The sequence below is a fragment of the Paraburkholderia translucens genome, assembly GCF_020881035.1.
In the GTDB taxonomy this organism is placed as follows: domain Bacteria; phylum Pseudomonadota; class Gammaproteobacteria; order Burkholderiales; family Burkholderiaceae; genus Paraburkholderia; species Paraburkholderia translucens.
In genome coordinates this window covers 115,343-230,685 of sequence record NZ_JAJITC010000006.1, presented here as the reverse complement: position 1 = coordinate 230,685, position 115,343 = coordinate 115,343, and the positions used below count along the sequence as shown (strand labels likewise).

Annotated in this window: 90 protein-coding genes, 1 tRNA gene and 2 pseudogenes (2 of these 93 running past the window's edge); 48 read left to right on the top strand and 45 right to left on the bottom strand. The window is 62.0% G+C overall.

Annotation, left to right across the window (positions count from 1 at the left end; all coding sequences use genetic code 11):
- The 3 genes and pseudogenes from LJ655_RS13330 to LJ655_RS13320 all read right to left on the bottom strand — a co-directional run.
- A protein-coding gene (locus LJ655_RS13330) for a sensor histidine kinase (protein ID WP_230561709.1) crosses the window boundary here: on the bottom strand, window positions 1-375 show its 5' end (the start). The gene continues 963 nt to the left of window position 1, outside the view; 375 of the gene's 1,338 nt are visible here — the first part of the coding sequence; the start codon lies at window positions 373-375; its stop codon lies off the left edge, out of view.
- Between the two features lies 1 nt (window position 376).
- Window positions 377-1,783, bottom strand: a complete 1,407-nt coding sequence (locus tag LJ655_RS13325; protein WP_230561708.1) for a class I SAM-dependent methyltransferase — start codon at window positions 1,781-1,783, stop codon at window positions 377-379.
- 516 nt (window positions 1,784-2,299) lie between these two features.
- Window positions 2,300-2,575, bottom strand: a pseudogene (locus tag LJ655_RS13320) (DDE-type integrase/transposase/recombinase); the annotation flags it as partial.
- Between the two features lie 202 nt (window positions 2,576-2,777).
- On the opposite strand from LJ655_RS13320, the gene LJ655_RS13315 reads away from it, so the two are divergent.
- From LJ655_RS13315 to LJ655_RS13285, 8 genes are all read left to right on the top strand, one after another.
- A complete protein-coding gene (locus LJ655_RS13315; protein ID WP_329959702.1) occupies window positions 2,778-10,982 on the top strand; it encodes a hemagglutinin repeat-containing protein in 8,205 nt (2,734 codons plus the stop codon).
- Window positions 10,983-10,993: 11 nt separating this feature from the next.
- Window positions 10,994-11,128 carry a hypothetical protein gene (locus LJ655_RS30085; protein ID WP_268991455.1) on the top strand — a complete coding sequence of 45 codons (135 nt, stop codon included), beginning with the start codon at window positions 10,994-10,996 and terminating at the stop codon, window positions 11,126-11,128.
- Window positions 11,109-12,158 carry a hemolysin gene (locus LJ655_RS13310; RefSeq protein ID WP_230561707.1) on the top strand — a complete coding sequence of 350 codons (1,050 nt, stop codon included), beginning with the start codon at window positions 11,109-11,111 and terminating at the stop codon, window positions 12,156-12,158. Before LJ655_RS30085 ends, LJ655_RS13310 begins: the two co-directional genes overlap by 20 nt.
- On the top strand, window positions 12,155-12,412 hold the full coding sequence (locus tag LJ655_RS13305) for a hypothetical protein (RefSeq protein ID WP_230561706.1): 258 nt from the start codon (window positions 12,155-12,157) through the stop codon (window positions 12,410-12,412). Before LJ655_RS13310 ends, LJ655_RS13305 begins: the two co-directional genes overlap by 4 nt.
- Window positions 12,413-12,456: 44 nt before the next feature.
- Window positions 12,457-12,882, top strand: coding sequence for a hypothetical protein (locus LJ655_RS13300; protein WP_230561705.1), 426 nt, complete (start codon window positions 12,457-12,459; stop codon window positions 12,880-12,882).
- Between the two features lie 58 nt (window positions 12,883-12,940).
- Entirely contained in the window at window positions 12,941-14,686 is a 1,746-nt protein-coding gene (locus LJ655_RS13295; protein ID WP_230561704.1) for a ShlB/FhaC/HecB family hemolysin secretion/activation protein, read from the top strand.
- A gap of 175 nt (window positions 14,687-14,861) precedes the next feature.
- A complete protein-coding gene (locus LJ655_RS13290; RefSeq protein WP_230561703.1) occupies window positions 14,862-15,179 on the top strand; it encodes a hypothetical protein in 318 nt (105 codons plus the stop codon).
- A gap of 233 nt (window positions 15,180-15,412) precedes the next feature.
- The gene (locus tag LJ655_RS13285) at window positions 15,413-16,588 is read left to right on the top strand and encodes an O-antigen ligase family protein (RefSeq protein WP_230561702.1); all 1,176 of its coding nucleotides are present in this window, start codon (window positions 15,413-15,415) and stop codon (window positions 16,586-16,588) included.
- Here LJ655_RS13285 and LJ655_RS13280 read toward each other — a convergent pair.
- Window positions 16,542-17,435 (bottom strand): 2OG-Fe(II) oxygenase, encoded by an 894-nt coding sequence (locus LJ655_RS13280; RefSeq protein ID WP_230561701.1) that lies wholly within the window; start codon window positions 17,433-17,435, stop codon window positions 16,542-16,544. The two genes, LJ655_RS13285 and LJ655_RS13280, sit on opposite strands and share 47 nt — an antisense overlap.
- Window positions 17,436-17,876: 441 nt before the next feature.
- Here LJ655_RS13280 and LJ655_RS13275 point away from each other — a divergent pair, with 441 nt between their 5' ends.
- The 6 genes from LJ655_RS13275 to LJ655_RS13250 are packed head-to-tail and all read left to right on the top strand — an operon-like array spanning window position 17,877 to window position 28,421.
- Entirely contained in the window at window positions 17,877-19,106 is a 1,230-nt protein-coding gene (locus LJ655_RS13275) for an efflux RND transporter periplasmic adaptor subunit (RefSeq protein ID WP_230561700.1), read from the top strand.
- Window positions 19,107-19,121: 15 nt separating this feature from the next.
- Window positions 19,122-22,274 carry an efflux RND transporter permease subunit gene (locus LJ655_RS13270; protein WP_230561699.1) on the top strand — a complete coding sequence of 1,051 codons (3,153 nt, stop codon included), beginning with the start codon at window positions 19,122-19,124 and terminating at the stop codon, window positions 22,272-22,274.
- Entirely contained in the window at window positions 22,271-25,591 is a 3,321-nt protein-coding gene (locus LJ655_RS13265; protein ID WP_230561698.1) for an efflux RND transporter permease subunit, read from the top strand. The genes LJ655_RS13270 and LJ655_RS13265 overlap by 4 nt, the downstream gene beginning before the upstream one ends.
- Window positions 25,588-27,204, top strand: coding sequence for an efflux transporter outer membrane subunit (locus LJ655_RS13260; protein WP_230561697.1), 1,617 nt, complete (start codon window positions 25,588-25,590; stop codon window positions 27,202-27,204). The genes LJ655_RS13265 and LJ655_RS13260 overlap by 4 nt, the downstream gene beginning before the upstream one ends.
- A 9-nt stretch (window positions 27,205-27,213) precedes the next feature.
- Window positions 27,214-27,840 (top strand): chromate transporter, encoded by a 627-nt coding sequence (locus LJ655_RS13255; RefSeq protein ID WP_230561696.1) that lies wholly within the window; start codon window positions 27,214-27,216, stop codon window positions 27,838-27,840.
- Window positions 27,841-27,884: 44 nt separating this feature from the next.
- Window positions 27,885-28,421 carry a chromate transporter gene (locus tag LJ655_RS13250; protein WP_230561695.1) on the top strand — a complete coding sequence of 179 codons (537 nt, stop codon included), beginning with the start codon at window positions 27,885-27,887 and terminating at the stop codon, window positions 28,419-28,421.
- 363 nt (window positions 28,422-28,784) lie between these two features.
- Here the strand turns inward: LJ655_RS13250 and LJ655_RS13245 are convergent, their stop codons facing one another.
- The 5 genes from LJ655_RS13245 to LJ655_RS13225 form a co-directional block, all read right to left on the bottom strand.
- Entirely contained in the window at window positions 28,785-29,570 is a 786-nt protein-coding gene (locus LJ655_RS13245; RefSeq protein ID WP_230561694.1) for a DUF707 domain-containing protein, read from the bottom strand.
- A 147-nt stretch (window positions 29,571-29,717) separates the two neighbouring features.
- A complete protein-coding gene (gene glf / locus LJ655_RS13240) occupies window positions 29,718-30,806 on the bottom strand; it encodes a UDP-galactopyranose mutase (protein ID WP_230561693.1) in 1,089 nt (362 codons plus the stop codon).
- Window positions 30,796-32,061 carry a flippase gene (locus tag LJ655_RS13235; RefSeq protein ID WP_230561692.1) on the bottom strand — a complete coding sequence of 422 codons (1,266 nt, stop codon included), beginning with the start codon at window positions 32,059-32,061 and terminating at the stop codon, window positions 30,796-30,798. The genes glf and LJ655_RS13235 overlap by 11 nt, the downstream gene beginning before the upstream one ends.
- A gap of 542 nt (window positions 32,062-32,603) precedes the next feature.
- Window positions 32,604-33,584: a glycosyltransferase family 2 protein gene (locus LJ655_RS13230; RefSeq protein ID WP_268991481.1), complete on the bottom strand. Its 981-nt coding sequence runs from the start codon at window positions 33,582-33,584 to the stop codon at window positions 32,604-32,606.
- 88 nt (window positions 33,585-33,672) lie between these two features.
- Window positions 33,673-34,767, bottom strand: a complete 1,095-nt coding sequence (locus tag LJ655_RS13225; RefSeq protein WP_230561690.1) for a hypothetical protein — start codon at window positions 34,765-34,767, stop codon at window positions 33,673-33,675.
- Between the two features lie 456 nt (window positions 34,768-35,223).
- Between LJ655_RS13225 and LJ655_RS13220 the strand changes: the two genes are divergently transcribed.
- Complete coding sequence (locus LJ655_RS13220; RefSeq protein ID WP_230561689.1) at window positions 35,224-35,682, top strand: MEKHLA domain-containing protein; 459 nt, start codon at window positions 35,224-35,226, stop codon at window positions 35,680-35,682.
- Between the two features lie 69 nt (window positions 35,683-35,751).
- Here LJ655_RS13220 and LJ655_RS13215 read toward each other — a convergent pair whose 3' ends face one another.
- Window positions 35,752-37,362 carry a hypothetical protein gene (locus tag LJ655_RS13215; RefSeq protein ID WP_230561688.1) on the bottom strand — a complete coding sequence of 537 codons (1,611 nt, stop codon included), beginning with the start codon at window positions 37,360-37,362 and terminating at the stop codon, window positions 35,752-35,754.
- A 650-nt stretch (window positions 37,363-38,012) separates the two neighbouring features.
- Entirely contained in the window at window positions 38,013-40,235 is a 2,223-nt protein-coding gene (locus tag LJ655_RS13210; protein ID WP_230561687.1) for a SulP family inorganic anion transporter, read from the bottom strand.
- Between the two features lie 268 nt (window positions 40,236-40,503).
- Between LJ655_RS13210 and LJ655_RS13205 the strand changes: the two genes are divergently transcribed.
- A complete protein-coding gene (locus tag LJ655_RS13205; RefSeq protein WP_230561686.1) occupies window positions 40,504-43,809 on the top strand; it encodes an adenylate/guanylate cyclase domain-containing protein in 3,306 nt (1,101 codons plus the stop codon).
- A gap of 143 nt (window positions 43,810-43,952) precedes the next feature.
- On the opposite strand, the gene LJ655_RS13200 is transcribed toward LJ655_RS13205, so the two are convergent.
- The 6 genes from LJ655_RS13200 to coxB form a co-directional block, all read right to left on the bottom strand.
- On the bottom strand, window positions 43,953-44,651 hold the full coding sequence (locus LJ655_RS13200) for a hypothetical protein (protein WP_230561685.1): 699 nt from the start codon (window positions 44,649-44,651) through the stop codon (window positions 43,953-43,955).
- Between the two features lie 20 nt (window positions 44,652-44,671).
- The gene (locus tag LJ655_RS13195) at window positions 44,672-45,442 is read right to left on the bottom strand and encodes a tetratricopeptide repeat protein (protein ID WP_230561684.1); all 771 of its coding nucleotides are present in this window, start codon (window positions 45,440-45,442) and stop codon (window positions 44,672-44,674) included.
- A gap of 150 nt (window positions 45,443-45,592) precedes the next feature.
- Entirely contained in the window at window positions 45,593-46,918 is a 1,326-nt protein-coding gene (locus tag LJ655_RS13190; protein ID WP_230561683.1) for a ferredoxin reductase family protein, read from the bottom strand.
- A 51-nt stretch (window positions 46,919-46,969) separates the two neighbouring features.
- The gene (locus LJ655_RS13185) at window positions 46,970-47,305 is read right to left on the bottom strand and encodes a hypothetical protein (RefSeq protein ID WP_230561682.1); all 336 of its coding nucleotides are present in this window, start codon (window positions 47,303-47,305) and stop codon (window positions 46,970-46,972) included.
- Window positions 47,302-49,839, bottom strand: a complete 2,538-nt coding sequence (ctaD, locus tag LJ655_RS13180; RefSeq protein ID WP_230561681.1) for a cytochrome c oxidase subunit I — start codon at window positions 49,837-49,839, stop codon at window positions 47,302-47,304. Before ctaD ends, LJ655_RS13185 begins: the two co-directional genes overlap by 4 nt.
- Complete coding sequence (coxB, locus tag LJ655_RS13175) at window positions 49,836-50,486, bottom strand: cytochrome c oxidase subunit II (protein ID WP_230561680.1); 651 nt, start codon at window positions 50,484-50,486, stop codon at window positions 49,836-49,838. The genes ctaD and coxB overlap by 4 nt, the downstream gene beginning before the upstream one ends.
- Window positions 50,487-50,573: 87 nt before the next feature.
- On the opposite strand from coxB, the gene LJ655_RS13170 reads away from it, so the two are divergent.
- Window positions 50,574-51,086 carry a DUF2231 domain-containing protein gene (locus LJ655_RS13170; RefSeq protein WP_230561679.1) on the top strand — a complete coding sequence of 171 codons (513 nt, stop codon included), beginning with the start codon at window positions 50,574-50,576 and terminating at the stop codon, window positions 51,084-51,086.
- On the opposite strand, the gene LJ655_RS13165 is transcribed toward LJ655_RS13170, so the two are convergent.
- Window positions 51,050-51,562 (bottom strand): HemJ family protein, encoded by a 513-nt coding sequence (locus tag LJ655_RS13165; RefSeq protein WP_230561678.1) that lies wholly within the window; start codon window positions 51,560-51,562, stop codon window positions 51,050-51,052. The two genes, LJ655_RS13170 and LJ655_RS13165, sit on opposite strands and share 37 nt — an antisense overlap.
- Window positions 51,559-52,284 (bottom strand): cytochrome c oxidase assembly protein, encoded by a 726-nt coding sequence (locus LJ655_RS13160; RefSeq protein ID WP_230561677.1) that lies wholly within the window; start codon window positions 52,282-52,284, stop codon window positions 51,559-51,561. Before LJ655_RS13160 ends, LJ655_RS13165 begins: the two co-directional genes overlap by 4 nt.
- Window positions 52,285-53,008: 724 nt before the next feature.
- Between LJ655_RS13160 and LJ655_RS13155 the strand changes: the two genes are divergently transcribed.
- Window positions 53,009-53,093: transfer RNA gene (locus tag LJ655_RS13155), tRNA-Leu, on the top strand.
- 231 nt (window positions 53,094-53,324) lie between these two features.
- Here LJ655_RS13155 and LJ655_RS13150 read toward each other — a convergent pair.
- From LJ655_RS13150 to LJ655_RS13135, 3 genes are all read right to left on the bottom strand, one after another.
- Window positions 53,325-54,344, bottom strand: coding sequence for a D-cysteine desulfhydrase family protein (locus tag LJ655_RS13150; protein ID WP_230561676.1), 1,020 nt, complete (start codon window positions 54,342-54,344; stop codon window positions 53,325-53,327).
- Between the two features lie 78 nt (window positions 54,345-54,422).
- A complete protein-coding gene (locus LJ655_RS13145; RefSeq protein WP_230561675.1) occupies window positions 54,423-55,619 on the bottom strand; it encodes an aminotransferase class V-fold PLP-dependent enzyme in 1,197 nt (398 codons plus the stop codon).
- A gap of 284 nt (window positions 55,620-55,903) precedes the next feature.
- Window positions 55,904-57,199 (bottom strand): L-fuconate dehydratase, encoded by a 1,296-nt coding sequence (locus LJ655_RS13135; RefSeq protein WP_230561674.1) that lies wholly within the window; start codon window positions 57,197-57,199, stop codon window positions 55,904-55,906.
- A gap of 186 nt (window positions 57,200-57,385) precedes the next feature.
- Here LJ655_RS13135 and LJ655_RS13130 point away from each other — a divergent pair, with 186 nt between their 5' ends.
- The 8 genes from LJ655_RS13130 (at window position 57,386) to LJ655_RS13095 (ending at window position 67,037) form a co-directional block, all read left to right on the top strand.
- A complete protein-coding gene (locus tag LJ655_RS13130; RefSeq protein WP_230561673.1) occupies window positions 57,386-58,147 on the top strand; it encodes a GntR family transcriptional regulator in 762 nt (253 codons plus the stop codon).
- A 91-nt stretch (window positions 58,148-58,238) separates the two neighbouring features.
- Complete coding sequence (locus tag LJ655_RS13125) at window positions 58,239-59,756, top strand: sugar ABC transporter ATP-binding protein (protein ID WP_230561672.1); 1,518 nt, start codon at window positions 58,239-58,241, stop codon at window positions 59,754-59,756.
- A 13-nt stretch (window positions 59,757-59,769) separates the two neighbouring features.
- Window positions 59,770-60,798 (top strand): ABC transporter permease, encoded by a 1,029-nt coding sequence (locus LJ655_RS13120; RefSeq protein WP_230561671.1) that lies wholly within the window; start codon window positions 59,770-59,772, stop codon window positions 60,796-60,798.
- A gap of 131 nt (window positions 60,799-60,929) precedes the next feature.
- Window positions 60,930-61,871, top strand: coding sequence for an ABC transporter substrate-binding protein (locus tag LJ655_RS13115; RefSeq protein ID WP_230561670.1), 942 nt, complete (start codon window positions 60,930-60,932; stop codon window positions 61,869-61,871).
- A gap of 210 nt (window positions 61,872-62,081) precedes the next feature.
- A complete protein-coding gene (locus tag LJ655_RS13110; RefSeq protein ID WP_230561669.1) occupies window positions 62,082-64,031 on the top strand; it encodes a putative bifunctional diguanylate cyclase/phosphodiesterase in 1,950 nt (649 codons plus the stop codon).
- Window positions 64,032-64,060: 29 nt separating this feature from the next.
- A complete protein-coding gene (locus tag LJ655_RS13105) occupies window positions 64,061-64,477 on the top strand; it encodes a hypothetical protein (protein ID WP_230561911.1) in 417 nt (138 codons plus the stop codon).
- Window positions 64,478-64,688: 211 nt separating this feature from the next.
- Window positions 64,689-66,395: a purple acid phosphatase family protein gene (locus tag LJ655_RS13100; protein WP_230561668.1), complete on the top strand. Its 1,707-nt coding sequence runs from the start codon at window positions 64,689-64,691 to the stop codon at window positions 66,393-66,395.
- A 201-nt stretch (window positions 66,396-66,596) separates the two neighbouring features.
- The gene (locus LJ655_RS13095) at window positions 66,597-67,037 is read left to right on the top strand and encodes a hypothetical protein (protein ID WP_230561667.1); all 441 of its coding nucleotides are present in this window, start codon (window positions 66,597-66,599) and stop codon (window positions 67,035-67,037) included.
- A 66-nt stretch (window positions 67,038-67,103) separates the two neighbouring features.
- Here the strand turns inward: LJ655_RS13095 and LJ655_RS13090 are convergent, their stop codons facing one another.
- On the bottom strand, window positions 67,104-68,255 hold the full coding sequence (locus tag LJ655_RS13090; protein ID WP_329959701.1) for a peptidyl-alpha-hydroxyglycine alpha-amidating lyase family protein: 1,152 nt from the start codon (window positions 68,253-68,255) through the stop codon (window positions 67,104-67,106).
- 171 nt (window positions 68,256-68,426) lie between these two features.
- Between LJ655_RS13090 and LJ655_RS13085 the strand changes: the two genes are divergently transcribed.
- On the top strand, window positions 68,427-68,720 hold the full coding sequence (locus tag LJ655_RS13085) for a DUF1330 domain-containing protein (RefSeq protein WP_230561665.1): 294 nt from the start codon (window positions 68,427-68,429) through the stop codon (window positions 68,718-68,720).
- Window positions 68,721-68,775: 55 nt separating this feature from the next.
- Here LJ655_RS13085 and LJ655_RS13080 read toward each other — a convergent pair whose 3' ends face one another.
- From LJ655_RS13080 to LJ655_RS13070, 3 genes are all read right to left on the bottom strand, one after another.
- On the bottom strand, window positions 68,776-69,627 hold the full coding sequence (locus tag LJ655_RS13080; RefSeq protein WP_230561664.1) for a carbohydrate ABC transporter permease: 852 nt from the start codon (window positions 69,625-69,627) through the stop codon (window positions 68,776-68,778).
- Window positions 69,624-70,583 carry a carbohydrate ABC transporter permease gene (locus LJ655_RS13075; RefSeq protein WP_230561663.1) on the bottom strand — a complete coding sequence of 320 codons (960 nt, stop codon included), beginning with the start codon at window positions 70,581-70,583 and terminating at the stop codon, window positions 69,624-69,626. Before LJ655_RS13075 ends, LJ655_RS13080 begins: the two co-directional genes overlap by 4 nt.
- A gap of 107 nt (window positions 70,584-70,690) precedes the next feature.
- Window positions 70,691-71,923: an ABC transporter substrate-binding protein gene (locus LJ655_RS13070; protein WP_230561662.1), complete on the bottom strand. Its 1,233-nt coding sequence runs from the start codon at window positions 71,921-71,923 to the stop codon at window positions 70,691-70,693.
- Window positions 71,924-72,243: 320 nt separating this feature from the next.
- Here LJ655_RS13070 and LJ655_RS13065 point away from each other — a divergent pair, with 320 nt between their 5' ends.
- From LJ655_RS13065 to LJ655_RS13055, 3 genes are all read left to right on the top strand, one after another.
- Window positions 72,244-73,017 (top strand): SDR family oxidoreductase, encoded by a 774-nt coding sequence (locus LJ655_RS13065; RefSeq protein ID WP_230561661.1) that lies wholly within the window; start codon window positions 72,244-72,246, stop codon window positions 73,015-73,017.
- 64 nt (window positions 73,018-73,081) lie between these two features.
- Window positions 73,082-74,164, top strand: coding sequence for an ABC transporter ATP-binding protein (locus tag LJ655_RS13060; protein ID WP_230561660.1), 1,083 nt, complete (start codon window positions 73,082-73,084; stop codon window positions 74,162-74,164).
- 95 nt (window positions 74,165-74,259) lie between these two features.
- On the top strand, window positions 74,260-75,138 hold the full coding sequence (locus LJ655_RS13055; protein WP_230561659.1) for a MurR/RpiR family transcriptional regulator: 879 nt from the start codon (window positions 74,260-74,262) through the stop codon (window positions 75,136-75,138).
- A gap of 35 nt (window positions 75,139-75,173) precedes the next feature.
- Here LJ655_RS13055 and LJ655_RS13050 read toward each other — a convergent pair whose 3' ends face one another.
- The 4 genes from LJ655_RS13050 to LJ655_RS13035 all read right to left on the bottom strand — a co-directional run bounded on the left by LJ655_RS13050 (window position 75,174) and on the right by LJ655_RS13035 (window position 78,293).
- A complete protein-coding gene (locus LJ655_RS13050) occupies window positions 75,174-75,818 on the bottom strand; it encodes a trimeric intracellular cation channel family protein (protein WP_230561658.1) in 645 nt (214 codons plus the stop codon).
- A 49-nt stretch (window positions 75,819-75,867) separates the two neighbouring features.
- Window positions 75,868-76,395 (bottom strand): GNAT family N-acetyltransferase, encoded by a 528-nt coding sequence (locus tag LJ655_RS13045; RefSeq protein WP_230561657.1) that lies wholly within the window; start codon window positions 76,393-76,395, stop codon window positions 75,868-75,870.
- Window positions 76,392-76,979 carry a helix-turn-helix domain-containing protein gene (locus LJ655_RS13040; protein WP_230561656.1) on the bottom strand — a complete coding sequence of 196 codons (588 nt, stop codon included), beginning with the start codon at window positions 76,977-76,979 and terminating at the stop codon, window positions 76,392-76,394. The genes LJ655_RS13045 and LJ655_RS13040 overlap by 4 nt, the downstream gene beginning before the upstream one ends.
- A gap of 135 nt (window positions 76,980-77,114) precedes the next feature.
- Entirely contained in the window at window positions 77,115-78,293 is a 1,179-nt protein-coding gene (locus tag LJ655_RS13035; RefSeq protein ID WP_230561655.1) for a M23 family metallopeptidase, read from the bottom strand.
- Between the two features lie 611 nt (window positions 78,294-78,904).
- On the opposite strand from LJ655_RS13035, the gene LJ655_RS13030 reads away from it, so the two are divergent.
- The gene (locus LJ655_RS13030; RefSeq protein ID WP_230561654.1) at window positions 78,905-81,121 is read left to right on the top strand and encodes a beta-glucosidase family protein; all 2,217 of its coding nucleotides are present in this window, start codon (window positions 78,905-78,907) and stop codon (window positions 81,119-81,121) included.
- 60 nt (window positions 81,122-81,181) lie between these two features.
- Here the strand turns inward: LJ655_RS13030 and LJ655_RS13025 are convergent, their stop codons facing one another.
- From LJ655_RS13025 to LJ655_RS13010, 4 genes are all read right to left on the bottom strand, one after another.
- Window positions 81,182-82,504 (bottom strand): metal-dependent hydrolase family protein, encoded by a 1,323-nt coding sequence (locus LJ655_RS13025; protein WP_425605803.1) that lies wholly within the window; start codon window positions 82,502-82,504, stop codon window positions 81,182-81,184.
- A gap of 533 nt (window positions 82,505-83,037) precedes the next feature.
- The gene (locus tag LJ655_RS13020) at window positions 83,038-83,577 is read right to left on the bottom strand and encodes a thioredoxin family protein (protein ID WP_230561652.1); all 540 of its coding nucleotides are present in this window, start codon (window positions 83,575-83,577) and stop codon (window positions 83,038-83,040) included.
- 1 nt (window position 83,578) lies between these two features.
- A complete protein-coding gene (locus LJ655_RS13015) occupies window positions 83,579-84,295 on the bottom strand; it encodes a cytochrome c biogenesis CcdA family protein (protein ID WP_230561651.1) in 717 nt (238 codons plus the stop codon).
- A 180-nt stretch (window positions 84,296-84,475) separates the two neighbouring features.
- The gene (locus LJ655_RS13010) at window positions 84,476-85,435 is read right to left on the bottom strand and encodes a LysR family transcriptional regulator (protein ID WP_230561650.1); all 960 of its coding nucleotides are present in this window, start codon (window positions 85,433-85,435) and stop codon (window positions 84,476-84,478) included.
- A 246-nt stretch (window positions 85,436-85,681) separates the two neighbouring features.
- Here LJ655_RS13010 and LJ655_RS13005 point away from each other — a divergent pair, with 246 nt between their 5' ends.
- Both LJ655_RS13005 and LJ655_RS13000 read left to right on the top strand, forming a co-directional pair.
- Window positions 85,682-86,725: an alpha/beta fold hydrolase gene (locus LJ655_RS13005; protein WP_230561649.1), complete on the top strand. Its 1,044-nt coding sequence runs from the start codon at window positions 85,682-85,684 to the stop codon at window positions 86,723-86,725.
- A gap of 272 nt (window positions 86,726-86,997) precedes the next feature.
- On the top strand, window positions 86,998-87,345 hold the full coding sequence (locus LJ655_RS13000; RefSeq protein WP_230561648.1) for a DUF4148 domain-containing protein: 348 nt from the start codon (window positions 86,998-87,000) through the stop codon (window positions 87,343-87,345).
- Window positions 87,346-87,573: 228 nt separating this feature from the next.
- On the opposite strand, the gene LJ655_RS12995 is transcribed toward LJ655_RS13000, so the two are convergent.
- The 4 genes from LJ655_RS12995 to LJ655_RS12980 form a co-directional block, all read right to left on the bottom strand.
- Window positions 87,574-87,780 (bottom strand): hypothetical protein, encoded by a 207-nt coding sequence (locus LJ655_RS12995; protein ID WP_230561647.1) that lies wholly within the window; start codon window positions 87,778-87,780, stop codon window positions 87,574-87,576.
- A 346-nt stretch (window positions 87,781-88,126) separates the two neighbouring features.
- Window positions 88,127-88,345, bottom strand: a complete 219-nt coding sequence (locus LJ655_RS12990; RefSeq protein ID WP_230561646.1) for a hypothetical protein — start codon at window positions 88,343-88,345, stop codon at window positions 88,127-88,129.
- Window positions 88,346-88,538: 193 nt separating this feature from the next.
- Window positions 88,539-88,826 carry a hypothetical protein gene (locus tag LJ655_RS12985; RefSeq protein WP_230561645.1) on the bottom strand — a complete coding sequence of 96 codons (288 nt, stop codon included), beginning with the start codon at window positions 88,824-88,826 and terminating at the stop codon, window positions 88,539-88,541.
- An 88-nt stretch (window positions 88,827-88,914) separates the two neighbouring features.
- A complete protein-coding gene (locus LJ655_RS12980) occupies window positions 88,915-89,181 on the bottom strand; it encodes a hypothetical protein (protein ID WP_230561644.1) in 267 nt (88 codons plus the stop codon).
- Window positions 89,182-89,614: 433 nt separating this feature from the next.
- Between LJ655_RS12980 and LJ655_RS12975 the strand changes: the two genes are divergently transcribed.
- Window positions 89,615-91,798 carry a serine/threonine protein kinase gene (locus tag LJ655_RS12975; protein ID WP_230561643.1) on the top strand — a complete coding sequence of 728 codons (2,184 nt, stop codon included), beginning with the start codon at window positions 89,615-89,617 and terminating at the stop codon, window positions 91,796-91,798.
- Between the two features lie 46 nt (window positions 91,799-91,844).
- On the opposite strand, the gene LJ655_RS12970 is transcribed toward LJ655_RS12975, so the two are convergent.
- Window positions 91,845-93,881, bottom strand: coding sequence for an SUMF1/EgtB/PvdO family nonheme iron enzyme (locus LJ655_RS12970; protein WP_230561642.1), 2,037 nt, complete (start codon window positions 93,879-93,881; stop codon window positions 91,845-91,847).
- Window positions 93,882-94,185: 304 nt separating this feature from the next.
- Between LJ655_RS12970 and LJ655_RS12965 the strand changes: the two genes are divergently transcribed.
- From LJ655_RS12965 to LJ655_RS12925, 9 genes are all read left to right on the top strand, one after another.
- Window positions 94,186-94,689: a DUF4399 domain-containing protein gene (locus LJ655_RS12965; RefSeq protein WP_230561641.1), complete on the top strand. Its 504-nt coding sequence runs from the start codon at window positions 94,186-94,188 to the stop codon at window positions 94,687-94,689.
- Window positions 94,690-94,724: 35 nt separating this feature from the next.
- Window positions 94,725-95,165, top strand: a complete 441-nt coding sequence (locus LJ655_RS12960; RefSeq protein WP_230561640.1) for a DUF4399 domain-containing protein — start codon at window positions 94,725-94,727, stop codon at window positions 95,163-95,165.
- 251 nt (window positions 95,166-95,416) lie between these two features.
- Window positions 95,417-95,701 carry a hypothetical protein gene (locus LJ655_RS12955; protein WP_230561639.1) on the top strand — a complete coding sequence of 95 codons (285 nt, stop codon included), beginning with the start codon at window positions 95,417-95,419 and terminating at the stop codon, window positions 95,699-95,701.
- A gap of 317 nt (window positions 95,702-96,018) precedes the next feature.
- Complete coding sequence (locus LJ655_RS12950) at window positions 96,019-97,431, top strand: efflux transporter outer membrane subunit (RefSeq protein ID WP_230561910.1); 1,413 nt, start codon at window positions 96,019-96,021, stop codon at window positions 97,429-97,431.
- 239 nt (window positions 97,432-97,670) lie between these two features.
- The gene (locus tag LJ655_RS12945) at window positions 97,671-100,277 is read left to right on the top strand and encodes an FHA domain-containing protein (protein WP_230561638.1); all 2,607 of its coding nucleotides are present in this window, start codon (window positions 97,671-97,673) and stop codon (window positions 100,275-100,277) included.
- Complete coding sequence (locus tag LJ655_RS12940; RefSeq protein ID WP_230561637.1) at window positions 100,255-101,628, top strand: beta-barrel domain-containing protein; 1,374 nt, start codon at window positions 100,255-100,257, stop codon at window positions 101,626-101,628. Before LJ655_RS12945 ends, LJ655_RS12940 begins: the two co-directional genes overlap by 23 nt.
- Before the next feature lie 37 nt (window positions 101,629-101,665).
- The gene (locus LJ655_RS12935; RefSeq protein ID WP_230561636.1) at window positions 101,666-102,418 is read left to right on the top strand and encodes a peptidylprolyl isomerase; all 753 of its coding nucleotides are present in this window, start codon (window positions 101,666-101,668) and stop codon (window positions 102,416-102,418) included.
- 39 nt (window positions 102,419-102,457) lie between these two features.
- Window positions 102,458-105,526 carry a peptidase domain-containing ABC transporter gene (locus LJ655_RS12930; protein ID WP_230561635.1) on the top strand — a complete coding sequence of 1,023 codons (3,069 nt, stop codon included), beginning with the start codon at window positions 102,458-102,460 and terminating at the stop codon, window positions 105,524-105,526.
- Window positions 105,520-106,872 carry a sigma-54 interaction domain-containing protein gene (locus LJ655_RS12925; protein WP_230561909.1) on the top strand — a complete coding sequence of 451 codons (1,353 nt, stop codon included), beginning with the start codon at window positions 105,520-105,522 and terminating at the stop codon, window positions 106,870-106,872. The genes LJ655_RS12930 and LJ655_RS12925 overlap by 7 nt, the downstream gene beginning before the upstream one ends.
- Window positions 106,873-106,895: 23 nt before the next feature.
- Here LJ655_RS12925 and LJ655_RS12920 read toward each other — a convergent pair whose 3' ends face one another.
- Both LJ655_RS12920 and LJ655_RS12915 read right to left on the bottom strand, forming a co-directional pair.
- Window positions 106,896-107,666 (bottom strand): PP2C family protein-serine/threonine phosphatase, encoded by a 771-nt coding sequence (locus LJ655_RS12920; RefSeq protein WP_230561634.1) that lies wholly within the window; start codon window positions 107,664-107,666, stop codon window positions 106,896-106,898.
- A gap of 5 nt (window positions 107,667-107,671) precedes the next feature.
- Window positions 107,672-107,959, bottom strand: coding sequence for a hypothetical protein (locus tag LJ655_RS12915; protein WP_230561633.1), 288 nt, complete (start codon window positions 107,957-107,959; stop codon window positions 107,672-107,674).
- Window positions 107,960-108,408: 449 nt separating this feature from the next.
- Between LJ655_RS12915 and LJ655_RS12910 the strand changes: the two genes are divergently transcribed.
- Window positions 108,409-108,930, top strand: coding sequence for a lecithin retinol acyltransferase family protein (locus LJ655_RS12910; RefSeq protein WP_230561632.1), 522 nt, complete (start codon window positions 108,409-108,411; stop codon window positions 108,928-108,930).
- 40 nt (window positions 108,931-108,970) lie between these two features.
- Window positions 108,971-109,222, top strand: coding sequence for a hypothetical protein (locus LJ655_RS12905; protein WP_230561631.1), 252 nt, complete (start codon window positions 108,971-108,973; stop codon window positions 109,220-109,222).
- A 4-nt stretch (window positions 109,223-109,226) separates the two neighbouring features.
- On the opposite strand, the gene LJ655_RS12900 is transcribed toward LJ655_RS12905, so the two are convergent.
- Window positions 109,227-110,105, bottom strand: a complete 879-nt coding sequence (locus LJ655_RS12900; protein WP_230561630.1) for a LysR family transcriptional regulator — start codon at window positions 110,103-110,105, stop codon at window positions 109,227-109,229.
- A gap of 339 nt (window positions 110,106-110,444) precedes the next feature.
- On the opposite strand from LJ655_RS12900, the gene LJ655_RS12895 reads away from it, so the two are divergent.
- The 3 genes from LJ655_RS12895 to LJ655_RS12885 all read left to right on the top strand — a co-directional run bounded on the left by LJ655_RS12895 (window position 110,445) and on the right by LJ655_RS12885 (window position 112,601).
- Window positions 110,445-110,936, top strand: a complete 492-nt coding sequence (locus LJ655_RS12895) for a DUF4126 domain-containing protein (RefSeq protein WP_230561629.1) — start codon at window positions 110,445-110,447, stop codon at window positions 110,934-110,936.
- Between the two features lie 184 nt (window positions 110,937-111,120).
- Window positions 111,121-112,173, top strand: coding sequence for a phytoene/squalene synthase family protein (locus LJ655_RS12890; protein ID WP_230561628.1), 1,053 nt, complete (start codon window positions 111,121-111,123; stop codon window positions 112,171-112,173).
- Window positions 112,174-112,352: 179 nt separating this feature from the next.
- A complete protein-coding gene (locus LJ655_RS12885) occupies window positions 112,353-112,601 on the top strand; it encodes a hypothetical protein (RefSeq protein ID WP_230561627.1) in 249 nt (82 codons plus the stop codon).
- 286 nt (window positions 112,602-112,887) lie between these two features.
- Here the strand turns inward: LJ655_RS12885 and LJ655_RS12880 are convergent, their stop codons facing one another.
- The 3 genes and pseudogenes from LJ655_RS12880 to LJ655_RS12870 all read right to left on the bottom strand — a co-directional run.
- Window positions 112,888-113,199: a DUF4148 domain-containing protein gene (locus tag LJ655_RS12880; RefSeq protein ID WP_230561626.1), complete on the bottom strand. Its 312-nt coding sequence runs from the start codon at window positions 113,197-113,199 to the stop codon at window positions 112,888-112,890.
- 192 nt (window positions 113,200-113,391) lie between these two features.
- Window positions 113,392-114,945 (bottom strand): alkaline phosphatase family protein, encoded by a 1,554-nt coding sequence (locus tag LJ655_RS12875; RefSeq protein ID WP_230561625.1) that lies wholly within the window; start codon window positions 114,943-114,945, stop codon window positions 113,392-113,394.
- Between the two features lie 190 nt (window positions 114,946-115,135).
- Window positions 115,136-115,343 (bottom strand): annotated as a pseudogene (locus tag LJ655_RS12870) (hypothetical protein); its annotated part runs 221 nt beyond the window's last position; the annotation flags it as partial.

Sequence of the window (115,343 nt, the reverse complement as noted above, 5' to 3'; positions counted from 1 at the left end):
ATGGAACAGGATGCCCACCGCAAAGATCGTCAGCGTGAGCCCGGCATAGAACAGCGACTGCTCGCCCTGCGTGGCATAAATCATCCAGGAGATCATTGCCTGCGGCAGCAGCAGCCAGAAGAAGGTAATGACTTGCACATGGCGTTTGCCCGTTTCCGTGTAAAGCGAGAGCAACGCCAGGCTAATGGTCACGCTGATCAGTATCCGGGCGATGGCAAAGTACTTCTGCTCAGCCGGATACAGGACATAGTCCATCGCCATGCCCATCAGCACCAGCACGATCACGGTCAGGCCGCCAGCCTTGCTGCACAGCAACCGGTAGTCGCGCAGCTCTTCGCGATAGTTCGAATGCAGCCCAACCAGGGACGTTGTCATCTCAGGCTACCTGTTGCTGACCGATCACCACCTCGGCAAACACGTTAACGCCGGTCGGGTCCGTGTACAGACGCGGCTCGCCGCAGTTCTCCGGCATGATTTCGGCCATCTGTGCTTCGTTGCGATAGATCAGGTACCACTCCAGCACGTGCTCCATGCTGAAGCGCTCCGGGTTGGCGGCGTGGACATTGGTTACCAGCAGGCGGCCGCCCAGTCGGGTGCGGCTGGCGAAATGCTGGTTCAGCCGGGCACAGACCTTGTCCGAGAGATAGTCAAACAGGCCGGCGCAATAGACCGCGTCGAACTCGCGGGCGTCCGGTGCGTCCAGATCTATGCGGCGCTTCAGCAGGTGGTGGACCGAGTCATGCGTGTAATTGATGGTCATGCGCGAGGCCGTTTCTTGTGCGACGGACCCCAGGCGGTCGCGCGTCCAGTCCAGTGTCTCCTGGCTGAAGTCGAGCAGTTCGAACGTCAGCCACTGCGGTTCGTCGTATTCACGCATGAAGCGCTGAATCTCCTGAGCCGGGCCGCATCCCACGTTCAGCACCCGGAACGGCCGCTGTGCGGCGCGAGCCTCGTTGGCCAGCCGGGTCAAGTAGTCCACCAGCAGCTCGATGCGATTGCGGTGCGCGCGTGCCACGGCCGTCTGCAAAAAGGCCGCATTGACGATCTGGAAATAGGTGCTCGGACCCTGGCGGGGGTCGTCGAGCATCTGGTTGACCATCTGGTAGTCACCGGCGTAACCCAGCGGCTTCGTGAAGGTGCGGAAGACGAAAGGCGAGCGCAGCAGCAGCGGATGGAGCGCGGCTTGCGCAAAGGCACGGTGCGCCGGCGCCAGTTCTTCGTCGACCAACCGCGCTTCGGCTTCGAATTCGTCGAAATAGAACTTGGTCCTTTCCATCAGTGGCGTTGCCAGTTCGAGGAAGAAGTCCTCGCGCAGGCTATTGCCTTCCTTCGGCATGGCGTCGGCTAGGTCCGCCTGCTCGACCCAGCGCGACATGTCCGACAGAAAAGCGCGGATCTGGTTGACCGCGATCTGGTAGTCACGGCGGATCTGGAAGCGCTCGGTCCAGTCCTGCGCGAACCGGCGGGCTTCTTCTCCGACCGTGCGCGCTTCCAGCGCGTCGCCACTTAGTTCTCGCCACTCGTCGATCAGCGTCACCGAGACAATGGCTGTCAAGCCGGTATTGACGACACTGACTATGACCGCTTTGCCCGAATAGGCGTGTTCCACGCCCATCTTGACCGACAGGTCACTCAGCACCTCACTGACCTGGACAATCGAGTACGGGTTATAGACCTCCATCACCAGGGATTTTCGCTGGAGATTGATGATCGTGCCCCGCACCTGCTCGCCCTGCGAGTTGCGGAAGCTCACTACCGGATCGATTTGAGTTTTGGAATACACGGTATTGCGGCTAGGTAAGTACCACTAGAAGTTGGTTTGATCTGGTGCGATACCCAAGCAAGCAGGTCGGCCAGCTCAGCGTCAATGGTTTCCTTGGTCCAGGTGGTGTAGCGGCGCCGTCGGAATTTCTGTTGCCGCCACAGCAGCACATTCTTTCTGAGCGGCGTACTACTTCTTCCCGAACTGCATCGGCCAGACAAATTATGCGTTTTGCCTTATCCGCATCACATTGCGACGGCACGTGCGCTATTGGCATCACGTTTTTACACGACTTTTTTGGCCTGGTGGGCCTAAAGGCCGGTTTCCGAGCGATATGGACCTTTGCGATTGCAGCATTCTACTGATAAAAAAGAATGCTGTGTCGTCCCACGCTGATTTCATTAAAGCGAAACTATTTGGCGCCACTCGACTAAAGCGCACAAAAGTGCTAGTGGGGCTTCGCCGATGCCGATGCATAAAGCACTGTGGCTGAGAAAGCATTCGATGGAGTTTGGGTGGCATTGGTCATTTCGTGTCACGCGTTGAACCGCAGCTCGACAGGAACGACTGCATGCGCTTCGGGCCGCGAAAAGGTTTCACACGTCGCTCGCGCTCCCGCGGGGGCTGATGGCTGTTCTGCGCACGGTTGCTGACTCGGGCCGCGGCATCAACGAACATGTGCTTCACGTTCGCCAACTCCGGGATGTCGGCTATCGCTGCCCGATAGTTGCGCCATTGATCGGTGACAATCTTGCGTGGCGCCGGGTTTGAGCGCAGGACACGCTTGAAGAAGCATTTGGCGGCGCCCTTGTCGAGCTACTTTGGCAGATAAATTTCGAGTTCGACGTACGTTTGTCCATTCAATTTACTGCCTTATATTTTTCTTTTCACGTCCATCAGATAGATCTGATTTGTGACTTTCCGTTGTTGTTCTGCATCGAGTTGACAGTTTTTGACTAACCCGAAAGGTGCTGTGCAGTACTTTCGGGGGCTTAAACAGAACGCAGCATGTGGAATGAACAAAAGAACCTACAGACTGGTTTTCAGTCCGTGTCGGGGAATGCTCGTCGCCGTCGCGGAAACGGCAATCGGCTACCACAGAGACAAACGTGGCGAATTGCGCCGGTCGGTCGCACGGCAATCCATTACTTTGTTTGCGATGCGCCAGACGGCTTTTGCCGTCCTGGCGCTGTGCGGACTCGCGCCCGCGCTTTCCGACGCCCAGATTGTCCCCTCGGGCGCGTATGCGCCCGGCGCTATCAGCACCGCCAATGGCCTGCCACAAGTCAATATCAATAAAGCCTCGAATGCTGGCGTTTCTCTGAATACGTACTCACAATTCGACGTGCAGCAGAAAGGCGCGATCCTCAATAATTCGCCCGTTATTACCAGCACGCAACTCGCGGGACAGATTAACGGTAATCCGAATTTCGGGCGGAGCGATGCCGCGAAGATCATCGTCAATCAGGTCAATAGCAATAACCCGTCGCTGCTGCGGGGCTACATTGAGGTCGCGGGACAGAAGGCCGATGTCATCGTTTCGAACGCTTCGGGCATCGTGGTGGACGGCGGCGGCTTCATCAATACGTCGCGCGGTGTTCTGACGACTGGCAATCCGCTGATCGACGGTAGTGGCAACCTGACCGGCTTTAACGTTACAGGCGGCCTGATTGCGGTTGAGGGCGCGGGCCTGAATGCCTCGAATATCGACCAGGTCGACTTGCTGGCGCGCGCCGTGCAGGCGAACGCGGAGATTTACGCCAATACGCTGAATGTGACGACCGGGTCGAACAATATCGACTACGCGAGCCTCAACCCGACGCCCATCGCGGGCAGCGGACCTGCGCCCGGTGTGTCCATTGACGTGTCGCAGCTCGGTGGGATGTACGCGAATCGCATCACACTCGTGAGCAATGAGAACGGCGTCGGGGTCGCGAACGCCGGTACGATTGCCGTACAAGCGGGCGACCTCACGCTGACAAGTTCAGGCCAGCTTGTGCAGACTGGCAAGCTGACTGCCAGCGGTAATGTAGGCATCGATGCGGCCAGCGTCGCCAATAGCGGCACGATCTATGCGCAGCAGAATGCCTTCATCGGTACGGCCGGCGCGCTGACGAACACCGGCGCGATTGCAGCACAGCAAAACACCACGATCAATGCCGGGTCCGTCAGTTCGACCGGCACGTTCGGCGCGGGCGTGAACAATGACGGCTCGGTCGGCAATGCCGGCGACCTGAACGTTGGTACTTCCGGCCAGTTGAGTGCGACCGGCAAAAACGTTGCGGGTGGCAATGCAGCGCTGACGGGTCGCAGCGTCGATCTGACGGGCAGCGAGACGGCGGCAAACGGCAACGTATCGCTGACGGCAAACGCAGGAGACCTGAACCTCGCTGGTGCGACGACGAGCGCACGCGGATCGGTCGCGGCGCATGCCGCCGGTACGCTTGTCAATGACCGCGGCGCGCTCACGGGCGGCAGCGGCGTCATGCTCACCGCGGGCAGCCTGTCGAACGAGGGGGGCGCTCTTGTGTCGGGGGGCGCAATGCTGGTACACGCAGGCGCCATCGCGAACAACCAGGGGACGATACAGAGCGCAGCCGGTTTGTCGCTGTCGGGAACATCGCTCGACAATACCGCCGGCCGCATTACGTCACTGAACGGCGACGGCCTCTCGGTCACGGCCACGGGCCAGCTCACGAACGCAGCGGGCACGACCGCAACCGGCGCACAGGGCGGTGTGATCGGCGGCAATGGCGCCGTTACGCTTCAGGGCGGAAGCGTTGCCAACCACGGCGCGGTGTGGGCGCAGACAAACCTCCAGGTAACCGGACAATCGGTCGATAACAGCGGCGGCTCGCTCGGCGCTTCGGGCAATACGACGGTTAATGCCGGTACGCAACTGACCAACAGTGGCGGGCTGATCACCGCAGGCGACACGGTGACGGAGAGCGCGACGACGCTCGACAACAGCTCGGGAACGACGCAGGCCGTGCAGGTGTCGCTGAACGCGACAAACCTTGTCAATCACGCGGGGACGATTACCCAGACAGGCAGCGGGCCAATGAACGTCGCCGTTTCGGGCACGCTCGACAATTCGGCGGGCGGCACGCTCCAGACGAACAGCACGGACCTGACGCTTGCCCCGGCCACGCTCATTAACGACGGCGGTACGATTCTCGATGCCGGAACGGGGACGCTTACGATTGCACCGGGCAACGGCGTGGGTTCCTTTTCGAACGCTGGCGGGACGATCATCGCGGGCGGCCAGATCGCGGCGCATGCGGCGAGCCTGAATAACGCCAATGGCGTGCTCGCCGCGCAGGGCAATATCGCGGCGGACGTCGCAGGCGGTATCGACAATACGCAGGGGGCGGTACGCTCGCTCGGGTCCTTATCGCTTGCAAGCGGCGGCACGCTGAAGAATACGAACGGACAGATCCAGGCCGGTACGGGCGCGGCAGGTGACGCGAGTACGCTCGCCATTCAGGCTGCCTCCACCGACAATACAGGCGGTCTGATCAGCAACCTCGGTACGGGAAATACGACCGTCCAGGGTGGTAGCCAGACCATTAACAGCGGCGGCGTGATCACCGGCAACGGCAACCTGGCCGTCGATACCTCGTCGCTCTCCAACACGCAGGGCGGCCAGGTGAGCGGCGGGAGCGTCGTGGTTCAGGCCGATACGGTCGACAACAGCGGCGGCAAGGTCGGCAGCTTTGCTGGTTCGAGCGGCGACGTTGCGATCGCGACGACCGGCGCGATCACGAACACGAACGGCCAGATCGGCGCGACCCATGATCTCACCGTGAATGCCGCTACGCTGACGGGCGGCGGTGCCTATAGCGCGGCGAACGACGTCGCGATAACCATACAGGGCGACTTTGCGCCGACCTCCGGTTTCGCGTTCAACGCCGGTCACGACCTCTCCTTTACGCTGCCCGGTACCTTTACGAATGCCGCGGCGCTTCAGGCCGCCGACAACCTCCATATCAACGCGAACGATATCGCCAACAGTGGTGCCATGATGGCGGGTGGCACGCTGACCACGCACTCGAACACGCTGGAAAATACCGGAGCGATGGTCGGCGGTAGCGTCTCGCTGCACGCGACGCAATCGATTGCGAATGTCGGGCCGAGCGCGCTGATCGGTGCGACGGACAGTAACGGCCTGCTCGAACTGCTCGCGCCCGATATCGAGAACCGCGACGACACCACGATGACCGACACGCAGGCGACGACCGCAATCTATGGTCTTGGCAAGGTCGTGCTGGCGGGTGGCAAAAACGCGGACGGCAGCTACACCAGCGCAAACCTGATCCGCAACCAGTCGGCGTTGATCCAGTCGGCGGGTGACATGACGCTCGACGCAAATCAGGTCACGAATACGCGCACGACGATGACCACGACCGGTCTGAATCAACCGGTTGATTCGTCGTTGCTGACGCAGCTTGGCATCAGCGTGTCCGGCTGCACCGCCATCGACACGGCCGCGTGCTCGGGCCAGAACGTAGGCTGGGCCACCCCGGATAACCCGGCTTTCCTGACCATGATTGGCGGTGTGTACACGGTGCCGCCGCACGGCGGCCAGTGGAATAGCGGCTACCAGTACACGACCTATACAGGCGTGGCCCTCGCGAACCTGATCGCGTCCATCAGCCCGCAGGCGCAGATCATCGCGGGCGGCAACCTGGACGCGTCGAAGGTGGGGCTGTTCCAGAACTACTGGAGCGCGGTCACGGCGGTGGACAACATCGCAGCGCCCGTCACGCTCGACCAGAATAGCTGGCAGGGGCAGACCGCGCCCGAGGTACAGGTCACCTACTCGGGCTACTATCACTACAACAACTACGACAATACCGAGCACGACTGGACCTTGCCGTTCGGCGATGCACCGTTTGTCGGCTCGAATCCGGGCGGCTACCAGGCGGCGCCTGCCGATATCCGCCATTACGCACTCCCAAGCTACGAGTCGAGCTTCGTCGCGGGTGGCACGCTTTCCGGCACCGGCGTCAATATTGACAATACGGCTGGTAATGCAGGTGTTCCTTCGCTCGGCCTTGCGCCCGGCCAGTCGCTGGGCGGGGTGAATGCAGGCGGAGTCAGCGGAAAGCCGGGTCTGGTCAATCCGGTCATCGCGGGCGCGACGGCGGTCAATGTCCTGAGCAACCTGACGATTCCCCAAGGTGGCCTGTTCAGACCCAATACCGCGCCGAACGCGCCGTACCTGATAGAGACGAACCCGGCCTTTACCAGCCAGAAATCGTTTATCTCGAGCGACTACTACCTCCAGCAGCTCGGCCTGAATCCGCAGAGCGTGGAAAAGCGCCTGGGCGACGGCCTGTACGAGCAGCAGCTCGTGCAGAACCAGATCACGTCGCTGACCGGCAAGGCCGTACTCGGCCCGTACACCGATCTCCAGTCGATGTATCAGTCGCTGCTCGCAGCGGGTGCGTCGCTTGCCGGGTCGCTTGATCTGCCGCTCGGCATGAGCCTCTCACCGGAACAGGTTGCGGCACTCACCAGCAATGTGATCATCATGCAGACCGAGGTCGTTGACGGTCAGTCCGTGCTGGTGCCGGTCGTCTATCTCGCGAAGGCAAGCCAGCAGAATATGAACGGGCCGCTCATTGCGGCAACCGACATCGACCTGCAGAACACGCAGACCTTCAATAACAGCGGTACGGTACAGGCGAGCAATGCGCTTTCGATCCAGGGCGCACAGATCAACAACGCGCTCGGCAAGCTGCAAAGCGGCGGCCTCATGGCGCTGTCGACGACGGGCAATGTCGATCTGACCTCGGCTACCGTGAACGCCGGAAGCCTCGCGCTGAATGCGGGCGGCGAGCTGATCCTCAATACCGCCGCGAATACCGTCAACCAGGTGAGCGCGACCGGCGCGACACGGACCACGACCACGCTTGGTCCCATCGCGAACCTGAACGTGACGGGCAACGCGGCCATCGTCACGGGCGGCAACGTCGAGCAGAACGGGGGCAACCTGAACGTGGGCGGCAACCTCGGCATGGCCGTGGGCGGCAACTACGATCTCGGCTCGGTGCAGACCGGCGAACACAAGGTGGTCGCTGGTGCGAATGGTGTGTCGGATACCAGCCTCAACCAGACGACCGGCAGTTCCGTCAACGTGGGTGGCGTCTCGCAGATCGGCGTGGGCGGCAACCTGACCGCGACGGGCACGGATATCAATCTCGGCGGCGGCGGGACGATAGCGGCAAAGGGAGACGTCACGCTCCAGGCAGCGAAGTCCACCTCGACCGTCGATAGCAACAGCTCGGGCAGCGACAGTCACGGCAGCTATTCGGACTCGCAGCACCTGTCATCGGATGCGCTGACCGCGACGACGCTCAATTCCGGCAATTCGCTGACCGTCGCATCGGGCAACGATATCAACGTCATTGGCAGCACGATCAACCTCGATCAGGGGACGGCGACGCTGGCGGCAGCGAACGACGTCAACATCGGCGCGGCCACGGCGACCTATGTCGATAACTCGACGCAGACCGGCAGCCATAGCAACATGATGAGCGGCAAGGAGGTATCGAGTTCGAGGGATACGACGACAACCCTGAACCAGGGCAGCCTGATTTCCGCGGACGGCGTGTCGATCTCGAGCGGCAAGGATATCAACGTCGCAGGCAGCACGATCGTCGGGACGAACGATGTATCACTGAGCGCCGTGCATGACGTGAACATCACCACAACGCAGGATACGAGCCAGAGCAGTTCGTTTTACGAGGAAAAGACATCAGGCTTCGGCGCAATGAGCGGTGGTGGCGTGAGCCTGAACTACGGCACGCGCGACACGAAGGAGACGACGCACGACAGCAGCGTGACGAACAATGGCAGCCTTGTGGGCAGCACGAATGGCAACCTCTCGATTCAGGCGGGTAACGCCCTGCACGTGACGGGCAGCGATCTCGTGGCAGCCCAAAATGTCACAGGGACGGCGGCCGATGTGATCATCGATGCGGCCACCAACACCTCGCACCGCGACGAAACCCAGGAGGTGAAGCAGAGCGGTTTCACGCTCGGCCTGTCGGGGAGTGTGGGCGATGCGATCAATGGCGCGTACCAGCAGGGCCAGGCGCTCGCGAGCGGCAACAGCAACGGGCGCGCCGAGGCGCTGCATGCGATTGCAGCAGGCGGCAATGCCGCGATGGCGGGTATGGGGGCAGCGGATCTGATGGGCGGTGCAACCGGGCCGAACGCGCCGAGCATTGGCGTTCAGTTGAGCTTCGGTTCCAGCCAGAGCAAGAACACGTTCACCGAGGATCAGACGACGCAGAAGGGGTCGAACGTTCAGGCTGGCGGCACCGCTGCTTTCGTGGCGACGGGTGACGGCACGCCCGGCAGCGGTAACCTCACCATCGCGGGTTCGAACGTGAGCGCGAACGATGTCATGCTGGCCGCGAAGAATCAGGTCAACATCGTCAATACGACGAACACGGACACGACCAGCAGCACGAACAAGTCGAGTAGCGCGAGCGTGGGTGTGTCCTATGGCACGCAGGGTTTCGGCGTTTCTGCCTCGATGTCAAACGCGCACGGCGACGCGAACAGTGACGCGGCAATCCAGAATGCCTCGCACGTGACCGGCGCGACTAGCGTTACCGTCGTTTCCGGTGGCGACACCAATATCATCGGCTCGCAGGTCAGCGGTAACCAAGTAACCGCGCAAGTTGGCGGCAACCTGAATATCGAGAGCGTCCAGGATACGACCGTCAGCACCGCGCATCAGAGCAGCGCGGGTGGCGGGTTCAGCATCAGCCAGGGCGGTGGCAGCGCGAGCTTCAGCGCGCAGAACGGCCACGCCGATGGCAACTATGCTCAGGTCAACGAGCAGGCGGGCATCAATGCGGGCAGCGGCGGCTTCGATGTCAACGTCAAAGGCAATACGAACCTTACGGGCGCGGTGATTTCGAGTACCGCCGATGCGTCGCAGAACAGCCTGACGACCGGGACGCTGACCTACAGCGATATCCAGAACCAGTCGCATTACAGCGCGTCGAGCAACGGGATCGGTGCAGGTGTTGGCGTGGGTAACACCGGCAAGGCGCTAGGCCCTGGTTCGGTGAGTGGTACGGGCGGCGTATCACCGATGATTTCGCAGAACGAGAGCGGCGACCAGAGCGCGACCACGCGCAGCGCGGTCAGCGCGGGCTCGATCAATGTCACCAATCAGGCCGCACAGACGCAGGACGTCTCGGGCCTGAGCCGCGATACGACGAATACCAATGGAACGGTCGCGCAGACACCGGACGTGAACGCGCTGCTCAACCAACAGGCGGACACGATGCAAGCGGCGCAGGCGGCGGGGCAGGTGGTCGCGCAAGGCATTGGCGCGTACGCTGAATCGAAGCTGGAAGCGGCGCAGAAAGCCGGTGACGCAGCCGGAGAAGCAGCGTGGGCCGAAGGTGGCGACAACCGCGCGCTGCTGCACTTCGCGGGCGGTGCGCTGATTGGCGGTCTTGGCGGTGGGAGTGTCTTTACTGCGGTAGGTGGTGGCCTTGGTGCGGGCTTGTCTTCGAAGCTCGCGGGCCAGCTTGAGGGCCTCTCCAAGAATGTCGCATCGGAGACGGGCTCGGAACTGCTGGGTAGTCTTGCCGCGAATGTAGCGGCGGGCGTCGGGGGCGCACTCGTAGGCGGGACGGCAGGTGCGGCCACTGCGTCGAACGTCGAGCTTTACAACCAGATGCTTCATCAGAAAAAGAAGGACCTGGTATCGCAGGTTTGCGGGGCGGGCGCGCAGTGCAGTGATGCAACGCTGAATGCAGCGATTCAGGCTCAGGGAGCAAATGCAGATGCTGCCGCGGGTAGTCTCCAGCCTAATTACGCGACCGCCAACGGAGGCGTACTATCGGCCAATGGAACGGTTGCGGTGAACCTGTATGACGGCCAGCGGTATGTTGGTGGTGGAGTATCAATGACTAATCCATCGGCCGTTTCGTGGATGCCAAGCGGCACCGCAACGCTGGGATGGATATTTGGCGCGCAAGATGCAGGTGCCACCAATTCATTTCTGAATGGTGATGGTAGCCAATACTTTGTTTCGGTACCAACACCCTTTGGTGTCAATGCGTTCGGCGCGATTACCCATGCGTATGGCGGTAGTACGGCCGTTGAAATTGGGTTTGGGTCACCTGGTGGAAAAACCATTGGGGTAATGCCTTGGGGTCATTCCTCCCCCGTGGGCGCTAACTAGAGGAGATTGATATGGCAACTGGCGGAGGGCCAACGCCCGAACAGTGGGCACGCATGAGCAAAAAGCAAAAGACTTTTTACTGGGTATTTATCGCGGTGATCGCGGCAGTTATAGGAAGCGCGATGGTTGAGAAGCTGTTGGGATGAAGGCGGAAACAGCCGTGCGATATTGCAGGCGGCAGGCGGCGCGTTGATCGGCGGGCTGGGCGGAGGTAGTGTCTTCACGGCAGTCGGAGGCGCGGCGGGAGCGGGTCTTGCGTCGAAGATGGCGGACCAACTGGAAAGCCTTTCAAAAGGCGTCGCATCGGAGACGGGCTCGACCCTTTTGGGCAACCTTGCCGCGAACGTGGCTGCGGCTGCGGGTGGTTCGCTGGTTGGCGGCACGGCGGGCGCAGCAACCGGAACAAGCGTTGACCTCTACAATCGCCAACTGGATACCAAGGAGAAGTCCCTCGCGCAGCAACTGGCCGATGCAAGCGGCGGAAAATACACCGTAGCGCAGATCGAGGACCAATTGCGTCAGATGGATATGAGCACCAACGGAACAACTGTATCGGGGGCACCTGCTACGCTGTTGGGCCAGATGCCGACCGACTCCGGCGCGCAGTGGATGTCTGCCGGAACGACGGCAAACGGTCAACCGATCCTGACTCAGATCACGGCGCATTCCGACTCCGCATTGCAGAGCCACATTCTGGCGAACTACAACAGTGTTTCGGCGGGGCAGGTGCCTAGCGAATTTTCGTATCCGTCGAATGGCAGTGGCAACTCGCTCAACGTGACCGGACCATTTACCCGTTTCGATCAATCGGACGCAAACTTCGTGAGGAATACGACGGCAGATGCGGCTTCAATGATTTCAACCAATGCCGGGCGTATTGGCGCTGCCGCTGCGACAGCAGCAGCACTGCCAACACCGTACGCACCAGTTTTTGAAGGAGTTGCGTTTGGATCGACCGTCACGGGCTGGGTAGCAGATTTCGTGGTACAGACGGCACGCCCCAATCCTGGTTCGTACGTGGCGGGAGGGATTGTCGATCTGACACTGGGAGGTGTCGCGAACAAATATCCTCTCGCTGGCACGGTAATTACTGAATCTGGTAGCTGGATCAAGAACACAACTACGTTTAACGACGTCAGCAGCCAACTTAATAATGCGGTGCAAAACAAAAAATGAAGATTATTAATAACGGAAACTTCGCGCCTTGGTTTCGTATTCTGTTATGGGCAATGGGTATAGCGTTAGCGGCAGCCTCGTACTTCCTTTTGTCTGGAATAGAAGAGTTTGTTGGCGTTGTTGTCGGAATGATTGTTTTGGCGACAGGTACCTATGCGGAGCGCGCAAATATGCTTCATTTGAAGCCTTTCGACAACAGCTACGAGAAGGCGCGCAAGAGCTATGAAACGAAGGTGGATGAGGAAGAAAAATAACGAAATGCCGTCCGTAAGGGCCACTTGATGGAGTTGGTCGCGCCATGAATCAAAGGATATTAACTGGTTTATTTTTTGGCTTTTCCCTTGTCAATGCATCGCATGCCGATGAGCCAAATTGTCAGTCACAGACGATTGAGTCCCATACAAGCAAAATATGCGTTGTCGACAAACCGTTTCAACATACCTACTACATACTGTTGGTCGATGGATCATTCATTTTCTCGTTGCCGGATGACTACGTTGAGAGCGTTACCTTGATTCATCGGATTCCTGAGGATGCAGCAATCGAATTTCCGCTTTCCAGGCAGGGTACTCCCACTGTGACTATTTCGGGTGGTTGTTTGCCTATTTCGGAGAATGAGGAAGTTGATGGAAATAAAGTTGGTATCGAAGTTGGCCGCTCCTGTTCCTTTAATTGGGGAAATGTGGCGATAGTCAAGAATTTGCAATTCAAATTTAAGCCCTGAATGACGAACATCCAGGCTATCGGCTGAAAGCGGCGAGCTTACCTACTAACGCATCCACATGAAAAGCAGAAAGAGGCTGGCGGCCCTGCTCACAGCCTTGGTCACTCTCGCGTCTAACGCACAGACCATCACCCCCGCCGATGAAGCTGCTGCGGGTCGCGCAAACGCTGAGCAAAATCGCCTGCTCCAGGAGCAACGCGACGCGCAGCAGCGCGCGGCGACCGTCGCGGCGCCCGTGGTCCGTTCGGTCGCACCTGTCGCGGGCGAATGGCCCATCCTGCCCGTCGAAACGCCGTGTTTCCGCATCGATTCGTTCGCCGTCGCGGTGCCGAATACGCTACCCAAGGTCGTCCGCGCAAGGGGCGCGTCGACGCTCCCGCTGGACCCGTTCGCGTTCCTGCATGAGTGGCTGGGTCACTACGAAGGGCAATGCGTCGGCAATCAAGGGCTCGATATACTGACGAAGGGACTGCAAGGTGTCATCCTGAGCCGTGGCTACATTACGACGCGTGTTCTGTTGCCTGCACAGGACCTGTCGAAAGGCACGCTCAAATTCGCTCTCGTACCGGGCACTATCCGCAATCTGAAGTTCGCCGACGACGATACGCGCGGCACCTGGAAAACCGCCTTCCCCGCGCGCGACGACGACGTGCTCCAGCTTCGCGATCTGGAGCAGGGACTGGAACAGATGAAGCGCGTGCCCAAGCAGGACGCGACCATGCAGATCGTTCCCGGCGACTCTCCCGGCGAAAGTGATGTGGTGATTGACGTCAAGCGTTCGAAGCCCTGGTCGCTCGTGGTCTCGGCAGACAACTCAGGTACGAATGAAACGGGCCGCTACATTGGCAACGTGTCGCTCGGCCTGTATAACCCCCTCGGCCTGAATGACATTCTCTCAGCAGGGTTCAACCAGGATTTGCAATTCGGCAATCACGACTTGGGCACGCACGGCTGGAACGCCTCGTATTCGGTGCCGTGGGGCTTTTGGACAGGCACGTTGTATGGCTATACGAACACCTACTACCAGCAGATCGCGGCGGTGAACCAGTTCTTCGTGGCGAGCGGCAATGCGCAGACGGCGGGACTGAAACTGGAGCGGGTGATTCACCGCAGCCAGAACGACGTAACGGGCGTCGAGTTCCAGCTTTTCAAGCGCTACGGCGCGAGCTTCATCGAGGACACCGAAATTCCGCAGCAGCACCGGAATAACACTTTCATCGAAGCAGGCCTGACCAACCGGCACTACTTCGGCGCGGCGCAGTTCGACGGCACGCTCGCATATCGGCAGAGTATCGGCGCGTTCGGGGCAATGTCCGATACGTCCGGTGGACCGACCTACTACTTCCACTTGGCGACGCTCGACGCGAACCTTTCGGTGCCGTTCAGAATCGCAGGCCAATCTCTGCGTTACGTCGGAACCGTACACGGCCAGTTCACGAACGATGAACTGAACTATATCGACGATCTGACGATCGGCAGTCGCTACACCGTGCGAGGCTTCAGCGGCCAGACGATGCTCGCGGCCGAAAAGGGATTCTACTGGCGCAACGAACTGCACAGCGCGCTCGGCGGGACCGGCCAGTCGGTCTACGCTGGTCTCGACTATGGTCGCGTCTGGGGGCCATCCGCAGCGCAGTTGGCGGGCACTCAGCTCGCGGGTGCGGTGCTTGGTTTGCGTGGCGGCGCGCCGAGCCGCCTCGGTACATACAGCTACGACGCGTTTATCGGCACACCGATCTATGCGCCGTCTAGTTTCCCCGCTTCGAGTGTGACGCTCGGCTTTCAGGTATCGGCACAGTTTTAAATGAGACAGCGAATCTTCCGTTTCCTGATTTTACGCACTAGCTTGCCTTGAATGCCCCGTTTGCGCTTGGCTAATCGCGTTAAAAACGCTATGGAAACTGGCGCGCGAAAAAACATGGTAATTCTACTCGGAAAGAGCAGCAGACGAGAGGGCGTGAAGATATGAAGGGTAGGCTATGGTGATCAAAGTTGACAGTGCGCAGGCAAATTCATCCGGCGATAGTGAGGAGTTGCCAGAAGACGGAAATTTTTGTCCTTTTGGGTTCGCAGTGCTTAAAAAAGTTAAAGGCGAATACACTCTATATGAAGATCCGGATGGAGTGTATGTGCTGGAATTGACTGTGAACCGTCCATATGGCACATCGAGGAGGTATCAGATGTGGGAAGAGCTATCGCGACTCGAAAAGCTGTTTATCCAGTTGTTTCCAAGGCGACTGGACTTTCTGGCGAAGAAATTGTTGCGCGAGGAAGAAAAGCGCCCTTTGGCCTTCTGAAGCTCGATCGGCAAGTCGACGTTCACGCGGCACTCCTGAAATTCGGCTCCGTTCTCGTCTCCTGGAACGTATTCAAATGTATAGCGCAGCTTTCTCGAACTGACCTCTAAGCAATGACAACGTTGTTTCCGCCTTTCAAGCTAACTCGGTGGGCACTCGCGCGCTGGTGCGCGATTTGCACACTTTTTGCCATACCGATTTCGACCGCCGCTGTGAATATTCTGGCGCCGACAATGGTGCTGATCATGCTTACCTGTCGGCACTTTTGGGTATCGGCCGGTGCAATACGGCATAACGCTGTTGCCGTCACTGCTTCAATATTGTTCCTGCTCATGTGCATGAGCCTGCTGTGGGATGTCGCCCCGATCGGCGAATCGATACAGATATTGGCCAAGTACCGAAAGCTTTTGTACTTCCCGTTTTTACTCATCCTGTTCAATGAGGCAGCATGGCGTCGATTGGCTATCATTGCACTCTACATCTCGCTCACGCTTGTGTTGGTATTGTCTTGTAGCAATTGGCTTGGCCTGACGCAGATCGGCCCGTTGTATGCACCCGATCCAATTAGAGCAAGCTGGGTATTCAAACACCACATAACGCAGGGTCTCTTCACTGCGCTGCTTGCGTATATGGCTCTTACTCTGGCGTGTGGCAGGCACTTCGGAAAAAAGCTGAACATTGGTTTGGGCGTTCGGGTATCAAGCGCGGCGATAACTGTCCTGGCACTCGTCTCGATTTTGGTCATGCAAGAAGGGAGGACGGCCCAGGCGGTGTTGCCTCCATTGTTGGTTTTGTGGTGTTGGCAAGCAATCCTGCGGGGGCAGCGTCTCCAATTCGGCAAGGCGATTTTGCTACTCGGTGTTGCGGCCGTCGTCTTTGGCTTGGCGGTTGAATATGTCGCACATGACAAAATACCGCGTCTAACCGAGGTCGGTAATGAAATTCGCGACTACGAAAAGCGCGACGAACCTACGTCAGTAGGATTACGTCTAGAGTTCTACCGGCGTTCACTTTTTCTGATTTCGCAACGCCCTATATTCGGAGCCGGCGTGGGAAGTGTTGGCCCGATGTTTCGCAAACTGGCGTCGGGACAGCAGGGGGCGCAAGGAATGCAGTCCTCGAATCCACACAGTGAATATTTTTTGATTTCCGACCAGTTGGGCATAGTTGGACTCGTCGTCTTTCTTGTGCTTTTATGGAAAATATGGAGGCAAAGTTGCAATTTGCGAACCCTCGAAGGAGCATTCTCGGCTGCCTATGTAGCGGCATTTGGAATTGCGTGCCTGGCCAATTCGCTTTTGCTCGATTTTCCGGAAGGCCATATGTTGGTTTTTCTGTGCGGCATCCTGCTCGCACCGCCCCTCACCCGGGATTCCGCGCCACAAACCGCCGCGTCCGAATCCATTTAGTCGCCACCCACTTATCCCCCACGCGCAGCGGCGTGCTCGCGTGCAGCGAACTCGGATCGCACAGCCCATACCGATTGCCATATTCAAAATAGAGCGCATGCCCCCGCTGCGGCGCAACCGACCACCCGAGCTGCGGAAACACCGTCTCCCCACCGCCTTCCACGTCTTTCAGATACATCGACAGCGTGCCCATGCGCTGACCACTCCGCGCAATCGACTCGCGATTCGCTTCATTGCTGGTGATCAGATAGTCGACGTGCGGCGTCGATTCCGCGCCTTCCTCGTAGTGCAGCATTTGCAGGCCTTCGCCGTTCTCGATCGGCGTGCCGGTCAGCTCGGCGATGCGCGCTTCGATGCGCGCGATCAACGGTGTCTCGCCCAAACGGAAAAACATCCCGTGACTGCTGCGATGACCGGCCACCACATTGCGGCCCGTCACCGGATCAACGACGGTCGAGCGATCGAGCCGCGGCTGCGCGAGCGCGATCAACTGCTCGCATTCGTCACCGCTCAGGAAGTTGGCCAGATGCACGCCGGCGGGCCGTTGCAGCCGCGACAGCACGCGCACCTCACGCTCGCCGAGCCGGATCAGCGGACCGTCGGGAACGCGCAGCGGCTCGGGCTGATAGCTCAGCGGCGTGCCGCCGACTTCGAGTTTGTCGCCGGGCAGCGGCGCGCCGTGCAGGAACGCCGACGACACCGCATCGACCATCGCCGCCGCCAGTTCGGCGGCGTTGTTGTTGCGGCTCACCAGTTCGTCGACGATCGCTTGCGGCGCGACGCCGCGCGTGAGGTTGGAGGCGATCCAGTCGCGGACTTCGGCGGGGAAATTGACGGTGATGGACATCGGCGTGACGTTTTGGGGAAATCGTGACGGTCGCGGCGCCCGCGACGCTGGCCCGGGATGGTAGCGGACGATTGTGACGATTCTGAGTGGGCGTCCTGCTTTTCAATTGGCTGTCGTCTGTTACCGCAAATTGCGATGCTCCGCCGCGCCCAAAACTTGACTCCTCCGGGCTCCGCCCGCCGCGCGCCGCGCGCTCGATGCACTCAACCCTTCCCCCCTCGAACTTGTTGCACCCCTGTAACTCAGGCCCGGCGCAAGCCAGCTACATTCACGCATGCTCATAACCGAGCCATCGCTCGCTTTCTTACGTTTCCATAACAACACGTACAGAGGACGTCGACTGATGACAACGCGCGTGAATCATGGCACTTTTGCGCAGTCCCGACAGAGGACGACACTCCAACCGAAGATGAATACCAGCATCTGTTCCCGGAGACCCACATGAGCGAAACCGTGTCCCCGCCGCCGAAGCGCTCCCGGCGCGGGCTCATCATCTTCGCGGTTATCGTGCTCGTGCTCGTGGCGCTCGCCGTGGTTCATCTGTTGACGCGCAAGAAGCCTGTGCGCGAGAACGCGGCGATCGTCGTCACCGTGGCGCAGGCGACGCTCGGCTCGATGCCGGTCACCCTGAGCGAACTCGGCACCGTCACGCCAATCGCGACTGTGACCGTGCTGCCGCAGCTGAGCGGCTATCTGACCGAGGTCGGCTATCACGAAGGCGAGGAGGTGCAGAAGGGCCAGTTCCTCGCCCAGATCGACCCGCGCCAGTATCAGATCAGCAAGCAGCAGGCAGAGGCGACTCTCGCGAAAGACCGCGCGTTGCTTGCGCAGGCGCGCGCCGATCTCGAGCGTTATACGCAGTTGAACGAGCGCAAGTCGATCGCGCAGCAGACCTTCGCGGATCAGCAGTTCCTCGTGCAGCAGGACGAAGCGGCGGTCAAGGTCGACCTTGCCAATATCGCCCAATTCGATCTCGACCTCGCGTATTGCCGCATCACCGCGCCGATCGCGGGCAAGGTCGGCTTGCGGCTCGTCGATCCAGGCAACTACGTGACCGCATCGTCGACGACCGGCATCGTCGTCATCACGACCGTGAAGCCGACCACGGTGCAGTTCACGGTGCCGCAGGATTCACTTGCGTCGATCGTGCAGCGTCTCGCCACCGGCGCGAAGCTGCCGGTCACCGCGTATTCGAGCGATAACTCGCGCGAGATCGCAACCGGCACGCTGTACGCGGTCAGCAACCAGATGGCCACGGCGACCGGCACCGTCACCTTGCGCGCGACCTTTGCGAACGACGACGAAGCGCTGTTCCCGAACGAGTTCGTCAACGTGAAGCTGCTCGTCGACACGATGCAAAACGCGGTGCTCGTGCCGACCCCCGCGGTGCAATCGGGCGCGCCCGGCGACTTCGTCTATCTGGTCAATCCGGATAGCACGGTGTCCGTGCACAAGGTCAAGCTCGGGCCGAGCGACGGCAAGTACACCGTGATCGTCTCGGGTCTCGCGGCCGGCAACGAGGTCGTGACGGACGGCACGGATCGTCTGAACGACGGCGCGAAGATCCAGCCGGCGCATCCGAAGGCCGCCGCCGCAGCGTCGGGAGCCGCGCCGGGGTCGAGCGCGGCAGCAACGCCTGCGTCGGCCGCGTCCGAAGCCGCTTCGTCGTAACGGGCCGCCGCATCGATGAACATTTCTCGCCTGTTCATTCTTCGCCCGGTCGCGACGTTGCTGCTGATGATCGCGCTCGTGCTCGTCGGTCTGATCGCGATGCGCGTGCTGCCGGTGTCGTCGCTGCCGAACGTCGACTATCCGACGATTCAGGTACAGACCTTCTATCCCGGCGCGAGCCCGACCGTGATGGCCACCACCGTCACCGCGCCGCTCGAGGTGCAGCTCGGCGAGATTCCGGGCCTGCAGCAGATGACCTCGTACAGCTCGGACGGGGCATCGGTGATCACGCTGCAGTTCGATCTGTCGCTGAACCTCGACATTGCCGAGCAGAACGTGCAGCAGGCGATCAACGCGGCAAACAGCTTTCTGCCATCCGGACTGCCCGCGCCGCCGACCTACGCGAAGGTCAATCCGGCCGACCAGCCGATCCTCACGCTCGCGGTCACCTCGAAGTCGATGTCGCTGACACAGCTCGAAGACATCGCGAACAACCGCCTCGGCACGAAGATCTCGGAAGTGTCGGGCGTCGGCGTCGTGACGACGAGCGGCGGCAACGTGCCCGCGATCCGCGTCGAGGCCGACCCGCACAAGCTCGCCGCCTACGGCCTCAATATCGACGATCTGCGCACGCTGCTGAGCTATGTGAACGTGAGCCAGCCCAAAGGTAATTTCGACGGCCCCGAGCTCGACTACACGATCAACGGCAACGATCAGATCACCGATCCCAAGGACTATCTGGACACGGTGATCGCCTATCAGAACGGCTCGCCGGTGCTCATGCGCGACGTCGCGCGCGTCAGCCAGGCCGCCCAGGACGTCGAGCGCGGCGCCTGGTACAACGGCTCGCCCGCGATCGTGCTGAACGTGCAGCGCCAGCCCGGCGCGAACGTGATCCAGACGGTCAACCAGATCATGAAGGTGCTGCCGCAGCTCGAATCGACGCTGCCGGCCGGCATGAAAGTGACGGTGGTGTCGGACAGCACTGGCGTGATCCGCGCGTCGGTCGCGGACGCCGCGTTCGAACTGATTCTGGCGATCGTGCTCGTCGTCGCAGTGATCTTCGTGTTCCTGCGCAACGTGCCCGCCACGGTGATCCCGAGCATCTCGGTGCCGGTCTCGCTGATCGGCACGCTCGCGGTGATGTACCAGCTCAACTACTCGATCGACAACCTCTCGCTGATGGCGTTGATCATCGCGACCGGCTTCGTGGTCGACGACTCGATCGTGATGATCGAGAACATCGTGCGCTACCTGGAAGAGGGCATGTCGCCGCTCGAAGCCGCGCTCGAAGGCGCGGGGCAGATCGGCTTCACGATTCTGTCGCTGACCGTGTCACTGATCGCGGTGCTGATTCCGCTGCTGTTCATGGGCGGCGTGATCGGGCGTTTGTTCAGCGAGTTCGCGGTGACGCTCGCGGTCACGATCGTGATTTCGGCCGTCGTCTCGCTGACGGTGGTGCCGATGCTGTGCGCGCGGATGCTGCGCGCGCAGGCCGAGCGGCATCCGAGCCGCTTCGAGCGCATCAGCGAGGGCCTCTTCAACAAGACGCTCGCCGCCTACGAGCGCGGCCTCGCATGGGTGCTCGATCATCAGACGCTGACGCTGATGGTCGCGATCGCCACCGTCGTTCTGACCGGCATTCTGTACGTGGTGATTCCGAAGGGCCTCTTTCCGGTGCAGGATGTCGGCGTGATCCAGGGTATCAGCGTCGCCGACAACTCGGTTTCCTATGCGGCGATGGTGCAGCGCCAGAGCGCGCTCGCAGAAGCGGTCCTGAAGGACCCGGACGTGGTATCGCTGACGTCGTATGTCGGAATCGACGGTACTAACGCGACGCTGAACAATGGCCGCTTCCTGATCAATCTGCGCGACAAAGACAAACGCGCGGACAACGCGCAGGAAATCGCGCGGCGGCTCGCGCGGGAAGTCGCTCACGTGCCCGGCGTGAAGCTCTTCATGCAGCCCGAGCAGGATCTGACGCTCGACACGACCGTGTCGCCGAACCAGTACAGCTTCGTGTTGCGTGGACCGAGCCAGCAGGCGTTCCAGAAATACGTACCGGAAGTCGTTGCGCGCCTGAAGCAGGTTCCGTCGCTCTCGGACGTGCAGAGCGACCTCGACACCGACGGTCTCAGCGTGAACGTCGAAGTAAACCGGCAACTGGCGGCGCGCTTCGGCATCACCCCCGCGACGATCGACAACGCGCTGTACGACGCGCTCGGTCAGCGCATCGTCTCGACGATCTTCGAGCAGTCGAACCAGTACCGCGTGATTCTGGTCGCCAAGCCGGAAACGATGCCGACCGTGCAGTCGATCGGCAATCTCTATCTGCCGAGCCAGACCAGCAGCACCGGTCAGGTGCCGCTGTCCGGCATCGCGAAGATCGAGATCAGGAAGGCGCCGCTCGTGATCAGTCATCTCGCGCAGTTCCCGGCGGTGACGATCACGTTCAATCTCGCGCAGGGCGCGTCGCTGAGCACCGCGGTCAAGGAGATTCACGCGGCCGAACAGGCGATCGGGCTGCCGCCGTCGATCACGTCGTCACTGCAAGGCGCGACCGCGGCGTTCGAAGATTCGCTGTCGAGCGAGGTCTACCTGCTGATCGCGGCGCTCGTTGCCGTGTATATCGTGCTCGGCGTGCTGTACGAGAGCTTCATCCATCCGGTCACGATCCTGTCGACGCTGCCGTCGGCCGGCATCGGCGCGTTGCTCTCGCTGATGCTCGCGGGGATGGATCTCGACGTGATCGGCATCATCGGCATCGTGCTCCTGATCGGCATCGTCAAGAAGAACGCGATCATGATGGTCGACTTCGCGCTCGACGCCGAACGCAATCACGGCAAAGCGCCGCGCGATGCGATCTTCGAGGCGTCGCTGCTGCGTTTCCGGCCGATCCTGATGACGACGCTCGCCGCGATGCTCGGCGCACTGCCGATGCTGCTCGGCACCGGCACCGGGTCGGAACTGCGCCGGCCGCTGGGCCTCGCGATCATCGGCGGTCTGACGCTGAGCCAGATGCTGACGCTGTTCACGACGCCGGTGATCTATCTGTTCTTCGACCGTACCGCCGCGCGCGTGAACCGCTGGCGCGCCGAGCGCGCTGAACGCAAGGGCGGCGAACCGGGTGACCGCCCGCCGGAGGGCGGCGCGGAGGGCACGCGATGAACATCCCGGCGCTCTTCATCCGGCGACCGGTCGCGACGACGCTGCTCGCGATCGCGATCCTGATCTCCGGCACGCTCGCGTATTTCCGCATGCCGGTCGCGCCGCTGCCGAACATCGCGTTTCCGGTGATCGTCGTGCAGGCGAACATGGCCGGCGCGAGCCCGAACATCATGGCGTCGACGGTGGCGGAGCCGCTCGAGCGGCGGCTCGCGACCATCGCCGACGTCGAGGAGCTGACCTCGATCAGCTATGTCGGCTCGTCGTTGATCATCGTCGAGTTCGGCCTGAAGCGCGATATCAACGGCGCGGCGCGCGACGTCGAGGCGGCGATCCAGGCCGCGCGCGCCGATCTGCCCACCACGCTGCGCAGTAATCCGAGCTACCGCCAGTACAACCCGGCCGACGCGCCGATCATGGTGCTGTCGCTGACATCCGACACGCTGACCAAAGCGCAGCTCTACGACTCCGCCGATTCGGTGATCCAGCAGCAGTTGTCGCAGGTGCAGGGCGTCGGGCAGATCACGCTCGGCGGCGGCGCGTTGCCGAGCGTGCGCGTCGAATTGCAGCCGGGCAAGCTCAATAGCTATGGCATTGGCATGGAAGACGTGCGCGCGGCGATCAGCGCGGCCAATGCCGACAGCGCGAAGGGCCATCTCGATGTCGGCGATCAGCGCTACGTGGTCACGTCGAACGATCAGATCACGCACGCGGCGCCGTACCGCGATCTGGTAGTCGCGTATCGCGACGGCGCGCCGGTGCGATTGCGCGACGTCGCCCAGGTGCGCGACTCGAATGAAAACATTCGCAATGCGGGGCTGTTCAACGGCAAGTCGGCGATTCTCGTGATCGTCTATCCGATGCCGGGCAGCAACGTCGTGAGTACCGTGCAGCAGATACGCAATGTGTTGCCCGCCATCGAAGCGACCTTGCCGAAAAGCGTGAATGTGGATGTCGCGATCGACCGCTCGCAGTCGGTCACGTCGTCGGTCAGCGATACCGAGCGCACCTTGTTCATCGCGGTGCTGCTGGTGGTCGGCGTCGTGTACATCTTCCTGCAGTCGCCGCGCGCGACGCTGATACCGGCGGTCGCGTTGCCGCTGTCGATCGTCGGTACCTTCGGACCGATGTATCTGCTCGGCTACAGCATCGACAATCTCTCGCTGATGGCGCTGACCATCGGCACCGGCTTCGTGGTCGACGACGCGGTCGTCGTGCTGGAGAACGTGGTGCGCCACATGGAGCTGGGGCTTGGTCCGAAGGAAGCCGCGATCAAAGGCGCGGGCGAGGTCGGCTTTACGGTGATCTCGATGAGCCTGTCGCTGATCGCGGTGTTTCTGCCGATCATCCTGTTTCCGGGCATCGTGGGGCTGATGTTCCACGAGTTCGCGATTACGCTGTCGATTGCGATCCTGATTTCGCTGGTGATCTCGCTGACGATCACGCCCGCGATGTGCGCGTACGTGCTGAGCCGCAACAACGCTGGTCACTCGAAAGCGCGTTGGGCGCGTTGGTTCGAGCGGCAGTTCGATCGCTTCAAGGAGGTCTACGCGCGCACGTTGACGGCGGTGCTCGATCATTCGCTGCTGGTCATTCTGCTGCTGATCGTGCTGCTGGTCGGCAACGTGTTCCTGCTGAGGCTCGTGCCCGCCACCTTCTTTCCCGAGCAGGACACGGGCATCGTGATCGGGCAGATCATCGCCGACCAGGGCATCTCTTTTACGGCGATGCAGAAGAAGCTCGTGCAGTTGCAGTCGATCGTGCAGAGAGATCCGGCGGTGCAGTCGGTTGCGGGATTTACGGGCGGACGCGCGCTCAATACCGCGAACGTGTTCATCGAGTTGAAGCCGCTGTCGCAGCGGCACGCCACGGCTACCGAGGTCGTGAACCGGCTGCGGCCGCAGCTCGGCGAAGTGTCGGGCGCGCGGCTCTTTCTGCAGGCGCAGCAGGATCTACGCATCGGCGGGCGGCAATCGGCGGCCGAGTACCAGTACACGCTGACGAGCGACGATTCGACCGCGCTGTTCGCATGGACGCCGAAGCTCGTCGCGGCGTTGTCGAAGGAGCACGGACGGTTGCTCGACGTGAATTCCGACCTGCAGCAGAACGGCCTGCAGACTTATGTGTCGATCAATCGCGCGACCGCCGCGCGCTTCGGCTTGCGGCCTAATCAGATCGACAACGTGCTCTACGATGCGTTCGGCCAGCGCACCGTTTCGACGATCTACAACCCGCTGAACCAGTACTTCGTCGTGATGGAGGTCGCGCCGGAGTACTGGCAGTATCCGCAGACGCTGAGCCAGATCTATCTGAGCACGGCGGCGGGCAATCCGACCGGCACGGCTGCGACACAGATGCCGCACGGCACGGTGTCGGCAACCACCACGCCGGGCGCGAACGGCACCGGCACTTCGTCGAACACGAACGCGCGCAACGCGGATGCGCAGTCGAACGCGACCAACAACAGCATCGCCAACAGCAAGGGCGGCAGCTCGACCGGCAGCGCGGACAGCACGGCCGCCGAAACGATGGTGCCGCTCTCGGTGTTGACGTCGTACTCGAACAGCCGCACGTCGACCCAGGTGAACCATCAAAGCGGCCTCGTCGCCGCGACGATCTCGTTCAATTTGCCGGCTGGCGGGTCGCTGAGTCAGGCGGGCGCGGCGATCAACGAGGCGATCCGCGAAATCGGCATGCCCGCGAGCATCCACGGCTCGTTCGCGGGTGCGGCGGCGGCCTATTCGCAGTCGATGACCGTGGTGCCGCTGCTGGTTCTCGCGGCGCTCGGCGTCGTCTATATCGTGCTCGGCGTGCTGTACGAAAGCTCGATCCATCCGCTGACGATCCTCTCGACGCTGCCGTCTGCGGGCATCGGCGCGACGCTCGCGCTGCTGATCTTCGGCACGCCGTTCTCGGTGATCGCGATGATCGGCATCATCTTGCTGATCGGTATCGTCAAGAAGAACGGCATCATGATGGTGGACGTCGCGATCCAGTTGCAGCGCCAGGAAAATATGCCCGCGCGCGACGCGATCCACGCGGCCGCGCTCATCCGGTTGCGGCCGATCATGATGACGACGTTCGCGGCCGTGCTCGGCGCGGTGCCGCTCGCGATCGGCGTCGGCCAGGGCGGCTCGCTGCGTCAGCCGCTCGGTATCACGGTGATGGGCGGGCTGATCCTGAGCCAGATGTTTACGCTTTATACGACGCCGGTGATTTATCTGTACCTCGACCGCCTGCGTGCACGGCTCGTCAGCTGGTCCGCAGGGCTGCGCTGGAGCCGCGAGGCGACGCCGGGACAACCGGATACGAAGGCATGATGATGAAGACTTCGACTGAACGATCGGCGACGCGTTTGGCGACGGCCCGCGTTGCAGTGCCGCGCGTTGCGACGCTCGCCGTCGCGCTGCTGGCGGTGTTCAACGCCGGCTGCATGGTCGGCCCGGATTATCACCGGCCGCAGGTCAAAGTGCCCGCCACTTATTCCGAGCTGCCGGGCTGGACCAGAGCCGAGCCGAACGCGACCGGCCCGAAGGGCAGGTGGTGGACCGCGTTCAACGATCCGTTGATCGACGAACTCGAACCGCTCGTTGCGGTGTCGAACCAGACCGTGCGCGCCGACTACGCGAACTACCAGCAGGCCCTCGCCGAAGTGCGCGCCGCGCACGCGGCCCTGTTTCCGACCATCGGCGCGACCGGTTCGGCGACGCGCGAACGCGCGAGCGGCGGGTCGGTCAGTAATTCGGGAAGCTTCGTCAATGGGACGACCGCGCGCATCGTCAATTCGGGCTCGCTCGAAGGCAACGTGAGCTGGGCGCCGGACCTGTGGGGTCAGGTGCGCCGCACGGTCGAGGAGAACGCAGCGAGCGCGCAATCGAGCGAAGCGACGCTCGCGAATGCGACGCTCTCCGAGCAGGTTGCGCTCGCGACCGCGATCATCGAGCTGCGCACCAGCGACGCCAACATCGACCTGCTGCAGGAGACGGTCGTCGCGTATCAACACTATCTCGACGTCGTCAGCGAGCAGGATCGCGCGGGCACGATTCCGCCGAGCGACGTGATCACCGCGCGCAGCCAGTTGAATACCGCGAAGTCCGATCTGATCGCGCTTGGCGTCGCGCGCGCGCAGAACGCCCACGCGATTGCGGTGCTGGTCGGCAAGAACCCGGAGGAACTGTCGATCGCGCATAGCACCGCGATGCCGGCGCTGCCGTCGGTGCCGGTCGGTGTGCCGTCGACGCTGCTCGAACGCCGTCCCGACATCGCCGCGGCCGAGCGGAGGATGGCCGCGCAGAATGCGGCGATCGGCGTCGAAGTGGCCGCGTATTACCCGGATATCTCGCTGTCGGGGGTGGCCGGGTTCACGCAGTCACCGCTGAACGGTCTGCTGAAGGCCGCGAACTACGTGTGGTCCCTCGGCGGCAGCGCGACCGAAACGCTGTTCGACGGCGGCCTGCGCAGCGCCAACGTCGACGCGGCGAAGGCCGCCTACGACTCGGCGGTCGCCAACTATCGCGGCACGGTGCTAGGCGCCTTCCAGAACGTCGAGGACGACCTGTCGGGCCTGCGCATTCTCGCCGACCAGGCGGTCGTGCTCGAAACGGCGGTGCGTGACGCGGACCGCGGCGCGGAGATCGCGTTCAACGAATACCAGGCGGGCACGGTCGATTACACGACCGTCGCGACCGCGCAAGCGACGCAACTGACCACGCGGCAGACCGCGCTGAACGTGCAGGAATCGCGATTGCTGCATGCGGCGTCGTTGTTCGGCGATCTGGGCGGCGGATGGTCGACCGATGAGCTGCATGATCCGCGGCATCCGGCTGTTGCATCCGCGGCGGCGTCGGCGCCTGCTTCGGCTTCCTCGCCTTCGGCGCCGTCCGCGGCTATCATGCCGGGCGCGCGGCAAGCGCAGCGTGATCAAAACGACTAAGGAGGCGCATTGGCCAAAGGAACCTTGGGGCAAGACGTCAGCGACCCGGTATCGACACCTGAAGACGATGCGCCGCACCGCAAAGCGCCACCGCGCGAAGTGACCCCGCTCGGCCTCTTTCTGATCTTCGCGCGCATCGGTTTGACGAGTTTCGGCGGCGGGTTGAGCGGCTGGTTCATGCGCGAGTTCGTGCACGAGCGGCACTGGATGAGCGAAGACGACTTTCTCAACGGCCTTGCATTGTCGCAGGCGCTGCCCGGTGTCAACGTGAAGAATCTGGCGATCTGGATCGGCTACCGGCTGCTCGGCTGGCGCGGCGCCGTCGCGGGATTCTGCGGCATCATTTTTCCGCCGGCCGTCGTGATCATCCTGCTCGGCATGTTCTTCTCGGCGATCGCCTCGTTTCCGCTCACGCGTATCGCGCTCGCCGGCGCCGCGGCGGGCGCGATCGGGCTGTCGCTGTCGATGGCGATCACCGCGGCGCGCCGGTTGCCGCACCGCGTGTTTCCCTATCTGGTGCTGGTCGCGACGTTCGCAGCCGCCGCGGTGTTTCGCGTCTCGCTCGTGTGGACCGTGCTGATCGCGGGCGCGTTGAGCGTCGGTTATGAATACGTGCGCGAGGCGCGCCAGAGCTGATTGTTTTGGATCGCCGTTAATCAATCTCCAGAGAAGCTTCTGCCGTGTCTCGAACGCTCATCGCCCTGTTTTCAGTTTTCGCGCCGCTGTCGGTCGTCACCGTCGGTGGCGGCCAGGGGATCATCGCCGAAGTGCAGCGCCAGGTCGTCGACGTGCACCACTGGATGACCCATGCACAATTCCTCAGCGACTTCGCGATTGCGCGGCTCGCGCCCGGTCCCGGTTCGCTGCTCGCGACGCTGATCGGCTACCAGGTCGGCGGCCTCGGCGGCGCGCTCGTCGCGACTCTCGCGCTATTCGGGCCGACCGCGTTCCTGATGTACGGCGTCGTGCACGTGTGGAACCGGCACGAGGGCGCGCGCTGGCTGAACGCGTTGCAGGCCGGCTTGCGGCCGGTGGCCGCGGGGCTGATCCTCGCGGCCGTCTACGTACTCATCAAGGAACTCGAAGGCGGCTGGATCGCGTGGCTCGTCGCGGCCCTCGCGACCGTGCTCGTGATGAAGACGCGCATCAATGCATTAGTGCTGATCGCGGGCGGCGCGGTCGTGTTCGTGCTGGCGCATTTCGCGGGCTTGGTATAGCGCGCCGCGGGAAGTGTGCGTTTGGCGGCGGCCTGGTCCAGATCAAATGAAAAGCCACTGCGCGAGGAAAGTGCCGAGACCAATGATTACCATCGATGCAATCGCCGGGCCCGCGGAGCTGCCAGCGGCGTGTTGAGCCAGGTCGCGGCCCGCTGCAGCGGTCGTTCGTCTGGTCGTCATGCCGGTGCCTTAACCACAACTTATGATGAGCCTCAGCCGCCTGGCGATGTACCGGAGCGGCATTTTTAGAAGGTCAGACATTCTCGTGACTCCATCAATAATCGCGACCGGTGTCTGGATCCGGCAAGATTGATGCGCTGCGACGATGATGGAGAGTATTCACATCAATCAGCCGCGTCATCATCATTCCAAAGGGCGCGATGGGCTTTCCGAAAGCCGATATGGCTGCATTTTTCGCTTGGTATAGTGAAGCCAGGGAACATATTCTTTCAGCAGGCCAAAATAAGTGATGAGATTTTTCCGTCGTACAGGATGGCTCCCTCTCACTGCATGAATAAACAACATGGGATTGCCCAGGCGACCGCTTGTATAGATTTTTCCTGCATCGCTGGTTCTGGCCTGGCGGACCTTTATCGACGCGCGCAACCTGTATTGCGCGAGCGTCTGATGCAGTTCAGACCATGCGATGCTGTGGTCAGCCGAACCGATCGGGCGTGTATGGAGCACGGAAAAACGGTCAACAATGCCAACCTTCCCCAATGTAGCGACTCGTCCGGGCCATGCGAAATCGAGGCCCCAGCCTGTCTTGGTCTTTCCAAAGCTGTCTTTTATTACGTGCAAGGCATTCGACGAAAAACATGGCGCCATCACCTCTACGAAATTGGTCTCGCGAAAATCGAACGCCTTGTTTTGTAGCGTCGTTGCATGACTGAAATAGCTTCTCTCGTCGAGAGACGGTTGCGCGAGTGCGAAATTCTCTCGTTCTACATACTCGAAAAACTCATTGAGCGTTTGAACGTCCGTCAAAATATCGTCGTCCGGGAGCCAAATGTAACGATAATGAGAAATCGATTGCGCTTTTTGCAACATGAAATCGTTAAGACCTTCCCACTTTGATCCTTTGAATCGATGTATGGATTTCGCAAAGACGTCTGCATAATTTTCGTCTTTCCCATAGTAGCTCAGCATCAAGTCGAAGCTCGGGGTCTTTCCACCGCTGAACCATTGCGGATGCAGGGAACTGTCTCCACATCTCAGAACGACCAAGTACTTTTTCACCTTTCAATCCCTATGCGTGGAAAGCAGATTGCGGGACACAGAAGGGCTCATGCTCCTTTAGATCAGTCCTTCTGCAGCCTTGAGCGCCGCACCAACGACCTGGTCCATGTTGTAATACCGATACTGCGCCAGTCGGCCCACAAAAGTGACATTGTCAACGGTGTCCGCAAGCGCGCTGTAACGCATGAACAATTCCTGGTTTTCCTTACGCGGAATCGGGTAGTACGGCTCGCCTTCAGCTCTCGGATACTCCTTCACAATCGACGTTCCCTGATGTCGTTGTCCGGTGAGGTGCTTGAACTCCGTAATCCTCGTATATTCGTGATCGTTCGGATAGTTGATGGTACCTGTGGTCTGAAAACGCTCCACGTCATTCAGATGCTGATGTTCGAAGTGCAGACTACGATACGGAAGCTTGCCGAACCGATAGCCGAAATAAGCGTCGATCGGTCCAGTGTATACAACGTGTCCACATTCGATATTCGCTTTCATCTCGCCATAGTCGGTAGACAGGCGTACGTCGATATCTGGACTGTCAAGCATCTTTTCGAACATCGCGGTGTAGCCGTGCGCCGGCATAAATTGAAAAGTGTCGGTGAAGTACCGGTCGTCGTCGTTCGAACGCGTCGGGATTCTCGCAGCGACAGCCGCAGACAGTTCGGACAGATCGAGTCCCCATTGCTTGCGCGTGTAGCCGCGGAAAAACTTGTCGCATAGATCGCGGCCGACGTTGCTCAACACGACGTCCTCGCTCGTAATGATGGTCTCTCTCTCTTCACGTACCGACTCGAGGAATGTCATCGTGTCCTGCTCGCTGAGATCGAGGCCGTAAAGCTTGTTGATCGTCGTACGATTGATCGGTATGGGGTAGAGATCTCCATCTACGTAGGCTTTCACACGATGCTCGTAGAAGCGCCAGTCGGTAAAACCGGACAGGTATTCGAAGATCCGCTTGCTGTTCGTGTGAAAAATATGTGGACCATACGGATGGATCAGCACTCCATTCGCGTCTCTACGGTCATATGCGTTGCCGCCGACATGATTCCGCCTGTCTACGACGAGCACGCGCTTGCCGCTTGCCGCAAGCCGTTCGGCACAGACCGCGCCTGCGAACCCCGCCCCAACGATAAGGAAGTCATATTTCATCTCTGTGCATCCTCGTCTGGAAAGCCGGAATTTTGCATTTGATCAGGTGGAAGGCCATTGAGGCCGTCACCAGGAATTCGGTGGCAAGGGCCGACATTGCCGCGCCCTGAGCAGCGTAAATGAATACGAGTGGCACGAGCACGGCAAGGTTGAACAAGCCGGAGACGATCAGGATCTCGCTGACTTTCTTCTTCATACCGAGAGGTAGCATCAGCTGAACGCCTAATATATTGCTCAGACAGATCAGGAGCGGCAGTGGGGCCATCCACTTCAGAACGATAACGGCCGGTTCATACCCGTGGCCCATTACGATACGAACGATCAACTCGGCGCTCGCCCAGAGCCCGACCGAAGCGAGCAACATGGCCGCGCCCGCCAGGTAAAACATCTTGCGCACCAACGCAAAAGCCTTGTCGGAATCTTCGGAAAAGAGCGCCGTCACGCGCGGGTAAATGGCATTGGCGATCGGTACGAGCGGCGCTTGGGCGACGTTGCGAATCTTGTCGGCTACGCCAAAGTAGCCAACAGCGGCGTTTCCGGCAATGAATCCAAGCACCACGCTATTCGTGGTTGTGTACAAACTGATCGCTGCCGTCGAGATGAACGTGTGCCAACCATCACGAAGCGCCCCGATGATGTCCGCCATGCTCGGCATCAACGGGATAATCAGTCTTTTTTTCGCGATCAGGATCGATGCGACGATTCCTGCAACAACCACGCTCATCGAACTGATGAGCGAGGCGATCCACGTGTCGGCCGACGAGCGCACCAGGATGAACGTTAGCGGAAGCAGGAGCAATCGCGCGCTCAACAGTGAAACCGTGGTAAACGTCATCCGCTCCAATCCCTGGAAAAGCCACTGTGGAAACAGGACCGTTCCAATGACGACCGGATAGGTGGCCAGCAAAACCGGAAGCATTTCGCGCAATCTCGCCACGAAGAAAGCCGCCAAGATCAGGATGACGAGGCAGACCACAGCGATGAGCGCTTTTGCGCCTTGCGTCGCCCAGAAGATCTTCGATACGGCGTACCGATCGTATTGGACTCGCGCGACGTGAGCAGTCGATGACCAGTTGAAACCGTACTCGGTCAGCAGCACGAGGTAGCCAACTACGGCTTGAGCGAAAACGTATGCACCGAAGTGTCCCGGGCGCAGGACGCGCAACAGGTAGGGGACCGTTGCAAGTGGCAGCAACAAGTTCGCTGCCTGCAGGATTGCCAGCGCAACGATGTTCTGTCGGAGTGGACTCGCCATGAGTTAGCCCGTTGTCAATACATCGATGGAGGAACGCCTGGTGACATATCTTCAACCCCTGGCAGAGTGCGCGTAAAGTTTCCACGGGAGCGAGCAACTAAGCCCGTCAATTGCCGGAACTCCACATTAAGGACATTAATAAGCACTTAAAATACATTTCGAATTCCTACCAATCATCCCAATCAATCATATCAGTTCGACTGCCTGTTCCTGCGGCATGCGGTTCGTCAATAAACGCCAACGGCACAGGTGGGTGCCCGCGAGCGCCAGATCGCGTAGCTCTGGCCCGGTAATTCTTCCGCGGTACACTGCGGCGCGTGCCTTCTTTACGGGTCCGCCTTATATCGCGCACGCTCTGTCCGCGAGTCCGACCGTCGTACGCAAACGCCGTGCCTTTGAGACGGCTAAAACGGATAGCAGTTCAGGCAACACGGTTAAGTGCAGGTTCGTCGTATTCCCTGTGTGTATGCCGGGGAAACAGTCTCGTGCGCTTCCAAGGCGATAGCCGCCAACTGATCGGCCCGATGGCGGATTTCGCAAGGTCAGCGGTGATTAAAGCGTCTCACGACGCAATAGAAGATCCATGGATGGATCTTGAGCATGGTCATGACGACGGAGAGCTTCGGCCGCCCCTCGGCATACATGCCCAACAGGTGCTTCACGCGCAGCTTCTTCGAAACGCTGTACAGAATCGGGCTCGCGAGTTGGTAACTCGGTGCGGTAATTGCGGTTTGAAACGCGATCGCGCGGTATCCGAAGATGTATTTGAGGCGGAACAGGAGACGCTGGTAGTCGGGAATCGGGAGAGACGCGGTACCTTTTTCAACGCGGTCCATGATGGTGAAAAGGTCGACGACCCGCGGGTTGAAGCGTCGCGAGATTCCCGATTCGCGGAACATGTATGAGTAAAGCCTGTCGGGAATGAGCCGCACGATTTTCGCGTTGGCGAGCGTCTGCACCGACACGCAAAGGTCCTCGTAAATGAGACCGCACGGGTGCTCGACTGCGACGAAGATTGAACGGCGCACGAGTTTGTTCCAGCAAAACGCTTGCAGCGTCAGGTCGAGAATCTTCTGGACAGCTTCCACGCCGGTGATGATGCAGTCGCCGGAATCGATGCGAGAGTTCACGGCGCCATCGGGGCTCACGTGTTCGGCGGCGAAAACGACGACATCGGCATCGTGCTGGTCGGCTTCGCGCAGCACGGTGCGAATGAGATCGCGATGAACACGATCGTCGCTGTCGACGCAGAGCACGTAGTCGCCGCGCGCTTCGGATGCGGCAATTTTCCGCGTTTCGGCGAGTCCTCTATTGTCGGTGTTTCTGATCAATTTCCATGGAATGCGGTCCTGTTGCGCGAGCAAGCGGGCGGCGATTTCACCTGAGCGATCGGGGCTGCTGTCGTCGACGGCGACGATTTCGAAATCGGTGCACGATTGCGACAGCAAGGAGTCGAGACAGTCCTCGATATAGTCCTCGACCTTGTAGACCGGAAGCAGAACACTGATTCTCGGTGCGGGCATGGACAATGCTCCTGGACACTTCGGTTTCTCATGCCAAACGACGGCAACCACGCTGCTGCGCAGAGGTATCGGCAGTGTACGCCCTTGTTCATTTCCACAGCGTGCGCACTCGCCGATAGATTGCGCGGCTGACACGCTTCGACGCCTCGAGCGTCCCTTTCGTGGCCTGCGGCGGGTGAGCTTCGAGCCAGCGCAACCGTGCTTCGATATCGTGTTCACGGTTGGGGTAAAGTGAAATCGGAAAGGGATGGCCGAGCCTCGCATCGTACAGCGCGCGAGCGGCATCGACGATGTCGCGGTTCTCCTCACGTTGGGTGAAGTATGCGATGTGCACGAACGGCACGCTGCGTGTGCAAACGATTCTGAGCTTGTGCCGCGCGCAGTAGATATGCATCATGTGCTCGTCATCTTGCCCACCGTCGTCGATCATGTCCCATAACTGCTTGCGAAAAAGAATGCAGCCGATCGAATAGCGCGATTCCGACGGCACTTCGCAGGGTTCGAGCGCCCGAGTGGCGGCGATGAATGCATCAGGCTGGAGCGTGGTCCGTTCATGTAACCAGCGTGCGATATGAGGATAGCCCCATATCGTTCCGTTGGTGCCGATCTCTATCTGGTCCGCAGGGATGATCCGCATCGGAAAGCGGCTGTCCCCATCGGCTCCGACGAAATGCGGATGCGCCTGGTTCGTGAAGTACTCGCGCTCCAGGTCCATCACACGCATCACTTCAGGGAAGCCCCAGTTATTGTTGTTGATGAGCGGGGTGACGTAGGCTAGCTCGTTTCCGCTTTCCTTTTCCGCCGCGTCGTAGGTGGCGAGCATCTTGTCGAGCCACTCGCCGGCAATCGGGAACGCGTCGTCGTCCACCTTGCAGATCAGGTCGATTCCGGCGAGCGCCGGCTGCGAAAGCAGTTTTTTGATCGTGCGATAGGGTGGGCCAGGCGGAATGTCGTCGACGACCCGCACAATGCCCGGAAAAAGCCTTGCATACCGCCGCGCGACGGCAAGCGTGCGTTCCGCGTCATAGCCGCCCCGGCAGTTCTGAAGCAGGATGAACTCCACGCCCGTCGGCCGGTACGCCATGTGACTGGCGAGGGTCAGTTCGAGCGCCGCGTAATCGCGACAGAGCAGGACGAGAATGGCGACGCGCCGCGATGCCGCTTGAGGGCCCGTTGCAGTCATGCTACTTCCTCGTGCGTAAAGCACATTGCCCACGGAAAATGCATGCGAGTGTCGTAACGCGCCTGATTTAGCGTCGCCTGCATCACGAATAGGCCAACGCCCACAGCGCTGACGAGAACAATCGCGCCGACGCTCGAGCCGCCGATCGCGAATACTGGAGAGGGCTCCAACTGAAAGACCGCTGGCCTCGGTAAAGCGTCGCTTAAAACCCGAACGCTACAGGTCATAGGTGACTCCATTGCCGAGACCAGAGGGAAACATACGGATCCATCTTAGTACAAGCCAAGATGAAGTCGAGCCGTATTCCGCAGCGCGTCACGTATGATGTCTGCCCGCGAACAGGCGTAGCGCCCCGGGCGACTGGCATGCGACAGAAGAGGCAACTTTGGTTGCGAATGCTGTATCGTGAGCGCCTTCACTCTTTGCTTAGGCCCACATCTCCATCGAATGTCTGAGATGATTCCACTTCACAGCAATCCCGCTTTCTATCAACTCCTTGCCGACAGCTATGCCAGGCTGCTTGGTCGGCCCCTGGTGCCGCAGACCTTGGCTGTGGACGAAGCTACCGAATGGCTCTATGAGCATGCGCCGTTCGCGGTACTCGCGCACAACACCGATCCCGACCCGCTCTTCATTTACGGCAACAAGGCCGCGCAGCGCCGCTTTGGATACGACTGGGATGAAATCACCCGACTGCCGTCGCGGCTCTCGGCCGAAGCCCCGAATCGCGAGGAGCGACAGCAATTCCTGGCACGCGTACGGCGGCTGGGCTACGAGACGGGCTACAAGGGGGTGCGTGTCACCAAGTCAGGTCAGCGCTTCATGATCGAGGAAGCCACACTGTGGCAGCTTCTCGACGCGGACGGCAAACTGCACGGCCAGGCGGTTGTCATCCCGCGCACGCGCGACATCTGATCGCGCATATCGACCGTTGATGCGTGAGCGTCACGGAAATACGTGGGTGAGGGCGAACGCAGGAATTGGCTACTTCTTCATCACCATCATCTGGTCGAAATCCACGGGACACCCGGCGTTTGCCGGGGTGCCTTCCGCCGCGATGACGAGATGGTCGTCGCGCAGATCTGCCTCCCAATTCATCTTGGAAGGTGACAGCACAATCGGATCTTGCTTGCACGTCGTGCGTACTGAAGCCACGGCCTCTTCGTAGTGAGCCTCCTTCAGGACGAGATAACCCATCACGCTGGCCGCGGCGAGGACCGAGTTCGCGATGCCAAAAGCAACGACTACGTGAAATAGTCTCCGATTCGTGGAGAAACCAGCGACGACCAGAAATGGAACTACATAAAACATCGGGACGTAGCGAGCCCACCACGATTGCGGATGCGACACAACGATTACCAGCGTTGCGAGCAGAAATATATTTACAACTGCATCGGCGCCTTTCTTTCTCCAGAAGAACGAAGCCAGACTTGCAATAAGCATAGCTCCAAAGAATGGACCAAACCCGGCAAAACGTGTGTCAGCCGTATGCAGTGCAATGAACGCATCGCGCAGATGCGCGAGTGACGGCATGAAAACAGGTTCCATGGTGCATGAGCTGCAGTTCATCGGCACCGAGAAGTATGATAGGAAAAGCCTGTGCAGCGGCGTCATGCCAAAGAAATGCGGGTACGTTTTTTCTGCCACCAGATCGATCCGATCTTTTCCGAGGATTGGGTAGAGAATGTGCTTGCCAGCGATAAAGTTTTCGACGTATGGCGAATAGCCGATGACGGCGGCGGCCACGAAGGTCGAGATCGTCAATTGTCCGATCAGTCCCTTGTGATTCCGAAAAAAGTTTCTTTTTTCTCCGCTGATGAATGTGGCAACGAAAAACACCAGAATCGAGATGGCTGCGAAAATTGGCCCTGTCAGCTTCGACCCGATCAGAAGCACGAGCGCGATGCAAAGTTGAACTGCGGAGTATGGCCTGCCCTTGAGCGCAAATAGCAAATTGACAGAAAAGATAGTCCAGCAGTAGTAATGACCCGCGTCGACATAAAAAGTAGTCAATTGACCGAGCGCCACGGGATTGTAGATACACGTAGCCGACGCGACCAGCGCGGCTCGGGCAGATATCCCGGCTGACTGGAGCAATCGCATTAGAGCAAGGCATGCCGGAACACTGAGCAGGAGCGTAAATGACTTTCCACTGTTGAAATGCGAAGTCAGAACCGTGGTCGTGTATGCAAAATATTCGAATGCCTTTGGATAGTGCGCCGCCCAGAACGCACCGCCAAGTTCGTGCGAACTGAGATCGCCGTTCAGACTGTGGTCGAGCCGCAGAGGTGTCGCGACGTGGTAATTCAAGCCGTCGTAGCTGAATTCCCGCAGATAACCAAAGCAAATCAGCACGACAGCAATCAATAAGATCGAGACGATCGTGGTGAGACGTTGAGCGTGGGAAATATAGCCATATATGACTACGGCCAAAACGATGGCAAATGCGGATATCCCTGCCACCACCCCGCTACGGATGCCGAAGTTATACAGGATCGCACCATATAGTGACGACGCGAACACAAAGACGACGACCTGGTCGCCCAACTGGGTCCAGTTCATGCGCTGTGTAGTGAATTTGATCGTCGTAGACATAGTGGGATTCGTGTTCCGCGATATCGGCCAATATCACTCCGTTTTAAGCCGTCATTTTTTAGGCCCGAAGTTACAACGACTATGCTGGCTTCAATAATACGCGGCCACTTTTCATCGCGGTAGGCCTCGTGCCACGCGTATTGCACTTCGAACCTGGAAAAAGTCCCCTGCATGATTAGTTATTCCAGGCGGCGGCAAAATTGGAAAGCTGTTCTCGCAGAAGGTCCTTTCGTTATCAAACGTTGATAACCTTTCCATTCGGGGGAAGTTGTACTGCGTCGCATGGCTGCTGCGCGGCAACGGGTATCCCAAAGCGCAGATAGCCGCCCGCGTCGCAATGGATGTGTTCCTGCTGCCATACAACGCGTGCCTGGTCGACTTCCTGAAAGGAGCGCTTATGCGGGCGTGATCTCTATTTCTGTACTGCCGGCGATCGACGATTCCCGGAACTGATCGCATTTTATTTCGGCTTTTTGGAAGGCGTGATGGTTCCACGATGAGATGCACGACGATCCGATCGTCTATGCCATCAAAAATCGTTCGAGCCTATTGATCATCATGCTTTGCGTGGCGTCAGTTCTGATCGCGATCCAACTCGATTTTCGGTATGCGGAGGAGCATGCGGAATGCGGTCACGATACGCAAACTACTCACAACGCCGCACGCAGCGCCTCGTCAACGACGGCAAGTCGAGTGGCGATGATCTTGACGAGAAACCGATGAAACTGTTGCGCCGCCGCCGGGTCCTGTCGTTCGAGTCCAACGAGAGCGGTCGTCGACAAGCGGCGGACCCGCGTCGGCGTCTCGGCGATCACGTCCGCACTGCGCGGTTGCTGTGTGTAGACCGCCATTTCACCGACAACGGTCCCCGGGCCGAACGAGCGCAGCCGGACCGAGCGTCCATCGTCGAGCGGCAACGAAACCTGGACACGTCCGTGCTCGATGAAGTACAACGCGTCAGCCTGCTCACCGCGAAGAAACAGCACTTGTCCTGCTAGCAGGTCATGCACTTCGAGGCACGCCAGCAGCGTGCTCAAGGCGCTGGCCGTGAAATGCGGCGCGAGCATCGCGTGAAAATCGTAATTGTGGCCTGTTGCACGCGAGTTCGCCGTGAGCAACTGGTCTTCGATCCACTCCAGACCGGCATCGAGCGAGTCGAATTCATGAATCCGGAGATTGAGTGTCCCGGTCTTCGTGAGCAGGTCGCGCGAGTGCGGCGGCAGCGCGGTGAGCACCAGGTCCGCATTCTTCGCCGCGCACAGCTGCCTCAGCTTGACGAAGCTGATCGACACAGACGCGTCCATGCCCTGAGTCGACGCGAAATCGAGCACGACGAATCGGACCGGCACCGGATGGCTCGCGGCGAGCCGCCCGCGCAGCCTATGAAGAATCGAATTGGCGGTGCCGAAAAACAGGAATCCTTGCAGGCACATACCGCAAACCTGCGCGCCGAGTTCGCGCAACGACTGGCTCTCGTCGATGCTGCGCTCCACGTTGGACGTACGTGTGCGCAGATCGAATTCCATTCGAATACAACTGACCCGGCCGTACAGCAGCGTGAACGTCACACACGCCGCGACGACGCCGACCGCCACGCCGACCACCACGCCGTAGGCGACGATGGTGCCGAGAATGGCAGGCACGAGCAGGTACTCGTACCAGCTTAACTTCGCATACGCGCCCACGAGCCAATGCACGATCAGGCGCAGGCCCATGAAGAGCTGAAGGCCGACGAGCACCGGCACGGGAAAGAGCGCCACGATATCGGGCGAGGCGCCAAGCAGGACAAGGCAGGCGAGCGCTGCGAACACGCCGGCCACCCGGCTCGTGGCGCCCACGCGCACGTTGAGCATCGAACGATTGAACGACTGGTAGCCGACCATTCCACCCAGCAGCCCGCTCGCGAGATTGGCAAGTCCCGCAGCCCGCATCTCGCGATTGAGATCGACCTCTTCGCCCGTCACCGCGCCGATCGCCGTCGAATTCATCAGGATAGTGACGGCGGAGACCGTCGTGACCAGCAGGCTCTCCGGAAGGTGTGCGGCGACGGCCGGCCAGTCGATGCCACCCTGCCTGAGTCGCGCAGCGATGTGCAGCTCCGGCAGCCCGGCAAGGTGCATCGTGACGCGCGGCAGAAGCAGCCCCATTCCGCGGGCGTCGGCGATCGACAGACCGGCAATGTGCAGAAAGACGTAGAAGAGCACGATCCCGAAACCCAAAGTGAGCGGCAACGCGGCGATGTGCTGCCAGGCGCGTGTCAGGATCGTGGTCATCACACCCACGACGAGCGCGGGAATCCATGCGAGCCAGTGAACGTGCGCGAGCAACGCCAGATTGGGCCAGTCCAGTGCCTCGCCCGTCATCACGCGGAAGGCCCCGGCCAGCAGCAGATAGCCCGTTCCGGCGAGGAATCCGCCAAGCACCGGATACGGGAGGAACTGCAACGAGCGGCTGTGCCTTGAGGAGCCGATCGCGTAGAGGATGACACCGGTGACGAGCGAACAGAGCGCGATGGAGATCAGCACGGTCAGGATGAGGGTTTGGGGAGAACCGCCGTCCGCGCGCACGCTGCTGGCGACTCCTGCGGCGACACCCGCGAGAAACGCCGCGGCATTGCTGTCCGGACCGCCGATGTTCCAGCGCATCGAGCTCGTCAACGCAATCACCAGCGCCGTGACGACGCAGCTGACGAGCGCGGTGGGCACGCCGAGCATGGCGTAGCGCGCAAGATCGGCGCTGAAGATCATCGTGCCGAGGCTCATTGCGTAGCACAGCATGACGAGCGTCGAGACTGCGCCAGCCGCCACGTCGCCAGGCAGGCCCGCGAAGCGCGAACGTAGCGGCAGGTCGGAGACGGTCTTGCCCGGCTTCACGTGGATTCCCCGAAGAATGCGAGGGCGCGGTGGGACGCGCCGCCCAGTATCCGTCGTGCCTCGAAAGGCTGTCAAACACCATGCGGGCTGCGAGTTGCGGGCCTACACTGGGTATTCATCGGCCGGAGTGAATGCCGGCCTGGAGCCGATTGCATCGGCGAGCGGCGCGCCGGAGTTTCGTCTGACGTTTGCGCATCGGGCCGCGCCAGCGCCAAACCGGTGCGGCAAACTCGCTTGTGCCGGCTGGCATCGAATGCAGGCGACGAACATGGACATCGCGCAATGGCTGCAGCGCCTCGGACTCGAGCAGTACGCGCCTGCATTCGCGGCGAACGACATCGACGTCTCACTGCTCGCGCAGTTGAGCGATGCCGATCTGAAGGAACTCGGGGTGCAGTCGCTTGGCCATCGCAAGCGCATCCTGGCCGCCGCGGCGGCCGCGCAACCGTCACAGAGCGCATCGGCGCCGCCGCAGACGGCCGCCGCAGCCCTCGCGCCTGCGGACGAGCGCAGGCAGGTGACGATCCTCTTTGCCGATCTCTGCGGCTACACGGCGCTCTCGCGCTCGCTCGACCCTGAAGACCTGCGCGCGCTGATCGGCCGCTACATGGCGCTGGTCGACGGCGTCGTCCTCGGTTACGGCGGCACGATCGACAAACACATCGGCGATGCAGTGATGGCGTTGTTCGGCGCGCCGCGCTCCCATGAGACCGATACGCTGCGCGCGGCCCGGGCGGCGCTCGATATCCGGGACGGGCTCACGCAACTTGGCGCGCAGGCCGGGCGGACTTTGCAGGCACATATCGGCATGGCGAGCGGTGAAGTGGTCGCGGGCGCGCTTGGCCGCGCCGACGCCCAGGACTACACGGTGCACGGCGATCCGGTGAACCTGGCGGCGCGGCTCGTGGCCGCCGCACCCGCCGGCGAGATCTGGATCTCCGACGAGTCGGCGCGCCTGCTCGACGATGCCGCTGTGTGCGAGGCGATCGGCGAGCAGTTCTTCAAGGGCATCGACGCGCCGGTCCGGTCCTGGCGGCTCGTTGCCATCGCGAGCGAGCCGGTGAAGACGAGCCGGAGCCGCTTCGTCGGCCGGGAAGCCGAACTCGAGCAATTTCACGGGATCGTCCACGCATGCATGGCTCGGCACGCCGGCCATGTTCTCCATATAAGAGGTGAAGCCGGCATCGGCAAGACGCGGCTCGTCGAGGAAATGCGCCGCTATGCGCAGACCCAGGGCTTCACGCTGCATAAAAGCCTCGTGCTCGATTTCGGTGTCGGCAAGGGGCAGGACCCGGTGCGTACGATCGTCGCCAGCCTGCTCGGGCTGTCGGCCAGCGCATCGGCCGACGCGCGGCAAGCCGCTGTCGCGCGTGCCGCGGACCGGGGCGTCGTCAGCGACGAGCAGCTGATGTTCCTTCGGGATTTCCTCGATCTGCCCAAAGGCGGCGAGTGGCAAGCGCTATACGACGCAATGGATCACGTTGCGCGCCAGCGCGGCAAGCAGGCGGTCGCTGCACGACTGGCCGAGGACGCCTGCGGGCAATCGGCGACGATGATCGTCGTCGAAGATCTGCATTGGGCCGACCGCGAAGCGCTCGGCTATCTTGCGGCTTTCGCGTCGGGCATCGTCAATGGGACGGGCTTGCTCGTGACGACTTCGCGTGTGGAAGGCGATCCGATCGATGCAGCCTGGCGCGCACGCTGCCGCGCGACCCCGTTCGCCACGATCGACCTCGGGCCGCTGCGCAAGGATGAGGCACTCAATCTCGCGAGCAATTTCATCGACGCGACACAGCGCGTCGCGCTCGCCTGTATCGAGCGGGCGGCGGGCAACCCGCTATTCCTCGAGCAACTGTTGCGCAATGCCGAGGAAGGCAGCAGCGGCAACGTTCCCGCGTCGATCCGAAGTCTCGTGCTCGCGCGCATGGACAGGCTGGCGCCGCGTGACCGCCTGGCGTTTCAGGCGGCTGCCGTCATCGGTCAGCGTTTCGACCTGGCGTTGCTGCGCCGGCTCATCGACGACCCTGAGTATGTCTGTGACGGCCTGCTCGCCAACGCGCTGGTTCTACCCGAGGGCGAGGACTTCCTGTTCGCCCACGCGCTGATCCAGGAGAGCGCATGGGCGACGCTACTGCGGGCGCGCCGGCGCGAGCTTCATCGCTGCGCCGCCGAATGGTTCGCGCACAGCGATCCCACGTTGCACGCGCAGCATCTCGACCGGGCAGAGGACGAGCGCGCGCCCGGCGCGTATCTCGCCGCGTCGAGCGCGCAACGTGCCGCCCATCGTTTCGAGGCTGCGCTGCGGCTGGCCGACCGGGGCCTCGAAATCTCGCGGACCGACACGGACCGCCACGCACTGAGCTGCGCCAAGGGCGAAGTCCAGCGCGATCTGGGCGACATCGCGGGATCGATCGCCACGTACCGCGCTGCGCTCGCGGCCGCCACCAACGACGACGCCCGGTGCGATTGCCAGCTCGGGCTCGCGGAAGGCCTGCGGGTGAACGAAGGTCTCGACGAGGCGCTCGCCCTGCTTGCGGCGGCGCAGACGATCGCGGAACGCGACGGCCGGGTGGCCGACCTCGCAAGGATTCACCACCTGCGCGGCAACATCCTTTTTCCCCTTGGCAGAATCGACGCCTGCTGCGCCGAACATGAACGGGGTCTTGCCCATGCACGGCGCCTCGGTATGCCGGAGGCGGAAGCTCGCGCGCTCGGCGGCCTGGCGGATGCGGCGTACGCGCAGGGACGCATGCAAACCGCTTTTCGCCTTTTCAGCGAATGCGTGGCGCTCAGCCGCAAGCACGGGTTCGGCCGAATCGAGGTTGCGAATCATCCGATGCAGGGCTTCAGCAGGATCTACCTCAACGAAGCACGGCAGGCGCGCGAGGACGCGATTGCCGCGGCACGCGCTGCCGCGTTGATCGGGCAGCCACGCGCGCAATTGCTGTGCGAGACGCTGGGCGTGTTCGCCTGCCAGGAACTGGGCGACGAGCAGGCGGCTCGCGTGCATCTGGAGCAGGAATTGCGGCTCATCAGGCAACTCGGCGCCCGCCGCTTCGAGGCACAAAATCTGGAGATGCAGGGGCGGCTGTTGCTCGACGGCGGCTCCAGAAGCGAAGCGGTGAAGAAACTCTCCGAGTCGATTGCGCTCTCGCGCGAGGTAGGCACGCAGTTTTGCGGACCGAGGACCCTCGGCGCGCTGAGCCGCGCAATGGATGAAAACGCCGAGCGCGCGCGCTTGCTGGACGAAGGCGAAGCGCTGCTGCGGCTCGGCGCGGTCGGCCACAATCATCTCTGGTTTTACCGCGACGCCATCGAAGCGATGCTCGCTGCCGGAGACGCGCCTCGCATGTTGCATTACGTGAAGGAACTCGAGAACTACACCCGGCGCGAACCGTTGCCCTGGGCCGAGCTCTTTGCAGCGCGTGGCCGCGCGCTTGCGCTTGCCCTGCAAGACACTGCCAGCGAACCTCTGCTGCGCGAACTCGAACGGGTGCGAATGGCGCTGCACGAGGCCGGTTTTCGGAACTACCTGAGCGCGGTCGATGTTGCTCTGGCGGCTCGACGCGGGTGACACGAACCTCGCAAAGCTTCGCGGCGCGACCGCATCGAACCGGGCGAGGACGTAAAGCGAGGCGATGGATGGAAACGAAAGTGACGCGCGGCAAATCAGGCGTTCAACCGCGCATGGCATGCGCCGATGGATTTCAACGCAACTCAACTACCGGACAACACTGAATCCTCGATTTCATAGCGTTCATCGCCAACTGAAATCAGATTGATGCCGGCGCGCCTGCGGGTGATCGTGCCGCCGGGCATCGGCCGATCCCTCGCGGACGCAGCGGTGCCGATCACCCGACCGCTGACGCCGAAGAAGATCGCCCGCGTCGCGCCGTCGGGCCAGTAGACCACGACCGTTGTCGATCGATCGCTGTGATGCACGAGGCCGAACTTGCACATCGTTCGGTCCTGTCCGTTAGCGCGCTCGCAGGGCAGCGTGCCGCTCGCGCCAATGGGCGACTGTATCTGCGGCGCGTGATTTTTCTGCGAGCCGCCCGGAGCAGCTTCCGTCGAAATCGAAATCAGCGTCACGCCATCCGCCGCACCGACCACGCGCGCATGCCGCTCGTGCATGACGATCGCGCGCACGGCGGCGCTGTCGGTCGAGCCCGGACAGCCGACCAGCATCGCCATATGGTCGAGATAGTTGACGGTCGCAGCCGACTCGCCGAGCCGCCGGCATGCATCGCCTGGGTGCGGATAGCCATCTCCGAGGACAACGAACGACGCGGGCCATTCGAACGGCTTTTCCGTGCCGGCCGCCTGCGCCGATATCGAAACGCCGCCCGAAACGAATGCGATCGCCGCCATCGTCGCGTGCAGCATCGAAGCAAAACACGGGGTGGCGTGCCGCATCGAAGTTCTCCTCGGCTCGCTCACGTCCGTGCCGCGCCCGACGCCAACGCTGCCTGCGCACGCTGCAGCCACTCACGATTGTGTTCGCGCGTCTGACGCGGCCAATGTTTGGCATCCTGCACGATTTCCGTGTAGAGGGCGCTGGCGCGGCGGCGGTCGGCATCGTCCGGTTGCGCGGCGAGCCAGTCGGCGAACAGGCAGCGCGGCGCGACGTCGAGCGCGCAGGTGAGCGCCTTTTCGAACGCCGCGCGTGCCCCCGGCGCGTTCAGCGCGGCCAGCGTGCGCGCATAGAGCAGAGCCGCTTCGCCCTGATTGCGCGCCTGCGGATTGACCGAGAACAGCTTCGCCAATGTGGCATCGGCGGCCGTGGAGTCGCCGAGCGCGAACTGTGAGCGCGCGAGACCGAGCAGCAGTACGGGATCGTTCGCGAACGGGCCGTTCGCCGCGGTCTGGAAGTGTTCGAGCGCCTCACGCGGATTACCGGCCGCGAGCAATGCTTCGCCGAGCCGCATCCGATGCTGCACGGTCGGCGCGCGGTCGAAATTGGCGCGCGCTTCACGCAGCGCGCGATTCGGATCGACGAATTGGCTGATCGCCTGCGTGGCCACACGCGCGCCGCGCGTATGGCGCAAACCCGGCAGATAGATCGCGAAGAAGTACGCGACGCTGCCGAGCAGAGGAAAAGCAAACAGAATGAAGAGCCAGTAGATGCCCTGGTTGTTGCGCATCGCGTGTATGGCAAAAAAGATCGCAACAAAAACGTGAAGACCGATTCCAAAGAAGTAGGGCATATCGATTCAACCTTCGACAAACGCGCCGCGAGCTGCTTCTAATGCAGCGAACCGACCCGCAGATACGCGAACAGTAGCGACAGCGCCACGACGATCACGCCGGTCGCAACGACAAGACGATTGGCCAGCAGTCGACGCATCGCGATTCTCCTAGACGAAGCTGTAGCGCTCGGAATGGTAGCGGACGCGCGGCACCTTCATTTCGCCGAGCGCCGTTTCGATTGCGTCCATCATCGGATCCGGGCCGCAGATGAAGTACTCGTGATCGGCAAATTCCGGCGGTAGATGACGCCGGAACATCGCCGCGTCGATGCGCCCGGTTTCGCCGCTCCAGCCTTCGGGCGGGTCCGACAGCACGTAGACGATACGCAGATCGAGCCGCGCTTTGAGCGCATCGAGTTCGTCGCGGAAGGTCAGCGAGTCCCACGTCTTGCCGCCGTACAGTAGCACGAGTGGACGTAGATCGCCGCGATCGGCGAGCGTGCGGATCATGCTCATCATCGGCGTAATGCCGATGCCGCCCGCGATCAGCACATGCATGTCGGTCGGATGGCCGATCGTGAACGCGCCGTAGGGTCCGTCCAGATACACGCGCCGGCCCGCCTCGAGCGTCTTCACTGTGCTCGTGAAATCGCCAAGATTGCGGATCGTCATTTCGACGCGGCCATTCGCGTTCTCGGCGCTCGACGAGAAGGAAAACGGATGTCCGGTGATTCTGAACGGACTGCCCCACACGTTCAGCCAGCCGAACTGGCCAGGCTTGAAGCGAAAGCCCGCGTGGCCGTCGGGCTGCAGCACGAGCGTCGTGGTGTCGCCGCGTTCGGCGCGCACTTCCGTGATCCGGTAGGGACGCCTGAGCATGAAGAGCGGCTTGAAGAGGCGCACATACAGCAGCAGCGCGATCCAGAAGATCGTCATGCAGATCCACAACGTGCGCTTGAGCGGATCGGTCAGATAGTAGCCCCAGCCGATCATATGCAGCACGCCGCCGAAGATCGCGACGAGCGCGAGCCCGATATGCGACAGATGCCACAGCTCGTAAGGGATCTTCAGTTGCTTGCGCCATAGCGCGGTGATCACCAGCACGATTACTGCGCCGATGGACAGGAACGCAAACCACGCGCCCCATGGCACGTCCAGCAGCGAGCCAGGCATCGCCAGCTTGTCCGAGCGGATCGCGAACAGAATCAGCGGATGGGCGACGACGAGACCGACCGCGAGTAGCGACACGCGTCGATGGAAATGGTAGATGACGTCCTCGCCCCACGGCGCGGTTACGTGACGAAAGCGCGCGGTGAGGCCGAATTGCAGGCCCATCATCGCGAGACCGGAATAGCCGAGCGCGACCGAGAACTCGGTGCCGAAGCTGCGCGCGGGCGGCAGCGCGCCGGCCAGCAGCGCGAACAGCGGCGCGAGAATGAACAGCAGATAGATGACCGACCAGATGGCTTTGCGCGCGAGATCTCGAGGCTGCATCAGTGCTTCTCCATATCGGCGGACGTCGGACCGCGCGCGCTCAGGGCATGCTCAGACGCAGGTGGTGAGCAGCAGCGCAGGCCCGAACGTGATCACGGTCGCGGCCAGCGCCGCGATCAGGGTCCAGACAACGACGGTGTGCATGAACGAGCTGATCGGCTCGGGTCCCGGGTCGCGCGTCGCGGCGCGATAGCGCCACAACCAGCCGATCGCGATCAGATGCAGCAACAGGATGATCGCGAGACTCGCGCGCAGCGGTCCGGCTGGCCACGCGAACGCGCAGCCGATCGCATGCAGCGCGTACAGGATCACGAACGCGAGGCACCAGATCGTGAAGCCGACGGCCAGCCACCACAACCGCCGTGGCGAAAGTGGACGCACATTCATGGTCTGGCTCCGAGCATGGCGACGAGGCTCGGCAACGCAAGCACGAGCCCAAGCGCAATGATGCCCGTGGCAAGCGTGTAATCGAGCCACAGTCGCGTGAGACGCAGATCGGTCAGGCGTCGCGCGGAAACGAACCCGGCGCCGATGCGCAGCACGTTGCTGATCAGGAGCAGCAGCCCGACGCCCGCGTGAACCGCGATATACGTGAGCAGTGCCGCGGCCGTCGCGCCGAGCGCATGCTCGCGCGGGTTCGGTGTTACGCCGTCGATCAGCATCACGCACACAGCGAGCGCGACGATGAGCGCGATCGCGGTCAGCCCGATCGTGCCGTGAGGTTTGCGCTCAGCGGCGGCTGCCCGCAGCGAGCCGCGCGTGGCGGTTGCCGCGGCCGCGAGCGCGACGAGCGCGACGAGCGCGAGCAGGCGGCTCGGATGCGGCGTCACCGCCGCCGGCCAGTTCGGCGCGGCGATCCACAGGTAGAACGTGCCGAAGATAAGCGACGTGAACAGCGTGCCATTCGCGACGAGCGCGCAGACGAGCGACAGCCACGGCGGCGAGCCGGACACCTCGGTATGCGGGGGCACACTGACGCCGCGCCCAACCGGCAGCGCGCCGAAATCGCGTGCATGACCGGCGCTCTGGCCCGCATAGATGAACAGGCCAAACGTCACGACCGCGAACGCGACGGACAGCAGATAGAACTTGAACAGCATCGCGAGTACCGCCGCACCCGTCACCAACGCGGTGACGAGCGGCAGATAGGTCGAGTTCGGCAGCACGATCAACTGTTCGGGCTCGCCCGAGGTCATATGCACGCCGAGCGCCTCCTGCCAGCCGTTGCGCGCGAAGCCGAGGTAGCCTTCGCCACGCGCGAGCGCGGTGGCGAGCTGGCCCGGGGGAACCTTCTCGGTTTCGGAATCGATGTGCGGGATCGACGCGAACGCATATGGGGTGGGCGGAACCGGCATCGCCCATTCGAGCGTGGTGGAGCCCCACGGATTGCGCTGTACGCGCCGGCCGAATCGCAACTGCGCGATGATGTCGATGACGACGAGCGCGAAGCCGATCGTCATCACGAAGCTGCCCACCGACGACAGCAGATTGAGCCAGTTCCAGCCTTCGTCGCCGCTGTAGGTGAAGACGCGCCGCGGCATGCCGAGCAGGCCGGTTAGATGCATCATGAAGAACGTCATGTTGAAGCCGATGAACACGAGCCAGAACGCCGCTACCGCCAGCTTGTGAACGGCGGTGCGCCCGGTCAGCAGCGGCAGCCAGTAATAGAACGCCGCGAGCATCGGAAACGCGAGCGCCCCGGCCACCACGTAGTGCATATGCGCGACGACGAAGTAGGTGTCGTGCGCCTGCCAGTCGAACGGCACGATCGCGAGCATCACGCCGGTCAGGCCGCCGCAGGTGAATACGAAGAAAAACCCGAAGATGTACAGCATCGGCACGTCCCAGCGCGGGCGGCCGTGCGACAGCGTGGCGAGCCATGCGAAGAACTGGATCGCGGTGGGCACCGCGACGATTGCCGAGCCTGCCGAGAAGAACGCGAGCGCCAGATGCGGGATGCCTACCGTGAACATGTGGTGCACCCAGATGCCGAAGCTCAGAAATGCGAGCGCGATGATCGCGACGACGATCGTGCGATAGCCGATGAGCTTGCGGCGCGCGAATACGGGGATCATCGTCGACAGCACGCCGGCCATCGGCAGGAAGATGATGTACACGTCCGGGTGGCCGAACAGCCAGAACAGATGCTGCCAGAGCAGCGGATCGCCGCCGCGTGTCGGATCGAAGAACGGCAGATTGAACGCGCGCTCCACCTCGAGCAGGATCGAGCCCAGAATCAGCGGCGGAAACGCGACGACCATCATCATCGCGGTGACGAGGATGTACCACGCGAAGATCGGCATGCGGTCGAGCGACATGCCCGGCGCGCGTATCTTCAGGATCGACACGACGATCTCCATTGCGAGCGACAGCGCCGAAATCTCGACGAACGTGATGCCGAGCAGCCAGACGTCGGCGTTCAACCCCGGCGTGAATACGTTGGAGCTGAGCGGCGTGTACATGAACCAGCCGCCGTCGGGCGCGCTGTGCAGAATCAGCGAGACGGTCAGGATCGTGCCGCCGAACAGATAGCACCAGTAGCCATAAGCGGTCAGACGCGGAAACGCGAAGTCGCGCGTGCCGAGAATCTTCGGCGTGAGGTAGACCGCGAAGCTCTCGACCATCGGGATCGCGAACAGGAACAGCATCATCGATCCATGCATCGTGAAGACCTGGTTATAGGTTTCCACGTCCATGAAGTTCGCACGCGGGGTCGCGAGCTGCACGCGCGTGAGCATGCCGAGAATCCCGGCGATCGCGAAGAACACGAACGACGTGATCATCATGCGCATGCCGAGGATCGAATGGTTGACCGCGGCGAGCTTTCGCAGGCCCGGCCCGCAGTCCCAGATCGCGGCAAGCTGGCGGTGCAGCCGCAGCGCGTTGATGCCTTCTGATGGCGGCTCGACGGGCACACTCATTTCTTCACCTCCCCGTTCGCGGCGGCGCTTTTAACTGCGGCCGGAAAATCTTCCGGTCGATCGACGATCACGGTGAAGTGCATGTGCGCGTGACCGATGCCGCAAAACTGATTGCATTGTCCGGCGTATTGGCCTGGCTGGTCCGCCTGGATGCGCAGCAGGGTCTGGTGGCCCGGCACCGCGTCGATTTTGCCCGCGAAGCGCGGAATCCAGAACGCGTGCACGACGTCCATGCTGGTCACGGCGATGTCGACCGGCCTGCCCGCCGGCAGATGCAGCACGTTGCCGGTTTCGAGGTTGCCGAGCTCCGGATAGCGGAAGGTCCAGCGCCATTGCTGCCCGATCGCCTCGATGCGCGCGGGCGCACGCGCGCGCAGCGGCAGCAGCAACTCGCCCGCGTAGAGCGCGTAGCAGATCAGCGGGATCAGGATCACCGCGGGCAGCACGAGACCGCCCAGCACGATCCAGCGCGCGGGCGACACCTGCGAGCCCCAGCCCGGCCGGAAGACCGTCATCAGAAACAACACGAGCACCATCGCGAACAGGATCGCTGCGCCCGTGAGCATCACCCACCACAGTCCGGCAATCGATGCGGCGGCCGGGCCCGACGGGTCGAGCGTCGATAGCGGCCCGGTGCAGCCCGACAACGCAGCGAGCGATCCCGCTTGGGCCGCCAGACGCAAGCAGCTATGATGGTTTGCATCACCAGGTACACGACGCGAGGGCATACCGCCATGTCTAACCAAGGCAAAGCTGGAACCGGGACGCGAAGCGAAGTGATGCTCGAATTGTCGCGGCTCGACAAGGGCTCGGCGGTGGCGCTCGTCGGCCATCCGATTCACGTGATGATGGTGCACTTCCCGATCGCGTTCGTCGTCGCGACGTTGGGCGTCGACGTGATCTACTGGTGGACTGGCGACCCGTTCTGGGTTCGCGCCGGCCTGTGGGCCGCCGGCTTCGCGTTCTGGAGCGGCGTGGCCGCGAGCCTGGTGGGCACAGCCGAGCTGCTGCTCGTGCGTGGTATCCGTCTGAGGGAGGCGAGCTGGTCGCATGCGGTCGCCGCGATGACCCTCGTCGCGCTCGCGGCTGCGAATTGGGGTGTGCGGCTTCTGTACCCCGACCAGATCCTGCCGCATGGGCTTGTGCTGTCGGTGCTCAGCTCCGTAATGACGGGCTTCGCCGGCTGGCATGGAGGCAAGCTCGTGTTCGATCATGGCGTGGGGATTCTCGTTTCGCCGAAGGAGTGATGCAGCCACCGGCCAAGTCCGCCGGGCTCGAACAGATGCGGGACGATCAGGTTGGAGTCGATGTGCGGCTTGGCCAGCACGATCCAGATGATCGCGACGATAACGATCAGATAAGCGATGGTCAGCGTGATCGCCGAGGCCCGGCTGAAGCGGCCGGCGGGCAGATAGAGGTCGTGCATCACGATTCCGGCCAGCACGTGCAGCATCGCCATGATGCCGACGAACACCATCTTCGCGGTGAACCATTCGACGAAGGTGGCCTGCAGAAAGATCAACACCGTGCCGCTCGCAATCGCAATGAAAGCGGCGGGCGAGGTTAGTTCCACGAACACGAGCCGCGTGATGCGGTGCAGCCGATCGAGCTCGGTGCCGGCCGCGAGCCCCCGACGCTGCCAGAACAGATACGGCAAGACGATCAAGCCGGCCGACCAGATCGCGATTGCGGCAAGATGAATGAATTTCAGAAGGGTCGTCACAGTGCGGACTCTCGGACGCGCAGGCTAGACCAGACGAGCGAAAGTCCTGCCGCAAGATACGGGATCATCGCCAGTACCCACATCAATAGTCCGGCGAGCTGCTGGTCGGCGAGCGGGGTGAGCCCCCACGCGGCGGTGGTCGCGAAGTGCACGACGTAAAGCGGCACCGGCGCGAACACGATCAACGCACCGAGCAAACCCATCTGGCCGATCGTCGCGACGAGCGCCATTAATGCCGGGCCGGTCGGCAGAAGCGGTGAGAAGATGCTGCGCCACATGAGCCAGGCACTGACAAGCAATGTGAACTGCATCAGCCAGTAGCCGGGTACAGCCGACAGTCCCCACGCATATGGCCCCGGTGCATGCCAGAGCCAGACGATGACCGCATGCGCGGCGACTACAGGCACGAGCGGCGGATGCATGAGGCGCGGCAACGGAAAAGCGAGTGCGAGCAGCGGCGCGATGGCGGCGATCAGAATGATGTGATGCGTGACACGTGCGGAAAACAACGCCGACGACAGCGCGCAGAGCGGTGACACGAACACGACGATCATCAGCCCGATAGCCACCCATGCCGCCCGTGCGTTCGCGGCGCGGCCGCTGGCCACGACCCAGGCGAGGGCCGCGAGCGCGACGAGCAATGGGGGATCCGTATTCCATCGCAGCCACAAGCTCTCCGGGACAGCCGCGGGACCACAGTAGGCGACGGGAAAATATGGCATGGCGCGATATCTTCAACGAAGTCCAAACGTTTCTTTAGTACACGAAACAAAAGATGCGGAAGAAAACACCTTTTGAATTTCGGAACGGAACACGATCCACGTGACCGCTTACGTACTCTAGCGCAAATAAACTGCTTAGGGACAGCTATCTGAAGCCTGCACGTGTTGGCGTGCTGGACAAACGCCAGATGGTCACAATTAGTTTGCAATGATGCGGCGCAATACGCCAGGTTTTATGAAGTCCGGCGTCAATCGATGAAATGGGATGGCGGAGCAGGGAAAATCAGCTTGGAACGCGAATGTAATCTTTGCTTTTACTGCATCTTTTAATGTCTCCCTATGGAGATCTGATTTGGGTCGCTGCCGTCAATGTCGATGGACGTTGCGTGTCCCTTCACCCGCGCGGATTTGCCACGTTGCAGGCGAGCAGGCAGCCTGGCGCCGACACGGTGCCGGCCGCGCCGAGACCAACGCCTACGGCAAGGCTTTCCGGCGTCGTTGCGCAACCCTGCCGCATGGCTATCGACATCACCATCGATGCGAGCCGCTGACAAGCGTCAGACCTTACCAACTTTTGCGAGGCGGCGAGCAGCTGATGAGTCGGCCGCCGGGCAGCGATACGACACGAACGCTTCGGGGTTACGTCGACCGCTATCACCGTTGAAGAACGAAATCACGAGGGGGCTTCAAAAAAATAATTTTGCTGCTACAATTGCGTCCCTCTGCCCAGGTGGCGAAATTGGTAGACGCACTATCTTGAGGGGGTAGCGCCGAAAGGCGTGTGGGTTCAAATCCCGCCCTGGGCACCAATAAGTATCTGATTTTTATAGATACTCATCTTCCGAAATGGCAAAAATACAGACAGTTTTTGCCGATCTGCTCGTCGCGGTGTGCTCGTCGATTTACCAGCTCATTCGCCAGCATTTTTCTCTGCGAACAACGCTACTACTTTTCCCTCCTGCGACGGGATCGGAAGTCGCACATCCGACCCAGTGCCCGCTTTATATCTTCGTCACCGGGCGCGACGCGAGCAGGCTTGCTCAGAACTCGTTTCGATAGGCAAATAGCCCAGGAAGTCCGCCGCTCATCACAAATAGAATCTTCTGTCCGGCTGGATGCTTCCCGGTGCTCACGTTTTCGACCAGCCCCGCGAATGCTTTACCGCTGTATACGGGATCGAGCAATAGACCTTCCGTCGATGCCATCAGACGAACTGCCGCGCGCATGTTATCGGTGGGAATACCATAGCCGGGCCCGAGCTGCGCTTCGTCGATCGAGATAGCGTCATTGCTCACGCTCAGGTTTGGATCGATCAGTTGAACCGTCTGAATCGCTTTATCCAAAGTAACCGTGCGCGCATGATTGGCGTTTCCATATACCGTGAATGCGGCGATGCGCGACGGATCCAAACCCAGCGCAACAAAACCCGCGACCAGTCCCGCGTGCATTCCGCCGCTTCCGTTCGGCACCACGATGCGATCGAATTCCAGCCCATGCGCATGCGATTGAGCGACGATTTCCGCAGCGCAGTCCGCATAGCCGAGGCAACCCGTCGGGCTCGATCCGCCCAACGGACACACATACACGTTACGGCCTTGCGCGCGCAACTCGTTCGCGCGTTCCTCGGCGAATTGCAGCGCGTTGGCCGTGCCGGGAAGATCGTGCACGCGCGCATCGAATAGCGTATCGAGCAGCACGTTGCCGTTCTCCGTATAGTCGCGATCGGAGCGCGGCACGGTCCTCGTCAACACCAGCTCGCATCGGAGCCCGACGTGTGCCGCCGCCGCCGCCGTCAGGCGCGCATGATTCGATTGACGCGCGCCGACGGTAATGATCGTGTCCACGCCACGCGCGAGTGCTTCGCCTATCAGAAACTCGAGCTTGCGCAACTTGTTGCCGCCGCCGCCCAGTCCGGTCAGATCTTCGCGTTTGACGTAGATGTCCGCGCCGCCCAGGCGGGCACTCAGACGCGCAAGGTGCTGAATTGGCGTGGGGCCTTCGAGAAGCGTGCGGCGCGCAAACCTTGATAAATCGAGGCTGGGCGATGAGGCGGAGTTCATGGTCATATGCAAGTGATTGAGTTGAACGAGACGCGCGTATTCAATTGCTTGACGCAACGTACTCTTCGAATGGAATGCTCAGTGCTTCAACGTTCGTATCCCGGCCAGTAATTTATCAATTTCGGCGTCGCTGGTCAGATAGCTGACCGACGCGCGCGCGATCTGTGCAAGCCCTCGGTTCGTCATATCGAACGGCGTGTAGGCGACGCCATTCGAGCCGATCGTGATGCCTTGCGCCGCCAGCGAACGCCGCACGGAAAGTGCGTCCATTCCGGCGACGTTGAACGACACGAGCCCCGATCGTTCGATACCCTGGTCGAGTACGGACACACCCGGCATCACGGCCAATTGCTCGCGCAATGTCTGCGCGATCCGATCGATCTGTGCGCGGATGTTATCGATGCCGATCTCCAGGGCCTCGCGCAATGCATTCGCCAGGCCGCAATGCAGCGCCAGCGATGCTTCCGACGATTCGAAACGCGCGGCATCGTCACGCAGCACGGGTTCGCCGTTGGCGTCGAGGGGCGCGGAATACGTGTCGACGAAGGCCGGCATCAGGCGGGGCAGAAAATCTTGCCTGACGAACAACAGCCCGGTGCCGCGCGGTCCGCGCAATGCCTTGCGTCCCGCGCCCGCAAGCACGTCGCAGCCGAGTTCGGCCACGTCGACCGGAAGCTGTCCGACGGCCTGCGCGGCGTCGACAAAGTATGGGATACCGTGACGGCGCGCTATCTGGCCGATTGCGGCTGCCGGATTGATCAGTCCGCCGTTCGCAGGCAGCCATGTCAGCGCAATCAGTCGAACCCGGTCGTCGAGCATCGCTTCGAGCGCGCGCGGATCGACCCTGCCGCTGGCGTCGGACGGAATGACTTCGATCGATGCGCCCGCTCGCTGCGCCAAATGACGCATCGTCGCGAGATTGCCGCCCCATTCGTGCCGGGCAACGAGAATGCGCTGTCCCGCGCGCCACGGACCCAATGCCGCGAAAGCTGCGCCCCAGCCAGGCGAGTTACCCGTCGTCAACGCGATCTCGGTGGGTAGCGCGTTAAGCAGTTGCGCGGCGAGCGTGCGTGCGCGCTCGGTGTGTTCTTCACCTGCCGCGCCGGCTTCCATTGGCCCGATCGACGCTTCGCGGGACAGATGAGCGTGAATTGCGTCCAGCGTGGCAGCCGATGGCAGCGACGCGCCGGCATGATTGAAGTGCGTCGTGGTGTGAACACCTGGCGTGCGAGCGCGCAGCGCGTCAACGGTGGCGGGCGACAGCGGAGAAGACATGGCGGGTCCGGGATAGGAGTTGAGGTGGGGCTGCGTTCAGGCGTCCGTCAGCGACGCAATTGCAGTTCGATGCCGGGATGCGCGAGCGGGCGAGTATATGGACGCGAGGCGAGCCTGCGCCGCGCGACTGAAGCTCAGATGCCGCGCGGCGGCTTCGAAGGCGAGCAAAGAGAGCAGAGGAGTTAACGGGCGGTTGGAACGCATCGAATCGAGCTATAACAGCGTGAGCGAAGTCCGCCGTTATACGCCTGAAGCGACGCAAATAAAACCTTCACTTTCCAGCCTCATTCCTGCCACGCCTCTCCTTCCGGAAACCAGTACCGGTCCAACGACCCCTTCAGCATCTCGATGCTATATCCGGCTCTTTGCGGCGGCATGTAACGACCATTGCGAATTACCACGGGGTCCACGAAATGCTCGTGCAAATGATCGACGTATTCGAGCACGCGATTCTCCAGCGACGCCGACACACAGATATAGTCGAACAGCGAAATATGCTGCACGTACTCGCACAAACCGACGCCGCCGGCATGCGGGCATACCGGCACACCAAACTTCGCAGCCATCAGCAGCACGACGATCACTTCGTTCAGTCCGCCGAGCCGGCAGCTGTCGATCTGGCAAAAATCGATTGCGTCCGCCTGCAGCAGTTGCTTGAACATCACGCGATTGTGGCAATGCTCGCCGGTTGCAACCCCGATCGAGCCGAGCCGCCGGCGAATCGCCGCATGACCGAGAATGTCGTCGGGACTCGTCGGTTCCTCGATCCACCACGGGTCGAACTCCGCGAGACGGCGCATGTTCGTGATCGCCTCATCGACGTCCCACACCTGGTTCGCGTCCATCATCAGCTTCAGGTTCTCGCCGATCTCTTCACGCAGAATGCGCGCGCGCCGCACGTCTTCTTCCAGGTCGCCGCCGACCTTCTGCTTGAAATGCGTCCATCCCTGCGCGACACCTTCGCGCGCCAGACGGCGAATCTTGTCGTCGTCATAACCGAGCCAGCCCGCGGATGTCGTATAGGCAGGGTAACCGTGGGCGAGCATTTCCTTTTCTCGCTCGCCTTTTGTTTTGGCATGCCGGTGCAGCATCGCGATTGCTTCCTGCGGCGTGATTGCATCGGTCACGTAGCGAAAATCGAGGCAGCGCACGAGTTCTTCGGGACTCATGTCGACCAGCAGTTTCCAGACCGGCTTGCCGACGGCTTTCGCCCACAAGTCCCACACAGCGTTGACGACCGCCGCGGTGGCAAGATGGATCGCGCCTTTGTCCGGTCCGATCCAGCGCAGTTGGCTATCCGAAGTGAACGAGCGCCAGAAAGCGCCCATATTCGCGGCGATATCTTCGAGCTTTCTGCCGACGATCAACGGCGTGAGTGCATTCACGGCCGTCACGCAGATTTCATTGCCGCGCCCGATCGTAAACGTGAGGCCGTGGCCGGTGAGATTCGGCGTGTCGGTTTCGAGTATGACGTAAGTGGCGGAGTAGTCCGGCGCGGCATTCATCGCGTCGGAGCCGTCGAGCGAGCGTGAAGTGGGAAACCGGATGTCCCGAACGGACAGCCTTGTGATCGTAGTCATCTGTGCACCCTCCGGGGCAATGGCTATTGGCTTGTGGTCTGCAAGCGCAGATGGAACGGCTTCATGCGCACGTTTTCGGTGTGCGCGTTTGCGCGTAGGGGTAAGCCCGAAGTTCCCAGATACCAGGTATCCCTATGCATTGCCAGGCATTTCTACGCGTTGACAACACGGCATTCACTTTCTAGCATGCTAGCATGTCTTCTCGAAATCAAGGCCTCCGTGAACTCCTCACCCGACCTGGAGAATACTGACGGCAATCCTTATGTCGCACTGCAAAAGATTCGCGGCGGCGAGCGCGGAAGCTTGACGGACGCGGTCGAGGCGGCATTGCGGGAAGCGATTGTCACGTTGGCGTTGGAGCCCGGCATGATGATCGACAAGATGGCTGTGTGCGAACGGATGGGAGTGTCGCGCTTTCCAGTGTCGTCCGCGTTGGCGCGGCTTGCGCATGCGGGTCTCGTCGAGGTATTGCCGCAGCGCGGCACGCGGGTCAAACCGATCGCGCTCGACGACATCCGCCAGCATCTGTTCATTCGCAGCGCGCTGGAAGTCGAAACGGTGCGGGGGGTGGCGCTGATGCACGACCGGGCGACGCTCGATGCTTTGGCCGGCAATCTCGAGCAGCAGCGCATTCAGGCTGGTACTGGCGAGCGTTTGGCGTTTCACGCGCTCGATCTGGCTTTTCATGAAATCCTGCTCGACGCGGTGAATCTGCCGCGCGTGAAGGAAATCGTCGCGGTGTCGCGCAATGCGCTGGACCGCGCGAGGCAATTGCTTGCAAGTCCAGAGCGGCTCGTGCATACGCTGGAAGAGCACGAGAGCATCTTCAAGGCCTTATGCGCCGGCGACGGCGATGCGGCCGCGAAAGCGATGCACGATCATCTCGACCAGGTCGTCACCGAATTGCATCGGTCCGCGAAAGCGAGACCGGATCTATTCGAGTCTTGAATGAAAACTGTCGTGAAAACCGTTGTTCAAGCTGTAGAGACCACTATTGTCAAAGCGTTAGTGATATAGGCAACCGTCGGCAGATCAGCACATGAACCCACTCATTTCTGTCAACAGTCTTTGCAAGAGCTTTCCGGGCGTCAGAGCGCTTCATGACGTCCGCTTCGACCTCGTGGCCGGCGAGGTCCATGCGCTGATGGGGGAGAACGGCGCGGGCAAATCGACGCTGATGAAAATACTCGCGGGCGTCTATACGCGCGATTCCGGCGAAATCTTTTTCGACGGCAAGCCGGTCGATTTCCAACATCCGCGCGACGCGCAGGCGGTCGGCATCGGCATCATTCATCAGGAACTGCAACTGATGAATCACCTGAGCGTCGCGCAGAACATCTTTATCGGCCGCGAGCCGCGCAAGGGGCTCGGCCTCTTTCTTGACGAAGATAAACTGAATGCGCAAGCGCGCGAGATCCTCGCCCGCATGCACGTAAATATCGATCCGCGCACGATAGTCGGCACGTTGACCGTGGCGAGTCAGCAGATGGTCGAGATCGCGAAAGCGCTATCTTTCGATTCGCGCGTGCTGATCATGGACGAGCCCACGTCCGCGCTCAATGAAGCCGAAATCGCCGAGTTGTTCCGCATCATCCGGCAATTGAAAGAGCGCGGCGTCGGCGTCGTCTATATCTCGCACAAGATGGACGAGTTGAAGCAGATCACCGATCGCGTCACGGTCATGCGCGACGGCGAATATGTGGCCACCGTGCCGACCGAGGGCACCAGTGTCCAGACGATCATCGGCATGATGGTCGGACGCACGCTGAGCGATATCACGCCGGTCGAGAGCGCGCCGTCGAAGGGTGAACTTGCGCTCGAAGTGAAAAACCTCGTCGCGGGTCCGCTCGTGCGTGACGTGAGTTTCGAATTGCGCAAGGGCGAAATACTCGGCTTCGCCGGCTTGATGGGCGCGGGCCGCACGGAGGTCGCGCGCGCCGTGTTCGGCGCAGATCCGGTCGAATCGGGCGAGATCATCGTGAAGGGCGTGAAGGCGTCGATCAAAAAGCCGAGCGATGCGGTCAAGCGTGGCATCGGCTACCTCTCCGAAGATCGCAAGCGCTTCGGTCTTGCTACTGGCATGGATGTCGAATCGAACATCGTCATGTCTGATCTCGGCAAGTTCCTGTCATTCAATATGTTCCTGCGCCGCGGGCAGATTCGCAAAAGAGCGCAGCACTTCATCAAGCTGCTCGCAATTCGCACGCCGTCCCCGACGCAGCAGGTGCGGCTTTTGTCGGGCGGCAACCAGCAGAAGATCGTGATTGCGAAATGGCTCGAGCGCGACTGCGACGTGCTGTTCTTCGACGAACCGACGCGCGGCATCGACGTCGGCGCAAAGAGCGAAATCTACAAGCTGCTGCGCTCTCTGGCGTCGCAAGGCAAGGCGATCGTGATGATCTCGTCCGAGCTGCCTGAAATTCTGCGCATGAGCGACCGCATCGTCGTGATGTGCGAAGGCCGCATTACCGGCGAGCTTTCCGCCGGCGAAGCGACGCAGGAGCGCATCATGCATCTCGCGACGCAGCGCGAAACCCTGAACCCGGCGCAAGCCTGAAGAGGTCTACGACATGACATTGCAAACGGATACCGCGACGCTGGAAAACGAAAGGCGCACTTCCGGCCTGAGAGCGCGCATCTTTGCGCCGACTGCGGTGCAAAAGCTGCTCGCGTTCGCGAGCCTGATCCTGCTGCTGGTTTTCTTCAGCTTCGCGTCGCCGGCATTCATGCAGATGGACAACATCCTCGGCATTCTGCAGGCGACCGCGGTGAACGGCGTGCTGGCAATCGCCGCCACTTTCGTGATCATTACCGGTGGCATCGATCTCTCGGTCGGCACGTTGATGACGTTTACCGCCGTTATTTGCGGGGTGTTTCTGACCTACTGGCATCTGCCGATGTGGATGGGCGTACTCGCGGCGCTCGCGACGGGCGCGGTGTGCGGCACGATATCGGGCACGTTGACCGCGAAAATGAAGATCCCGCCATTCATCGCGACGCTCGGCATGATGATGCTGCTCAAAGGGCTGTCGCTCGTGGTGTCGGCGGACAAGCCGATCTATTTCACCGAGACCGAGAACTTCTACCGTATCTCCCAGGACTCGCTGATCGGCTATCTCCTGCCGAGCGTGCCTATTCCGAATGCGGTGCTGATCCTGTTCTTTCTCGCGATCGTCAGTTCCATTGCGCTCAATCGCACGGCACTCGGCCGCTATACGTTCGCGCTCGGCAGCAATGAAGAAGCGGTACGGCTCTCGGGCGTCAATGTCGATCGCTGGAAGATCGCGATTTACGGCGTGGGCGGCGCGATCTGCGGCATCGCGGGCTTGCTGATCGCGTCGCGCCTCAATTCGGCCCAACCGGCGCTCGGCCAGGGCTACGAGCTCGATGCGATCGCGGCGGTCGTGATCGGCGGCACGTCGTTGAGCGGCGGCTCGGGCACGATACTCGGCACCATCATCGGCGCTTTCATCATGAGCGTGCTGACCAACGGACTGCGCATCATGTCGGTCGCGCAGGAGTGGCAGATCGTCGTGACGGGGCTGATCATCATTCTGGCGGTGTATGCGGATATCCTGCGGCGCAGCCGGAGAAGTTGACGCGGGAGCAAGGAAGCAACGCAACAGCAGGGAAAGCAGGAAAAGCGGAAGCAGCAAAGAGAGAGGGGCACGTGAAGGCTCCCTCGAAAACTCGATAGCGGCTTGATAGCCCATCCATTGGAGGAGGCCCCATGTTGAAGAGAAGACTAATCGGTGTCGTGGTCGGTGTCGGTGCGCTCGTCGGCGGAAGTTGTCTCGCGTATGCGGACGAGCCGTATATTCCGCTCATTTCGAAGGGCTTCCAGCATCAGTTCTGGCAGGCCGTCAAATCGGGCGCCGAGCAGTCCGCGAAAGCGAACAGCGTCAGGATCACATTCGAGGGACCGGAAACGGAGGCAATGGTCGACAAGCAGATCGACATGCTGGCGGCTGCGCTTGCGAAGAAACCGCAGGCGCTCGGTATCGCGGCGCTCGACAGCAAGGCGGCCGTCCCCTTGCTCAAGCGCGCGCAGAGCGAGAAGATTGCGGTGATCGCATTCGACTCGGGTGTCGACAGCGACATTCCGTTGACCACCTGCGCGACCGACAACCTCGCCGCCGCCGCGCTCGCTGCCGACAAGATGGCGGAGTTGATCGGCAATTCAGGCGAAGTCGCCGTGATCGTGCACGACCAGACTAGCCGCACCGGCATTGATCGCCGCGACGGATTCGTCAATCAGATGAAGTCGAAGCATCCGGGCATCAAGATCGTGTCCGTGCAATACGGCGCCGGCGATCATTTGAAGTCCGCGGAAATCGCCAAGGCAATGATCCAGGCCAATCCGAACCTGAAGGGCATCTTCGGCGCGAATGAAGGTTCGGCGGACGGCGCGGCGATCGGCATCAAGGAATCGGGCAAGAAGCTTGTGCTGATCGGCTTCGACTCGGGCAAGGAGCAGAAGGACAACATCATGTCGGGCCTGATGGCTGGCGCGATTACGCAGAATCCGGTCGGTATCGGCAAATGCGTGGTCGACTCGGCGGTCAAGGCGCTGCATGGCGAGAAGCTGCCGAAGAAGGTCGATACCGGCTTCTACTGGTACGACAAGACCAATATCAACGATCCGAAGATCGTTGCGGTGCTGTACGACTAAGCGAAGCATGGCGATCATGCCTCGGCAAGCCGGGGCAGCCGCAATCCACAGGGGGAAGAGCCACGCTCTTCCTCTTTTTTATTGTCCGGCCGGGGTGTCGGAATTACGCCATTGCATAAATTAATCTGATATTTTACGGGAGTGCAATCGCTACACGATGCGTCCAATTGCATGCCGATTGGAACCCACCAACCGTCAATTGCGCAGGTCATGGCTTTTACAGAACCCAGGTCTCCATTTTTCAGGTGGGTCGTGTCCTCCTCCCAGAGCCTGAGCCCGGAAAACCGGCAGATTCTGCTTGCCAATCTGTTCACACGAACCGCTTCGATCATATTCGCGTCGATATGCGAAATCAGCGTTTGCGCGACTGCGTTCCACCTTTATCCGATTCCGCTGTATGCCGCGTGGGGCGTCGCGGTCGTCGCCCTGCTGATGGCGCGGCTCATGCTGATATGGATATGCCGCACGCGCGCGGCGCAGGGGATGCCCACGCCGACTTCCGCGTTTCTTTTCGCAAGTCTCTTATGGAGCATGCTATTTGGATTCGGCACATTGCTTTGCAATATCAGCGGAAGTCCCACACTTTTTCTGCTCGGAAACGTTTGCGCGGTCGGTGTGATAGGCGGATTGGCGGGACGTAATGCGGGCACGCCGCGGCTCGCGTTACTGCAGATGGGCTTTATTCTCGGCTTTCTGAGTATCGGCGCGGCGATGTCGCCTGGCAACGGCAAGCTCGTGCTGCTGTTTCAGGTACCGTTTTGCGCGGCCGGCTTTTTCACGGTTACGATGCGCAGTCATCGCGACACCGTCGCGTTGCTGCTTGCCCGTGAAAACAGTCACCGTCTGGCTCGCCAGGACAGCCTGACCGGATTGCCGAATCGCGCCCGTATCAACGAGCTATTGCTCGAACGCACCGGCAGGAGTTCGACGCATCAGGGTCAGTCGTTCGCGGTGCTGCTGATCGATCTCGATGGCTTCAAGGCGATCAACGACAGTCTGGGCCACGCCGCCGGCGACCAGATTCTGGAGGAAGCGGCGACCCGTTTGCGTGATTTGCTGCCGAGCGGCGATCAGGCTGGGCGGCTGGCGGGCGACGAATTCGTCGCGATTGCGGACGGCGCCGGGCAGCTTCGCGACGTGCGGGTGCTGGCCGACCGCATCGTCAGAACGGTGGCGCGGCCGTTCGTGCTGAGCGAAGCGCTCGTGCATATCGGCGCGAGCGTCGGCATCGCGCTGTATCCCGAGCATGCAAACACCGGCCCGGAATTGCTGATCTGCGCGGACCGCGCGTTGTATAGCGTCAAGCGCAGCGGCAAAAGCGCATTCGCGATTTTCGATGCCGGGAAGCACGCGTCCGATGAAAGCCTGAGCATGCTGCGCAGCGATCTGGAAGGCGCGCTCAAGTCGTTCAATGGTTTGCGCATGGAGTATCAGCCGATCGTCGATCTGCATACGGGCGCGGTGGCGGGGCGCGAGGCGTTGATTCGCTGGACGCATCCGACACGCGGTGAGTTGTCGCCGTCCGCGTTCATTCCGACCGCGGAGCGCACCGGCCTGATCCTCGCATTGGGCGAATGGGCGCTATTGCAATCGTGTACGGAGGCGGTGACCTGGCGCGACAAGGTGGTCGTTGCGGTCAACGTATCGCCGGTGCAGTTGCGCGAGGATTCGTTCGCCTCGACGGTGACGGCGATACTTCGGAAAACGCGGCTTCCGCCGACGCGGCTCAATCTCGAGGTCACGGAAACGGTGCTGTTGAACGACGACGAAGTGACCCGCCGCAATATCACCAGATTGCGCGCATTGGGCATCGGGCTCGCGCTAGACGACTTCGGCACCGGCTTTTCGACGATGTCGACGCTCGTGCGCTTCTCGTTCGATAAGCTGAAGATCGACAGCTCGTTCGTCCGCGAGTCCGTGCATGGACGCGAATCGGCGGCCGTGGTACGCGGCATCGTCGCGCTCGCGCGTGAGATCGGCATGCCGACCACGGCCGAGGGCATCGAAACCCATGAGCAGCTCGATTTCGTGCGCGTATGTGGTTGCACGCATGCGCAGGGCTTTCTGCTCGGCAAGCCGATGTGCAGCGGAGAAATCGAGCGCATCGAAGCGGAGCCCGACGCGCGTGTCGCCGACAAGGCCGAGCCCGCGGACCTCTGATATCCGTTACCGACATGCTCGAGGTGGTAATGCCGTCTTCCTTGCAATTCCAGCTGCGAATCACCGCATCGGCGGAACTGGCGGCCTCGCTGCGCCTGGATCCTTCATGTGCTGCGCATCCGGCGCTTCGCGCCATTCTGCAAACGCATCAAGCAACGCTCAGGTGCCAGTTCGATGCGTTCGCAGACTATGTCAGCGAAGCGGAAAAAATGGGTACCGGGAACTACCCGCTTTATGAATGGACCCGGCAGACCATCGAGAACCCGGAAAAGAAAGCGAAGTACCTGCAATCGTTCACGCTTTACGTGAATGGCGACGAAGTTTATGACAAGGACGTCGCCGATGCGTTGGAAGCAGGCTTGTCGAAGCTGATCGACACGAACGGCATTCTTCGCGTTTCGAGGTACGACACGAAATCCGAGAACAATCCGCAGCCCCCCGCGTAGTTGAATGCGCGCGATTGAATCGCACGACTGCAACCGGCATTTGTTTTGGTAAGCGTTGCGAGATCGACCCTCTCCTCTGTTGGTTCGCTCGAAGTTTTCATCGGACTGTCATCGCCGTCCGGCTACGATCGTTCGTCAATTTCCGTCCGCGCTGGCGCCGCGGGGCGTTGTTTTGCGCTGGCGTTCTCCCACCTGAACAACCATACCGGACATGTCGAACAGAAAAATCGTCAAGGCAACGCACGCCGATGAACACGGCGCATCCATCGTTTCGCGTCGCGGGTTTCTGAAGTTCGCGGGCGTATCGGGTCTCGCGACTGCGGCGGGCGCACTCGCTTCGGGCGCGCGCGGCGCGACGAGCGGCGCACCCGATGGCACACCCGAACAGATTCACCTGACCTGGGGCAGCGACCCGAGCAGCGAAGTCACGGTGTCGTGGTCGTCGCTCGCGCCCGCGGTCAATCCGCAGGTGCGCTTGAGCGGCATCGACGGAGCCGAGCGCGCGAAGCATACGGTTCACGCGGTTCAGAGCACCTACACCGACGGCATCAACGGCGAGGTCGTGTTCAACTATCACGCGCGCGTGCGCGAACTGAAAGCCGACACGAGCTACCAGTACGAAGTGACGGCCGACAACGACAGCAACGCGTCGCAGCCCTTCACCGCGAGTTTTCGCACCGCGCCGCGCGGCCGCGCGCCGTTTCGCTGGACCAGCTACGGCGACCTCGCGACGCCGAATACGAAGTGGGTGCTGTCATCGCCGCAAAGCCGCTTCGCCGTGCAGGCGGTCGAGCGCTTTGAGCCGCTGTTTCATTTATTGAACGGCGACCTGTGCTATGCGAATCTGAACCCGGCGCACCAGCCCGAGGTGTGGCGAGACTTCGGCAACAACATGCAGACGTCGGCGTCGAACCGGCCATGGATGCCGTGCCCCGGCAATCACGAACTCGAATTCAACAACGGCGAGCAGGGGCTTGCGTCGTATCTGTCGCGCTACGTGCTGCCCGATAACCACACGCGTTTTCCGGGCCGCTGGTACAGCTTTCGCGTCGGCTCGGTGCAGTTCGTTTCACTCGATGCGGACGACGTCGTCTACCAGGATGCCGCCGCGTTCGTCGCCGGCCCCGCGCCGCTGACGCCGGTCGCAAGTACCGGCAATCCACCCATTGCAGCAGGCACGTCGCTATACGTGCGCGGCTATAGCAATGGCGAGCAGACACGCTGGCTCGAACAGGTGCTGCAACATGCATCGCGCGATCACGACGTCGACTGGATCGTCGTGCAGATGCATCAGGACGCACTCAGTTCATCGAAGACCGGCAATGGTTCCGATAAGGGTATTCGCGAAGCGTGGCTGCCGTTGTTCGATCGCTACGGCGTGGACCTCGTGCTGTGCGGTCACGATCACGACTACGAGCGCAGCTATCCGGTGCGCGGGTGCAATCACAACAAGGGCGTCGACATCGCGACGGGACGCCCGGTCGATACGTTGCAGCCTAAACCGGTCATGTCGGCAGTATCGGCGGGCGCATCGACGTTCGATACGAGCCACGGCACGATTCACCTGATCCTCGGTGGCGGCGGTACGAGCGCCCCGCTCGACGTGTATGGCGTCGATAGCGGCACCGGTCTGCCGCAGGCGCGCGTCTTCACGAAACCGAATCGCCCGGTGCCGTCGACCACCGCAGGCACGTTCGTGCGCGCGAGCGCCGATGCGGTCGAAGACGCGATCTGGTCTGCGCAACGCGATACCGGCACCGGCTACGGCATCGCGGTGTTCGATTACGATCCGGGGCAGCCCGGTGGCGACACTACGATCACGATGAACTACTATCATGCGCCGGGCGCCGATCACACGCCGACACCGGAATACGAACTGTTCGAGACGATCGAGTTGAAGAAGAAGCGGCGCGGATAAAACAATTGTTATTGTTCTCGAACGTTTCCGTGCCACCGAGGGCCGCTCGCCGCGAGCGGCCCTTGTGTTTTCACGCTCACCGCAAGAGCAACCACGCATTCATTTTGTTACACGTCTTACGGCCATGGACCGTCGAGGTTACAAAGACCCTTCGGAAGCACCGCTATACTCGGCGCCGTCTCACTAAAACAAAGACCTGATATGTCGAAGAAAATCTTCCAGATGGTTGCCGTGGCGGCTTTGAGCGCCGCTGCGTCGTTGCCGGCACTCGCCGGCGATATGAACAACATGCTCGGCGGCGCGCTCGGTGGTGTGGCCGGCGCGGCGGTCGGCGGCGCGGTGGGCGGCAGCACCGGCGCGGTGATCGGCGGCGCAGTGGGCGGCGGTGCGGGCGGCGCGGTCACGTCGAACCGCCGCGAACGTACCGGCGCGATCATCGGCGGCGCGCTCGGTGGCGGGGCGGGCACCGCGGCAGGCAATGCAATGGGCGGCCGCACCGGCGGCCTCGTCGGCGCGGCACTCGGCGGTGGCGCGGGTTCGGCGCTCGGCGGCAACATCTCGCGCTCCAACTCGTATGCCGACGACTACTCGCGCGGCTTCCATTCCGGCAAGCACCATCACAAGCATCGTCACTACGACTGATTCGAGTTGGCATCCACAGGGCCGGTCCGCAACCGCGTCACCGGCGAATGCGGCGGCCCTTGTCCATCACGCATGCAGAACCAGCTTCTGAATACGCCAGTTCAGCAACTCGGCAACGAATAAGACGTTTTCCGAAGGACACGCCATCTCGTGAATCCAGCCGAACTGTTTCGGCTGTTTGCCCGCTTTGCCGAGTACGCCCAGCACTTTGCCCTCGAGCGTCATCTTGTAGATGCGGCCCGGAAACGCGTCGGCGCAGTAGAGCATCTGCTTCGGTCCCGGAGAAATGCAGATCGCCCACGGCGAACCCGGCGCGAACGTGCCCGCCGCGAGGTCCGCTTCGCTCGGCATGTTGCCGATGGCGGGACGCGCGTCCGGCGGCACCGGCACGTCGATCGTGAACTGGCGCAGGAATGAGCCCTCGGTATCGAACACCTGGATGCGCCGGTTGCTGCGATCCGCTACATATACGTGGTCGTTCGCATCGACCGCGATGCTATGCGGCGTATGAAACTGCCCCGGACCCGTGCCCCGATCACCCCATGACTTCAGCCAGTTGCCGTTGCGATCGACCTTTGCGACGCGCGAATTGATATAGCCGTCACTGATGTAGGTGTTGCCCGCCTTGTCCCATGCGACGTCGGTCACCTGACGAAAGCGTCCGGGCTCGGACGGCAGCGGCGGATTCGGATGCTTGAGCGGCGCGGTCTCTTCGTCCGATGCTTCCTGCTTGCGGCCGAACACCATCGCGACGCGTCCTTCCGGCGTGAACTTGATCACCATGTCGGAGCCTTTGTCGGTGACCCAGATGTTGTCGTGCCGGTCCACCTTCACCGTGTGCGCGAACGACCACGCGTACAGGTTGTGGCCGATCTCGCGCACGAAGCGCCCGTCGGGCGCGAACTCGAGCAGTTGCGCGGCGGCCGCGCCGTATGCGGGCCCCGTGGTGTTGCCGCGCGACAGCACGAAGATGTGGCCACGCGAATTGAGCGCGACGCCCGAGCATTCGCCGAAGTACATGTCGTTCGGTAAACGTACGGGGTTGGGAATCGAGTCGTAAGCAATCGCGGGCACGGCCGGCGTATCGGCCGCGAACGCGCACGGCATTGCAAGTCCAGCGGCGCTGCCCGCAATCAGGCTCATGAAAGTCCGGCGGCTCATTGCCCGATGCTCGGGACTGCCGCAGCATGCACAAAACGACTCGTATCGCTCGCTCACTCGCTGTCTCCTTGAATAGTCCGGCATCGAAAATGTGCACAAGCAATCCTAGTGCACAAATCGTTCAATGGCGAACCACGCGAAGGCCGAGCGCCTCTTTGCTACTATGTAAGATCGCGACTGCTTTGGTCCGCTTGGGCCCGCGTTGTTCCATCACATGAGGAGATTCGAATGAGCAAAGGTTATTGGGTGACGTCGTACCGGAAGACGAACGACCCGCAGAAACTGGCTGCGTACGCGCAACTTGCCCCGGCCGCGGTGGCGGCAGCGGGCGGCAAGTTCCTCGTTCGGGGTGTGGCGGACGAGCCGCGCGAGCAGGGCCTGAAGGAGCGCACGGTCGTGATCGAGTTTCCGACCTACGAGCAGGCCGTTGCCGCCTACGAAAGCGAGGCGTACAAGAAGGCACTGGCAGCGCTGGGCGACGGCGTCGAGCGTGACCTGCGGATCGTGCGCGGCGCCGACTAACGCGCGAGTCGCATAGGCACACTGCGCGGCGCGGCCGCGCAGCATTGTTGGCGACTCACTTCACCGCCCCCAGCGCGAGCCCCTTCACCATATAGCGCTGCAACCACGCAAACACGATCGAAACCGGCAACGTCGCGGCCAACGTCGCGGCCATCACCAGATGCCATTCGACCACGTACTTGCCCGCCACCATATCCGTCACCTGCACGGTCAGCGTCTTGTTCTCCGGCGAGCGGATCAACGTATAGACGACCGCGAACTCGTTCCACGCGTTGATGAAGGTGAAGATCGCCGTCACGACGATCGCCGGCACCGCGAGCGGCAGAAACACCTTGAACACCGCGCGCGTGCGGCTGCAGCCTTCGAGCCAGGCCGATTCCTCCAGATCCTGCGGCACGGTCTCGAAGTACGACGACAGCATCCACACCGCGAACGCGATATTGAACGCAGCGTACGACACGATCACGCCGATTCTCGAATCGACCAGGTTGCCGTCGCCCCACGGAATCATCGCCGCGAGCCGGAACAGGCCGACCACGAGCAGGATCGGCGACAACATCTGCGTGACGAGTAGGAACTGCCGATACAGGCCGCGTCCGCGAAACGGAAAGCGCGCGAGCGCGTAAGCGGCGGGCAGGCTCACCGCGAGTGCGAGCGCGGTGGACAGAAAGCTGATGATCGTGCTGTTGCGCAGGGCGACACCGAAGTTGGCCGCGTCCCACATGTCGACGAAATTGCGCCACTGCCATTGCACCGGCAGCCAGCGCGCCGGATAAATAAAGATCTCCGAAGCCGGCTTGAGCGCGGTGAAGAACATTACCGCGAACGGAAACAGTATGACGATCACGAGCGGCAATAGCGCGAGCCAGCACCACAGCGAGCGTTTAGTCTTCGCGCTCAGACTCATGACGGCACTCCTTCTTTCGCGCGTTGCAGACGCAGATAGGCGATCGAGAACATGAACAGCATCACGAGCATGATCAGCGAAACGGCGGCCGCTTCGCCGGGGCGTCCCAGCCGGAAGCCGAGTTCGTACAGATAGGTGACGAGGATGTGCGTGCTGTTGTCGGGGCCGCCCTGCGTCATCACCCAGATGATCGGAAACGAGTTGAACACGTAGATCACGTTCAGCAGGATCGCCATGTTGATAAATGGACGCAACAGCGGCATCGTCAGTTGACGGAACTGCTGCCAGGCGCTCGCGCCGTCGATGCGCGCCGCTTCGTAGATGTCGCCTGGCACCGAGGAGAGGCCACCGAGAAAGATCGTCACCGTGAACGGGATCGACACCAGGATGCCGACCGCGATTTCGACAGGGAACGCGAATTCGGGCGTCGCGAGCCAATGGATCGGCCCGCTGATCAGGCCGAGGCGCTGCAGCGTGACGTTGACCATGCCATAGTCGTCGTTGAAGGCCCAGCGCCAGACGACGGCGGTCATCGTCAGCGAGACGGACCACGGCAGCATCACGATCGTGCGTGCGATGCCGCGGCCGTGAAAGTCCTGATTCAGAATCAGTGCGACAGGTACCGAGATCAGCACCGTGCCGCCCACCACGCACACGGTCCAGATGATCGTGCGGCGTACGGAGGCGACAAACACCGGGTCCTGGAACACGTTGATGAAGTTCTGTACGCCGGTGAAATCGCGGATCGCGCCGAAGCGCGAGACCTCATGCAGCGATTGCCACACGATGTTAAAGATCGGATAGCTGATGATGAACAGCGCGAGCACGAGGCTCGGCGCGATCAGCAACCACGGCGCGTGCGGGCGCGGGGAAACGGAACCGCTCGTGCGTGCACGATCGTAAGACGCGCCTGCCTTCAAACGACGGACGCGACGGAATGGGCCGGAAAAGTGCATCTTGCTGGTGTCGGGTCGATGGCAAGGGCGGCGCAGCGGAGCGCGCGACGCCGTCGTAACGGCGCCGCGCGTTTCCTGTTCACCTCTTTACTGCTAAAAGTCGCGTCTCAGTGACCGAGCGACTTGTTCGCTTGCGCAGCCGCCGCCGTCAACGCTTCAGCCGGTTGCGCCTTGTTCAGATAGATCGCCTGCATCGAATCGGTCACGGCCTTGGCGGTGTCTTCCCAGCCGGTCACGGTCGGGGCGAAGTGAGCGGTGGGCAAAAGCGCGATAAATGCCTTGACGTCCGGGTCGTTGAACGCCGGATCAGCCGCTTCGGCCTTCGTGGTCGGCAGGAAGCCTTCGGTCGTCGTGAACTCGACGCGCGGTTCCTTCGTGAACAGATAGTCGAGGAACTTCCACGCGGTCTTCTTCACTTTCGAATTCTTGAACATCACGATCGAGTCTGTGACCGCGTAGGTGGCGTGCGTCGTGCCCATCGGCACCGGATCGATGCCGTACTTCAGGTTCGGCGCTTCCTTCTTGATCTGCTTGGCGAGGAACGGCGCCGAGATCACCATCGCGACGCGGCCCTGCTTGAACAGGTTCTGCACGTCTTCGCGGCTATAGCCGGTGACGCCCGGTTGCGTGAGACCCTGGTCGATCATCTGCTTGTACATCGTCGCGGCCTTCACGCCCGCGGGCGAATTGAACGCGGCCTTGCCGTCCTTGCCGACCACGTCGCCGCCCGCCGTCCACAGCGCGTAGTAATAGTAGACGTCGGTTTCGATTTCCTTGCCTTGCAGACCGAAGCCGGCGATGCCTTGCGCCTTCAGCTTCTTCGATGCATCGATCACGTCGTTCCAGGTCTTCGGGCCGTCGGGGTAGCCGACCTTCGCGAGCATGTCCTTGTTGTAGTACAGCGCGCGCGCGGAAGCGGCGATCGGCAGGCCGTAGGTTTTGCCGTTGATCTGGCCGGGGGCGAGGAACGGGCCGATGAAGCGGGCCTTGAAGTTCGCGTCCATGTAGCCGTCGAGCGGCTCGGCGACGTCGTCCTTCACGAAGTCGAGGAGCCAGCGCGTGCCCACGATGGCGAGGTCCGCGTTGGCGCCGCCGGAGATATCCGTTTGCAGCTTCTGTTGCAACGTGTCCCAGTTCACGTCTTCGATCTTGATGGTCGTGCCGGGGTTGGCCTTCTCGAAGTTGCGGGCCATTTTCTCGAAGTACGGCGCGGTCGCGTCGCTGTAGTGAGCGACCGTCACGCGGACCGTTTCGGCGTGAGCCGAGACGGCGATACCTGCAAACGCGAGCGCCACGGCGACTTTGCCTAGCGCGAGGGAAGCACGGGCATGCAACGACATTTTTTTCTCTCCTGTGGGTGGTTTGCTGCCGTCGCCGGCCGCCTTGGGGTGAGTTGTTTGAAAAAATCCTACAGGACGCAAAATAGCTTGTCACGTAGGGTCTGCGATATTTTTTCTTCGGCGGTTTTGTGCATAAGATGCCGTAAAGCATGAGATATTCTGCACCGCGATAGCATATGGCAGCCCACTCTTCGGGATAACCCGGAAGCCGTCGCCGGCCGCTTATGTAAGAAATTTACAGCGCGGTGCGCGGAAGGGGCCAGGTGGCGGAGGGCCACGGCAAGACGGCTGAAGCGGCGGGGCGAACGAGCGAGGATCACATGGATCGTGTCGTATTGGTAACGGGCGCATGCGGCGGTATCGGCAGCGTGTTCTGTGAGCGTTTCGTCGGGGCGGGCGATACGGTGCTCGCGCTCGACATCGACGCGACCGCACTGCAATCGCTGGGCGCGCAGCTCGGCGCGGACAAGCTCGTGCCGGTCGCGGTCGATCTCGGCGACGCCGTCGCAGTGCAGCAAGCGGTGGCCGCGGCGGTCGCCCAGCGCGGGCCGGTGGACGTGCTGGTCGCAAATGCGGGCGCGGCGCTCGGCGCGTCGCTCGCGACTACCGACGCCGCGAGCTGGCAGCGCGACATCCATCTGAATCTGAACGGCGCGTATCACACGGTCGAGGCGGTGCGCGCGTCGATGATCGAACGGCAGCACGGCGTGCTCGTGCTGATCGGCTCGGTGAATGGTCTCGCCGCGCTCGGTCATCCCGCGTATAGCGCGGCGAAGGCGGGTCTCATCAGCTATACGAAAGCGCTCGCGGTCGAGCTGGGTCGCTACGGCATTCGCGCGAACATCGTGTGTCCGGGCACCGTGAAAACGCAGGCATGGCAGGCGCGCGTCGAGAGGAATCCGCAGGTGTTCGAGGAACTGAAGAAGTGGTACCCGTTGCGCGACTTCGCGACGCCGGACGACATCGCCGATGCGGTGCTGTTTCTCGCGTCGCCGCAAGCGCGCGTGATCACCGGCGTTGCGTTGCCGGTCGACGGCGGCTTGATGGCGGGCAACCGTTTGATGGCGCAGGAGCTGACGCTCGAGTCGTTCTGAGCCGCGCGCGGCGGGTGCGATACGGCACCCGCAATTCAACACGAAGCAAGACAACGAGGACAGCATGGCAGCAGTGCAACTGAGCGGCATCTTCAAACGCTACGGCGACACCCAGGTCGTGCACGGCATCGATCTCCACATCGACGACGGCGAGTTCGTCGTGCTGGTCGGTCCGTCGGGCTGCGGCAAGAGCACGCTGATGCGGATGGTGGCAGGGCTCGAGGAAATCAGCGGCGGCGATCTGATGATCGGCGGCACGCGCGCGAATACGCTCGCGCCGCAGCAGCGCAACATCTCGATGGTGTTCCAGAGTTACGCGCTGTATCCGCATCTGACGGTGTACGACAACATTGCGTTCGGCCCGAGAATTCGCAAGGAATCCTCGGCAAAATTCAAGCCGCGCATCGACGCTGCCGCGAAGATGCTCAACCTCGGCGGCTATCTGGACCGCTTGCCGCGTGCGCTGTCGGGCGGCCAGAGGCAACGCGTCGCGATGGGGCGCGCGGTGGTGCGCGAGCCGTCGCTGTTCCTGTTCGACGAGCCGCTGTCGAATCTCGACGCGAAGCTGCGCGTGCAGATGCGCACCGAAATCAAGGCGCTGCACCAGCGTTTGAAGAACACGGTGATCTATGTCACGCACGATCAGATCGAAGCGATGACGATGGCCGATCGCATCGTCGTGATGAACGCGGGGCGCATCGAGCAGATCGGCCGGCCGCTCGAACTGTACGATCGTCCGGCGAATCTGTTCGTCGCGAGCTTCCTCGGCTCGCCGTCGATGAATTTCGTCGAGGGCGTGATCGTCAATCGCACCCAGGGCCAAGGCCTCGCGTTGAAACTCGCGGACGGCGGCGAGGTGGCGCTCGAGGGCGCGCCCGAGTCGGCCGTGGTCGGCGCGAAGATCACGCTGGGCGTGCGGCCCGAGCACATCGAGATCACGACGCAGATACCGGATGCCGCGCTCGACGTCGAAGTGGTCGAGCCGACTGGCGCCGAGACGCACTTGTACGGGACAATAGGCGGTTCGTCGTGGTGCGTGACCACGCGCGAGCGCTCGAAGATCGAGCCCGGTCAGCGTGTCGCGCTGCGGCTGCCGGCCGAATGCATTCATCTGTTCGATACGGAGAGTGGACGCAGGCTGGTTTGAGCCGCGCGCCGCTTGAACGTGCATCAAGCCGATTCGAGCCGGAGAAGCGGCGAGCGACGCGGATCCACATGTAAACAGACCCTAAGGAACACCGGGTGTCCGCACCGAACTTGATTCCCCACATCCGCAGCGCACTCGCCAGTCTGCGGCCCGCCGAGCGCAAGGTCGCCGACATGGTGCTCGCCGACGTCGACTTCGCGATGCGCGCGAGCATCACCGACCTTGCGCAGCGCGCCGACGTGTCCGAGCCTTCCGTCACGCGTTTTTGCCGCGCGATCGGTGCGCACGGTCTGCGCGACTTCAAGATGCAGCTCGCGCAGAGCGTCGCGGGCGGGCTGCCGTATGCGTCGACCACGGTCGCGCGCGGCGATGACGTGCAGACCTTGATGGACAAGGTCGGCGAAGCGGCGATCGACGGCATCACGCATGCTTGCGGCGCGCTCGATCCGGCCGTGGTCGAAAGTGCCCTAGCGGCGCTTTCGAGCGCCCGGCGCGTGTTTTTCTTCGGTGTGGGTTCGGGCTCGGGGCTCGTCGCGCAGGACGCGGCACTGCGTTTTTTGCGCATCGACATCGCGGCGGCCGCGTTTACCGACGGTCATTTGCAGCGGCTTTACGCGGGCCTGATGGAGCCAGGCGACGTCGCGTTCGCCATCTCGCATTCGGGGCGTAGCGTCGAAGTGAACGAGAGCATCCAGATCGCGAAGGAGCGCGGCGCGACGACGATCGCGCTGACCAACGTCGGCTCGCGGCTCGCATGGCTCGTCGATATTCCGCTGCTGCTGCGCGTGGCGAGCCCGATCGATCCGAACACGCCCGGTGTGTCGAGGCTCGTGCATCTGTGCATCATGGACGCGCTTGCGATCGGCGTCGCGCTGAAGGCCGGGCCCGAGACGCTGGAAAAGATGCGGCATGCAAAGGCGCGGCTCGTGCCGCATGAGCCGGAAGGGGCGGGGGAGCAAACAGGCCGCGGCTGATTTCGCAAAGCGCAAGCTGAAGCGTGCAGGGGCCGTTATGAATGGTCGCGCATGCCGGCCGAGCGTTTGCCCTGGAAGACCGGCAGCCGCCAGTGGTAGCGCAGCGACGCGAGCCGCATCATCACACACGCGAGCGTTGCAGCCCACGGTGTCCACCAGTCCGTCCAGCCCGCATACGAAAAGCCCACTTGCACGGCTGCGCCGAGGAGCGCGGCCGATGCATAGATCTCGCGCTCGAGAATCGCGGGCACGCGCGAGAGCACGACGTCGCGCATCACACCGCCGCCCACCGCGCTGACGATGCCGAGCACAATCGCAAGCTCGGCATTGTGGCCGTATGCGAGCGTTTTCTGCGCGCCCGACACCGCGAACAGACCCAGTCCGATCGCATCGAAGAACAGCACCGGCTGACGCAGCCGGCGCACCTGCGGATACGCGAGAATCGTCACTGCGGACGCGGCGAGCGCGGTGGCCAGATAGCGCCAATTCGACAGTCCTGCGGGCGGAATCGCGCCGATGCACACGTCGCGCACGATGCCGCCGCCGCACGCGACCATGAAGGCGATCACGACGATGCCGAACAGGTCGAGCCGTCGCTGACGCGCGGCGACGGCGCCGCTGATCGCGAACACGAAGGTACCGATCAGGTCGAGGATGGTATAGACGGCGTGTGAGTTCACTGAGTGGTTTCGTGTTGGTAGAGCGGGGCGGAACACACTTCCCGTTCAGTCAAAGCTGTTTGAAATAGAACGTCGTCCCGCAGAACGCGCCGTCAGGCATCAGCGCGTAGTTGGGCACGTTGCCCACGCGGTGCCAGCCGGCGCGCTGATAGAGCCGCTCTGCATCGCCGCCGGTCACGGTGTCGAGCACCAGAACCGACTTCTTCTCGGCCCTCGCGACCCGATCGATCTCACGCATCAACGCATGACCGATACCGCGCCCGCGTGCCTTCCTATGCACGAGCATTTTCGCGACGTCCGCGCGATGCGGTTGATTTTCGGGCTGCGCGGTAATCAACTGCACGGTGCCGACGATATCGCCACTGCCATCTTCGGCGATCAACAGTGCGCGCTCGCCGAGTGCCACGCTTTGCGCAACCTTGCTCCAGAACGCAAGCGCGGTCTCGCGCGAGATCGGCAGCATGAAACTGACCGACGCCCCGCCTTCCACGCAGTCGATCAGCACGTCGGCGAGCGCTTCGACGCAGGCGGCCGCTTCATTCCCGCCCACACGCCGTATGGTCATGTTATCGCTCATCCGTTTCTCCGTTCGTTGATTGGCAACGTGCTCAGCGCGACGAGATAACGCGCGCGTTTGCGAGTGGGGTTGCGGAACACGATCGGGCTATCGAGCCGCATCGCCAGGCAGTCGCCCGTTTTGAGTCGCCAACGGGTGTCGCCGACCGTGATTTCCATCGAGCCGTCGAGCATCCACACCTGTTGATGAATGTCCGCGTCACGCGCGCCGGTTTCGTAACTGACGCGCTGACCCGCGGGAAAGTTGACTTCGACCAACTGGATCGCCGAGCGTGCGCTCGGCGACAGATGACGCCGCACGTAACCGGAACTCGGATCGGTCCACACCGCCTGTTCGGCCGCGCGACTGACGGGAGACGGTTCAACGGCCGGCTCGCCATCCTTTTCGAATAGCGACGCGAGCGGCACGTTCAACGCGGTTGCGAGTTTGTCGAGTACGGTTGCGGTGGGACTGCTTTGCCCGCGTTCGATCAGCGAGATATTCGAGCGGCTGACCTTGCTGCGCTCGGCCAGTGCGTCCAGCGACCAGGCCTGCGCGTCCCGCAGCTCCCGGATGCGGCGCGCAATCAGGGCATTGACGTCCATGTGTTCCAGTTTAAGAGATCGCGTCTCCAGTAAACTAGAAGCTGATCTTTTTGTTGTCAATCACGAAGAAAGAGGCCGGAGCGCGGCACCGGTCTTCGCCAACGGCTCACATGAGGGCACGCGTGACCGGATGTCTCAAACTAGCGCCCCCTGCCGGTCTGCGCGGGGATTCGGTGTGACTTCGGCATTCGACGCCATCCTGACCGTCGGAGTATCGACGGGCAACGCCGCGAGTTTTTCGCGCAGGGGGCCCGTGACGCTGTCGAACGCGATCCGCTGACTGCTCGTGAGCGGCGAAGCGCCGGTTCGGCCTGTCAATTTGAGCGGATCGACCGGACGATCCCGCTCGCGCACCTCAAAATGCAGATGGGGCCCCGTGGCCGTGCCAGTGCTGCCTACCGCCCCGATCGACTGTCTTTCAGTCACCGCAGCGCCGACGCGCAGATTGCGGGCGAAGGACGACAGGTGCGCGTAGTGCGTCGTATAGCCTCGCGGATGACTGAGCACGACGATGTTGCCGTATCCCTGTTTGAAGCCAACGAACCGCACGGTTCCCGAGGCGGCCGCGACCACCGGTGTTCCCTTTGATGCGGCAAGGTCCACGCCGGTGTGCATGTGATACTTGCCCTTGACCGGATGGGTTCGGTAACCGAATGGGGAGCTGACGCGAGCGTGGTCGAGAGGCATCGTAAATGGCGTGGCCGAGAGCCGCTGTCCGCCGAATGAGTAGTAGTCTCCGTTGGTGTGCCCCGGCGCGACGAACCACACGGCCTGATAGACCTCGCCGCCTGAGCGCAGCTCGACGGCCGTCAGGCGCATGCGCTGTGTGGTCGTACCTTCGCTTCCGTAGAGAACCTGGTAGGTGTCGCCTTTCCGGGCGGGCGCGGCGAGGTCGAGCCGAGGGGCAAAGATACGAGCGATTTGCTCCTGTGCATCCACCGGCACGTTGGCTCGCACCAGCGTGTCGCGCAACGTGCCTTCGATTCGCCCCGCGTACGAACCACTATTGGCCTGCGGCATGACAAACGACGTGGCGTCCGATAGCTGGCTATCTCTGGCCTCACTAACAGACCCGTCGACAGCCGGCACGGTCAGTTCAATGTCGGGGGAAGACAGGGTTGCGCTCGATTTGATCAGCCGGCTGGCGATGTCCGTTTTGACAACCCAATCCGACGTGCCCACGAGCGCGACGGTGCCGCATAGCAGTACGACACGTGCCGAAGACGTGAATCGGCAATTTGCTAAACAACCGACCTTGGAGGAAATGGCGTGAGCGCTGGAGCAGGCATGACGTAGATAGGGCAAGCGCATCATTGCAAAACCTCGCTGGAATAAAAGGGCGGCAGGCATGCATGACATCGCTTGAAACACAGCAGAAAGCCAATAGACAAAGGGCTAATCGTCCGCGCTACGCAACCCGATAAGAGGAGCCTTTAGTCTATGAATCGCGGCTATCCCCGAGTATCGGGCGAATCCGATTTTTGAGATGGGAGCGGTCAAGGCAGGGAGGCGGTGGTGGTGGATTGCACGCCGACGCAGAGGGCCCATGCCTGGAGCGCGGCGAAGCGGTTTTCGCCACCCGTACATTTTTCCGTATCAACAAATACGAATTAAAAAATGGATAGAAATTGCCGATTCGTTTTACGAATTTATTTTTTCTACTTTCGATAAGCTTGTGTCAGAAAAGTCCTACGCTTTATTACGCATAAAATTACATGTATTAGTAGAAATACTGATGCTGTAGTCAGACTACATTCCTACATTAACCACCACGAAGAGCCGCTACAGCCCATCCAGCTGCGCCGATTCTTCTTCCTACAGGCAATCGTTTGCAGTCATCGCTGCATGCCTGTTTTCGCGTCCGCTTTCCACCCACCCGACGCGCTCCGCTGCCCCCAGAAAAGCACAATTTCGGAGAGACAACTATGCAAAAGAAAATTTGGCCGGCCGTCGCGATAGCGGCGGCCGTGAGCGCTGCTGCGCACGCGGAAATCCCCACGCCCGGGCTCGACTTCGCGCCCATGCCGACGGTGCTGAACGCCTTCGCGTCGGCGGCGGCGCATCGGCGCGCCGAGTCGCTCGTGAGCAAGATGACGATCGACGAAAAGCTGCAGTTCATTCATTCCCAGTACGCAATGTCAGCCGTGCCCGGCGGCGGCGCGGGCTACATCCAGGGTGTGCCGCGCCTCGGCATTCCCGACCTGAACATGGTCGACTCCGCAACGGGTTCGGGCAGCACCACGCAAGCATCGACCACCTTCCCGGCGACGCTCGCGGTGGCGGCTAGCTGGGACCGGGCGCTGTCGTGGAACTTCGGCAAGCAGATTGCGATCCAGCTGCGTCAGCAGGGCTTCGGCATGGGGCTCGGCGGCGGCACGAACCTCGCGCGTGAGCCGCGCGGCGGCAGGCTTTTCGAGTATCAAGGCGAGGATCCCGTGCTCGCGGGCGAAATGCTCGCGGCGCGCACCGACGGCACGCAAAGCCAGAAGGTCATCGCGACGATCAAGCACTACATGGGCAACGAGCAGGAACATAACCGCGGCGGAGGCAACAGCCAGATCGACGAGCGCACGATGCGCGAGCTCTATCTGCTGCCGTTCGAGATCGCCGCGCGTCGCGCGCAGCCTGGCAACGTGATGTGCAGCTACAACGAGGTCAATGGCACCTACGCCTGCGAGAATTCGCACATCCTCAACGACGTGCTGAAGAACGATTGGCACTTCGAAGGCCAGGTGCAGTCGGACTGGGGCGCGACGCATAGCACGGCACCGGCTATCAATGCCGGTCTCGACGAGGAAGAGGATGTCGGTACGACCGTCTATCTGACGCCGCCGCTGGTCAAGCAGGCGATCGCGAACGGCTCGGTGTCGACCGCCCGCCTCGACGACATGGTCGAGCGCAAGCTGTACGTGATGATCCGCACTGGCGTGATGGACGATCCGCCGAAGGGCGGCGCGACCATCGATTTCTCAGCCGCGAGAGCATTCACGCAGTCGGTCGAAGAGCAATCGATAGTGCTCCTGAAGAACGCCAACAATCAGCTACCGCTGGCCGCCGGCTCGTTGTCGCGCATCGCGGTGATCGGTGCTCACGCCGACGCAGCGGTACTGACGGGCGGCGGTTCGGGCGACACGCGCCATCCGGTGACCGGCGCGTTCGCCGGCTGCGGTGGCCTGACGTTCGGCACGTCGACCGGCTGCAGTTGGTGGCCAAACCCCTGGCTGAAGCTGCCCACGCCGATCGTCTCGGCGATTCAGGCGCTCGCGCCGCAGGCCACGGTGACCTTCGCCGGCAACAGCGACCAGCAGTCGCCGTTTGCCGCCTATACGCAGCAGCAGATCACCCAGGCGGCGACGCTCGCGGCCAACTCGGACGTCGCAATCGTCGTGGTTGCACAGCCGTCCGGTGAGGACTTCGGTGAACTGCCGAGCCTGGGTCTCTCGAATCCGACCAACCAGGACGCACTCGTCGAAGCGGTCGCGGCTGCCAATCCGCACACGATCGTCGTCGTCGAAAGCGGTAACCCAGTGCTGATGCCGTGGAAAGATAGTGTGTCCGCGATCGTCGAAGCATGGTACCCGGGCGAAGGCGGCGGCAACGCAATCGCCAACGTGCTGTTCGGCAAGGTCAATCCTTCCGGCAAGCTGCCCGTCACGTTCCCGGTGCGCGACCAGGACACGCCGACGTGGGGCACGAACGGCGCGTTTGCGGCGAACCCGGTCTACTCCGAGAAGCTCGACATGGGTTATCGCTGGTACGACTCGCAGAACATCACGCCGATGTTCGAGTTCGGCTACGGCCTGTCGTACACCCACTTCGCGTACTCGGGTCTGTCGGTCCAGCATCTGCCGGGCAACCTGATCGACGTGTCGTTCAACGTGCGTAACGATGGCCGGGTCGCAGGTGCGGAAGTGCCGCAGGTGTACCTGGGCGTGCCGTATCAGGGTGAACCGCCGCGGCGTCTCGTGGGCTGGGACAAGGTTGGTCTGAATCCCGGGGAATCGCGCCGTGTGCACGTGATCGTGACACAGCGCATGCAGAGCGTGTGGGATACGACGAACAACCGCTGGCTCTTCGTGCCGGGCAGCTCGGTGTACGTCGGCGCTTCGTCGCGTGACATCCGCCTGCAAGGAAACAGCTAATCAGTGTGACGCTGTAGCGCATGCGGGCGCGCGAGGTTGCGCGCCCGCATGCATTGCTGATTACGCTTTCAGCGTGTTCTTGTAGAACTTCCCATCCTTCATCACGATGCGCAGGTTCTGCTCCGGGTTGGCGATCAGATCGAGATTCTCGAGCGGATTGCCTTCGACGAGCAGCAGATCGGCGTACGCACCTTCCTCCAGTACGCCGAGCTTGCGCGGATACGAATTGCGGTGGCCGGACAGCGCGAGCAGTTGGCCATTGGTGCCGGTGGCCATCCCCAATGCTTCGGCCGGGCTATACCAACGCTTCATGTGCGCGAGCATCGCGCCTTGCCGCCTGGCGATGACCGGCGAAAAGATCAGGTCCGTGCCGAACGCGACCTTGATGCCGTGCTTGCGCGCGAGTTTGAAAGTGTTGTCGGTGCCCGCAACCACTTCAAGAAATTTTTCGCGGCTCTGCGGCGCGAGCGGGCCCACGTCCTCTTCACTGACGAACGGCTGCGTGCTCAGCCACGTACCGTTCTTCGCCATCAACGCCGCAGTCTTGTCGTCCATCAGATGACCGTGCTCGATGCACTGCACGCCCGCGGCAACAGAGCGCTGCACCGCATCGGGGGTATACGCATGCGAGAGAACATAGGTACCCCAGTCAGCGGCTGTTTCGACCGCCGCGCGCAGCTGCTTTTCGGTGAACGTGAGCATGTCGAGCGGACTGCGCGGCGTCGATACGCCACCGGATCCGACCAGCTTGATCTGCGTCGCGCCCTGAATGAACTGCTCGCGCACACGCAAGCGCACCTCGTCTTCGGTGTCGGCGATCGCCGCGCCGCCATCCCGTTCGATCTGGCTAACCTGATTGCTGGTGCGTGGCAGTTCCGACAGTGCGCGAAAATCGCCGTGCCCTCCGGTCGTAGTGATCATCGCGCCGGACGGATAGATGCGCGGCCCGGAAATCATGCCGCTGTCGATTGCCTGCTTCAGTGCAAACGATGGACCGCCCGCATCGCGTATCGTCGTGAAGCCGCGCAATAGCGTGCGTTCGGCTTCAGCACTGGCCGCAAGGTGGACCAGTGCAATGTCGGATTGAAGGATGACCTGAATCGGCACCGCCGCGAGCAGCGCGTGCCAGTGCATGTCGATAAGTCCGGGCATCATGACCTTGCCGCCGCAATCGACGACGATCTTGCCCTCGATCGAAGCCGGCTGCCCCTGACCCAACTGGCTGATGCTATCGCCCTCGACAACCATATAGAGGCCGTCGCGCAATGTCGACGATCTGCCGTCGAACAAACGAAAGTTCATGAATAGCACCGGCTTCGCGGGCGGTCCTGGCGGTTGGATGCTCTGAGCGTTGACGAGACCGGGTAGAACCAGGCTCAGCATCGAGGCCGCGAGTCCGGTGACAAAGCCGCGACGCGACAGGTCCGCGCTGATGCGGCGGTTTGCATATTGCGCTCGAGACTTGTCGCAAAGACATGAAAACGATGGACCGACTCTTCCATTGCCGATGTACTTTCCTGAGGACATAGCTCACCCATAACGTAGAGCACTGTGCATAGAAAGCCGCCGTGTGACTACATTTGACAATTGGCGACCAGAGGGTCAAGCCAGTACAGAGTATCGCCTGCGCAAAAGGAAGGCAAATCCAGATGTCCTGACACAAGCATTGAACTTGCATCTATTAGCCGCGTACTCAATGGCAACATGCGATTGCTGGAACGTCGGCGCGAGCGCGTCGTTTGTGTGGCTGCGCGGTGACGCGGACGACATCCGATCACCGGGAAGACCAGTCAAAATATGGATGGATTTTTCGCTAATTATCTCGTTTGGTCATCCGAATGAACGAAAGCCGCCACGCGCACAATTGCCCCGCCGCATGGCGGCTTTTCGCTTTCTATGAGTCAGCAACCACCTCGTCAATCCTTCTGCTCGAGCAGTGCCTGAATCTTTGCCTCCGTCTGCGCATAGGCGCCTTCTCCGAAGTGCGAGTAGACGATTTGGCCTTTCTTGTCGATCAGATAGAACGCGGGCCAGTATTGGTTGTCGTACGCATTCCAGGTTGCGTACTGGTTGTCCTGGGCGACCGGATAGGTGATGCCGAGCCGTTTGAGCGCGGTCCTCACGTTACCTGTGTCGCGTTCGAACGGATACTCGGACGTGTGCACGCCGATCACCGTGAGTCCCTGATCCTTGTACTTCTGATTCCAGCTTTTCACATAAGGCAGCGTATTGGCGCAATTGATGCAGCTATATGTCCAGAAGTCGACGAGCACCACTTTGCCGCGCAATTGCTCCAATTTGAGCGGCTCGCTATTGAGCCATTGCGTAATGCCGGTGAATTCGGGCGCGGGCGGCCCGCTTTCTTTCGGCGCAGCGATCGCGGACGTACTCGTTGCGATCAACGCGCAGGCAGCGAATGCCGTGGACAACGCGAAGTTCTTCAATCGGGGCATCATGTCAAATTCCTTTGAGTGAAGGGAAAAGGACGGCGAGCCGCGCATACAGCAGCACGTCGTATTGCAGATAGATGGCGAGTGCGGTCAGCATCACGAGTACGCCGAATACCTGTTGCAGGCGTTCGGCGTGACGCGCGACGACGCGGACATGGCGTGTCACGTAATGACCGCCGTAGATGATCGCGAGCATCGGAATCGCCGCGCCGATCGCATAGAGCGTGAGCAGCAGTGCCGACCAGCCGAGATCCTGCGCCTTCACGACGAGCACGAGAATCGAAGCGAGCACGGGCCCGGCACAGGGTGTCCATACCGCACCGAGCGACATGCCGAGCACGAAGCCGCCCGTGTTGCCACGGCCGGGCTGCGTGCCCGGCGTAACGACCGCGCCGATCCAATCGAGTGGACCCTGCAGTTGCGCGACGAGCCAGTCGTAGGGGCGCGGCCAGATCCGCAGGAGCCCCGATAGCGCGAGTAAGGCAATGCCGGTATTGCGCAATACTTGCTGCGCGACATGCACTGTGCTCGATACCGCGCCCAACAGCAGCGCAAATGACGCGAAGGTCAGGATAAAGCCCGCGACGATAAAGAGTGGCCGCGTGCGGCTCGGTTGTTCGACGGAGGTGCCGAGGAGGATCGGCATCACCGGCAGCACGCAGGGGGAAGCAATCGTCAGCAACCCGGCGAGCAGGGCGAGCGGGGTTTCGAGCGTACTGTGCATGATGGACGTTCCGTTGGCTGGGATGGCCGTATTGAAACGCCCGCACGTATCTGGTTTATGTCCACAAACAGGCGAGCTTGCAATGTTGTGTGTCTGCGTACCGCGCAGATACATTGCGACACAAACCTCCTCACGCGCCGATTCGCGGGTTGGTCGATGAAGCTGTATTCGAACGCTGCACTACCGCGTCTTGCGTTTGCGCGCAGCAACTCCCGCTGCATTCACTCTGGCGGTGGAGAACATCGGCATGCGCTCCTGAATCCAGCGCAGTAATTCGAGCGGTCCCGGCGCGAGAGGGCGGCCGGTTTTGACAAGCACCCGCGCCTGCGCGCCGGAAAAAAGCGGATGCGCGACGGGTACGGTCGTCAATTCGCCACTCGCGATTTCGCGGTAAGCAGCGAATTCGCCGATCAGCGTCATGAAGTTGTCGACCGTGACGAAGCGCTTCAATGCACTCAGGGAGTTGGTGGTCAGCGTCGCGCGAATCGGCAGGTTTTCCGCCAACTCCGTCATCTTGACGACATGACCGATCCCAAACGTTGGTGGCATCAGTGCAAGCGGCCACGCGCGCAAATCGTCGAGTGTCGCGGCTTTCTTGCGCTTCGCGAGCGGATGGTCGCTTCGCAACAACAACACGACGGGCTGTGGAGAACTCGCGCGAGATTCGAGCCGTGCATGAGGCGGCGGATTGTACGCGAGCCCGATATGTGCCCGACTTTCCGCGACCTCTTCCTGGATCGCATCGACCGCGAGCATATCAAGTCCGATCTCCAGTTCTGGATATTGGGCACAGAATGGCGCGAGCACATCGTCAACCAGCGTATCGACGAAGCCTTCGCTGACCGCGAGCCGGATTTGCCCGCGCTGCAGGCCTCTCAAGGCGTGCAACTGATCTTCGAGCTTCTCTTGCTGCGAACGATAGCCGCGCCAGAATTCGAGCAGGTGCGTGGCCGCCTCGGTGGGCTTGACTCCGCGCGGCTGCCGCTCGAACAGCACGGCGCCCAGTTCGTCTTCGAGCAGCTTGATCTGCCGCGTAATCACGGAAGGCGAAGTATTGATGCTCTCGGCGGCGCCACGTATGGTGCCGTGCGTGAGCACCTCATTGAAATAACGAAGGCGTTGCTGATTGATCTCTCGCATGTCTTTCCCGGCCGCGGTTATTGCGTTGCCCGTAAAGCAACGATGTGTGAACTTAGTTGCTCTTGCTGCTGACGGCTTGCGCTGTCACTATTCATCTCAAGTGTTGCGACAGCGGTAAACCGGTGGTTCAGTGGCTGCCCTCGAAGTTTGTCCTACTTGCACGGTGCTCGCGTGCGGCTGCGCGATCTGGCGCGCGAGCGGACCCGATTAATTCCGTCTAACGGCCTTATTGAAAGGAGAATGACCATGTCGGATCAGATCAATAGCCGTCGCCGTCGCTTTCTCGGAACGGCCATCGCGGGTATCAGCCTGCTCGAACTGGGACTGAGCGGCCTCGCGCATGCGCAATCGGTCGACACTGCGGGCAATGCGAAAGCGGGTACACGCATCGCGTCGTTCGAGAACTTTCGTTCGATCAATGCCGGCACGCTGAGCGTCAGCTACGCGGAAGCGGGTCCGCAGAACGGACCGGTGGCCATCCTTCTGCATGGCTGGCCGTATGACCCTTACAGCTTCGCCGAAGTGACGCCGCTGCTTGCGGCCGCCGGTTATCGTGTAATCGTGCCGTATCTGCGCGGCTACGGCGGCACGCGGTTTCTGTCGGCGGATACGCCGCGCAACGGTCAACAGGCGGTGGTCGCGGTCGACCTCATCAACCTGATGGACGCATTGAAGATTGACAAGGCCGTGCTCGGCGGCTTCGACTGGGGCGCGCGTACGGTCAATATCGTCGCCGCACTGTGGCCGCAACGCGTGAAGGCAATGGTGTCGGTGAGCGGCTATCTGATCGGCAGCCAGGAAGCGAACCGCGCGCCGTTGCCGCCTAAGGCCGAGCTCGCGTGGTGGTATCAGTTCTATTTCGCTACCGAGCGTGGCCGCGCGGGTTATGAAGCGAACCGTCATGACTTCAACAAGCTGATCTGGCATACCGCCTCGCCGAAATGGAATTTCGACGACGCCACGTTCGAGCGCTCCGCCGAATCGTTCAATAACCCGGACCATGTTGCCGTGGTGATTCACAACTACCGCTGGCGTTTGGGGCTCGCGCAAGGCGAGCCGCAATACGACGAACTCGAACAGCGCCTTGCGAGCGGACCGACGATCGCGGTGCCGACCATCACGCTCGAAGGCGACGCGAACGGCGCCGCGCATCCCGAGCCCGCAGCATACGCGAAGAAGTTTACCGGCAAGTATCAGCACCGCAATATCAGCGGCGGCATTGGCCACAACCTGCCGCAGGAAGCGCCGAAAGCCTTTGCGGACGCGATTCTCGACGTCACGCGCCTTTGATCGAGCCGGCGCACACGCGATGTACGCCATCAATGCGGCGAAGCGCTTTTTGTATCGCAATGTATCGACACCGTACGCAGACAAGGACGCTTGCAGAAATGGGGGGTGACGAAAACATTGCAGATACGTTGCCGCGTTCAAATGTCTTCACGCAAGGTTGATTCACAACGTTGCGTGTGAATCAGGCGGGACATGACAGTGCATCCCCGTTGATGGCTTCGCGTCCCGCTCAATCCGTTAATCCCTGATGGTCTGATATCCGGAGAAGACTCATGAAACTCGTTCAATCGCTGATCGTCGCCGCACTCGTTGCCGCTCCCGTCGTTTCGTTCGCGCAGTCGCAGCCGCAACAGGCTGTTACCCGTGCCGAAGTCCGCGCGGAACTCGTCCAGTTGGAAAAGGCCGGCTACAACCCAGCGAGCGACAACGCGCAATACCCGCGGAACATCGAGGCCGCGCAGGCGCGTCTCAACGCGGCACATGACGCGACCGCTTACGGTGGCGCCGCGAACGGTAACTCGGCTTCGGGCTCGCGCGTGCCGATGAAGCGTGCGGCGGCGGAGGGCGCGAACGACGGCTCCAACGTGATCGGCCTTGGTTCGATCTACGCCCATTCGTGATCGGGTGGAAATCGGCAGGTAGTGGTTTAGCCGGATGCGTTCAAGAAGCGCGCCTTTTTTGGGTCGACCACGCCGGAATGCGCGCTCGCCGGGCAAGCACACCTCTCATCACATGCGTTTATCGCACCTCTCCTTTGCCGGCTAATTCGCCGGCCGATTAAAACGGCACCCGTCGCGAACATAACGTGAGCAGGGTGCCGTTTTCCAATTGCGGACACGTCGCGCGTCCTATAGATAAGTTCCCTTAATGCGGCCTTCGAAGATCGCGGTGTTGATGTCCCAATCGTCGACGGTACCCGTGCCGCCGCCGTCCACCGTGACGACGACCGAGCGGCCGCCGCGCAGCGTCTTCATCTGATCGACGGTCAGTGTTTTTTCAGGTGCCGGGTCGCCCGCGCAACGCGGCAGGTCCTTGATGATCACAGTGGCTTTCATGGCATGTCTCCTTGACTTGGAAAGGCGAGCACCGTGCGGCGCCCGCTGCGATTTCTGCAAGGCCTATGCCAATGTGAGGGCACATATGTCTCAACATGGAGCGGGGGCCGCCATGCAAAGCCTGGCAAGGATGTGCGCCATAGGCTCGTCGCATCGCACTGGAAACCACCGCGATCACGAGTCGAAGTGTTCGGGCGGGTCCCACGAATCGCGTGCGACTGGTTGGGGCGCAGCGCAGCGTCACGCCTGCCGGAACCGGGAGGACGAGACGCAAAGGGAAGCACAAACGGAAACGGCACGCGCCATGTGCGCGTGCCGTCATGGTGAAACGTCCCGGAAAGCCGTGCTAGCGGCGCTGCCGTTTGCGCGGCGAGGCTGCTTCGGCGATACGCTGATGCGCAGCCGGAAAGCCCGGCGGGTACTCGACGACGCGCGTCGCGGCCGGCACCACCGGCGCGGCCAGACTCGAGCGCGCCCCCACGCGCGCGCCGCCGACGATCGCGGCCATCGCCTCGCGGTCCAGTTGGACGCTCTCGGTCAGATCCTTGATGATGAGCTTGGCCATGACGGCTCCGGAAAAACGCTCCGGCGGACGGACCCGCTCGGGTTCCGGCCGCCGCGCCTGGAAGGCATTCGGTGTCTCGTTCGTTGTGCTGAGGTCTCAACGCACTATCAGTATAGGAAATCGGTTCGCGGCGCATGGCCCCGGTGTTGCCGAGGCAGTGAAGAAACCTCTGGTCCCCCGCCGCCGCCCCGGCTTACACGGCGGAGAAATTGGCGCCCCAGAGTGTGGGGTCGACGTTCAGCTTCAGCGGCACGAAGCTCGCGCCAATCACGCCGACGTTGTTGAGCGCCGCGACCTGGACGGTTTGCTGCTGAACCAGATTCTGATTGACCGTGACGTTGACATTGGCGATGCCGGCAAGGCTGCCGAGACCGCCCGAGGGAACGGGCACGTTGCTGCCGGTGCCGCCGGCGATCCCGGACATGGTCCGGCGGTCGAGTTCGCGGGTGCCGGACAGATCGCGAATCATGAGGGATGACATGGCGTTTCTCCAAAGACGTATGGAAAGCGGGCGTGAATGGCGCGCGGCGAAGCGTCCCGCGGCAGCGGGCGCCGCGCCGCGCCGCGCATCACGCGAAGTTGCTGTTGTTCGACGTGACATACGGCGTGAACGTCGAGGTGATGCCTTCGGCGAACGCAACGTTGTTGCCGTTGGCGTTCTGCAGGCTAAGTTCGTTATTGATCATCTGCGTGGTGTCGACGTCCGTCTTGGTGTACGGCTTATAGACCGAACTGTAGCTGTAGTAGCTCGGGCCGAAGCCGCCACGTACGGCCTGCATGGCTTTGCTGTCGAGTTGCTCGGTGACGGACAGGTCTTTGATCAGCAGCGTTTTCATGGTGAGTCTCCAGAAAGAAGAGTTCGCAGTGTTGCGAGTGGTTTCGAGCAACCGGTTTGCTCGGACATCACTAACGCACAGGCTGTGCCAGTGTTGATCAAGTGTCCGGAGGATAGTGGCGACAGCTTGGCGCATAAGGGTTTTGGGCCTGGGCCGGCCTCCGTGCCGGGCAGGTCCGCGCACATTGCAGCGCTCGGAACGGTGGCGGCCGTCCGACATGGCAGCGCGCCGTGTTGGCTCGCGCACGACATTGCGCGGGCGCGGCTGCGGCGCGGCGCGCGGCTCATGCCTGGTTTGCCTGGTTTGCGAAAGCGCGGACCGGGAGCTAGTATCGAAACGGCACATGTAACCGGTTACGGCAGATTCTCTATCGACCCGCGTGGCTACGGTCGCACGCGACACGGTCCAGCGGCAACGGCGGTGCTTCGCACAAATGGCTAGCCTTGCGCGTGTGATTCTCGACTTCCAGAGCGGCGAGCTGTCGCGCGACGAGTTTGTCGCGCAGCTCGACAGCGCATTGGCGGCCGAGCAACTCGGTCCGACGCGGCTGCTGGAGACGCTGTACGCCGCGCACGGGCAGACGCCGCTACCGGAAGACCTCTATCTGGAAGTGCGCCGGCGCATCGAGTTGCTGCGCCTGTCGAACGTCGCGGCGGGCGGCGAGGAAACCGGCATTCAGACCACGATCGACGTGCCGTCGCTGCGCTCGCCGAGCGCGAAGAACGCGGGCAGCGCGGGCGCCGGCGGTGCCGCGAATACTGCCGGAAACGCCGCGCGCGAGACCATCAAAGGCATCGGCGATACGCTGAATAATCGCTTCGTGCTCGAAGAGTGCCTCGGCGTGGGCGGCATGGGCACCGTGTACAAGGCACTCGATCTGCGCAAGCTCGAAGCGTCGGATCGCAAGCCCTATCTCGCCATCAAGGTGCTGAACGTCCAGTTCCGGGGTAATCCGAATTCGCTGGTTGCATTACAGCGCGAAGCGCGCAAGGCGCAGGTGCTCGCGCATCGCAACATCATCACCGTGTACGACTTCGACCGCGACGGTCCGATCGTCTATCTGACGATGGAGTACCTGAGCGGCAAACCGCTGAGCCAGCTGCTGCGCACGCCCGGCTATCAAGGCATGCCGGTGCGTGCCGCGTTGCCGATCGTGCGCGGCATGTGCGCGGCGCTCGCGTACGCGCATGAGCGCGGCTTCGTCCATTGCGATTTCAAGCCCGCGAACGTGTTCTTGACCACGAATGCCGAAGTGAAGGTGATCGATTTCGGCATCGCGCGCGTATTCCAGCGGCCGGAAGAGGAGGGCGACGCGACCGTGTTCGATCCGGGCAGTCTCGGCGCGTTGACGCCCGCCTATGCGAGCCCGGAGATGATCGAACACCGTGAGCCGGACCCGCGCGACGACATCTACGCGCTGGGTTGCATCACGTACGAGCTGCTGACGGGACATCATCCGTTCGATCGCCTTTCGGCCACCCAGGCGCGCAATGCCGATTTCAAGCCGCAGCGTCCGCCGAATCTCGACACGCGGCAGTGGCGCGCGCTGCGTGCCGCTTTGTCGTTCGATCGCAATACGCGGATGCCGAGCGTCGCGCGCTTTATCTCCGAGTTCGACACTGAAGCGCGCGCGGAGAAGTCGGGCACGCTCGCCTGGACCGGGCTCGCAGCTTTGGCCGTTGTGTGCGCCGCCACGGTGGGCGTGCTTGCCTTTCGCTCGGGAACCAGCCGGCAAGCTGCGCAAGCCGAGGCAGCGAAAGCGTTGGGCGACCAGGTCGATCGGGCCGGTGGCGCGTCCAAGGCCGCGCCCTCGACGAGCGTCGCGCAGACCACGCCCTCTTCGGCGGGCGCGAATGAAGGAAGTACCACACCGGGTGGTGCGGCCACCACTGCAGTCCCGACACCACCAGTTTCGTCCCCGCTTGCGCCGCCGCCCGCCTCGACGCTTGCCGCGATCGTGCCCACGCTCGCACAGGTGCCGTGTTCGGCTTTATCGGGTGCGGTGCAGGATCACGCATTGACGGTACGCGGTTTCCTGTCGCAGCGTTACGGTGCAGCCCGTTTGAAGCAGAGGTTGGCCGCACTGCCCGGCGTCGATACGGTTTCGCTCGACGTGCGGCCCCTCGCCGACGATAAATGTGACGTTGCCAGGACGCTCGGGCCGTACCTGGTGCGCAACTGGCAGGCTGGGCGCGTCGCGTCGCTGCAAATGCGTCCGCCAAGCGGCTTGCTGACCGAGCATGACCCGCTAGTGGTCGACCTGAAAGCGCCCCCCTTCGATTCCTTTGCGACCGTCGACTACTACCAGCTCGACGGCCACGTCGTACACATGGTGCCGAGTCACCTCTTGCCGGACAACCAGATGCAGCCGCACGGCTCGTACACGATCGGCAGCAGTGCGGGTGACTGGACCGTATCGAAGCCGTTCGGCTCGGAGATGGTGGTGCTGGTGATCACACCGGTAGCGCTGTTCGACAAGCTGCGTCCGGAAAGCGAAACGCGCGCAGATTATCTGCGCGCGCTCGAAACGCGGCTGACGCAGATCGGCGGTCAATATGGCCAGGATCGTCTGTTGGCGGATTTTGCGCCGATTACGACCAGGCCTGCCGCGCCGTGATCCGTCGGGAACCCGATCGAAATGCGCTTCGCGGGCGAAGCCGCCCTTAGCGCAGATCCTTGACGACGCGAAAACCGTCCTGCGATTGACGCACGCCGGCGCTGTATTTGAAACGTGTCGCGCTGAGCATGTAGTCGCCGCCCTCGCGCCATGAGCCGCCACGAATCACGCGCATCTCGCAGCCTGGGGTGTCCCACACGCGGCCGTCGACAGGGGCGCCCTGATAGGAGTTGTGCCAGCAGTCGGCGGTCCATTCCCAGACGCCGCCGTTCATATCGTACAAGCCGAGCGGATTCGCGGCGAACGTGCCGACGCTTTCCGGGCCCTCCTTGTGCCACGGGTCGCCGCAGTCCTTGCAATTGGCGGTGCCCTTGCGCATTTGCTCGCCCCACCAGTAAGCGGTCGTGGTGCCGGCGCGGTCCGCGAATTCCCATTCGGCTTCGCTCGGCAGACGGTATGGTTTGCCGGTCGTCCGGGTCAGCCATTTGACGTACTGCTGCGCGTCGTCCCAGCTGAGATCGCGTGCCGGTGCGAACTTGTTGCTATTGCTCTGCGGTGTCAGCTTCGGGCAGGCGTTTGCGGCCACGCACACATTCCATTGCTCGACCGTCACCGGGAACTTGCCGATCGCGAATGGCGCGCCGATGTTCACGCGATGCACGGGCTTTTCCGAGGGATCGTCGGTATTGCTGCCCATTGCGAACGAGCCTGCGGGCACGGGGACCATGATCGGGCAGGCCGCGCAATCGCGCATTTCACCGGCCGAAGGCGGATGGGCGACCGCTTTTTCCGCAAGTGGCGCGGCGGCGGTTGTGGCGGGGGGCGCCGGGGATGGCGCGGCAGCCGGGTGCGCCGACGCCGGGGTGGCCGCGCTGGCTTGCGTCGCCGGACGCGCGCCCTGTGCAGGCTGCGTGGATTGAGCGGCATGACTGCTCTGCGCCGCGGGTGCGGCTGACGGCGCGGCCGGCGTGGCGCTCACCGCGGGACTCGAAGCAGCCGCGCGCAGCCGGTCGATGCGCGCATGCGCGAGCGGCGCGAAACGGCCATTCGGATAGGCCTTCAGATATGCCTCGTAATCCGCTGGGTAGTTGCTGTCCTTGATCGACTCCCAGAAGGTGATTTCGTATTGTTCGCCGCTCTCCTTCGGCATGATGCCGCGACTGCGCGGCGTGATGGCGGGGTCGTATGACGTAACGGACGACTCGATTGCCGTTTCGCTTGCGGAAATGGCAGGAGCCGCAACAGACAGCCACGGTTGCTGCATTCCGCCCGTGGCGGCGCGTACTTCAGCGGCAACGTGTCGAAACAACACGTCGAGCGGTTGAGCCGATGTGTCGGCATCACGAAGCGCCCGCAGCAAAGCGCCGGTATAGACCCCATGGCGAGAACCGTCAGCCGCGAAACTGCCCGGTGCGGTCGCGTAGGCAATCACGGTGTTGGCAGAGACTTCCGGCCCGGCGATCGCGACTGCGGCGGGCGTGAATGGATTGTCCAGGCACGTATCGAGAATCACGAGATTCAGGCGGCCCGCGCGGGCCGATTGCATGGCATGCAATACGGTCTTCAGTTCGACGCCGCTATTGAGCAGCGACGCGGGCGCACGGCTATCGGCTCGCGCATCGGAGGCCGCCGGCAGAAGCAGGGTTTGCCCGCCGATTTGCATTCCATGTCCGGCGAAATAGAACAGTCCAAGATCGCCTGTCGACAAACGCCGTTGAAATTCGCCAATGGCCTCGAGCATTTGCTGCGCCGTAGCATTCGTGCGAGCGATGACTTCGAAACCACGCGCGCGGAGGGCATCGCCGATCGATCTGGCGTCGCGCGGCGCGTTGGACCGGAGCGGATCAACGGCATTGCCGTATTCGCCGTTGCCGATCACGAGCGCCACGCGCCGGGAATGCGTGCCGTCACGCGAGACAGCAAAGGGGGACGCGAGCAGCGCCGTTTGCGCCGTGGGCTTCGGACTACTTGCTACCCAGGCCGCGTGCGGCTCGATGCTCTCACGTCGTGCCGCCGCACCGGCACTGTCCCAATGCGCCTGGATTGCCCCAACCATGCACACCAGCAGGAATCGTCGCCACATCTTTATATCCTGTTTGTACCGGACAGACTTCAGGCGTCCGTACATCGCGGTGCCTGTACTTTTCATTAACGATAGCACGCGCTTTACGTCACAACTGTCCGGGAGTCCTTAACGCGTCATACGGTTAACGAGCATTGCGTTTCTTTTTGGCAAGCTGCGACCTAAGCTGATTCACAAAGTCTCCTCACACGGTCGTTTTAACTAGGTGGCTGTCTGCTGGATTCCACGCGGACATGCCGCTCGAACACCCGGAAGGTCATCGATAGCCGGGCCCAGCCATGACTCCTGTTCAGGAGAGTGCGCTATGCGAAGAACCCGTGTTTCCTTTCTTTTCGGCAGACATCAGCCCGCGCAAATGCATCCCGGCGGATTGCGCGCGGTGGCGTTCACGGCGCTCGTCGCGGCATGCATCGGCATCGGATCTGGCGGTATTGCACGCGCCGAGCAGACGCCGTCACCGCCCGGCGCCGAGGAGTACATCATCTGGCCGTCGGATGGTGCGGTGATTCACGGCGGCAAGTTGTGGGTGCGCATGGGGCTGCGCAATATGGGCGTGTGTCCGAAAGGCGTCGCGTTTCCGAATACCGGCCACCATCACCTCCTGATCGACACGGATCTGCCTGCGCTCGATCAGGAGATTCCATCGGATCGCCAGCACCTGCATTTCGGCGCGGGCCAAACCGACGCGCGCATCGAGTTGCCGGCCGGCAAGCACACGCTTCAGCTGATTCTCGGCGACCACAATCACGTGCCGCACGTACCGCCCGTGTATTCGAAGAAGATCACCATCACCGTGCTAAAAGACTAACGTTCGAACTGGTCAAGCGGGAACGGAGAGACCTCATGAACAAGATCATCGCGCTCGCCGCGTTCGTCGCGGCGGCACTGACGGCATGGGCCGCGCCGCAACGCGCGTGGGCTGACGCGACGCCGTCGCCGCCCGGCGCGTACGCCTATATCGGCTATCCGAACGATGGCCAGGTGGTGCCCGCCAATAAGCCCTTTCGCGTATGGTTCGGCCTGCGATTCATGGGAGTGGCGCCGAAGGGTGTGAAGTACCCGAATACGGGCCACCATCATCTTCTGATCGATTCCGAACTGCCGCCAATGGATCAGGAGATTCCATCCGATCGCCACCATCTGCATTTCGGCGCGGGCGAAACGGAAACGATGATCCAATTGCCGCCGGGCAGACATACGCTGCAGCTCCTGATGGGCGACGACATGCATATGCCGCACCAACCGCCCGTTTACTCGAAGAAGATCACGGTGATCGCGCGCTGACTGTCATTACGCAGCCAACAATGTTCGACGCACTGTTGGCCGCCATCCACCATCCACGCTTCTCCTTCTCTGGCCGGTTCGCGACAGAACGGCTCGTGAGCCCTTCCGGGCCCTTGTCATAAGGCGTTGGAACTGTGCATGAGGAAAGCGAGGCACGATTGGCATGACCCATGCGTCGGTAGCGCCCGAGCAGACAAGTTGCTCGAACCCCGACGCACGACGATGCGCTTTCCCTTTCCAGGAGATTTGTCATGAACACGCTGATGATCAAGGACCTGTCCAACACCGAACAGCTCGACAGCAAGGCGATGAGCGCCGTGCGCGGCGGCAACGGCTACTGCTGTTTTCCCCCGTCGTACTTCAGCTACGCGCCCGTCTATGCGCCGACCAGCATCAAGAACGTCTCCACGACGCAGATGATCAACACGGAGATGAACATCCAAAGCGCGAACGGCAATAACTCGGCGTGGGTCGCCGGCACGACGACCACGATCGAACCGCACGTAACCTCGAACAACTCGTCCTACGTGTACTGAGCGGCGCGGTGCACGCGCGGCCCGAGCGGCCGTGCGCGCGTACCGCGCACCACGCGAGTCGCTCAAAAAGACCGCTCATCCAATCGTCCTTTCCACGCATCCTTCGCGTATCGGCCGTTTCCCGCATCAACATTTCCGCGGCTTCATTGCTGAAGCGGCGCTTAGGCGGCTCGGCCTGAACACCGGCCATTTCGGGCAAAACAGACGGATAGCATCGGAGACACAACGTGTCAGCACTGCCGGAATCGTCGCTCGATTCTTCGTGTGATTCGCCTGACTTCCAGCGGTGTCGCGCAGCACCCGCGGCGCCGCGCGGCATGGTCCGCGTGCTGCGGGACATCGGCGCGGCAGCGCTGTGCGCGTTGGCCTTGAGCGCTTGCGTCGATGTCAGCATGCCGGCCTATCAACGCCCGGACACGCCGGCCAAGACATCATGGTCGGATCGCAAGGGCGCGCCGGTATCGGCGGCGGAGACAATCGAGCGCGACTGGTGGAAAGGCTTCCAGGACCCCTATCTGAATACGCTGATCGACAAGGCGATTGACGGCAACTTCGACATCCGGGTGCTCGCCGCGCGTATCGAAGTCGCGCACACGCAGATCAGCGAGACACAAGCGGCCGCATTGCCGACGGCGGATCTCGGTGCCGGACTCGACTACACGAAGACGACCGGCCAGCCTCTCACGAAGACGTATAACCTCGCGTTGCAGGTGAATTGGGACATCGACATCTGGGGCAAAGTCGAAAAAGGCGTGCAGGCGCAAAAGGCCGAATTCCACGCAAGCGAGGCGGATTGGCGCGCAGGGTATCTCGAGCTCGTCGCGAATGTGGCCAGTACCTATTTCCAGATCCTTCAATTCGACGACCAGATCGAACAGCAGCAAAAGACGATCGCCACCAACCGCCAAATCCTGACGATCTACGAAGGCCAGGCGCGCAACGGACTCGTGCCGCAAACCCTGGTCTTGCGCCAGCAGGCGGAGATCAACCGGCTCACTCATGATTTGTATGAGATCCGTCGCTCCCGCGCGGTTTCCGACAACGCGCTGTGTACGCTGCTCGGCGTACCGGCCGGCGAATTCCAGGTGCCGCAGGGCCATTTGCAGGAGCGGGTCAAATTGCCGGACGTGCCCGATGGTTTGCCCGCGCAGTTGCTCACGCGGCGCCCCGACGTGGTGGCGGCCGAATTCAGGGTACTCGAGGCCTATGACCTCGTCGGCCAGTCGAAGCTCGCGCAATTGCCGAGCATCGGCCTCACCGCGCAGGGCGGCACGGCGAGTTACGCGCTGAACCAGTTGCTGAAGTCGTTCACGTTCGGCTTGATGCCGAGCATCAACATTCCGCTGTTCGATCCGGGCGTGCGCGCGCATGTGAAGGTGACCGAGGCGCAATCGAAAGTCGCCGAGCAGCAATATCGCGTGGCCGTGATGGGCGCATTCGAGGAAGTCGAAAACGCGCTCGTCAATCTGAGTGCCCATAAGGCGCAGCACACGGAATTGCAGCAGCAGGTGGCGCGCCTGCAAATCGTCGCGGATCAGATCCAGTCGCAGTTGCGCCTCGGCGTGGTGTCGCAGCTCGAAGTTTTCGAAGACGAGCGGACCTTGCTGGAGGCGCAACAGGCGTTGCTGGAAAACCACCAGTTGATTCTGTCCGACACGGTCACGCTATATAAAGCGCTTGGCGGCGGCTGGCCGAGTATCGACGTGCAAGCGCAGGTCAAAGAGAAGTAACGAAGCATTGAGCTAATCCCAGAGTTGGCGTAGTGCGCGGGTATTTCGTCTGCTGAGGGATTGCCCGCTCTCCTCTCAACCGACGATATCCAAATTGACACTCGCCATGCGTGACTTACAATCCTTAAGGGGTCAGCGCTTACCTGGCTCTTCACGACAGTATCGTTGCGCCGTTGTTCTTCGTCCCGTTCGCCCCGCGTCCTCGCCGCGGCGGGTAAGCGCTTAGTGATCCAGATAAAATGGCCGCCGGCGAAGCTCCGATTGCTGAGATGCGCGCGACAGTAGACGCTGCCTTCGACGTCGTGTTGTCGCCGGTCGCGTGCGCGCAGCGCCCCGCGCTCGACGCCATTCGCATCGTCGACAACCTGTTCGCCATCGGCCGCAGCGAAGCGCCGTTCAACGACTATCCCGCTCAATCGATCGCGGGTCTCTCGCGCCGGCACGCGCGCCTTTTCATCGAGCACGGTGCGATTTATGTTGCCGATCTCGGCAGCAAGAACGGCACGACCGTCAACGGCACAGCGGTGCGGCAAACGCCCGCGCGTGTGCGCGCGGGTGATGAACTCTGCTTCGGCGGTGAGCTGTGCTATCGCGTCGGCGTCGAGCCGCGCGCGCGCATCGTCGCGAGTGGAAGCGCTTCTGCCGTCATGAATCTGTTGTTGGTGCCGCAGCGCGAAGACCTCGGTCTGCAACCGGTCGACGTGCTGGCTTTTCCGTTTCTGGTCAGCAAAACGGACGCAGTTTTCTCGCGCTATAAAGACCGCTATCCGCACCAGGTCAATTACATTTCGCGGCGCCATGCACATCTGTTTCTGAAAGGCGGCGAGCTCTATGTGGAGGATCTGGGCAGCACGAACGGCACATTCGTGAACGGCAGGCGGCTCGACGAATCGGCATTGCCGCTCGCGGAGGGCGACGTCGTTGCATTTGGCGGCGACCACTTCGTCTACAGGGTGTCGCTACAGAAATTATCCGACGGCGAGCCCACCGTGACACAGCTTTCCCTGCGTCCCACTGCCGACAGCGCCGCCGACGCCGACAAGACAACCTTCGTCGGTGCGGCGCATTCGTTCCTCGACATCTTTTGCGTCGATCCGGCGCTGCAACGCGAAGACGAGGTGAATGAGGCGGCGCAGCCGGGCTCAGCGCGGGCGAAGCGCGATGGCGCGGGAGCCGCGCACAGCGCAAAGACGGCGAAAGGCGCGGCGGGCGCACATGCCGCGAACAACCAGAACGGCGCCTATGCAAGCAGCAGAAACGGCGCCGCAAGGGGCAAGCCGCGCCGCTGGAAGATGCTCGCCGGCGAATTGCACAAGGCGTTCGCGGACGACGAGGGCGCCAATGTGCGGCGCGCCGCGGCGTGGGGCGGCGCTGGTGTCGCCATTGTCGTCGCGCTTGGCGTGGGCCTCTATCTGCACGGTTCGTCGGAGCGCCAACTGAAGAACCTGCTCGCGAGCGGCGATTACGCGAGCGCCGTCACTGTGGCGCGCGGCTATCTGGCCACGCATCCTGCGGACACGAAGGTCCGCGCACTGGCGAGCGAGGCGTTGTTGAAGGCGAAATTACCGGGTTGGCTCGAAGCGCTGCAAAAGACGCAGTTCGACCGGGCCGATGCGCTGCTGAATGAGATGAAGGCGTCGAGCGCCAACAATGCCGACGCCGCGTCGCTGGTCGGCCAATTGCAGTGGGTCGGCGATCTCGAACGTTTCGTCGCGGCGCGCGGCGGCGTCGACGCCCCGATCCGCATGTATGCGGACGAAGCGACGATCAACGATCTGCTGCACCGCTGGGACGACGACGCCACGAGTCATCAGCGCGCGCTCGACCGGATTGCGAGCTACGTGCCCGTCTTCGCGGAGCCGTACGCTCATACGCTCAGTCATTTGCGTAAGCTCGAAAGCGACGATTCGGTGTACGTCGCCGCGATCGACCGGCTCAATGACGTGATCCACACCGAACTCGCGCGCGATAAACCCGACGCGCTGCCCCCCGTGCTCGACGATTACGCGCAGCGTTATCCGCGGCTCGCGGGGCTCGATCGAGTGCGTGACGATTTGCGCCAATACACCGCGTTGCTGAATGCCGCGTTGAGCCGTCAATGGACGTCATTGCTCGCGATGATGAAGACGGCGCGCTTCAGCACACCACCTTTTCAGACCGAGTTCCAGCGGCTCGCGGCCACGCGTTTGCCGTCGGCGGACATCGTTCGGCGCCAGGACGCGGTCGATGCCGCGTGGCGGCGCGGCGACGCGCAGCAGGCCTTGAACGATTTAGAGTCGATGCCCGCGAACCCGTGGTCCGACGTGCTCTCGGCCGAAGCGGCGCACAAGAAGGCGTTGTCCGATCAATACAACGATCTGCAGAAAACGCGCGGGGCGAAGGATTACGACGAGCGTCTGCTGTCGTTCTACGCGAGCCTCGATCCGCAAGCCGATGCGTGGTTCGTGCAGTCGATCCAGAAGGACGTCGCCGCCTTGCATGACAAGGCGCTCGCGCATGCTCAGGATCTATGGCTGCGCGCGCAAAGCTTGTGGAAGGAGTACCGCGCGAATGGCCCGATCGGCGGCACGCAGCGGCTCGAAGCCGGCATTTCGCCGGGCTTTCGCAATGAGGCGCGCCTGCTGTCCGAGGCGCAAACGGCGGCGCGGCAGGGTATGCGCATCTATACGCAGCTGAAGGCCGATCATCCCGCCGACTTCGATCGCCTGCTGGCGGAGATCGAAGCCGAGGCGAGTTTACAGCGCCGCTCGTTGACCGAGTTGCGCATGGTGCTGGACCCCGGGCTGCTGAAGGCGAAGCTCGCGTTGATTGGAGGCGATCAGAGTGAAGCGCGACCCTCACCCTAGACCATTGTCGGAGGCGCTCGAAGATCATAGCGTCGAGGGCATCGCGATTCTGACGTCCGAGCCCGTGCGGATCGCGCGCGCGCTGATCTGGGCGATGGTCGCGCTGGTCGTCTCCGGCTTGCTGTGGTCGTTCGTCGGCCGCGCGGATGTGATCGTCAGCGCGCCCGGCACGTTGTCGCCGGAATCGGAAGTGCGGCGCATCTATACGCCGATCGACGGCGAGCTCGCGGATTTGTACATCGCCGAGGGACAGCCGGTGTCGAAAGGCGACGTGCTTGCGCGGCTCAATGCGCGCGGCGCGATCGAGGCCGCCAGCAATGCGCTACAGGCGCAACTGAAACTCGAAGACGCTGAACGCGAATGGAAGCAGTTTCCGGAGAAGAAGGCGTTGATGGAACGCAAGGCCGCGTCGCTGAAGGCGCAACTCGATGTCGAAGAACGGTTGCACGAGAACCGGGTGTCCGAGGGCACGACGAAGCTCGCCGAAGGGCAGAAGGCGGAGCTCGACGAGGCGCGCAGCTCGCTCGACAATGCGCGCCGTGTGCGCGAAGCGGCGAATCAGGAACTGGACCGCTATTCGAGGCTGTTCGCACAGCCGGGCGGCGGCGGCATTGCCGAATTGCAGGTCGAGCAGAAACGCACGGCTGCGCTCGAAGCGGACAACGCATACCGGGTTGCGCAATCGAAGCTGGCCGAGCTCGATTTCCGCCTGAGCCATGAATACGCGCAGGCGAATGCCCAACTTGCGACGAGCGGCCAGCAGAGCACCGACCTGCAACTGCAATACGATGCGGCGGTGCGCGACATCACCGATGCGGAAGACAAGCTGCGGGTGCAGCTGCAAAGCGCGCGCCTCGAAGCCGATGCGGCCGCGCGCGTGCGTTTCGAGAACATCGACAAGGACAATTTTTTGCTGATTCTCGCCCCCGTTTCGGGTGTGATCACCGACGTCACCTCGACGCAGCGCGGCGACAAGATTCAGGCGAATGCGCCGCTCGGCGGCATCGCACCCAAAGACGCGCGGCCCGTCCTGAAGATCGAGATCGCCGAACGCGACCGGGCTTTTCTGCACGAAGGCCTGCCGGTCAAATTGAAGTTCAACGCGTTTCCCTACCAGCGCTACGGCTTGATCAACGGCACGCTCGCGTATATCTCGCCGGCCACGAAGCCGTCCGTGCAGGACAAGCAACCGGTCTACGAGGGCCGGGTCACGCTCGACAGAGACTACTACCAGGTGGCCGGCATGCGTTATCCCTTGCGTTATGGCATGACCGCCAATGCGGAAATCGTCGTGCGCGAGCGGCGGCTGATCGATCTCGGTCTCGATCCGTTCAGAGAGGTGGCGGGTTGAGCGCACGAATCAAACATCCACGAAAGGAGCGCAGCAAATGACCGCGATAGTGCGTATCGATGAAGAAGTCGTGAACGTGGACGAGTTCATTCGTCTTCTGAAACTGACCGGCCAGTTTGAGAGCCTGATCGAGCAAATCGTGCGCGACAAGCTCACCGTCCACGCGGCGAAGAAGCAGGGCGTGACCGTCACCGCCGACGAGATCCAGCAGCGCGCTGACCAGTTTCGCCGCGTGCGCGGGCTGCATCGCGCGGCGGACATGAATCACTATCTCGACGCGCTGCACGTGAGCCTCGACGAATTCGAGGCGTTCATTACCGACGGTCTCTATCAGGAGAAGATGCTCGACGAGATAGGCAACGATGCGGCGATCCGTGATTACTTCGCCTTGAATTCGCCAAAGTTCGACGCGATCGAAGTCAGCCACATCGTGCTCGATAGCGAGGGCAAGGCGAAGGAAATGATTTCGTACCTGCGCGATGACCCTGACAGCTTTGCCGAGATGGCGCGCGAGCATTCGATTGCGGATACGCGCGAGTCGGGTGGCGTGATCGGCAAGGTGCTGCGCGGCTCGCTGAAGCCCGATATCGAGGCGAAGATCTTCAATGCCGCAGTGGGCGATCTGCTTGGACCGTTTCCGTCGGCGGACCGCTCATGCTTCGAGATTTTCGCGGTAACGGCCAAGTATCCCGCCACGCTCGATGCCGACGTGGCCACCGAAATCCGCCGTTTGCTGCGCGAAAGCTGGCTGATTGCCCGTGCGCAGGAACACGTGATAGAAGCGCGCTAGTGCTTGGCTAGCGCCTGATGAAGCGAGGCTCGCCGATACATGGACGCCCCCCAGACCGCGCCCTCCGCGCTTTCCACAGCCGAATTTCTCGCTTCGGTGGAGATCTTTTCGCCATTCTCGCGCGACGAAATCGAGCGGCTCGCCGAAGCCGCGCAGGCGAAGTTCTATTCGTTTGGCGAAACGGTCTGCTCGGCCGGAGAAGTGGCCGACGGTCTCTATGTGGTCCGCTCAGGCACGGTGCGTATCTTCACCGAGGAGCACGGCAAGGAAACCAGCATGGGCGTGCGCAAGTCGGGCGAGATCTTCGCCGACATCGCAATGTTGCGCACGTACGTTCATGAAGCGTCGGTACGGTCTTCGGCCAAAACCGAATTGCTGTTCATACCGCGCGTGGCTATCGAACCGGTGATGGCGGGCAACGCCGCCGCGCTGGCGTTCGTCGCCAGCTATGTCGCGATCAATTCGGCCGGCGGCTTCGTCGCGCAACTGTTCGATCTGCGCGGCAAGCTGGACAAGGCGGAACTCGAGGAGTACGTGCGCAGCGTCGGCGCGAAGCGGGTGGCTGCCGGCAAGGAGATTCTCAAGCAGGACAGCCGCGAAGACAGGCGGCTTTATGTGGTGCGGCAAGGCCAGGTGCGCATCGTGCGCCAGGAGGAGGGCCACGACTACACGCTGGCGACCCTCGGCGAAGGCGAGATATTCGGCGAGAAGGCGTGTCTCATGCGCCAGGAGCAGATGGCATCGGTCGTCGCGACGACCGACACGCGGCTGCTGGTGATTCCCGAGCGCACCGTTCATTTCATTCTCGAACGCAATCCGAAACTGCGCGAAGTACTCGACGAGCGCATCCGCTACGGCGAGCGCGAATTGCAGCGGCAAAAGCGGCTCGAACAGCGGCGCAAGCTGCCGCTCATGCTCGACCTGCAAAGCAAGCCGGAACTCGGCGAGAGGATTATCCGGCGCTTCGCGCTCGTCGAGCAGGCCGAGGAGATGGATTGCGGCGCCGCGTGTCTCGCCATGATCTGCCGTCATTACGGCATTCCGATGACGCTCGGCAAACTGCGCGAACTGGCGAACGTGACGACGCAAGGCGCGACGCTCGACAGTCTCGCGCGCGCGGGCGAGTCGCTCGGTTTCACGACGCGCGGCGTGCAATGCACGTTCGATTCGCTGCGCGGCTTCGATCTGCCGTTCATCGTGCATTGGGAGGGATACCACTATGTGATCGTGTACGGTCTGTCGAAAGACTATGTGTGGGTGGCGGACCCGGCACTCGGTTTCAGGAAACTGAGCGTCGAAGACTTCGAACGGGGGTGGAGCGGCACCTGTCTGTTGTTTACGGGCGGACCGCAACTATTGGAGATATCGGCCGCGCGCTCGCCGTGGATACGTTTCGTCGGCTATCTGAAGCCGTACCGCAAGATACTCGGCTATCTGTTTCTCGCGACGTTCGTGATTCAGGTGCTCGGCGTGATTCCGCCGCTGATTATCCAGAACATTCTGGACGGCGTGATCGTGCATCAGAACGTCAGTCTGCTGCATATGCTGATCGGCGGACTGATCATCTCGAACGTCTTCGCGCAGTTGATGTCGATGATTCGCGCGTATCTGGCGAACTTCATGGTGCGCAACATGGACTTCGCGATGATGTCGCAGTTTTTCAAGCATACGCTGTCGCTGCCTTTCTCGTTCTTCGCAAAGCGCAAGACCGGCGATATCTTCGCGCGCTTTCAGGAGAACCAGACGATCCGCGCGTTCCTGACCGAATCCACCGTGACGACCGCGCTGAATCTGCTGATGATCTTCATCTACTTCACGATCATGTTCGTGTACAACGTGAAGATGACGCTGGTGTTGATCGCGTTTGTGATTCCGATCATGGGGCTCACCGTGATCGCGACGCCGAAGATCAAGGGCTACGCACGCGAGGTGTTTACGGCGTCGACCGAGGCGAAGTCGTTTTTGATGGAAGCCCTCTCGGGTGTCGAGACCGTCAAGGGCATGGGCATCGAGCGGCCGGTGCGGCTGCGCTGGGAGAAGAAATACGCGAAGGCGCTCGAATTGCAATATCGCGCGCACGCATTCAATATTCTGGTCGGCTTTGGCAGTCAACTTCTGAACGCGGCAACGACGATTGCGATTCTTTGGGTCGGCGCGAATCTGGTACTCGCCCGTGAATTGACGATCGGTCAGTTGATCGCGTTCAATGCGTTCATGGGCAGCGTATTGAGTCCGCTGATGGGCCTCGTCGGTTTGTGGAGCATGCTCAACGATGCGGGCGTCGCAATGGAACGGCTCGGGGATGTGCTCGATATCGAGCCCGAACAGAAGCCGCAGGATTTGCCCTCCCGCGTGATGCTGCCGGAGCTGCAAGGCGACATCAGCCTGCAAGGCGTGTATTTCCGCTATGGCGAAGAAGACTCCGCTTATGTGCTGGAAAACATCAGCTTCGATATCAAGCCCGGCGAGCTGGTCGCGATCGTCGGACGCAGCGGCTCGGGCAAGACCACGCTCGCCAAGCTGCTGGTCGGCTTCTATCAGCCGAGCGAAGGCAAGATGACGATCGACGGCTATGACTCCGGCGTGATCGACAAGGCTTGCTTCCGCGCGCAGATCGGCTACGTGATGCAAAGCAATCTGCTGTTCTCGGGCACGATAGCCGAGAACATCGCGAGCGGCGACGACGCGCCGGAGCGCCGCCGCATCGAGGAGGTCGCGAAAATGGCCGACGCGCACGGCTTCATCAGCAAGATGCCGCTCGGCTATGAGCAGATCGTCGGCGAGCGCGGCATCGGTTTGTCGGGCGGTCAGATCCAGCGGCTGTGCATCGCGCGGGCGTTGTATCACGATCCGCGTCTGCTCGTGTTCGACGAGGCGACCTCGGCGCTCGACTCGCAATCGGAAAGCAATATTCTCGGCAATATGCACGACATCCTGAAGGGCCGCACCGCGGTGATCATCGCGCATCGGCTCAGCACGATCATGCGCGCGGACAAGATTCTCGTGCTGTATGAAGGCGCAATCGTCGAACAGGGCCGTCACGAGGAGCTGATCCAGCGCGGCGGCATGTACTATCAGCTCGTGCAAAAACAGTTGAGCGCATCATGAAGATACTCGACCAGATTGAAGAGGCGAGTCCCGCGATATCGTACGCGGGACTGATCGAGCGGATCGAGATTCTGCGTTCCACGTTGCGCTGGTCGTCGCGGCTCGAGCGCGCGGATATCGACAAGCTGCTCAGGCAGGCCACGTCGTTGCGCGACGAAGTGATGCAGCTTTCACACAAGGAGCGCTTCGTGCAGGCGGCCACCGCGGGCGAACTGCAGGTGAGCCCGGAGCAATCGCGCGGGGCGCGCCGCAAGGCGCTGCTCGAACGCAGTTTCATTTTCGAGGGGACGTTTGGCGATAATCCGCGTTTGCTCGAATCGCTCGAAATCGCGGAGAAGGCGGCGCCTACCGATTTGCCGGTGCTGATCGACGGAGAAAGCGGCACTGGCAAGGAACTGATGGCGAAAGTGATTCACGCGAATGGCGCGCGTGCCGACAAGCCGTTCATTTCAGTGAACTGCGGTGCGATTCCGGACAATCTGCTGGAATCCGAGCTATTCGGGCATCGCAAGGGCGCATTCACCGGCGCGTCGAACGACCGCAAGGGCAAATTCGAAAGCGCGCACACGGGCACGATCTTTCTCGACGAAATCGGCGAGTTGCCGCTCGCAGGCCAGGTCAAGCTGCTGCGCGTGCTCGAAGCGCACGAGATTCAACGCGTCGGCTCCGACGAAACCATCGCGGTCGATACGCGCATCGTCGCGGCGACCAATCGCAATCTGCGCAAACTCAGCGAGGAGGGGCGGTTTCGCGAGGATCTGTTCTACCGGCTCAGCGTGATTCACGTGACGATGCCGCCGCTGCGTGAACGCCGCGACGAGATTCCGCTGCTGATTGCGTGGTTCGGCGACGAAGCGGCGGGCACGCTGAAACGGCGGCCAGTCAGACTGACGCCGCGCTTGCGGGACTTTCTGTTGAGCTACGCGTATCCGGGCAATATCCGCGAGCTGCGCAACGTGATGTACCGCATCTCATGTCTGGCGGGGGAGATGGCCGACGTCGAGCATTTGCCGCTCGACATGCGGCCCGCTGCACCCGGTTCGGCGGCGCAGCAGGATGGCGCGCAGACGAGCGGCAATCAGCCGATCAGTGTCGCGAATCTGATGTCACTCAGCGATGCGAAGCGGGCCGCGAGCGATGACGCCGAAAAAGCGTTCCTCGAACGGGGATTGCGGGAAGTGAGCGGGACGGTCGCCGAACTGGCACGGCGCATCGACATGAATCGCTCGCACTTGCAGATGCTGCTCAAAAAGCACGGCCTGCACTCGAAGGATTTCCGTAATCGCAATGCGCCGCCCGCGAAGAACGGTGCGAACGAGCCCGACGAGGAAGACGACGAAGGTTGAGGGGAACTCCGGCCTGAAGGTCGTCACGGAGCCGGATTCAGCAGCGTCTTCTCCGATGCATCCGGGTCCTGCGCCTCGACCACGACAGCGGTGATGTTGTCGCGCCCGCCGCGCGCGAGCGCGAGGTCGACGAGTTCGCCACACGCGTTTTCGCGCTCCGCCGAGGTCAGCACGTCCGCGATCTCGTCGTTGCTCAGTTCGTTGCTGAGCCCGTCGCTGCACAACAGGAACACGTCGCCGTCAGCGACCTCGATTGCATCGTCGTCGAGTTCGAGCAGATCCGTCGCACCGACAGCGCGCGTAATCATGTGCTGCGCGGGATGATGCCGCGCCTCTTCTTCGGTGATTACGCCAAGCGAGCGTAACTCCTCGACCTGACTGTGATCGCGCGTCAGTTGCCGCAATTGTCCCGCGCGGTACAGGTAGATGCGGCTGTCGCCCGCCCATACGTAGCCGCAGAAGCGATCGCATGCGAGCAGCACGGCCACGGTGCTGCCGATGCGTTGCACCTGGCGGCGCGCGGCTTCGTCACGCAATTGCCGATTCGCGTCCTGGAGCCGCGCGCGGACATCGTCGATCAGTGTCCTGAGGCCTTGCGGCGCCGCGAGTCGAGTCAACGCGTCGATCACGGTACGGCTCGCAAGATCGCCGACCGCGTGCCCGCCCATTCCATCGGCAACGGCCCAGCGTCCCGCTTCGGGTTCGTCGAGGCAGGCATCTTCGTTGATTTCGCGGACGCGTCCGGTGTCGGAACGCGCGCACGACGTCCAGCGAAATTGGCTCGCGCAGGTCACAACGGCTACACCATATCGTTTCTATTGCGTGCGTCCGGAGACACGTTGATGTTCGAGTTCGCGCCAGCATTGCGCACGTCGACCGACTGGAACTGGTTGATCATCTGGTTAGCATAGAAGTTGTTGGAGACCTCGTACAGATTGACCACCGGTCCGATGCTCGGCGTTTGCGGCACGTACGGCTGGATCCAGCCATACACCCACGGCGCGCCGCCGCCGCCGCGAATCGCCGCCATAGCCTTGCGGTCGAGCGCCAGGTTCAGCGAGAGGTCATTCAATTTGATGCAGGACATGTCGTTCTCCGATTGGCCGCGCGTGCAATGCGCGCGGTTGAATGGACTCTGCCCAGATAGTGCAAGGGCCATGCCAATCGGGGGCGGATTGCACGCTCAGCCCGCAGCGCTTTGACTGGCGTGCGTTGCGCAGGTTTGGCCTGATCCCGGCCGACACGATGGGTCGGCTCGCACCCAACAAGCCAGCATTCAAACAGGTGCGGGAACCAACACGTTCTTCGGCGTTCCCTGCGTTCTCCATTGAGGAAAATTCGCCGCGCGGCACGGCCTGCACATGAGTGTCGCCCGCCAACAGATCAACGCGATTTTTGTTGGCCTCGCACTGACATTTCCCTCTTCAGAAAATCGCTTGATGAGTCGTGAACCCTGTAAACAGGGGCTTTGCGGCGCATGGCCTGGATCATGCAAATGCTTTCGCAACAGTGTTGGAAATGCGAACGAGGCCAGCCATGAACACCCAAATGCTCGATGCGCGCGACGACGACCCGCCATCCGCGGCCGCTTGCGACACCGCTTCATCGACGATCGATCTGCCGATCGGCTCGCATCTGGTCACGCAACGCAACGGCTACGAACATCACGGCATCTATGTCGGCAACGGCCGTGTCGTGCATTACGCGGGCTTTGCCGGCTCCGCGCACCGCGGGCCGGTCGAGGAAGTCGAACTGGCGCGCTTCGCCTGCGGCCATCCGCTGTCGATCCGCCCAACGCCGAGCGCGATCTACGTCGGCGCCGAAGCGGTGAACCGGGCTCGCTCGCGCCTCGGCGAAAACCGCTATCGCCTGCTGACCAACAACTGCGAACACTTCTGCGCTTGGTGCCTGCTCGGCGAAAGCCGCAGCGAACAGGTGCATTGCTGCCTGCGGCATCCGCGCACGGCCATGCGCGCGCTGCTGTGTCTCGTGAAGGCATTTGTCGAGACCGGGACGAGGAATGAACACGGGGTGGCACGACTCGCGCAAGTCGCGTGAACGCGGCGCGTCGCGAACGGGACGATTCGAGGAGAACATCATGGTTGCCGCGGAAAACAGCTTGCACTGGGTCGTCGACAAATGGCTCGCGCCCACGCCGTCAATGCCCGCGCGCGTCGTGCGGTTTTGCCATCGCGCATCGCACCGGCAACGCTACGTCTGCGTGCAGGCCTTGAAGCCCGAAGGATTGCTGTCGATCTTCTTCTTCCGCCACGACGACGGTTCGTGGAACGTGTTCCCGCCGCAAGCCGAGCGGCCCGCGATGAACGGACATTGCCGCTCGGCGGCGTAGCAACTCAAGCGCGGCCCGGCGTGGCCGCTTCCTTCGCGATCCACTGACTGAACAGCTCCATGGCCGGCGTCATCGGCTTGCCTTTCAGGCAGGTCAGCCAGTAACTGCCCGCCTCTACCTCCACGTCGAACGGGCGGACCAGACGCCCGGCATGGATCTCACGTTCGAACATCAGCGCGGGCGCGAGCGCAATGCCCGCGCCCTGTATCGCCGCCTCCACCATCAGCCGTGACGAATCGAACACGGGCCCGCGCACCGGCCGTGGCGCGATGCCCGCGGCCGCGAACCAGTTCATCCAGTCGTCCATGCGATACGAGCGTAGCAGCGTTTCGTTCGCCAGATCGCCGGGCCGCGCGAGGCGCGCGGCGATCTCGGGCGTGCACAACAGCGCGAGCGGTGCGTCGAGCAGCTTCGTGGCGAGCGAGCCGGGCCACGTGCCGTCGCCGAAACGGATCGCGAAGTCGAGACCCTCGGTCGCCAGGTCGACGAGGTTGTTGTTGGTCAGCAGCCGCAGCTCGACGAACGGATTCGCCTCGCGAAACGACTTCAGGCGCGGCATCAGCCAGCCGACCGCGAACGTGCCGACTACGCTGACCGTCAGCACCTCGTGAAAATGGCCGCCGTCGAACTGCTTGAGCACCGTCTCGATGCGATCGAACGCGTCGGACAGCACCGGCCGCAGCGCGCGCCCTTCGTCGGTCATCGCCAGGCCGCGCGGCAAACGCTGGAAGAGCGCAGTGCCGAGCCGCTCTTCCAGCGAGCGGACCTGCTGGCTGACCGCGGCCTGGGTCACGTTCAGCTCTTGCGCGGCACGCGTGAAGCTCAGGTGCCGCGCGGACGATTCGAACGCGCGCAGCGCGTTCAGCGGGAGATACGGTCGCATGGTGCAGATAGTCGGTTTTCTTGCGAGTTGGCTAACTTATCATCATCTGCCCGCCTCGCCGACTTCGCGGCTGTAATTCGCGAGTCGAATTGTGCGACACTAGGGCCACATCGACGGGGGCAACCGCCCGCTCGGCGCAGCGCCAAACGCGCGGTAGCGAGTCGGCGGCACAGAGCCGGAAAACGTCAGTAACGGGAACGGCTGCAGCGGATTGCCTCGATGTAGGTGGTGAGAAGTTGACTGTCCAGATGGAATGCTCGACATGTTCTGCCGACGTTCGTCCAGGTAAGCCGTCGGCTCGTGCAACCTTGCATCATTGCCCTCGTTCGGGAGTCCGCTATGTCCGTGTACGTTCTGGCCTTGATCATCGGTGTCGTCGCAGGTCTTCGCGCGATGATCGCCCCTACCGCCGTCAGTTGGGCCGCGCGTCTGGGATGGCTGCCGCTGCAAGGCACGTCGCTCGCGTTCCTCGGGTTCGCGGCCACGCCATATATCTTCACCGTGCTGGCAGTACTCGAACTGATCACGGATCAATTGCCCGAAACGCCGAGCCGCAAGGTGCCGCTTCAGTTCGGCGCGCGCATCGTGCTCGGCGCGCTGAGCGGCGCTGCAATCAGCGGCGCGCATGGCGGGCTCGCGGGAGGCTGGATCGTCGGGGTGCTCGGCGCGGTGGTCGGCGCCGTGGGCGCGGTGATCGGCACGCTCGGAGGCGCGAAGGCACGCAGCTCGCTTGCGAACATGTTCGGGCGCGATGCGCCGGCGGCGTTGATCGAGGACGTGGTCGCGCTCGTCGCCGCTGCTTTGATCGTGGTATCGCTGCACGGCTTCTGACGTAAAGCCGAACGCGGCGGAACGTGCTTGGCCTCCCCGCCGCCAGTCGAACTCGCCGCGACGGCATTTTCTTTTCGATCGGCTTGACGCCCTGCTCGCCTAACAGCCGCAGCTGGCCGTATACAATTCGGCAGCGCCTGATCCCCGCGGGCTTGCACCCGCCTCTTGCCAACCGATCCAACCCATGCCGAATCCGACCCGGGCCTTTCTTCTCGGCCCGCTCCTGAAAGGCGTTTCACGCTCCTTCTATCTGACGCTGCGCGTGCTGCCCATCGGCATGCGCGATCCGATCGGCCTCGCGTATCTGCTCGCGCGCGCGGCCGATACGATTGCCGACACCTCGCTGATTGCGCCGGGCCAACGCCTGGAATTGCTGCTCGCGCTGCGCGATCAGATCAATGGCGAGACCATCGACAGCGCGACGTTCCAGCGCATCGCCGCGGAAGTCGCGGGTCAGCAGGCCCAGTCCGATGAAAAGCTGCTGCTCGAATCGTTGAGCCCCGCACTCGCCGTGCTCGCGCAACTGAGCGAGTCCGACCGCGACGCGGTGCGCGCGATCGTCACGACGCTGACCGAGGGCATGGAATTCGATTTGCGCACCTTCCCCGATGAACGCTCCGGCCAACTCGCGGCGCTGCGCGAATACGGCGAACTCGATCGCTATACCTATCTGGTCGCGGGTTGCGTAGGCGAGTTCTGGACCACGATGACTTACGCGCACATGCCGGGCACGCTGAAAGAGCAGCCCAGCACGATGACGCATTGGGGCGTGCGTTTCGGCAAGGCATTGCAGATGACCAACGTGCTGCGCGATTGCGCAAAAGACTTGCGCATCGGCCGCTGCTATTTGCCGCAAAGCATGCTCGAGCGCCACGGCCTGAGCCCTCGCGATCTGCTGCAACCGGCCAATTCGATGCGCGCGCGACCTCTGCTCGTCGAGCTTGTGCGTCAGACACTCGAGCATTTCCGCGCCGCGCTCGACTATACGCTCGCGATTGCCGCGAGCGCGGTGCGCTTGCGGCTCGCCTGCCTATGGCCGATCCTGATCGGCCTCGACACCTTGCTGCTGCTCGCGGATAACGACGCGTGGCTCGATCCGGCGAAAGTGTCGAAGGTGACGCGCCACAGCGTGTATCGGATCATCGCGTCGTCGCTGCTGCTGGTGCCTTCGAATGCGCTGGTGCGTAATGCGATCGAGAAGCGAATCGGGCGGATCGAAGCGCGGCTGTACGCGTAAACGCCTACAGCGACGCAAAAGCATTACGCGCATCGAATGTATCTGAATCGTTTCAATGCACTATGAATCGCAAACGGTACTCGCGGTTTATTCTGGATCATTGAACATTCAACAATCGGGAAAGCCCTAGGCCACCGCATTCGCGCTTCGCGTTAGTCTCTTCGAAAAGGAGACGATCCATGCGACAGGCGTTCAATATTGCGTTGGTGCTTTTGCTTGGCTATCTGATGGCGGATCGGGCGTTGATGCGTGCGCAAGCTGGCGAGGTCGGCACGATTACGTGCCACCAGGGCGCGGCGCGCGTCAAATCGGATGCGTTGAAAAAGGGCTTTGGAGACGCCGGCGCGAGCGCGCAGAGCGAGAGCTTCCTGTCGAGTTGCCTCGTCACCGGGCGTGGCCGGGTCGGCAATCTGATCGCGCGCGACTGAGTACCGGCAGCGCAGGATTCAAAGCGGCGCACATGGAGCGCCGCGAAAAAGCGCCCAGAGCCGGAAGGCCTGGGCGAAGTCATCGGGAGCCCGATGACGGAGGTAAGCGGATATGAACTGGCCCACGCTCGGGGATACCCGGCCGTGGGCCAGTTCATTTGAATCGGTAAGAGCGCGTCGCGTTGACGCGCTGATCGGCGCAGCGTTTGGGGCGTGATGTCGCCATACCGCCTCGCGGCGATACTGCGCCAGGACTTACCGAACCGCCCGCGGCCCCTGTTACTGCTTACTGACCGAAGTAGACCGACTTCGGGCCGACCGTCGGAGCCGGATGGCTCGTTTCCGACGTACCGCTCACCGCACCACCGAAACCGGTAGCGGCCTGGCCGGCGTTTCGCGCGTCGACGCGGGCTTGCGCAGCCTGGATGTCAGCCGGATAGTGCGGGTCGGCGTGGCCGGGTTGATAGCCGGCCTTTTCCAGTTGTTCCAGCTCGGCGCGCACTTGAGCGCGGGTCACGGGCTCGTTGGCTTGCGCGAACGAAGCGACCGGAGCGGCGATAGCGACGGCGATGACGACAGCTTGGATCAGCGATTTCATGATACTTACCTCCAGTTCAGGGTTTTATCTTGCTGCGAACGTTCATGTTCGTAGTCAGTGATTGCAGTGTAAATTGGATAACTGGAGAGAGTAAGTCGCGATTCGGCCAATGTTTATTGCGGGATTTGATATAAAAGACCGGAACTTTGAGGGTTAACGCGCAATCGATGGAGGTGCCGCCGCGGCGCGGCACTATTCCGGCGAGACCGGACTGACAGGCGAGGCCGTTGCCCTGGCATCGTTTCGCGCGGTGCCTGGCGTGGCGCTGGGCAGCGATTGCCGCAGGCGCGTGAACGCCTGGCTCGTGCGCGCGTCGCGCTGGTCGCGTGCGTCGTAGAAGTCCTTGCTGAGCCACTCGCCGAGACTCATCATCAGCGAGCCCAGCGCGCTCTTGAAGCGCACCCACGCATTGCCGGTGCGCGCGAGTTGCGCGGCCGCCTCGACCGCCTGGGCGGCGAGCCGGTCCAGTTCCGCGTGCAGGAAGTCGGCGAAATGATGCAAGCCATGCTGATTGCCGTTCAACGATTTGCGCTCCAGTTCGACGTGCTCGGTAATCAGCGATTCATTCGTCACGCGAATAAACGCCGGCGTGTCAGTTCGCGCGCTGCCGCCACGGCGAATCGCCACACCGATGTTGGCGGCGGCTTCGGTGCGCCTGCCGAGCGGTTGCATTTGCCACTTGTCGCACAGGTACTTCAGCAGGCTGCAATGATCGAATCGTTCGTTGCACACGCCGGCTTCGCACCAGGGCGACACCAGGATGGCGGGCACGCGTACGCCAAGTCGCTTGAAATCGAAGCTCCCAGTGTGCCCGTCGGGAGCGAGCGCATCGGCGGGCGGCGAGACGTGGTCGTAGAAGCCGCCATGCTCGTCGTAGAGGATCACTAACAACGTGCGCTCCCACAGCGCCTGATTCGAGCGCAGCGCATTGTAGGTATCCGCGATCAGCTTTTCCGCCTTCATGATGTTGTGCGGCGGATGATCGTCGTTTTGCGCATCGCCGAAGTACTTCGGCTCGATCAGCACGAATTGCGGAAATTGACTGGCGGGTCCCGCTGCGTCCTCGAAGAACTTGTCGAAATAGCGGTAATTCGCGAGGTTTTCCGCGCGCCGCTGGTTCGTCAGCAGCAACGACGCGGGAAAGTCGTAGAAGTAGACCCGCCATGTTTTGCGCGCCTCGTTCAGGCGATCGAAGATCGTGTCCTGGTCCTGCTCGGTGTACCAGTGCGGACGGAGCGCGTCGGGCCCCGAAGGCATTTCGATCTGGCCTTTCGACGTACCCGTCAGCGCGAAAAAACGGTTGGGCCACGTCGGCCCCGGCAATGACGAGAACCACCGGTCGCACACGGTGAATGTCGAACCCAGCGTATGCAGCGCGGGCAGGAAGCCGAGCGGGTAATAGCCCATCACGTCTTGCCGCGCGGCGAGGCTGCTCCTGGGATAGTCCTTCACGAACGAACGCACGAAGCCGCCGTTGTCCCCCGCGATCTGTGCCATCACGGCCTCGTGCTCGTGATTCGGATCGTGCTTCATCTGCCTCTCGCGCGTCGCACGCGGATAGAAGATGTTGCCCTCGCCGTCGGCGTTCGACTTGCCGGCCGCGTTGCGCACGCCATCCAGGTTGTCGTGAACGGCATCGAGGCAGCCGAGCATCTGGTCGAACGAGTGATTCTCCATCAGCAGCAGCACGACGTGTTCGATCGGATCGTTCTGCGCGTCCTGTGCGTTCTGCTCGGTGTCACTCATTTTTATCGCTCCATGCGGGGAAGGGATGGACTTCGCGGGCATGCCGCCGTACTGAGGTCGATTGATGCGTTACGGCGTTGCCAACTTAGCGCAAATCGCGTGCTTGCGAAAGAGCGAGGCCGGAGGCGGACATGCGCGCGACGACCCACCGGACGGGGCGCGTGCATGGCTTGCCCAACGCAGCATCGGCTCAGCTGCCACGCGGGAAGATCGGAACTTGTGCGCTCTGTGCGAGCGGCTGGCATGCGTCGCCTGCCGGCGCAGCCGCCGGTGCGGGCGATGCCGGCTGCAACGCCGGTTCGCAGAAGGTCGGCGCACTATCGGGCGTAATTGGCACGCCTGGTTTCGCGAGCAGCGCGGTCTTGCGCATCGAGCCGACCAAGGTGCCGAAGCAATAG

Excerpts from the sequence above, each read along its gene's own strand:
- LJ655_RS13230 (WP_268991481.1), bottom strand. The coding sequence starts at position 33,584 with ATGCCCGCACCGAGAATCAGTGTTCTGCTTCCGGTCTACAAGGTCGAG.
- LJ655_RS13245 (WP_230561694.1), bottom strand. The coding sequence starts at position 29,570 with ATGCTGAGCTACTATGGGAAAGACGAAAATTATGCAGACGTCTTTGCG.
- LJ655_RS12890 (WP_230561628.1), top strand. The coding sequence starts at position 111,121 with ATGCCGAATCCGACCCGGGCCTTTCTTCTCGGCCCGCTCCTGAAAGGC.
- LJ655_RS13075 (WP_230561663.1), bottom strand. The coding sequence starts at position 70,583 with ATGCACTTTTCCGGCCCATTCCGTCGCGTCCGTCGTTTGAAGGCAGGC.
- LJ655_RS12980 (WP_230561644.1), bottom strand. The coding sequence starts at position 89,181 with ATGAAAACGCTGCTGATCAAAGACCTGTCCGTCACCGAGCAACTCGAC.
- LJ655_RS12935 (WP_230561636.1), top strand. The coding sequence starts at position 101,666 with ATGACCGCGATAGTGCGTATCGATGAAGAAGTCGTGAACGTGGACGAG.
- LJ655_RS13030 (WP_230561654.1), top strand. The coding sequence starts at position 78,905 with ATGCAAAAGAAAATTTGGCCGGCCGTCGCGATAGCGGCGGCCGTGAGC.
- LJ655_RS13220 (WP_230561689.1), top strand. The coding sequence starts at position 35,224 with ATGATTCCACTTCACAGCAATCCCGCTTTCTATCAACTCCTTGCCGAC.
- LJ655_RS13300 (WP_230561705.1), top strand. The coding sequence starts at position 12,457 with ATGAATCAAAGGATATTAACTGGTTTATTTTTTGGCTTTTCCCTTGTC.
- LJ655_RS12875 (WP_230561625.1), bottom strand. The coding sequence starts at position 114,945 with ATGAGTGACACCGAGCAGAACGCACAGGACGCGCAGAACGATCCGATC.
- LJ655_RS12995 (WP_230561647.1), bottom strand. The coding sequence starts at position 87,780 with ATGAAAGCCACTGTGATCATCAAGGACCTGCCGCGTTGCGCGGGCGAC.
- LJ655_RS13100 (WP_230561668.1), top strand. The coding sequence starts at position 64,689 with ATGTCGAACAGAAAAATCGTCAAGGCAACGCACGCCGATGAACACGGC.
- LJ655_RS13040 (WP_230561656.1), bottom strand. The coding sequence starts at position 76,979 with ATGGACGTCAATGCCCTGATTGCGCGCCGCATCCGGGAGCTGCGGGAC.
- LJ655_RS12900 (WP_230561630.1), bottom strand. The coding sequence starts at position 110,105 with ATGCGACCGTATCTCCCGCTGAACGCGCTGCGCGCGTTCGAATCGTCC.
- LJ655_RS13205 (WP_230561686.1), top strand. The coding sequence starts at position 40,504 with ATGGACATCGCGCAATGGCTGCAGCGCCTCGGACTCGAGCAGTACGCG.
- LJ655_RS13170 (WP_230561679.1), top strand. The coding sequence starts at position 50,574 with ATGTCTAACCAAGGCAAAGCTGGAACCGGGACGCGAAGCGAAGTGATG.
- LJ655_RS13295 (WP_230561704.1), top strand. The coding sequence starts at position 12,941 with ATGAAAAGCAGAAAGAGGCTGGCGGCCCTGCTCACAGCCTTGGTCACT.
- LJ655_RS13015 (WP_230561651.1), bottom strand. The coding sequence starts at position 84,295 with ATGCACAGTACGCTCGAAACCCCGCTCGCCCTGCTCGCCGGGTTGCTG.
- LJ655_RS13260 (WP_230561697.1), top strand. The coding sequence starts at position 25,588 with ATGATGATGAAGACTTCGACTGAACGATCGGCGACGCGTTTGGCGACG.
- LJ655_RS12970 (WP_230561642.1), bottom strand. The coding sequence starts at position 93,881 with ATGTGGCGACGATTCCTGCTGGTGTGCATGGTTGGGGCAATCCAGGCG.
- LJ655_RS13125 (WP_230561672.1), top strand. The coding sequence starts at position 58,239 with ATGAACCCACTCATTTCTGTCAACAGTCTTTGCAAGAGCTTTCCGGGC.
- LJ655_RS13315 (WP_329959702.1), top strand. The coding sequence starts at position 2,778 with ATGAACAAAAGAACCTACAGACTGGTTTTCAGTCCGTGTCGGGGAATG.
- LJ655_RS13150 (WP_230561676.1), bottom strand. The coding sequence starts at position 54,344 with ATGAACTCCGCCTCATCGCCCAGCCTCGATTTATCAAGGTTTGCGCGC.
- LJ655_RS13095 (WP_230561667.1), top strand. The coding sequence starts at position 66,597 with ATGTCGAAGAAAATCTTCCAGATGGTTGCCGTGGCGGCTTTGAGCGCC.
- LJ655_RS13130 (WP_230561673.1), top strand. The coding sequence starts at position 57,386 with ATGCTAGCATGTCTTCTCGAAATCAAGGCCTCCGTGAACTCCTCACCC.
- LJ655_RS12945 (WP_230561638.1), top strand. The coding sequence starts at position 97,671 with ATGGCCGCCGGCGAAGCTCCGATTGCTGAGATGCGCGCGACAGTAGAC.
- LJ655_RS13005 (WP_230561649.1), top strand. The coding sequence starts at position 85,682 with ATGTCGGATCAGATCAATAGCCGTCGCCGTCGCTTTCTCGGAACGGCC.
- LJ655_RS13060 (WP_230561660.1), top strand. The coding sequence starts at position 73,082 with ATGGCAGCAGTGCAACTGAGCGGCATCTTCAAACGCTACGGCGACACC.
- LJ655_RS12915 (WP_230561633.1), bottom strand. The coding sequence starts at position 107,959 with ATGTCCTGCATCAAATTGAATGACCTCTCGCTGAACCTGGCGCTCGAC.
- LJ655_RS13190 (WP_230561683.1), bottom strand. The coding sequence starts at position 46,918 with ATGCAGCCTCGAGATCTCGCGCGCAAAGCCATCTGGTCGGTCATCTAT.
- LJ655_RS13285 (WP_230561702.1), top strand. The coding sequence starts at position 15,413 with ATGGTGCTGATCATGCTTACCTGTCGGCACTTTTGGGTATCGGCCGGT.
- LJ655_RS13200 (WP_230561685.1), bottom strand. The coding sequence starts at position 44,651 with ATGCGGCACGCCACCCCGTGTTTTGCTTCGATGCTGCACGCGACGATG.
- LJ655_RS13280 (WP_230561701.1), bottom strand. The coding sequence starts at position 17,435 with ATGTCCATCACCGTCAATTTCCCCGCCGAAGTCCGCGACTGGATCGCC.
- LJ655_RS13110 (WP_230561669.1), top strand. The coding sequence starts at position 62,082 with ATGGCTTTTACAGAACCCAGGTCTCCATTTTTCAGGTGGGTCGTGTCC.
- LJ655_RS13020 (WP_230561652.1), bottom strand. The coding sequence starts at position 83,577 with ATGATGCCCCGATTGAAGAACTTCGCGTTGTCCACGGCATTCGCTGCC.
- LJ655_RS12975 (WP_230561643.1), top strand. The coding sequence starts at position 89,615 with ATGGCTAGCCTTGCGCGTGTGATTCTCGACTTCCAGAGCGGCGAGCTG.
- LJ655_RS13195 (WP_230561684.1), bottom strand. The coding sequence starts at position 45,442 with ATGCCCTACTTCTTTGGAATCGGTCTTCACGTTTTTGTTGCGATCTTT.
- LJ655_RS13115 (WP_230561670.1), top strand. The coding sequence starts at position 60,930 with ATGTTGAAGAGAAGACTAATCGGTGTCGTGGTCGGTGTCGGTGCGCTC.
- LJ655_RS13235 (WP_230561692.1), bottom strand. The coding sequence starts at position 32,061 with ATGGCGAGTCCACTCCGACAGAACATCGTTGCGCTGGCAATCCTGCAG.
- LJ655_RS13185 (WP_230561682.1), bottom strand. The coding sequence starts at position 47,305 with ATGAATGTGCGTCCACTTTCGCCACGGCGGTTGTGGTGGCTGGCCGTC.
- LJ655_RS13035 (WP_230561655.1), bottom strand. The coding sequence starts at position 78,293 with ATGATGCGCTTGCCCTATCTACGTCATGCCTGCTCCAGCGCTCACGCC.
- LJ655_RS13145 (WP_230561675.1), bottom strand. The coding sequence starts at position 55,619 with ATGTCTTCTCCGCTGTCGCCCGCCACCGTTGACGCGCTGCGCGCTCGC.
- LJ655_RS13275 (WP_230561700.1), top strand. The coding sequence starts at position 17,877 with ATGAGCGAAACCGTGTCCCCGCCGCCGAAGCGCTCCCGGCGCGGGCTC.
- LJ655_RS13085 (WP_230561665.1), top strand. The coding sequence starts at position 68,427 with ATGAGCAAAGGTTATTGGGTGACGTCGTACCGGAAGACGAACGACCCG.
- LJ655_RS12965 (WP_230561641.1), top strand. The coding sequence starts at position 94,186 with ATGCGAAGAACCCGTGTTTCCTTTCTTTTCGGCAGACATCAGCCCGCG.
- LJ655_RS30085 (WP_268991455.1), top strand. The coding sequence starts at position 10,994 with ATGGCAACTGGCGGAGGGCCAACGCCCGAACAGTGGGCACGCATGAGC.
- LJ655_RS13160 (WP_230561677.1), bottom strand. The coding sequence starts at position 52,284 with ATGCCATATTTTCCCGTCGCCTACTGTGGTCCCGCGGCTGTCCCGGAG.
- LJ655_RS13025 (WP_425605803.1), bottom strand. The coding sequence starts at position 82,504 with ATGCTGAGCCTGGTTCTACCCGGTCTCGTCAACGCTCAGAGCATCCAA.
- LJ655_RS12930 (WP_230561635.1), top strand. The coding sequence starts at position 102,458 with ATGGACGCCCCCCAGACCGCGCCCTCCGCGCTTTCCACAGCCGAATTT.
- LJ655_RS13065 (WP_230561661.1), top strand. The coding sequence starts at position 72,244 with ATGGATCGTGTCGTATTGGTAACGGGCGCATGCGGCGGTATCGGCAGC.
- LJ655_RS12985 (WP_230561645.1), bottom strand. The coding sequence starts at position 88,826 with ATGTCATCCCTCATGATTCGCGATCTGTCCGGCACCCGCGAACTCGAC.
- LJ655_RS12910 (WP_230561632.1), top strand. The coding sequence starts at position 108,409 with ATGAACACCCAAATGCTCGATGCGCGCGACGACGACCCGCCATCCGCG.
- LJ655_RS13215 (WP_230561688.1), bottom strand. The coding sequence starts at position 37,362 with ATGTCTACGACGATCAAATTCACTACACAGCGCATGAACTGGACCCAG.
- LJ655_RS13000 (WP_230561648.1), top strand. The coding sequence starts at position 86,998 with ATGAAACTCGTTCAATCGCTGATCGTCGCCGCACTCGTTGCCGCTCCC.
- LJ655_RS13070 (WP_230561662.1), bottom strand. The coding sequence starts at position 71,923 with ATGTCGTTGCATGCCCGTGCTTCCCTCGCGCTAGGCAAAGTCGCCGTG.
- LJ655_RS13305 (WP_230561706.1), top strand. The coding sequence starts at position 12,155 with ATGAAGATTATTAATAACGGAAACTTCGCGCCTTGGTTTCGTATTCTG.
- LJ655_RS13105 (WP_230561911.1), top strand. The coding sequence starts at position 64,061 with ATGCCGTCTTCCTTGCAATTCCAGCTGCGAATCACCGCATCGGCGGAA.
- ctaD (WP_230561681.1), bottom strand. The coding sequence starts at position 49,839 with ATGAGTGTGCCCGTCGAGCCGCCATCAGAAGGCATCAACGCGCTGCGG.
- LJ655_RS12905 (WP_230561631.1), top strand. The coding sequence starts at position 108,971 with ATGGTTGCCGCGGAAAACAGCTTGCACTGGGTCGTCGACAAATGGCTC.
- LJ655_RS13270 (WP_230561699.1), top strand. The coding sequence starts at position 19,122 with ATGAACATTTCTCGCCTGTTCATTCTTCGCCCGGTCGCGACGTTGCTG.
- glf (WP_230561693.1), bottom strand. The coding sequence starts at position 30,806 with ATGAAATATGACTTCCTTATCGTTGGGGCGGGGTTCGCAGGCGCGGTC.
- LJ655_RS13225 (WP_230561690.1), bottom strand. The coding sequence starts at position 34,767 with ATGACTGCAACGGGCCCTCAAGCGGCATCGCGGCGCGTCGCCATTCTC.
- LJ655_RS13010 (WP_230561650.1), bottom strand. The coding sequence starts at position 85,435 with ATGCGAGAGATCAATCAGCAACGCCTTCGTTATTTCAATGAGGTGCTC.
- LJ655_RS12960 (WP_230561640.1), top strand. The coding sequence starts at position 94,725 with ATGAACAAGATCATCGCGCTCGCCGCGTTCGTCGCGGCGGCACTGACG.
- LJ655_RS12955 (WP_230561639.1), top strand. The coding sequence starts at position 95,417 with ATGAACACGCTGATGATCAAGGACCTGTCCAACACCGAACAGCTCGAC.
- LJ655_RS12990 (WP_230561646.1), bottom strand. The coding sequence starts at position 88,345 with ATGGCCAAGCTCATCATCAAGGATCTGACCGAGAGCGTCCAACTGGAC.
- LJ655_RS13290 (WP_230561703.1), top strand. The coding sequence starts at position 14,862 with ATGGTGATCAAAGTTGACAGTGCGCAGGCAAATTCATCCGGCGATAGT.
- LJ655_RS13120 (WP_230561671.1), top strand. The coding sequence starts at position 59,770 with ATGACATTGCAAACGGATACCGCGACGCTGGAAAACGAAAGGCGCACT.
- LJ655_RS12885 (WP_230561627.1), top strand. The coding sequence starts at position 112,353 with ATGCGACAGGCGTTCAATATTGCGTTGGTGCTTTTGCTTGGCTATCTG.
- LJ655_RS12880 (WP_230561626.1), bottom strand. The coding sequence starts at position 113,199 with ATGAAATCGCTGATCCAAGCTGTCGTCATCGCCGTCGCTATCGCCGCT.
- LJ655_RS13045 (WP_230561657.1), bottom strand. The coding sequence starts at position 76,395 with ATGAGCGATAACATGACCATACGGCGTGTGGGCGGGAATGAAGCGGCC.
- LJ655_RS13265 (WP_230561698.1), top strand. The coding sequence starts at position 22,271 with ATGAACATCCCGGCGCTCTTCATCCGGCGACCGGTCGCGACGACGCTG.
- LJ655_RS13135 (WP_230561674.1), bottom strand. The coding sequence starts at position 57,199 with ATGACTACGATCACAAGGCTGTCCGTTCGGGACATCCGGTTTCCCACT.
- LJ655_RS12950 (WP_230561910.1), top strand. The coding sequence starts at position 96,019 with ATGGTCCGCGTGCTGCGGGACATCGGCGCGGCAGCGCTGTGCGCGTTG.
- LJ655_RS13080 (WP_230561664.1), bottom strand. The coding sequence starts at position 69,627 with ATGAGTCTGAGCGCGAAGACTAAACGCTCGCTGTGGTGCTGGCTCGCG.
- LJ655_RS12895 (WP_230561629.1), top strand. The coding sequence starts at position 110,445 with ATGTCCGTGTACGTTCTGGCCTTGATCATCGGTGTCGTCGCAGGTCTT.